We start from the raw sequence: 115,343 nt of genomic DNA, 5'->3' as shown, positions 1-115,343 counted from the left end.
CGCCCGCAGCCGGGCCTGCGCCTCGGCGCCGGCCCCGGACCGGTCCAGGCCGAGCAGCGCCGCACCGAGGACGGGCGGGGCGGCGACGACCCGCGGGACGGCCCGCGGGGCGCGGGCGGCCAGCAGGGCGGTCACCGAGTCCATCAGCAGCGGGTGACGGGCCGCCAGGACACCGCCGCCGAGCACCACATCGGCCTCCTCGTCCAGCAGGCCGAGCCGGTCCAGCGCGACCGCGGCCATGACCACGATCTCCTCCGCCTGACGTTCCACGATGGCCCGGGCAACCGAATCGCCCGATTCCGCGGTTTTGAAGAGTACAGGGGTCAATTCGTGCTTACGGGAGAAATCAATGCGTCCCAAGTGCAGTGCTTCTATCAGCGCGTACATCGAGGTCAGCCCGAAGTGCGCGGGCAGCGCGGCCGCCAGCGCGGTGGGGCCGCCGCGCCCGTCCTCGGCGCGCGCCGCCCACCACAGCGCCTCGTCGGCAAGGCCCGATCCGCCGCCCCAGTCACCGGAGAGGTGGCCGATGGCGGGGAAGCGGGCCGTGCGGCCGTCGGGCAGCATGCCCGCGCAGTTGATGCCGGCGCCGCAGACGACGGCGACGCCGCGCGGCTCGTCCACACCCGCGCGCAGCAGCGCGAAGGTGTCATTGGCGACACGGGTGGTGACACCCCACCCCCGGGCGTGCACGGCGCGTTCGAGCTGCTGCTCCTCCACGGGCAGGTCGGCGTTGGCCAGGCAGGCCGAGACATGCCCCACCAGCGGCTCACCTGGGCGCACGGCGGTGCCGGCCGCGTCGGCCGCCCGCTCGACGATACGGGCGACCACCTCGACCGCCGCCTCCACACCGGTGATCTGCGGCTGGAAGCCGCCGCCGCGGGCGGTGCCGAGCACCGACCCGTCGGCGGCGACGAGGGCGACATCGGTTTTGCTGTTGCCCGCGTCGATCGCGAGGACCCCCCCGTCGAGGGGATGGTTCAGATCCACGCGAGGTGCTCCCGGTTGTGCGCGATCAGACGGTCGGTCAGGGCATCGGCGTACTCGTGCTGACCGATCAGGGGGTGGGACAGCAGCGCCTTGAAGACGCGGTCCCGGCCGCCGTGCACGGCGGCCGTCAGGGCCAGGTCCTCATAGGCGGTGACGTTCGCGATCAGGCCGCTGTAGAGCGGGTCCAGCGGCGCGACGGGCAGCGGGTGCGTCCCGCTCGCGTCGACGGTGGCGGGCACCTCGATGACGGCGTCGTCGGGGAGGAAGGGCAGGGTGCCGTTGTTGAGGGTGTTGACGACCTGGACGTCGCCGGTGTCCCGCAGCAGCGAGGAGGCCAGGGCCACGGCGGCCTCGGAGTAGTACGCGCCGCCGCGACGGGAGAGCAGCTCCGGCTTCTCGTCGAGGCTCTCGTCCCCGTACATCTCCAGCAGTTCGGCCTCGATCGCGGCCACCTCGGCGGCCCGGGACGGCTTCGACCGCAGTTCCCGCACGACCTCGTCGTGCGCGTAGAAGTAGCGCAGGTAGTAGGAGGGCACGACGCCGAGCCGGTCCAGCAGGGTCCTGGGCAGGTGCAGGTCGTCGGCGATGGCGTCGCCGTGCGCGGCGAGCAGCTTGGGCAGCACGTCCTCGCCGCCGGGGCCGCCGATCCGCACCCCGCGTTCCCAGGTGAGGTGGTTCAGGCCCACGTGGTCCAGGTGGACCTGGTCGGGGGTCACCCCCAGGAAGGAGGCGAACTTCCGCTGGAAGCCGATCGCCACGTTGCACAGGCCGACGGCCTTGTGCCCGGCCTGCAGCAGGGCCCGGGTCACGATGCCGACCGGGTTGGTGAAGTCGATGATCCAGGCATCGGGCGCGGCCCTGCGGACCCGCTCCGCGATGTCCAGCACCACCGGAACGGTGCGCAGGGCCTTGGCCAGCCCGCCGGCGCCGGTGGTCTCCTGGCCGACGCAGCCGCACTCCAGCGGCCAGGTCTCATCCTGCGCGCGGGCGGCCTGTCCGCCCACCCGCAGCTGCAGCAGCACGGCGTCGGCACCCGCCACGCCCGCGTCCAGATCGGAGGTGGTGGTGACGATCCCGGGGTGGTCCTGCTTGGCGAAGATCCGCCGGGCGAGGCCGCCGACCAGCCGCAGCCGGTCCTCGGCAGGGTCGACGAGGACCAGCTCCTCGATCGGCAGGGTCTCGCGCAACCGCGCGAACCCGTCGATGAGTTCGGGGGTGTACGTGGACCCGCCGCCCACGACAGCCAGCTTCATCCCTTGACTCCCGTCAATGTCACGCCCTCGATGAAGGCTTTTTGCGCGAAGAAGAAGACGACGATCACCGGTGCCATGACCAGCACGGTGGCGGCCATCGTCAGGTTCCAGTTCGTGTGGTGGGCGCCCTTGAAGGACTCCAGGCCGTAACTCAGGGTCCAGGCCGCCGGGTTCTCGCTCGCGTAGATCTGCGGCCCGAAGTAGTCGTTCCAGCAGTAGAAGAACTGGAACAGGGCCACGGCGGCGATGGCGGGCTTCGCCATGGGCAGGACGACGCGCAGCATCGTGCGCAGCTCGCCGCAACCGTCGACCCGCGCCGCGTCCGTGTACTCCTTGGGGATGGTGAGCAGGAATTGCCGCAGCAGGAAGATGGTGAACGCGTCACCGAAGGCCATCGGGATGATCAGCGGCCACAGGGTGCCCGACAGGTGCAGCTGCTTGGCCCAGAAGAGATACATGGGGACGATGACGACCTGCGGGGGCAGCATCATCGTGGAGATCACCAGCATCATCGACAGATTCCGCCCGCGGAAGCGGAACTTGGCGAGCGCGTAGGCGACCGGGGTGCTGGAGACGACCGTCAGTACGGTGCCGAGGCCGGCGTACAGCAGGGTGTTGCGCCACCAGGTGAGGAAGCCCGGGGTGTCCCAGACGGTGCCGAAGTTGCCCCATTCCCAGGCCCTGGGCCACAGGTCGCGGGTCAGGGCCTGGTTGTCGCTCATCACCGCGGTGAGGAAGACGAAGACGAACGGGAGGACGAAGAAGAGGGCGGCGGCGATGCCGAGGGCGTGCACCGCGATCCAGTGCAGCGCCGCCCGGCGGGTCGCGGCCCGCCGGGACCGGTCCGGCAGGCCGGTCGTCGGGGTGGTGGGCGGGGCGAGAGTCGCGTGGGTCATCGGGATCAGTCCTCCGCCGACAGGAAGCCGCTGCCGCGGCGCATCAGGAGTGCGGTGAAGACCATGGCGAGTGCGAACAGCACCAGAGCGATCACGCAGGCCGCGCCGGTGTCGAAGCGCTGGAAGCCGAGGTTGTAGACCAGCTGCGGCAGCGTCAGCGTGGACTTCTCCGGATATCCGGGCTCGAACTGCTGGCCGGAGCCGCCGATGATGCCGCTGGCGACCTTTCCGGCGACCAGGGGCTGTGTGTAGTACTGCATGGTCTGGATGACCCCGGTCACCACGGCGAACATCACGATGGGCGAGATGTTCGGCAGGGTGACGTAGCGGAACCGGGACCAGGCGCCGGCGCCGTCCAGCTCCGCGGCCTCGTACTGCTCCTTGGGGACGTCGAGCAGTGCGGCCATGAAGATCACCATCAGGTCGCCGATGCCCCACAGGGCCAGCAGCGTCAGGGCCGGTTTGGACCAGGTCGGGTCGTTGAACCAACCGGGCTGCGGCAGGCCGATGCTGCCCAGCAGGTGGTTTACCGGCCCGGTGCCGGGGTTGAGGAGGAAGGCGAAGGCCATCGTCGCGGCGACCGGCGGGGCCAGGTAGGGCAGGTAGAAGGCGGTCCTGAAGAGCCCGGCACCCGTCTTGATCTTGGTGATGAGCAGGCCGATGCCCAGGCCGAAGACGACCCGCAGGCTGACCATGACCACGACCAGCCACAGGGTGTTGCGCAGCGCGGGCCAGAAGAAGGGGTAGTCGTTGAAGACGTACGACCAGTTCTTGAGGCCGTTCCAGGTCGGGGCGGTGAAGCCGTCGTACTTCATGAAGGAGAAGTAGACGGTCGAGATCAGCGGGTAGGCGAAGAAGACGCTGAAGCCGATCAGCCACGGGGAGAGGAAGGCGAGGTTGCGAAGCGCCTCGCGGCGGCGCTTCGCCCTCAGCAGGGGGTGGACGCTCGCACTCATCACTGGGCCTGCGCGATGTCCTTGTCGACCTGCGTGTCGACGCCCTTGAGGCCGGCGGTCAGGTCGGACTGCTTACCGGACTCGTAGGCGTAGCCGAAGTCCTGCAGCGTGAGCTGGTAGGTGCCGCCGTTGAGGCTGGCGGGGGTGGTGGTGCTGTTGGGGTTCTGCGCGATGTCCACGAAGGTGCGGAAGAGCGGATCGGCGTCCAGGTTCGGCGACTTCAGCGCGGCGAGCGTGGAGGGCACGTTGTGGATGGCGTTGGCGAAGTTGACGACCGCGTCGGTGTCGGTGGCCATGTACTTCACCAGTTCCCAGGCGGCGTTCTTCTTGGCGCTGGTGTTGGCGATGCCGATGATCGTCCCCGACAGGTAGCCCTTGCCGTAGGTGTCGGCCTGGTCGTCCGGCACGGGGAAGGGGGCGACGCCGATGTCGAACTTCGCGCCGGACTCCTTGGCCATGCCGGCCCGCCACTCGCCGTCCATCGCCATGGCCACCTGGCCGGTGTGGAAGGGGTTCTTGGCGCCCCACTCGTCACCGAAGGTGGACCGGTACTTCTCCAGCTTCCCGAAGCCGCCGAGCGCCTTCACCATGTCCTGCTGCCAGGCGAACATGGCCGCGAATCCGGGGTCCTTGGCGACGCTGGACTTGCCGTCGGCGTCGAAGTACTTCGCGCCCCACTGGGCGGCCAGGTGCGTGGTGGTCGACTCGTAGCCGTGGAAGTTGGGCATGAAGCCGAGCTGGGAGTAGGAGTCGCCCTTGGACCTGGTGAGCTTGACGGCGTCGGCCTTGAACTCCGACAGCGTCTTGGGCGGGGCGGCGATTCCGGCGGCCTTGAAGGCGTCCTTGTTGTAGTACAGGCCGTAGGCGTCGCCGAGCAGCGGCAGCGTGCAGCGCTTCCCCTCGAACTGGGTGTACTCCAGCATCGGCTTGGGGAAGGTCGTCGCCGCGTCGATGCCGGACTTCTTCAGGAAGGGGTCGAGGTCGGCGAAGGCGTTGGACGAGCAGAACTTGCCGACGTTGTCGGTGGTGAAGGAGGAGACCACGTCCGGGGCGTTCGGGCCGCCGGCCCGCAGCGCCTGGTTGATCTTGTCGTCGGTGATGTTGCCCTGCACCTTGACGTGGATGTGGGGGTGCGCCTTTTCGAACGCCGTGACGTTGGCGCTGATCGCCTTCACCTCGCTCGGCGCGGACCAGCCGTGCCAGAAGGTGATGGTGACGTCCTTGTTGGGGTCGTCGCTCGCCGTGTTGTTGCTGGAGCCCGTACACGCGCTCGTCAGCAGGGATATCGCGGCGGCGGCGGCGATGGCGGCCGCGGCCTTCTTGGTGGAACCGGACACTTCGCTTCCTCCGGGGACTTCGGGGGCGGTTCGAGGGTGTGCGATGCCTGCGGAGGGGCCCGCCGGGTGGTGCCGGTGACGGGTGACCCCCGCTGCGTGTGCGGGTGGTGGGCGGGCGGTTCGGTTCAGCGGGAGGTGTCGAACACCTCGTCGCGGGTGGTGGCGAGGGCGCTCTGCAGTGCCCCGCTCAGAACGGGGTGTTCCGGCACGGCGCCGAGCACCAGCCGGGGCCGGGGCACGGCCAGTTCGGCCAGTTCCGCCTGGACCAGTGCGCGCAGGGGTTCCCCGCCGGCGGCGATCACTCCGCCGGCCAGGACGATCAGTTCGGGGTCGAGTACGGTCACCAGTGAGGCGAGGCCGATGGCGAGCCCGGTCGCGAAGCGCCGCAGCAGTTCCGCCTGCGGGCCGCCGCCGTCTTCTGTGCCGCCGCCGTCGCCGCTGGGGTCGCCGTTCCCGGTGACCGCGGCCGCCGAGGACAGCAGCGCCGAGGCCGCTCCGGCCTGGGTACCGCGGGGGACGGTCAGCCCCAGCTCGCGGGCGATCCGCAACACGGCGTTGCAGCCCGCGAGTTCCTGGAAGCCGCCGGCGTTGGCCTTGGCCACGTGCCGGACCAGGGGCGTGCCGGGCACCGGCATGAAGCCCACCTCGCCCGCGCCGCCGGTCCGGCCGCGGTGCAGCCGGCCGCCGATGACGACGGCGGCGCCGATGCCCTCCTCGTTCCACAGCAGGACGAAGTCGTCGTGGCCGTGGGCCGCGCCGAGCCGCTGCTCGGCGACGGCGGCGAGGTTCACGTCGTTGTCGTACTCCAGGGGCACGGGCAGGGCCGCGGCCAGTTCCTCCAGCAGGGTGGGGGAGTGCCAGCCGGGGAGATGGCTGGCGTAGCGGAGCCGCCCGGTGCTCGGGTCGAAGGCGCCCGGGGTGCCGACGACGATCCGGTGCAGGTCGGTCAGGTGCAGGCCGGCGGCCTTCACCGCGCCGTCGACCGCCTGCGCCACCTGCTCGACGGCGCCGTGGGAGCGCCGGCTGCGCCCCGGGGTCGGCAGTTCGAACTCGCCGGTGACGGTGCCGGTGATGTCGGCGACCGCGGCACGGATGTGCTCGGTGGTCACGTCGAGCCCGGCGACGTACGCGGCGGCGGGGTTGACCGAGTACAGCTGGGCGTTGGGGCCCGGCCGGCCGGCGGTGGTGCCGGTGGCGACCACCAGCCCGGCGGACTCCAGCCGGGCCAGCAGCTGTGAGGCGGTCGGTTTCGACAGGCCGGTGAGCTTGCCGATCCGGGTGCGGGACAGGGTGCCGTGTTCGAGGAGCAGGTCGAGGGCGGCGCGGTCGTTCATGGCGCGCAGGACGCGCGGCGTGCCGGGCGTGCCGGGGGTGCCGGGGGCTCCGGGGGTACCGGCCACAGTCTCGTCCTTCCTCGTGTCGACGGCTCGTGCGCCGCACGCTACGGCACGGGCGGACGGGCTGGATGGGGTTCGTGTTCGGGCTGTGACGCGTTGGTAGTTAGTAAACTTTCCTGTTGGTGAAAGGCAAGGTAGGCGCCCGGCGCCGGGAGCGTCAAGGGTGGATCAGGGACGGCGTCAAAGTGTTATCAGGGGCGCCAAGGCGTGAAAAGGGGGCGCCGGGCAACTGCCCGGCGCCCCCTTGCGATCCGGGGCGCGTGCGCCCGGTCCGTCAGGTCACTTCGTGGTGCTGGTCGGCAGCGGCTGCGCCGCGAGTGCCTGCGGCGACACGGGGTTGGCCAGCGCCGACGGTGCGGCGATGCCGGCCGTGGGGTCGACCCCGGCCTCGTCGTCCGTCGCCGCCGGGAGGCCGCCGACGATCGCGATCCCGGCCTCGTCGAAGGTCCGCTTGATCCGCCAGCGCAGCTCGCGCGCGGCCGACAGCGCCTTGCCGGGCATTGTCCTGGCCTGCGCCTGCAGCACCATCGAGTACGCGGTCACCGACTCCAGCCCCAGCACCTCGACCGGCTCCCAGAGCACCTCGTCCCAGGGCTGGGTCTTGGCCATTTCCTCGGCCGCCTGCAGGATCAGGGCCCGCGCCCGGTCCAGGTCCTCGTGGTAGCCGATCCGCACGTCCACCGTCGCCGTCGCCCAGCCCTGGCTGAGGTTGCCGATGCGCTTGACCTCGCCGTTGCGGATGTACCAGATCTCGCCGTTGTCGCCGCGCAGCTTCGTCACCCGCAGCCCGACCTCGATCACCGTGCCGCTGGCCACGCCCGCATCGATGACGTCGCCCACGCCGTACTGGTCCTCCAGGATCATGAAGACCCCGGAGAGGAAGTCCGTCACCAGGTTGCGCGCGCCGAAACCGATGGCGACACCGGCCACACCGGCACTGGCCAGCAGCGGGGCCAGATTGATCTGGAGCACCGACAGCACGGTCAGCGCGGCCGTTCCCATGATCACGAACGAGGCCACGCTGCGCAGCACCGAGCCGATCGCCTCGCTGCGCTGCCGCCGACGTTCGGCGTTGACCAGCAGCCCGCTCAGCGCGCCGGACGCGGCGGCCTCGGCGCCGCGGTTCATCCGCTCGATCACCTTGGTCAGCATCCGCCGCACGATCACCCGCAGTACCAGCGCGATGACCAGGATCAGCACGATCCGCAGACCCGCGCCGAGCCAGTCCGCCCAGTTCTGACCGATGTAATCGGCCGCGCCGTCGGCGGATTTCTGGGCGTCGTCAATGGTCGAGGCGGTGGCGAGCGGTGTGGACACAGGCGGGAACCTCCGGGTTGGGCAGGCTTCCCACACTAACGGGGTAAACGATGTGTCTCGTTGCCTCGTTCGAGAGCGACGTGCGCTGATTCAGGGCATGTAAAGGGGTGTGGTCGAAAACACCCTCGGTCCGTTACCCGGTCATGGTGGCGCCGCGGCCAGGCTTCCGGAGAGACTGTGGGCAGATCGTCCCGGCGCGAGCCACGCGCCGCCGGCGTAAAAGGAGGCACCCGTGCCGCATGTCCTGGTCCTCAATGCGTCGTACGAGCCGCTCGGCGTCGTACCGCTCCGCCGCGCACTGATCCTCGTGCTGAACAAGAAGGCCGTGTGCCTCGAGGAATCCGGCGCTTATATGCACAGCGCGACCTGTTCCGTCCCCGCACCCAGTGTTGTCAAGCTCACCAAATTCGTCCGAGTCCCCTTTCGCGGCCCCGTGCCCCTGACCCGGCGGGCGCTCTTCGCCCGGGACGGCGGCCGGTGCGCGTACTGCGGAGGCGTCGCAACCAGCGTCGACCACGTGATCCCGCGCAGCCGTGGAGGCCAGCACACGTGGGAGAACGTGGTCGCTGCCTGCCGCCGGTGCAACCATCTCAAGGCCGACCGGCATGTCGCCGAGCTCGGCTGGCGCATGCGCCATCAGCCCGCCCCGCCGTCCGGCCTCGCCTGGCGGATCATCGGGACGGGGCATAGGGACCCGCGCTGGCTGCCATACCTGCAGCCATTCGGCGCGGACGACGCCCTGGCCCGGATCGACGGCATATCCGCCTGAGACCGGGCCTTTGTGTTGCCCGACGCGGGCCCATGAGCCCCGGGCCGCCCTCGCGGCGGTCCCGGGCCCGTGGGCCCGCGTCGGTGCGTCGGCGCGTCGTCCTACTCCTGCCGCAGCTGCGCGGGGTGCGCGGTGCGGCGCAGCAGCGGCAGTGAGGTGGCGGTGGCCAGCAGGGCCGCGGCCAGCATGCCGACCGTGATCAGGACCGGCTCCAGGAGCGGCAGGGACTGCCCCAAGCCGACGGCGAACGGGGCCGCGACCGCCAGCCCGCACAGCCCGCCCAGCAGGACCGCCGGGGTGAGGGGCAGGGCGGTCTCCAGCAGCAGGGCCCGTCCCAGCACCCCTCGGGGGCTCCCGGCCGCAGCCAGCGCGGCCAGGGTCCGGCGGCGGGTCGTCACGGAATCGACGACCCCCACGACGAGCCCGCTGACCGTGACCGCCACCCCCATCAGCAGCGCCAGCCCGGCGAGGTCGTAGCCGCCGATGTAGAACGTGACGTCACCGGCCGGGTAGTTCCGGTCGACGGTCAGCGCCCGGACCGTCATCGTGCGCATGGCCACCCACCCGGATCCCACCAGCGCGGCGAGCATGACCGCCGTGTGGGCACGCGCCGACGCCCAGGGGTCGGCCCGCAGCCGTTCCCCGGCGATCAGCAGGGCGGGACGGCCGGAGCGGGCGGCCAGCCGTCCGGTGAACATCGCCAGCGCGGCGGTGCTCCGGAGCAGGCCGAGGACGACGAGGGCGAGGACGGCCACCGACATCAACGCCGACGACGTGCCGTCCTGGCCCGCGGAGAGCGTCACCCATCCCAGCCCTGCGCCGGCGAGCAGCGCCGACGGGCCCAGCAGCAGCCGGACCGTCCCCGAAGCACGGGGCCGGCGCCCGTACCCGGCCGTGGCCGGCGGATCGGCACGCGCCCGTCGCAGCGCGGCCCACGCTCCGAGCGTGGCCAGCAGCGGTACCCCGATCACGACGGTGACGGCCGCCGCCCACGGCACCGGCACGTCGGTGGGCCAGGTGCGCTGCCCACGCCCGTTCCAGGAGGCCTCCGCGACCGCCCGCAGCGCCATGAACGCGGCCAGGCCCAGCACCGCTCCCGCCGCGCCGACGGTGCCCGTTTCCAGCGCGGAGATCCGCCGGACCTGACCGGGAGTGGCACCGGCAAGGCGGAGCGCGGCGAGCCGGCGCTCTCGGCGCGCGGCGCCGATGCGGGTGCACTGCCACACGAGGGCGAGCACCGGGACGACCAGGAGCAGGAACGCGGTGATCACACCCGGCCGCAGGCCGGACTCGTTGAGCAGGTCATTGGTGTAGTGAGGCACCCCGCCCCCGAACCGGGTGCCGATCACCGCGACGACCGTGGCCGCCAGCGCGAAGACCGTGCCCAGCGCCGTGGCCGCCGCCGTGAGGCCGAGGCGCCACCACTCGCCGCGCGGGGAGCCGCGCAGCAGCGACCAGGCCAGCCGGGCGTCGGCGCGCAGCGCGGTCACCGGAGCACCTGCGCGGGCTCGTCCTCCACGGCGCCGTCGCGGACGGTGACCTCGCGGTCGGCGTAGGCGGCGACCTGGGCGTCGTGGGTGACGAGCAGTACGGCGGTGCCGGCCTCGCGGGCGGCCTGCACGAGGGCGGTCATGACCTGCTCGCCTGCGAGGGAGTCCAGGGCGCCGGTCGGCTCGTCGGCGAAGACGGCCCGGGGGGCGGTGACCATGGCGCGGGCCAGGGCGACGCGCTGGCCCTGGCCGCCGGACAGCTCGCCGGGGCGCAGGGCGGCCCGGTCGCCGACGCCGAAGCGCTCCAGCCACTCCCGGGCGCGGGCGTGGGCGGCCGTGCGGGAGGTGCCGGCCAGCAGCAGCGGCAGCGCCACGTTGTCGAGCGCGGTCAGTTCGCCGACCAGCTGCCCGAACTGGAAGACGATGCCGAAGTCGGTGCGCCGCAGCGTCGTGCGGCGGGTCTCGCCCGCCTGGTCGAGGCGCTCGTCGCCGTACCGCACCTCGCCCTCGTCCGGCCGGACGATGCCCGACAGGCAGTGCAGCAGCGTGGACTTGCCGCTGCCGCTCGGGCCGCTGACGGCAAGGATCTCGCCGGGGTGCAGGCGCAGCGACGCACCGCGCAGGGCGTCGGTCGTGCCGTAGCGCTTGACCAGGCCGCGGGCCTCGATCAGGGGTGGGGTCATGCGGAGGTGACCTCCTCGGCCAGTCCGCCGAGGCGCTGCGCGGCGTTGTCCATCCAGCGCAGGTCGGCGTCGAGATGGGTGAGGGCGTAGTCGGCGGAGAGCACGGCGGACAGCGGGGCGCCGGGCGCGGTCTTGACGGCGGTGAGCTCGCGCATCCGGGCGAGGTGGGCGGCGCGCTGGGCGCGCAGGAAGTCCGCCGGGTCGCCGTGGCCGGAGGCGATGATCGCCGTGACCTTGGCGAAGATCTCGTTCGCCGCGGTGACGGGCGCGGGCGGTACGGGTTCGGCGAGCCAGTCGAGCAGCGTGCCGGTGCCCTGCTCGGTGAGCCGGTACGTGGTCCGCTCGGGCCCGCCCTCGCTCCCGGTGGCGTCGACCTCGGCGAGGCCGTCGCGGACCAGGCGCTGCAGCGTTGTGTAGACCTGCCCGTAGGCGAGCGGGCGGGCCTGCGGGAAGCGTTCGTCGTGCCGCCGCTTCAGGTCGTACCCGTGGCCGGGCCCCGTGGCGAGCAGTCCCAGCAGCGTGTTGCCGGTGCTCATCGGCGCCCACCCCCTGTTCACTGACTACATGTACTGAGTGAATAGTGGCAGGTGCCTGATCAGCAGAGCAAGCGGTTCCGCCGGAAGGTGCCGTGGAGGTGTGCTCAGCCCGTGACGGCGAAGGCCTGGAGCGAGTACAGCGAGTAGCCGTACTTCGTGCCGCGCTCCACGCCCTGCACGCGGAGGAAGCGCGTGTCGGCGGGTGCGTCCAGGCGCACCGACTCGGTGCCGCCGTGGCCGTCGTCGACGGTGGCGGCCGTGTGCCAGTTCTGCCCGTCGGCCGAGGTCAGGATGGTGTAGCGGGAGGCGTACGCGTCCTGCCAGCGCAGCGTCACCCGGCCGATCCAGGCCGGCCGCGGCAGCTCCGCCTGCACCCACGCGTCGTCCTGCGCGGGGGAGGACCAGCGGGTGGCGGGGTCGCCGTCGGTGAGCGCGGACGCGGGGAAGTCCCCGGTCTCGTCGCCGGAGGAGGTGGCGGTGGCGCCCTGCGCGAGGTCCGGTCCGCCGGTGCGCGGGTAGGCGTGCACGGTGACGGTCTGCCGGACCGTGCGGCCCTCGGCGCGGAACTCCAGCGGCACCTCGTAGACGCCCGGCACGCCGTCCTCGGGGAGCGACAGCTTCACCGGCACCACGACCCTGCCGCCGCGCGGCAGTTCTATGTCGCCGGGGGCCACCGCGCGCACTCCCGGCGGGGCCTTGGCCGTCAGCGTCACCCGCGCTGCCCCCGGGGAGGCGTCGGTCAGTTCGGCGGTGACCGTCGCGGGCGGGCCACCGGCCTCGACGTCGGCCTCGGTACGGTCCAGGGTCATCCGGGCGGCGGGCCCGTCCGCGTACCAGGGCACGATCTCGTGGACGACCGGTGCCCGCGTCCCTGGCGCCGGGGTGACCCGCACCGCGTCCACCCGCAGGCCGTTCGCGGGGAGTTCGGTCCAGCCGCTGCCCAGCTCGCCGAGCCGGCGCCAGCCCTGCCCGGGCACGCGGGCCTCGACGGCCCCGCCCGCGCCGCCCTCGGGGCCGGTCAGCACGGTCAGCGCCTCCAGGGGGCGGGCCGCGCCGTACTCCAGGGTCAGTCCGTCCGCCGGCACGCGGTACGCCGTGGTCGCGTCGCCGTCGGCGGCGGCCCCGGCCGCCGGGTCGCCCGCGGAGACCGCGGGTTCGTGGCCGTCCCCGGTGGTCACCGTGAACTCCCGCACGGTGACGGCGTTCTCCTGCGCGGCGGTGGCCCGCAGCCGTACGTAGCGGGCCCGGGTGCCCTGCGGCAGGGTCGCGGTGACGGTGCGTTCGCCGGTGACGTCGGTGACCGGCCGCCAGCCGGCGCCGTCGCCCGCGGAGTACTCCAGCACCGCCTGGTTCAGGTAGTCGTCCTGTTCCGGGCCGGGTTGCGCGGAGCCCATGACGATCCGCACCTCGCGGATCTCGCGGGCGCTGCCCAGGTCCACCCCGAAGGTGTCGCCCTGCTGCGGCGGGGCGTCGCTGGCCCAGGCGGTCGAGTCCTCGCCGTCGGTCATGAGGGACGGTTCGGTGGCACGCGCCGAGCCGAGGGTCGCGGTGGCGGTGCCGCTCTCGCTCCCGACCCCGGTCCAGGCGTCCGCCGTGGCCAGGGCCTTGGCCAGGAACGGGTTCAGTACCCCGTCGCCCACGGTCACCGGGCTCTGCGCGATCCGCCGCCGCGCCCGCTCCAGGGCGAGCCGGTCCTTCCACGCGCCGGTGCCGTCGCCCTCGCGCATTCCCAGCAGCATGTCCACCGCGTGCTCCCCGGCGGATCCGTAGCGCGCCAACTGGCTGAGCCAGGGCCGCACTTCGCTGCCGAAGGTACCTTCGGCCAGGCCGTCCAGCCGTTCCGGGGCGCCGCTCATCGTGGTGAAGGCGGCGCGGAGCCGGTCCGCCGCGCCGTGCAGCCGCTTGTCGCTCCCGTGCTCGTACGCGTCCAGGAACTCCTGCAGCAGCGGCCGCAGATACGCCGACTCGCTGTCGTCCAGCGCGGAGGAGGCCTCGTTGCCCGCGAGAGCGCGCAGCGCGCCGCGCGCGGCCGGGTCGGTGCCCGCCAGGTCGTCGACGGCGGCCCGCCAGGACGAGGCGCGGTCGTAGCCGTGCGGGTTCCAGGCGTAGTCCGCGGCCGTGAACAGCGCGATCCGGGACGCCGAGGGCTGCCGCATCGCGGTCGCCAGCAGTCCGGCCGTGGCGGCCGCGACGGCCGGCTCACGCCCGGTGTAGGGGCCGAGGAAGATGCGGTCGTCCGCCCAGTCGTTGACCGGGTAGTTGTCCATCGTCAGCAGCGCGTGGTGGAACACGTCCTGCGCGCCGGCGACCTGCGCGCCCGTGATCGTCTCCGGCACGACACCGACGCCGGTCCAGGCCACCTCGACGGAGCTGTCCAGCGTCCGTGCGAGTTCGTGGCGGAAGTCGGTGGCGCCGTCCTGGTAGTACTCCGTGGGCAGCAGCGAGAACGGTATGCCGCCCTCGCCCTGCCGGCCCTCCAGATGGCGGGCGACGGCGTTCGCGACCTCCGCCTGGGCGCGGGCGGCCGCGCGCGGGCCGTCGCCGTACCGGCGGCCGTCCGCCCGGCAGTGCCACTCGCTGTAGCTGACGTCCTGGAACTGGAGCTGGAAGCCGCGAACGCCCAGGGCCCACATCGCGTCGATCTTGCGCAGCAGCGCCCTGCGGTCCTCCTGCGAGGAGAAGCACAGCGCCTGGCCGGGCGTCACGGCCCAGATCAACGCGACGTGGTTGGCCCGGGCGCGCTCCGCCAGGGCGCGGAAGTCCGCCCGGCGCGCGGCGGGGTAGGGCTCGCGCCACAGTTCCTGGCGGTAGGGGTCGTCGCCGGGGGCGTAGAGGTAGCGGTTCTGCTTGGTGCGGCCCAGGAAGTCGATCTGCGACAGGCGCTGCTCACCCGTCCACGGCTCGCCGTAGAAGCTCTCGGAGATGCCGCGGGCACTCGCCACCGGCCAGTCGCGCACGACGACGCCGGGCAGGCCGCGCGGCGTCACGAGCTGACGCAGTGTCTGCGCCGCGTGGAACAGCCCGTCCTCGCCCGTGCCGGCCAGGGCCACGGTGCCGTGGCCGAGGACGTGTCCCACGGCCAGCCGGTAGCCCCCGGAGGGCAGGTCCCCCACGGGCGGGGCCCCCAGCGCGCGGAGCGCGGTGTCCGCGCCGGGGCCGTCGGCGTACACCGTCAGACCGCCCCGCGGGACGTCCGCGCTGTCGCGCAGGTCCCGCGCCCCGGCCTCGCGCAGGATCCGGCGGAGCACGTCCAGCGCGTAGGGGTCGGCGCCCGGGCCGGCGACCAGGGTGACGGTGTCCGGGACGGCGGTGAGGCCGCCCTGTTCACGCATCACCTGGGGCGTGGGGTGGACCGCGGGGAGCGCGGTGGAGCGGGCCGCCGCATCGGCGGTGGCCGCCGCGTCCGGCAGGGTGGCGGGGGCGGCGGGCGGCGCGGCCAGTGCGCCGGGCGACGCGCCCAGCATGCCGCCGACCACGGCGGCGACGATCGCGGCCGTTCTCGCTGCGGCGGTTCTCCTGCCCCGGGTCATGTTCGCGACAGCCCATCACCCGCCGGAAGCGCGTGTCAACGCATCCGGGGGCCCTTCTTCCCCTCCCGTCCCGGTGGTGCGCGGCCCCGTACCTCCGGTAGCCGCCGCCCATAGGGGGAACGGTCCGCCGGTCGAGGGAAAACCCCTGGCCGCCCGGCACCCCTCGCGTGCGAGGATGGCCGAAAAACCGACGAAGGAGACGGAAACGTGCCTGGCACGAACCTCACACGTGAGGAGGCGCGCCGGCGTGCGCGCCTGCTGACCGTGGACGCGTACGAAATCGAGCTCGACCTGAGCGGGGCCCAGGACGGCGGCACCTTCCGGTCGGTGACCACGGTGCGCTTCGAGTCCGCCGAGGCGGGTGCCTCGACCTTCATCGACCTGGTCGCTCCGGCCGTCCTCGAGGTGGTGCTCAACGGCACCGCGCTCGACCCGGCCGAGGTCTTCGCGGACAGCCGCATCGCGCTGCCCTCGCTGGAGGCCGGCCCCAACGAGCTGCGGGTCGTCGCCGACGCGGCGTACACCAACACCGGCGAGGGCCTGCACCGCTTCGTCGACCCGGTCGACAAGCAGGCCTACCTCTACACCCAGTTCGAGGTGCCCGACGCGCGCCGCGTCTTCGCCAACTTCGAGCAGCCCGACCTCAAGGCGACGTTCGCCTTCACCGTGAAGGCCCCGGCGGGCTGGACGGTCATCTCCAACTCCGCGACCCCCGAGCCGGTCGACAACACGTGGAGCTTCGCGCCGACCCCGCGGATCTCCACGTACATCACCGCGCTGATCGCCGGCCCCTATTACGCCGTGCACAGCACCTGGGAGGGCGAGGGCGGGCGCACCGTGCCGCTCGGCCTGTACTGCCGCCCGTCGCTGGCCGAGTTCCTCGACGCGGACGCGATCTTCGCGGTCACCCGGCAGGGCTTCGACTGGTTCGAGGAGAAGTTCGACTTCCCGTACCCCTTCGCGAAGTACGACCAGCTCTTCGTGCCGGAGTTCAACGCCGGCGCCATGGAGAACGCGGGCGCGGTCACCATCCGCGACCAGTACGTCTTCCGCTCCAAGGTGACGGACGCCGCCTACGAGGTGCGGGCCGAGACGATCCTGCACGAGCTCGCCCACATGTGGTTCGGCGACCTCGTCACCATGGAGTGGTGGAACGACCTGTGGCTGAACGAATCGTTCGCCACCTACACCTCCATCGCCTGCCAGGCCTACGCGCCCGGCAGCAAGTGGCCGCACTCCTGGACCACCTTCGCCAACTCCATGAAGACCTGGGCGTACCGGCAGGACCAGCTGCCGTCCACCCACCCGATCATGGCGGAGATCAACGACCTCCAGGACGTCCAGGTCAACTTCGACGGCATCACCTACGCCAAGGGCGCCTCCGTCCTGAAGCAGCTGGTGGCCTACGTCGGCATGGACGAGTTCTTCACCGGCGTGCAGGCGTACTTCAAGCGCCACGCCTGGAAGAACACCCGCCTGACCGACCTGCTGTCCGCCCTGGAGGAGACCTCCGGCCGCGACCTGAAGACCTGGTCGAAGAAGTGGCTGGAGACCGCCGGCATCAACATCCTCCGCCCGGAGATCGAGACCGCCGCCGACGGCACCATCACCTCCTTCGCCGTGCGCCAGGAGGCCCCGGCGCTGCCGGCCGGCGCCAAGGGCGAGTCCATCCTGCGGCCGCACCGCATCGCGGTCGGCGCGTACGACCTGCGCGACGGCAAGCTGGTGCGCGTCCAGCGCGTCGAGCTGGACATCGACGGCGAACTGACGGCGGTGCCCGAGCTGGTGGGCACCCGGCGCCCGGCGGTCGTGCTGCTCAACGACGACGACCTGTCGTACGCCAAGGTGCGCCTCGACGAGGTCTCGCTGGCCACCGTCCGCGACCACCTCGGCGACTTCACCGAGTCGCTGCCGCGCGCGCTGGTGTGGGCCTCGGCCTGGGACATGACCCGCGACGGCGAACTGGCCACCCGCGACTACCTGGAGCTGGTGCTCTCCGGCATCGGCAAGGAGTCCGACATCGGCGTCGTGCAGTCGCTGCACCGGCAGGTGAAGACGGCACTGGAGCTGTACGCCGCCCCCGAGTGGCGCGAGACCGGGCTGGCCCGCTGGACCGAGGCCACGGTGGAGCACCTGCGCGCGGCCGCCCCCGGCAGCGACCATCAGCTGGCCTGGGCCCGCGCCTTCGCGAGCGCCGCGCGGACCAAGGACCAGCTGGACCTGCTGGGCGCGCTGCTCGACGGCTCCGAGGTCGTCGAGGGCCTGGTGGTCGACACCGAGCTGCGCTGGAGCCTGCTGGAGCGACTGGCCGCCACCGGCCGCGCCGACGAGGCCGCCATCGCCGCGGAGCTGGAGCGGGACGCCACCGCCGCCGGCGAGCGGCACGCGGCGACCGCGCGCGCCGCCCGGCCGACCGCCGAGGCCAAGGCCGAGGCCTGGGCCGCGGTCGTCGAGGCCGAGACGCTGACCAACGCCCTTCAGGAAGCGGTCATCGGCGGCTTCTCCGAGCCGGACCAGCGCGAGCTGCTGGAGCCGTACACGGCGCGGTACTTCGCGGCGATCGCCGGCATCTTCGAGTCCCGCTCGCACGAGATGGGCCAGCAGATCATCGTCGGCCTGTACCCGGCGCTGCAGGTCTCGCAGGCGACGCTGGACGCCAGCGACGCCTGGCTGGCGGAGGCCGACCGGGCGCCCGCGCTGCGCCGCATGGTGACCGAGTGCCGTGCGGGCGTGGACCGTGCCCTGAAGGCACAGGCCGCGGACGCCGCGGCGGCGTGACCGCGCCGGGGCCCGGGGACGTCACGTCCCCGGGCCCCGGCGACGCTCGACCGTTCGGGGGAACCTGTACGGCACGGCACGGGCCGCGTCCGGGAACGCCGGAACGGGCCGCGGCGGTACCGCGGCCCGGCCCGTGCGGTCGGTCGGGGGAGAGGCCCGTCAGGCCTGCGGCTTGCGGGACTTGTCGGTCATGGTGACCAGGCCCGCGATGACGAGGAAGGCCAGGATCGGGATGCCCAGGAACAGGCCCAGGGTCTCGATCACGCTCAGCCCCGGACCCGGGTCCGAGCCGTCGTCCACGCTGTTGGCGAACGCGGGGGACGACACGAGCAGCATCAGCGCCGTGGTGGCCGAGACGGCACCGGCGCGCAGGGCGTTCTTGTTGAGCTTGTCCACGGTCTCAAAGTAGCGAACGCTCCCGTACCCCGCGCGCCCGGGGTGGCCTTCACGGGTGCTACGGGGCATCCGTCGCCTCCATCGCCGTGCGCACCTCGTGGGCGAGGGCGTGCAACCGCGGCGAGGCGGCCAGCTGCTCCAGGGTCAGGGGGCGGCCCTCCGCGTCGGCGATCGGCAGCCGCCAGTTGGGGTACTCGTCCCAGGTGCCGGGCAGGTTCTGCGGACGGCGGTCGCCGACGCCGTCGGGCAGCCACACCCCGACCATCCGCGCCGGCGTCCTGGCCAGGAAGCGGTGCAGCGCCTTGACCACGGACTCCTCGTCCCGCGTGCCCTCGGGCAGCAGACCGAGCCGCCCGAGCAGCGCCAGCCATTCCGCGACGTCGACCGCGTCGGCGGACTGCTCCTCCTCCAGCGACCGCGTCAGCAGCCCCAGCCGGTGCCGCAGTCCGACGTGCTCGCCGGTCAGCCGCGCGGCCGTGGTCGGCAGGTCGTGCGTGGTCACGGTGGCCAGCACGTCCGCCCGCCATTCCGCCGGGGGCAACGGCCGGGCGTGCCCGTGCCCGCCCGCCGCGGCCGCGCCCTCCCAGTCCCGTTCGAACCAGAGCACCGACGTGCCGAGGATGCCCCGGTCCGCGAGCTCCTCCCGTACGCCGGGCTCCACCGTGCCCAGGTCCTCCCCTATGACGACCGCGCCCGCGCGGTGCGCCTCCAGGGCGAGGATGCCGAGCATGGCCCCGGCGTCGTAGCGCACGTACGTGCCCTCGGTCGGGGGCCTGCCCTCCGGCACCCACCACAGCCGGAACAGGCCCATCACATGGTCGATGCGCAGCCCGCCCGCGTGCCGCAGCACACCGCGCAGCAGATCGCGGTACGGCGCGTACCCCGTGGCCGCGAGCGCGTCGGGGCGCCACGGCGGCAGCCCCCAGTCCTGGCCGCGGGCGTTGAACGCGTCCGGTGGGGCGCCCACGGACATGCCGCGGGCGAGGGCGTCCTGCAGCGCCCAGGCGTCCGAGCCGGAGGGGTGCGCGCCCACCGCGAGGTCGTGCACGATGCCCACGGCCATCCCGGCATCGCGCGCGGCCCGCTGGGCCGCCCCCAGCTGACTGTCGGTCAGCCAGGCCAGCCAGCAGTGGAAGTCCACCTGGTCCAGTCGCTGCCCGCGCTGCCGGGCGACCTGCCCCGACCGCGGGTCGCGCAGCCCGGCCGGCCAGGACCGCCAGTCGGGGCCGTGCAGTTCGGCCAGCATCGACCACGTCGCGTGGTCGTCCAGCGCCTGCCCCTGCTCGGCCAGGAAGTCCCCGTACGCCGCCCGGCGGCCCGGCGACAGCGGCACCTTGCGGACCAGCGCCAGCGCCTCGCGCTTGAGCTCCCACACCGCGTCACGGTCGATGAGCGCGTCCTTGAGCAGCACCGAGTCGCGCAGCACGGCCGCCCTGCGCAGCAGGTCCGCGGCGCGCTCGCGGTCCTCGGCGTCCAGATGGGCGTACTCCGGGATCTCCTCCACCCGCAGGTACACCGGGTCCGGAAAGCGTCGTGAGGACGGCCGGTACGGCGACGGATCGGTCGGCCGCCCCGGCACGGCCACGTGCAACGGGTTGACCTGCAGGAAACCCGCGTGCAGCGCCCGCCCCGTCCACGCCGCGAGGTCGGCGAGGTCACCGAGGTCGCCCATGCCCCACGAACGCGTCGACAGCACGGAGTACAGCTGCGCCATGAAGCCGTACACCCGCTCCGGCGGCCCCGGCAGCCGGTCCGGCGCCACGACCAGTTGTGCGGACGCCGTGCGGCCGTCCGGGGTCCGCGCGCGCAGTGCGTGCCGGCCGACCGGCAGCGGCGCCTGACCGTCCCAGCCGGTCTCGGCGCCGTCCTCGGTCTCCACCCGCAGGTCCGTGCCGTCCGGCAGCACCAGGCCCGCCGCGCGCCCGGCCCGCACCACGACGTTCCGGGGCAGCAGCCGCTGCCCCGCCCGCTGCTCGTGATCCGCCAGGGCGTCCCGCACCGCCGCGGGCGTCGAGGCGTCCACCCCGAGCGCGGCCAGCACCTCGACCACCGTCCCGTCCGGCACCCGCACCTCACGGTCGGCCGAGGGGCGGTACGTCGGAGCCACGCCGTGCAGCACGGCAAGTCTGTCCCGCTCGGCAGCATCGGTCATCGGGGTGCCCTCCCGGGCGTTGTCGGAACAGGGCGACAGCCTCAGCCATACCCACTGCGTGGCGGTGCAGTCGCCCTCCGTGCGGGTGCGCTGCGCTGCGCTTGCTGTGCGGGGAGGTTTTTCCCCGCCCTCCCGCCCGGGCGCCCGGCGCGATAAGTGACCGCCTGCGCTCTGTTCGTATGGGGTCGGTGCCGCGCCGGAGCCCTCCCCCAGCTACCGCTGGGAGGTGCCCCCACGGGGCTCGCGGTTTGGCCCCACATCGTCCGGCATCGGGCCCCGCAGTCACCGCTCGTCGCTCCCCCAGCGGGCAGTCTCCGCCATACCCCCTCATGCTGTGTCGCGACGTGACGGCCGGTGGGGGTGTTGTCGGCGGTGACGGCTGGGCACTTGGACGGCGCTGCGCCGACGGGTGGCCCGTGCACGGTCCCGTCTCTACCCCCCTCCGGGGATCAGGCGCGATACGAAACGGAGGGGGCGGGGGTGGTGGGGGCACCCCCGGCCGGAGGCTGGGGGAGGGTGGGTGTTCTGGACTGTGGAGCATATTTGGGTGCATGACCCGGGGTGATCAAGAGAGAGCGCCTGAGGCACCTAAATGTGCTGTCCAGAATGGCCAGCCCCGGAGGCCCCGAACTCGGCCCAGGACCACACGCGCGCCGGGGCACCTGACTTCACAGGGCACACGGGAGGGCGGGCGGGGAATGGTCGCGCCAGGGGGCCGCCGCCTCGAGTTGGGCCGCGAGCGCGAGGAGGGGCCCCTCCGCACCGTGGCGCGCGGCGAGCATCATGCCGATGGGCAGGCCCGCCGCGCTCCACCCCAGCGGGAGCGACACCGCCGGCAGCCCCGCGATGTTCCAGGGGGCGGTGAAGGGCGTGAAGGCCAGTTGCGCGGCGAAGTCGGCCTCGGGGTCGGTGTCGTCGCGCAGGGCGCCGACGGGCGCCGGGAGCTGGGCCAGGGTCGGGGTGAGGACGGCGTCGTAGGGGTGGACGGCCCGCGCCAGGGCGCGGCCCACGGCCTGCATCGCGCCGAGGGTCCGCGCGTAGTCGAGGCCGCCGACGTCCTGCCCCTGGGCGCGCAACCACCGGGTGAGCGGGAGCAGTTCGCCCTCGCGCTCCGGGGCGACGGGCGTGAGCGCGGCCAGTACCGACCAGACCGGGGTGAACGCGTCCCGGTCGCCGGGCGCCAGCGGCTGGGGGACGTCGACGACCTCGTGCCCCAGGCTCTCCAGCAGCGCCGAGGTCCGCTCGTACGCGGCCAGTACCTCCGGATCGACGGTGACCCCGGCGACGTCCGGCCGGGCCCAGCGGGCGATGCGCAGCCGGCGCGGTTCGTGGTCGCACCACCGCAGGAAGGTCCGCTCGGGCACCGGCAGGGGGAAGGGGTCGCCGGGGGCCGGCACGGAGAGCACGTCCAGGAGCGCGGCGGCGTCGCGCACCGTGCGCGCGATGGGGCCGTTCACGGCCAGTCCGCTGACGTCGCCCCAGGGCGCTGGGCTCACGCGGCCGCGGCTCGGCTTGAGCCCGACGACTCCGCAGCAGCTCGCGGGGATGCGGATGGAGCCGCCGCCGTCGCTGCCGTGCGCGGCCGCCGCGAGGCCCGCGGCCACGGCGGCCGCCGCGCCGCCGCTGCTGCCGCCTGCGCCCCGCGTGAGGTCGTACGGGGTGCGGGCGGGCGGTCCCGCGCGGCCCTCGGTGTAGGCGGGCAGTCCGAACTCGGGGGTGTTGGTCTTGCCGGTCATCACGGTGCCGGCGTCCCGCAGCAGCGTCACCAGGTGCGCGTCCTGCTGGGCGACGCGGTCGGCGAAGACCGCGGAGCCGGAGGTGAAGCGGACGCCCGCCACCGGGGTGAGGTCCTTGACCGGTACCGGGACCCCGAGCAGCGGCGGTGGTTCGCCGCCCGCGAGCAGCAGCCGTTCCGCGTCCCGGGCGGACGCCAGCGCCCGCTCGGGGGTGACCGTCAGATACGCCCCGAGCGCGGGGTCGATCCGCTCGATCCGCTCCAGGTGGTGGGTCGTCAGCTCGACCGGCGAGATTTCCCCGCGGCGTACCGCGGCGGCCTGCTCCAGCATCGTCAGCTCATGGGGTGCGGTCACCCGCCCCAGCCTAGGCACAAGGCCGGGGCGGGTGCCCGTTCCAGCACCCGCCCCGGATCGTGCGCAAGGTCGCGCGGACTAGCCCGCGTTCACCTTGCCGATGATGACGCTGCCGGTGCCCGCGGGAGTGCCGTTGGCGTTGAGCAGCTGGACCTCGCCGAAGAACTGACGTCCCTCGGGCGCGGGGGCGGCCACCAGCACGTTCGCGGTGACGTTCGCCGAGGCGCCGTTGGCCAGCGGCACGTTCGCCGCCTCGTCGACGACGACCGAGCCGAGCGACGCCGAGTAGAAGACGTCGCGGTAGTCGTACGCGGTGCTGCCGGACGGGACGGAGAAGCCCTCCACCTGGACGGTGTAGGTGCCGGCCGCCGGGTTGGCGAGGCTGACCGCCTCCTCGGAGTCGCCGTCCGCGGAGCGGCCGACCTCGACGCCGTCCCGGTAGACGTACAGGTCCAGGTCGGCACCGGTGTCCGCGGTGCTGCCGATCGCCACGTCGAGACGGGTGGCGCCCGCCGGCACGACGACCTGCGAGGTGGTGACCTGGCCCTCACTGATCGACGGACGGGTCGCCTCGGCCGAGCCGAGCGCGCCGCCCTTCAGCTTGCCCTGTACGGCGGCGAAGCCGTTGGTGACCTTCCACGAGACCGCCGCGGGGGTGCCGACGGTGGCTTCGTCGACGGTCTGCACCTCGGGGTCGAAGGAGACGCCGAGCGCGGTCGCGGTGAGGGTGTACGGGTTGTCGAGCAGCGGCGAGGTGCGCCGGGCCTCGACCTCGAACTCCCAGACGCCCGGCATCGGCTCCGCGTAGGAACGCAGGTCGGGGCGGCAGGTGTTGGCCGGGTTGTTGTAGTTCGGGTAGCAGGACGGCGTGGAGGTGTCGTCCACCGGGACGCCCCACGGGTTGATGGCGATGAAGCGGGTCTGGCTGCCCGCCGCGAGACCGCTCATCTTGACCTCGAGCGACTTGGCGCCCTCGGGCACGGTCACGAAGTACGAGGTGGTGCTGTTGCGCTGGACCGTGTCGGACGCGGTGAACGCGTAGCCCGGCTTGGCCTGCGGCGTGGCGACCACGACCGTGTTGAGGATCTGCTGGTCGACACCGCGCGTCGACGGGTCGTCGACCTCGAGGATCGCGCTGTGCGCGCCGGCCGTGTGCGGCTTGGCGGTGATCTGGACGGTGACCGGCTTGTTCAGCGGCAGGTCGACGGTGTCGTCGCCGGGGAACCGCCAGGTGCTGTCGTCGTTCAGCCAGTGCAGGTCGTGGCGGATCGTGCGGTCCGGGCCGGAGGTGCGGGTGAGCGTGACGTCGTACGTCTTGCTCTGGTTCGCCTTCAGGCCGGTCTCACGGTCGTAGACGCCGGTGCCGTAGCCCGGGGTCGCCAGGAACTGCGACAGGGCGGTGGAGACCGGGGCCTTGACGGTGTAGGTGTTGGCGTCGGCACCGGTCTTGATCAGGTGCCAGGCGCGGTCCACGTCGAGCAGGCCGGCGCCCTGGGCGTAGGCCTGGACGTCCTTGATCTTCTTCGCGGTGCTGATCAGCGCGGTCCGCAGCTTCACCGGGGTCAGATCGATGCCGGCGTCCTTGGCGGCGGACAGCAGCAGCGCGGAGGCGCCGGCGGCCTGCGGGGAGGCCATCGAGGTGCCCTGGAGCATTCCGTAGCCGGGCGGCAGGCTGTAGCCCGCCTCGGCGACGGGGGCGCCGGGCTCCCAGGTCGGGATGGTGTTGATGGAGGCACCCGGGGCCGAGATGACCGGCGCGATGCCGCCGTCCTCACGCGGGCCGCGCGAGGAGAACGGCATCATGTCGTAGTCCTTGGTGACCTGCGAGCCGTAGTTGGCCGCCCAGGTCTCCTTGGAGATCGTCGCACCGACGCTGATGACCTTGTCGGCCAGGCCGGGGTCGCCGATGGTGTTGAGCCCGGGGCCGCTGTTGCCGGCCGAGATGACCAGCTGGACGCCGTAGTCGTCGATCAGGCGGGTGTACAGCTGGGCGCGGACGTTGTTGCCGTCGTTCAGCGCGGGCAGGCCGCCGATGGACATGTTGACGATGTCCACACCGCGGTTGACGACCAGGTCGATCATGCCCTCGGTCAGCGCGATGTTGGTGCAGCCGCCGGACCAGGAGCAGGCGCGTGAGGAGACGATCTTCGCGCCCGGCGCCGCGCCGATCATCTTGCCGCCGAACAGGCCGTTGGCGGAGGTGATGCCGGCGACGTGCGTGCCGTGCTCGGACTGGATGACGCCGATGTTGACGAAGTCGGCCTTCTTGCCGATCCAGTCGCCGCCGTACGGGTCCGTCGGGACGTCCTTGCGGATCTCCACCACGAAGGGGATCCGCTCGGAGATGGCCGTGGCGGGGTTGTCGGTGCCGAAGTACCCGACCTGGAAGCCGTCCTTGTACGGCTTCATCGGGGTGTCGTCACCGAAGTTGCCGTTGTCGTTGAGGTCCACGCGCACGGTGCCCGCCGCCGGGTCGTAGAGCACGCCCCACAGGTCGGTGGTGTCGCCGTCCCGGTTGAGGTCGCCGGCCATGTCGCCGCCGATGGTGGCCGACTCGCGGAACACCGTGACCTGCTGCGAGGGGTTGGGGGCGGTCCAGGTCCTGGTGCCCACGGTGACGGTCGGCCCGTTGGTCATCCGGCGCCACGTGGCGTCGGCGTCCAGGATCGGGTCGGTCGCGGTGACCCAGTCGACGATCTTGCGCTCGCCGGTGGTGGTCTTCTGAAGGGCCGGGTGGCCGAGGTCGACACCCGAGTCGAGGATGCCGATGGTGACGCCGCGGCCGTCGGCCTCGGGGTGCTTGCGGACGAAGTCGGCCGCGCCGGTCTCCCAGGCGGGCTGGTACGGGTTGACCGCCGGGGTGTTGGCGTCCGGGCCCGGGTAGGTGGCGGCCGTGGACTTCTTCGCGGCGCTCTTGGCGGCGTCGCCCGACGGGGTCGGGTCGTCGAGCTTGATCTCCTGCTTCAGGTCGACAGCCTGTACGGAGGAGAGCTCCTGAGCCGCCGCGATGGCGGCGTCGGCCCTGCCGGTCGGGACCGTGGCGCGGACGTAGCCGAGCTTGTCGTACGTCCGGTCCACCGAGGCGCCCTTGAGGGCGTCGATCTCGTCCGAGATCTGTTCGGTGGAACCCGCCTTGGTGGCGATCATCATCGTGACGTTCTTGTCGCCTGCGGCCTTGGCCTTGGCGAGGAGTTCCGCGTCGGCGGATCCGAGCTTGTCGCCGGCGGTCTTCACCGCGGCGTCGGCGGGGTCACCCCCCTGGTCGGCGAAAGCGGTGGAGGCGGATATTCCGGTCACGGTCAGAGCGGCGACGAGGCCCGCGGCGAGCGCGATGCGGACGCGTCTCTCCCCGCGTATGTGTTCACGAGACATGGGCATCCTTGTTCAAGATTTGGGCGCCAGTTGACGGACACAGTGGTCCATGTGCCGGGTTGTTGGGGAGTGCCGGAGATGGCGCAGGTCTGCCATGACGCGAATGCGTCAAGTTGCGGACGGCCGTGAATGCCGCACAACGCCCCAACCCGGTCCATGTCGTCGCCCGTGCGCCCGTGGCCCGGTCCCTGAACGCCCGTGTCATGCAAGGCGGTTGGTGAACAGCTGATGAGCGGTTCGCTCCCGGCCGCCCCGTCCCGGATGACCAGCGCGCATACGGCCGGTCGATGTCCGGGGATCGGTGCCGGCCGTTCCGTTTGTGTTGCGCCGTCGGCCACTCCCGCCGCCGCCGATCCCGCTATGGATGCCCGTACTGGCCCCGTCACCCTCGACCGCCCCGCCTGGCTGATCCTGCACGGCAGGTCCGCCCCACGGCACGCCGCTCGGTCTCGTCACGAGCGGCGGTCACATGCCCCCGACTCCGGTGGCCCGCACGGCTGCGGGGGTTCGGCTTCTTCGGCCCGAACCTCCCCGGCACCGCGTCCTGCCACCGCCCTTCGAACCGGACCGTCCCCCACGGCTCTCCGGGAGGTCTCCACGCCTCCCACGCCGACCGTCCGTCACTGCACCGCACCCCGGTGGAGTCCGCCGCGCCCCACCGCGAGTTGTCCTGCCATGCCCCCGGAAGCGCCGAGCCCGGCCGGGCCGGGCCGGGCTCAGCGGGGGAGCACCACCACGTACGAGGCCGGGTTGCGGTCCACCGAGGCCATCAGCGCGGTGCGGACCACGGCCGCCTGCTGCTCCAGCGCCTCGCGCAGCTTCTTCGGCGTGATGTGCACGACCGTGATGCCGAGCCGCTCCAGGTGCTCGCGCTTGCGGGCGTACTCCGACCACAGGGCGTCCTCGTCCTGGCGCGGGGCGCGTGCGTCGATCTCGACGGCGACCGCGTGCTCGGGCCAGTAGGCGTCCACGCCGCCCAGGTGCGGGCCGCCGGGCAGGCGCAGGTCCACGTTCCACACCGGGTCCGGCAGGCCGAAGCAGCGCACCATGTCGTACAGCCGGCTCTCGGCGATCGCCCTGCCCTCGGCGAGCAGCGCGTCCACGGCCTCGACGACGTGCGGCCGCGACAGCAGCCGGGCGCGGCTCAGTTCCCTGACGATGGACGTGGCCTCGCAGTGCCCGCCGCGCACCGCCTCGGTCATCACCAGGCGCACCGTCTCCGCGTCCTCCAGCTCCGCCACCGCGTCGGCCAGCGCCCGCTGCACCGGTGCGCAGGGGATGCCGCCCACCAGGTGCGGGCGCGGCGGGGTCTGCGTCCGCACGAAGCCCACGTCCCCCGCGGCACGCACCTTGCGCTGACGGGCCACCAGCAGGTCGATCCGCTCCAGCCCGAGCAGCGGCGGCACGGAGGAGAACCGGTGCAGGGCGAGCGCTGCCAGGCCGGTCACCATCGCCTCGCCGTCCGCGTAGAGCAGCGCCGCGAACAGCCGCTCCTCGCTGGTGGGGGGTCCGGGGTGCAGTACGTAGACCTTGGGCAGCACCTCCTGCCACGGGCCGTTCGGGCCGCAGCGCTCGGAGAGCGTGGCGGGGGTGACGCCGTGCTCGCGCAGCTGACGCGCGGTCAGTACCGCCGGCCGCTTACGGGAGGGGTGGTCGAGGGGGCGGGGGCTGAGGGGGGTGTTGTGGTTCATGTCGGGTCAATTCCCGCTCCCTGGGGGCGGGCTAACCGCTGTTACCGTTCCGTCGACAAATGCGGACATCCCCGCACTAAAGTTCAGACGTTCGGTTGCCGAAGGGCGGATTTCACCTATCCGGGTGTACCGGCCCGGGCGGCCTGCGCATTTGGCATCGCGGTACCCGGGGCACCGGGGGGTCCCCGGGCGGTGGACGGTACGCCGTTGGGGTGACCGGACGTGTGTTCGCGGGGGTGCGGGGGTGTACGGGTACGCGTGCGGGGGTGCGCCGCCCGCCGGCGGCGCACCCCCCGCACGCGCCGGGATCAGGCGTCCGCGCCGGCCGCCGCGTCGCGTGCCTGAGCGCGCAGCGCCCGCGCCAGGTCGTCGCGGCACTCGGCGACCAGCCGCCGCAGGGCCGGGGCGGCGTCGGTGTGTGCGTCCAGCCAGGCCGCCGCGGCATCGGCCGTCTCCGCACGGTCCTGCAGATGCGGGAAGAGGCCCCGGACCACGGCCATGGCGATCTCGATCGACCGCTCCGCCCAGATCCGCTCGATGACGGCGAAGTACTTCTCGGAGTACGGCGCCAGCAGCTCGCGCTGCCCCGCCTGCTCGAAGCCCGCGATGGTCGCCTCGACCAGGGCGTTTGACAGCGTGTCGGACTCCACGACCGCCGCCCAGGCCTGCGCCTTGACCGCCGCTGACGGGCGGGCCGCCAGGCACCGCACCTGGTGCCGCTTCCCGGAGGCGGTGTCGTCGCGGGAGAGCTCGGCGGCGATGACGGCCTCGTCGGCGGCGCCGCCCGCGGCCAGCGACTCCAGGAACGTCCAGCGCAGTTCCTGGTCGACCTCCAGCCCGTCGATCTTCTCCGTGCCGTCCAGGAGCGCGCGCAGGAACGCCGTCCCGGCCTCGCCGGAGGCGACCGAGGCGTGGAAACGGGCCCAGGCGAGCTGGTGCCCGCTGCCGGGCTCGGCCGCGCGCAGCTCGCGCAGGGCGCCCTGCTCCAGGGCGCGCAACCCCTCCTCGCGCCACTGCGGCGCCGCGTAGTCGTGCAAGGCGGTACGGGCCTGCAGGTGCAGGCCCTGCAGCACGCCGATGTCGGTCTCGGCGCCCGCGAACCGCAGCACCAGGCCGAGGTAGTCACGGGCGGGCATGAGCCCGTCGCGCGTCATGTTCCACACCGCGGACCAGGCCAGCGCCCGCGCCATGGGGTCGGCGAGCTCGCCCAGGTGCTCCCGGACGGTGGCCAGCGAGTCCTCGTCGAAGCGGATCTTGCAGTACGTCAGGTCCTCGTCGTTGACCAGGACGAGGTCGGGGCGCTCGACCCCCGCCAGCTCGGCCACGACGCTGCGCGGCCCGGCGACGTCGGCCTCGGCGCGCGCGTAGCGCTCCAGAGTGCCGCCGGCGGTGCGGCGGTAGAGCCCGACCGCGACGCGGTGCGGCCGCAGCTGCGGGTGCGAGGCCGCCGCCTCCTGCACCACGGCGAGCTCCGCGACGCGGCCCTCGCCGTCGTAGGTCACCTGCGGCGTCAGCGAGTTGACGCCCGCGGTCTGCAGCCAGGCGCGGGACCACTCGGCCATGTCGCGCCCCGAGGTCTCTGCCAGCACCGACAGCAGGTCGCCGAGTTCGGTGTTGCCGTACGCGTGCCGTTTGAAGTAGCGCCGGGCGCCCTCCAGGAAGGCGTCCCGGCCCGCGTAGGCGACCAGCTGCTTGAGCACCGAGGCGCCCTTGGCGTACGTGATGCCGTCGAAGTTGAGCTTGGCGTCCTCCAGGTCGCGGATGTCGGCCGTGACCGGGTGCGTGGACGGCAGCTGGTCGGCACGGTAGGCCCACGCCTTGCGCCGGTTGGCGAAGGTGATCCAGCCGTCCTTGTAGCGGGTCGCCTCCACGAGCGAGAACGCGCCCATGAAGTCGGCGAACGACTCCTTGAGCCACAGGTCGTCCCACCACTTCATGGTGACCAGGTCGCCGAACCACATGTGCGCCATCTCGTGCAGGATGACGTTGGCCCGCCCCTCGTACGACGCCCGGGTGACCTTGCCGCGGAAGACGTACTCCTCGCGGAAGGTGACCAGGCCCGGGTTCTCCATGGCGCCGATGTTGTACTCCGGCACGAAGGCCTGGTCGTACTTCCCGAAGGGGTACGGGTAGTCGAAGTGGTCGTGGAAGAAGTCCAGGCCCTGCCGGGTGACGGTGAAGATCTCCTCGGCCTCGAAGTGCCGGGCCAGGCCCTTGCGGCACAGCGCGCCCAGCGGGATCTCCAGCTCGGTGCCGTCCGCCAGGGTGCGCCGGTAGGTGTCGTGCACCATGTGGTACGGCCCGGCGACGACCGCCGTGATGTACGTCGAGATCGGCCGGGTCGGTGCGAAGTGCCGGGTCAGCCCGTCGTCCGAGGTGCCGGTGACCCGCTCGTTGCCCAGCACCAGCCAGGACTCCGGGGCGGTCACGGAGAAGGTGAAGGGCGCCTTCAGGTCGGGCTGCTCGAAGTTCGCGAAGACGCGGCGGGCGTCGGCCGGCTCGTACTGCGTATAGAGGTAGACCTCGCCGTCCTCGGGGTCGAAGAAGCGGTGCAGGCCCTCGCCGGTGCGGCTGTACGCGCACTGCGCGTCCACGACCAGCACGTTGTCGGCGGCCAGCTCCGGCAGCGCGATCCGCGCCCCGTCGAAGACCTCCGCCGGGTCCAGCTCGCGGCCGTTGAGCACCACCGACGTGACCGAGGGCGCCACCAGGTCGGCGAAGCTCGCCGTGCCCGGCTCGGCGCAGCGGAAGCGGATCGTGGTCACCGAACGGTAGGACGGCTCCTCCGCCCGGACCGCCGACCGGAGGTCGAGCGCGACCTCGTAGCCGTCCACGGCGAGCAGCCGGGCCCGCTCGCGGGCCTCGTCACGCGTGAGGTTCTCACCGGGCACGGGGTCTCCATCCTTCGCACGCCATCGTGGTGTCCGTCTTGTGGACGCCCCGCATCTTCGCACGTCGCCCCTGGCGGCAGCGATGGGGAATGGGCATGGGACCGGGGGTGTTCCCCGCTCAGGACCCCGTGTCGATGTGTCATGCCCCGAGGAGACGAACGTGACCGAGACCACAACCACCCCGACCCCGGCGGACTTCTGGTTCGACCCCGCCTGCCCCTGGGCGTGGATGACCTCCCGCTGGATGCTGGAGGTGGAGAAGGTGCGCCCCGTCGAGGTGCGGTGGCACGTGATGAGCCTGGCGGTGCTCAACGAGGGCCGTGACGAGCTCCCCGAGCAGTACCGCGAGTTCCTGACCACGGCCTGGGGCCCGGTCCGCGTCTGCATCGCCGCCGAGCAGAAGCACGGCAACAAGGTGCTCGGCCCCCTTTACACCGCCCTGGGCACCCGCATCCACAAGCAGGGTCTGGGCCACGCGGGCCGCGAGGTCATCGTCGCGGCCCTGGAGGAGGTGGGCCTGCCCGTGGAGCTCGCCGACTTCGCGGACAGCGACGCCTACGACACCGAGCTGCGCGCCTCCCACCAGGAGGGCATCTCCAAGGTCGGCCAGGACGTCGGCACCCCGGTCATCGCGGTCCCCGGCGCCGACGGCGAGCAGATCGCCTTCTTCGGCCCGGTCGTCACCCCCAGCCCCAAGGGCGAGGCCGCGGCCCGTCTGTGGGACGGCACGCTGCTCGTCGCGTCGACCCCCGGCTTCTACGAGATCAAGCGGACCCGCGACCAGGGCCCGATCTTCGACTGATCACACGTTCGGGGGCACCTAGAAGTGCCGGAGCAGTTCGGGGAAGGCCGCCAGCCGCAGCACCCGCCCGTCGGCCGGGTCGATCTCGGACTGCTCCAGCACCCAGGTGTTGTCGTTGGGGATGAAGACGGCGCTCATCCCCGCCTCCCGGGCGGGGATGATGTCGGACTTGGGGGAGTTGCCGATCATCCACGCCGCCGCCGGCGCGAAGCCGTACCGCGCGATCAGCCCCCGGTAGGTGTCCACGTCCTTCTCCGGGACGATGTGCACGCCGCGGAACCGGTCGGCCAGCCCCGACGCCTCGACCTTGCGGGACTGCTCCTCGGTGTCGCCCTTGGTGAGCAGCAGCAGTTCGTGGCGGGCGCCGAGCTCGTCGAGGGTCCGCGCGACCCCCGGCATCAGTTCCACGCGCTGCTCCGTGAAGGCCAGCGCCAATTCGTCGATGCGCCGGGCCTCGTCCGGCGTCGCCGGCCGCTCCCGCAGCCGCTCCAGGCACTCGCCGAGGCTGCGCAGGAACACCTTGCTGCCGTATCCGTGGGCGATCGCGTTCGCCGCCTCGATCTCGTTGAGCAGCTCCCTGATCCGGTCCCGGTCCAGCACCGGGTGATCGACCCAGTCGAGGAAGTCCTCTATCACCCGCTCGAAGACGACGTTGTTCTCCCAGAGCGTGTCGTCCGCGTCGAAGATCAGCACCTGTCCGGTCAGCCTCGCGTCACCCATGGCGGGAGCCTAACCAGCGCCCGGGTGCCGGGGCCCGCGATTATCGGGCGGGGCAGGCCGCGTCGAGTTCGGCGCGCGTCGGCGGATCGGCGCCCACCCGCGTGCAGTTGAGCGCGGCGGCGGTGACGCAGCGGGTCAGCACCTCGGACAGCCGTTCCGGGGCGACGGGCACGCCCGACGTGGCGAGGCCGTCCAGCAGCGCGGCCTGGAAGGCGTCGCCGGCCCCGATGGTGTCGACCACGTTCACCCGCGGTGCCGCCACCCGCACGACCGCGTCCCGGGTGACCGCCAGCGCGCCCGCGGCACCCAGGGTGACGACGGCCAGCCGCGGCCCCTCGGCCAGCAGGACCCGGGCCGCCTCCGCGGGGTCCAGGCGCGGGAAGAGCCAGGCCAGGTCGGCGTCACTGGCCTTGACGACATCGGTGACCCCGGCCAGCCGCAGGCACGCCTGGCGGTAGGCGAGCCGGTCCGGCTGCACCGCGGGACGCACATTGAGGTCGGCGGCCACGGTGCGCCCGGGGAGCGCGTGCAGGTCCCGGCACAGCTCCAGCACCCGGCCCGCCCCCGGTTCGAGGACGGTGGCCAGCGAACCGGTGTGCAGCACCGCGGTGTCGGGCGGTACGGCCAGGTCCTGGGGGTCCCAGGAGGCCAGGAAGTCGTACGAGGCGGAGCCCTCCCGGTCCACGTACGCCATCGCCAGCGTCGTCCGTCCGGCCGGGCTCGCCGCGCGGACGACGTCGATCCCGGTCGCCGCCAGATGGTCCCGGACGAGCTCGCCGGGCGGGTCCTCGCCCCAGGTCGTGACCAACGTGGTGGACCGGCCGAGCCGCCGCAGGCCCACCGCCACGTTGGCGGGGCTGCCGCCCGGCAGCGGGGTCACCCCGCGCTCCCCGGAGCGCCACAGCAGGTCCACGAGGACCTCGCCGACCACGGTGACCCGGGACGGGGAGGACGACGACGCGGACGACGCGGACGTCGCGGAGGAGGCGGACGGCGAGGACGGGGACGGGGCACTCATCGGGACGGGTACGCCTCCAGTTCGGTGCGGTCGGGCGGCATCCGGAGCGGGGCGCCGTCGCAGAAGGATAAGAGCGATGCCCGGGGGCCGCCCCCGCGGGGCCCGGCAGACCGCCGGGGCGGCCTCATCCGCGCGCCGGAGCCGATTGGAGAGATCCCACAAGGTACTTCCCGGTCCCCGTGACGAAGCTCACGTGGCACACGGGGTCCTTGTAGGGATGTCACCACCAAGGTGATCAGGGCTTTGTGATCGGCCGACGATGATCGGGACGAGGGAGCCGGGTTAACGTCGCGGTGACCGAACAGACCCTCACCCCGCGGAGTACCGATGGCCACCGCAGTTCCCGCCGCTTCCGTCGCACGGACCCACCCGGTCCTCGCCGACCTCATCCCCGCGTCGCGGCTGCGGGACGCCACCCTCGTGCTGGGCGGCGCCGTACTGACCGGCCTGGCCGCGCAGTTGTCGGTGCCGGTGCCCGGATCGCCGGTGCCGGTGACGGGGCAGACCTTCGCGGCGCTGCTGGTCGGCACCGCCCTCGGCGCCCGCCGCGGCCTGCTGGCGCTGGCGCTGTACGCGGTGGCCGGCGTCGCCGGGATGCCGTGGTTCGCGGACGGCTCGTCCGGCGCGGGCGCGCCCAGCTTCGGCTACATCCTGGGCATGGCGCTGGCCGCCGCCGTCGTGGGCGGGCTGGCCCGCCGCGGCGCGGACCGCAGCGTGTGGCGCACGGCCGGCACGATGGTGATCGGCAGCGCCGTCGTCTACGCCGTCGGCGTTCCCTACCTCGCGCTGGCCGCGCACCTGTCGCCGGGCCAGGCCGTCTCCCTGGGCCTGACGCCCTACCTGATCGGCGACGCCCTCAAGGCCGCCCTGGCCATGGGCGCGCTGCCCGCCGCGTGGAAGCTCGTCGGCCGCCGCGGCTGACCGCACCATCCGTACGACCTGTTCCACCTGACGAAGGGGGCGGCCGCCGGCCGCCCCCTTCGTCGTGTCGTCGCGGCCGGTCAGTGCCGGGCCGACCGCGGCCGCCGGGTCAGCCACAGGCCCGCGCCTCCCGCGGCCAGCAGCAGGCTGCCGCCGAGGGCGAGAACGGTCGTGCGGTCGGGGGCGCCGGTGCTCGGGAGGGTGTCCGAGGGGCCCGGGCTGGGGCTGGCGGACGAGTCGGGGCCGAAGGGCACGTTGTCGGTGCCCAGCAGCAGCGGGGTGTCGGGTGCGTTGGGCGTCGGCTTGCTGGTGCCGAAGGGCACGGGGCCCTGCTGCCACAGCAGTGCGCCGTCCTTGCCCATGACGGGCAGGCAGATCCTGCCCTTGCCCTGCAGGTCGTAGGTCGCGGACACGGGGTAGCTACGGCTCTTCCCGGCGGCCAGTGTGCCGACGTCGCAACTGAACCCGCTGTTGGCGCCCTTGGGCAGTTTGCCCTTGGGGATCGGATCGCAGCCCTTGACGCCGGTGACCTTGAGCGCGTCGAATCCGACGACCAGCAAGGTGAGTTCCGGGGACTCCTTCTCCCCCTTGTTGACGACCTTCGCGGTGATCGAGGTCTTCTCCGTCGAGTTGTCGACGGAGATCCGGGAGGGCAGTTCGGTGCCCACCTTCATCCCTGCGGGAACGCTCGGCCCCGGGGAGCCCCCCTGGCCGCTGCCGGGTACGGGATCGGCCCCGTAGGCGGGCCCGGCGAACGCCAGTGCCAGCACGGCCGCCGCCGCGGCCGTCTCCCGAACGTGAATTCGCCGATCGAAAAGGCGCATTGCGCTTCCCCCTTCTTGCCTCCGCATCAGCGGTATCTGAAGAGGTACCACAAGATTCGGGGCATCTATGCTGTGATGGTGGCAAGTTCATACTTCTGTCCCGGACCCGTCGTGAATGATGCGATACCGGACAGGAATTGAGGGGCAGGGGGAATTCCTCCCGCAGTGGGGAGTCCGGGCATGGTGGGAAACGCGGGCGGCGAAGTGCGGGGCCGGCTGGTGGTGGGCCGCTACCGGCTGGCGGAGCCGATCGGCCAGGGCGGGATGGGCCGGGTGTGGCGGGCCGTCGACGAGGTCCTCGACCGCCAGGTCGCGGTCAAGGAGATGCGGCTCGACGACATGACGGCCGAGGACGCGCGCGTCCGGCGCGAGCGCACCCTGCGCGAGGCGCGCGCCACCGCCCGCATCGACCACCCCAACGTGGTGCGCGTCTACGACGTGGTCCAGGAGGCGGACCGGCTCTGGATCGTGATGGAACTGGTCGACTGCCGGTCCCTGGAACAGGTGCTGGTGCGGGACGGCCCGGTCGGCCGGGCCGAGGCGGTACGGATCGCCACCGGTCTGGCACGGGCGCTGCGCGAGGTGCACGCGGTCGGCGTGCTGCACCGCGACATCAAACCCGGCAACGTCCTGATCGACATCCGCGGGCGGGTGGTCCTCACCGACTTCGGGATCGCCGCGATCCAGGACTCCGCCGCGCTCACGATGGCCGGGATGCTCATCGGCTCGCCGGACTACATGGCCCCCGAGCGCATCGAGGGCCGGCAGCAGGGGCCGCCGTCCGACCTGTGGTCGCTGGGTGCCACCTTGTGCGCGGCCCTGGCCGGGCAGTCGCCCTTCGCCCGTCCCACCACCCTGGCCACGCTGCACGCCGTGCTGTACGAGGAGCCCCAACTGCCGCCGGAAGCGGGCCCGCTGCGCGAGACGCTGGCGGCCCTGCTGCGCAAGGAGCCCGAGGAGCGTCCGACCCTGGACCTGCTCGACGAGGCGCTGGCGGCCCTCGCGGACCCCCCGGGCGGACCCGCCGTCGTGACCCGGCAGGCCCCGCCGCCGGCGGAGGAGGGGTACGTCCCCACGCTCGCGGTGGGCGGGGCCGCCCCGCCTCCGGCACCCGAGCCGGAGGACGCGGTCCCGCCCGGCTGGGAGGCGTACGCGGCCGCGAGGACCGAGCAGCCCGAGCCCGCACCCGTCCCGGAACCCGCGCCCGAACCCGCCGCCCCGCCCGACCCGCCGCTGCCTCCCGCGCCCATGCCCGTCCCGCCCCCGGCGCGCTCCCGGTTCCGCCGCGCCGCCCTGCTCACCGGCGCGGGCCTGACCGCGGCCGCCGTCGCCGCGACCGTGGTCGTGCTCACGGCGCCCCGCACCGGCCACCGCGAGGGCCCCGTCGTCGCCGGCACCAGCCGTCCCCCGGCGACCGCGTCGGCCGGCGCGTCACCCACCACGTCACCCACGACGGCGTCCTCCGGCCGCAACGAGACCGGCTTCGCCTGGCAGCCCCCGCACGGCTGGACCCGTACGGCCAAGAGCCCGTCCAACGTCCACTACCACGCCCCGGACGGACAAGAGGAGATCGCCGCCTCGTACGCACTCGCACGGGGCGGCGATCTCCTGAAGCAGTGGCAGGACTTCGAGGCGGGCTCCCACGACGTGCCCGACTACCGGAAGATCCGGCTGGAGCGGACGACGTTCCGCGGCCGTCCGGCCGTCGTGTGGGACTACTCCTTCAGCCAGGCCGGTGTGCCGTGGAAGGCCCGCCAGCTCGGCTTCACCGAGGGAGGCAAGTCGTACCAGGTCAACATCTGGTACGCGGCGGCCGGCGAACCCGCCGCGCTCTCGGTCTACGAGGAGGTGACCGCTTCCTTCCGGCCCTTGTGAAGCAACTGGCGGACCACCGCGACGCCGATCACGCCCAGCGCCACCAGGACCGAGACGACCACCTGGTCGCGGCCCCCGCCGTCGGTGCCGTCGGTGAGCATGTAGCCCAGGACGAACACGATCATCGCGATGGTCGCCCAGGTCAGGTACGGGTACAGCCACATCCGCACCCGCAGCCGCTCCGGCGCCTCGCGCAGGATGATCCGCCGCATCCGCAACTGGGAGAAGCAGATCACCAGCCACACGAACAGCGCGATCGCGCCGGAGGCGTTGAGCAGGAAGAGGAAGACGGTGTCCGGGTACCGGTAGTTGAAGAAGACGGCGACGAAGCCGAAGACCACCGAGCCGAGGATCGCCGCCCGCGGCACACCGCGCGGGCTGGTGCGGCCGAACGCCTTGGGCGCGTCGCCGCGCCGGCCGAGCGAGAACGCCATCCTGGAGGCCGTGTAGAGGCCGGAGTTCAGGCAGGACAGTACGGCGGTCAGCACGATCACGTTCATGATCTGACCGGCGTGCGGGATGCCGATGGTGTTCAGCGCCGCGACGTAGGAGCCGTCCTTGGCGATCGCCGGGTCGTTCCACGGCAGCAGCGAGACGACGATGAGGATCGAGCCCAGGTAGAAGACGCCGATCCGCCAGATCACGCTGTTGGTGGCCCTGGTGACGGCGCGCTCGGGGTCCTCGGACTCGCCGGCGGCCAGGGTGACGATCTCGCTGCCCATGAAGGAGAAGACCACCAGCAGCACACCGGTGAGGATCTTGCCCGGTCCGTTCGGCAGGAATCCGCCGTGGTCGGTCAGATGGGCCAGTCCCACGGCGTCGTTGTCCGCGCCGGGGAGCACACCGAAGACCGCGAGCGCGCCCAGCACGATGAAGCCGCCGATGGCCACGACCTTGATCCCGGCGAACCAGAACTCGAACTCGCCGTACGAGGCGACCGAGGCGAGGTTGGTCGCGGTCAGCACGGTCATCACGATCAGCGCCCAGGCCCACTGCGGCACGGCGGGCACCCAGCCCTCCAAAATCTTGGCACCGGCGGTCGCCTCGACCGCCAGCACCACGACCCAGAAGAACCAGTACAGCCAGCCGATCGAGAAGCCGGCCCACCGGCCGAGCGCGCGGTCCGCGTACGCGGAGAAGGAGCCCGAGGTCGGGTTGGCGGCGGCCATCTCGCCGAGCATGCGCATCACGAAGACGACCATGACGCCGACGAGGGCGTACGAGACGAGGATGCCGGGGCCCGCGGCGGCGATGCCGGAGCCGGAGCCCACGAACAGGCCCGCGCCGATGACACCGCCGATCGCGATCATCGACAGATGGCGGTTCTTGAGCCCGGCCTGCAGGCCGGAGCCGGACTCCGGCTCGGCCTTGTGGGCCTCGGCGCGGGAGTCGGCCACTGGTGTGGGGGGACGTGTACTCATGGGGTGGCATGAAACACTGCCGCGGCCGCCGCGGGAACCTTTGATTCCGTTTCGTTGTTTTACCCTCAAATCCACCTCAGATCTCCCTCACGTACACCGCACGCCGTCTTCACCCCCCTCACTCGGAGCACCCGGGTCGCCACCCTCAGGGGCTGCCGTGCCACACTCGACGCTATGCGCGTGTACCTCGGCTCCGACCATGCCGGCTTTGAACTGAAGAACCACCTCGTCGAGTGGCTCAAGGCCCACGGCCACGAGCCCGTCGACTGCGGACCGCACGTCTACGACGCCCTGGACGACTACCCGCCGTTCTGCCTGCGCGCCGCAGAGGGCGCCGCCGCCGACCCCGAGGCCCGCGGCATCGTCATCGGCGGCTCCGGCAACGGCGAGGCCATCGCGGCCAACAAGGTCAAGGGCGTGCGCGCCGTGCTCGCATGGAGCGAGGAGACCGCCACCCTGGGCCGCGAGCACAACGACGCCAACGTCATCAGCGTCGGCGCCCGCATGCACTCCCAGGAGGACGCGACGCGGTTCGTCGAGGTTTTCCTGAACACCCCGTACTCGGGTGAGGAGCGGCACTCCCGCCGCATCGGCATGCTCACCGCCTACGAGGCCACCGGCGAACTGCCGCCCGTCCCGGCCGACCCCCGGGAGGGCTGATCCGGGCATGCCCGAAGGGCATACGATCCACCGCCTCGCCGCGGACCACGAGGAGCGCTTCGGCGGCCGCGTGGTCCGCGCGAGCAGTCCGCAGGGCAAGTTCTCCGACGGCGCCGCGCTCCTGGACGGCCAGGTGCTGCAGGGCGCGGAGGCCCACGGCAAGCACCTGTTCCTGGGCTTCGGGCCCCTGGGGTGGGTCCACGTACACCTCGGCCTGTACGGCAAGTGCGGCTTCGGCGCCGGACCGGGCGGCACGCCCGTCGGCCAGGTCCGGCTCCGGCTGGCCACCGGTGACGACCACATGGACCTGCGCGGCCCCACGGCCTGCGAGCTGATCACGGACGGGGAGAAGCAGGCGATCCACGACCGCCTCGGCCCCGATCCGCTGCGCAGCGCCGACACCGGCGACCTCGCGTGGTCGCGCATAGCGCGCAGCCGCACCAGCGTCGCCGCCCTGCTCATGGACCAGAAGGTCGTCGCGGGCGTCGGCAACGTCTACCGCGCCGAGGTCCTCTTCCGGCACGGCATCGACCCCTACACCGCGGGCCGCGACCTGGGCCCCGCCCGGTGGCGGGCGGTCTGGGACGACCTGGTGGCCCTCATGCGCGAGGGCGTGCGCAACAACCGGATCGACACCGTCCGGCCCGAGCACACGCCGGAGGCCATGGGCCGCCCGCCGCGCGTCGACGACCACGGCGGCGAGGTCTACGTCTACCGCCGCGCCGCCATGCCCTGCCTCGTCTGCGGCACCGAGGTCCGCACCGCCGCCCTCGCGGCGCGGAACCTGTTCTGGTGCCCGGGCTGTCAGCCCGCTTCCTGAGCCCTGCTCGGGCGGTGGCGAGGTGTTGCCCCGGTTGCGCCGGGTGGGGCTCCCGCGCCGCTGGGGCGAGGGCACCGAGGTCCGCACCGCCGCCCTCGCGGCGCGGAACCTGTTCTGGTGCCCGGGTTGTCAGCCGGTTTCCTGAGCCCTGCTCGGGCGGTGGCGAGGTGTTGCCCTGGGTGCGCCGGGTGGGGCTCCCGCGTCGCCGGGGCGAGGGCACCGAGGTCCGCACCGCCGCCCTCGCGGCGCGGAACCTGTTCTGGTGCCCGGGTTGTCAGCCGGCTTCCTGAGCCCTGTTCAGAAGCCGTGCGGCAGCCACGGCGCGATGTCGCTGCCGAAGGCGACCGAGGCCTCCTTCAGTGCTCCGCGGCGCAGTTCCCGTACGCGGCCCGCGCGCTCCAGCGCGGTGAGGGAGGTGCCGCCGAGGTAGGCCGCGCCCAGCTCCCGAGCGGACAGCGCGAGGTCCGCCGGGTCGGTCGTGCGCTCGCACGAGGCGCCCTTGGCGTCGCCGCAGAGCCGCCACCGGCCCTCGTTCCAGGGGCAGAAGGGGTCGGTGACCTCCAGCACGACGTCCACCGGCGCGGTGTACGTACGGGCGGCGAGGGCGGCGCCCACCTCGACCGGGCGCAGCAGCATGCCCTCCTTGAAGCGCACGCCGCAGCGGCGTACGTCGTCCACCATGTGCAGGATCGCGTCGTCGGCCGGGCGGTTGCGGGAGGTCACCCGGCAGGTCAGGTCGATGCCGAACAGGTAGCGCCACAGCGCGCCGCGCGCAGCCGGGTCCAGCGCCTCCAGGTCGCGCAGCACGACCGTGCCGTCGGGGCCGTGGGCGTTCCAGGAGCTCTTGACCGCGTAGCGCACGTAGCCGACCACCTCGCCGTCCCGTTCGGCGAGCACGCACTGCAGCTTCGAGGCCCCGTCGCGGTGCGCCTCCGGGTCCAGCACCCCCTTGCGCTCCCACCCGGGCCGCCGCTCCAGCATGCCCGGGCGGCCCGGGACCAGCCGTGCGTAGACCGCTTCGCACGCCGGCACCGACGCCTCGGGGTCCGCGAAGCGCAGCCGTACGTCATCGGCGCCGTCGGGCACCGTCAGGCCCGCGCGCACGGTGTCGATGTCCACGATCATCTGGTCGGTGGCCACCGCGTAGCCGAAACGGCCGTAAATCGCCGGTTCTGAGGCGGTCAGCACCGCAAGCGGCTCGCCGAGCGCGCGCACCTCGTCCAGTTGCCGCCGCATCATGGCGGTCAGCACCCCGCGGCGCCGGTGCGTCGCGGCGACGCTCACCATCGTCACGCCCGCCGCGGGCACCACAGCGCCGCCCGGCACCGCCGGCCGGAAGGAGAAGGCCCCTGCCGTTCCGACGATCTCGTCGCCGTCCCAGGCGGCCAGCGACCGCCCGGTCTCCGTCACCGAGCGGTCGAACTCCCGCTCCTCCGCCGGCCAGGCCGCGGTGCCGAAGGCCCGCTCCAGCGTGCCGAACCACGTGTCCCACTGCTCGGGTTCCAGAACCCGCAAGTCCACCGTCATGACTCCTGCCTACCAGCGGCCTCCCGTACCGGCGAGCGATTTTCGCCGTCCGCCGCCGGGGGCGGCGAACCGCCGGGGGGACCTGCGCTGCGGAGAACGGGTGACAGTGGATAGGGTCGCCGGGAACATGGCACAACGCCCGGTAGGAGACGGCTTGAGGGCCAGGTGGGGGAGGACGGCCCACCGGGCTCGCGTCGGCCTGCGCAAATCCGCGGTCGACTACTTCCGGGGCGACGCCGCGGACTGGCTGGCCCTGGTCGTCCTGCTGCTCTGCGTCCCCGTGATCGCGTGGGGCACCGTGCTGTCCCCGCAGTGGTGCCCGCCGACCACGCTCGTGCTCCCCGTCCTCCTCGGCGGGCTGCTGCTGCGGCCGTCGAGCCTGCTGCTGCTGTACGGCAGCTCGGCCGTGGCGCTGGTCGTGGAGTCGGCGGTGCTGGGCCCGTACCGGGACGGCGTGGGCCGGGTCACCCCCGGCACCGTGCTGGTCGTGGCGGCGGTCGCGCTCGCCGGGCTGGTCGTCGCCCAGTTCCGCGCCCGGGTCGGCGTGCCCTGGATGCGCGGCGGCACCATGCTCTTCGACCTGCGTGAGCGCATCCGGGTGCAGAGCAGGATCCCCCGGCTGCCGGACGGCTGGCACGCGGAGATGGCGCTGCGCCCGGCCGGCGGCCAGTCGTTCTCCGGCGACTTCGTGGTGGCCACCCGCACCACCGGCGGGCGGATCCTGGAGGCCGTCCTCACCGACGTCTCCGGCAAGGGTATGGACGCCGGTTCACGGGCCCTGCTGCTGTCCGGCGCCTTCGGCGGCCTGCTGGGCTCGCTCCCGCCGCACGCCTTCCTCACCGCCGCCAACGGCTATCTGCTGCGGCAGAACTGGGACGAGGGCTTCGCCACCTCCGTCCACCTGGTGCTGGACCTGGAGACCGGCGACTACGAACTGCTCTCCGCGGGGCACCTGCCCGGCATGCAGCTCAGCGCCGGCACCGGCCGCTGGGAGGAGAAGGCGGCCGAGGGCCCCCTGCTGGGCGTCTACGACGGTGCGGAGTTCCACGGTGTGAAGGGCACGCTGCGCTCCGGCGACGTCCTGCTGCTGTTCACCGACGGCCTGGTGGAGGCCGCCGGCCGCGATCTCGCCGAGGGCATCGACCGGCTCATCGGCGAGGCCGACCGCTATGTCGCGCACGGCTTCCGGGGCTCGGCCTGGCAGTTGATCGAGGCGGTCGCCAAGGACGTCAACGACGACCGCGCCCTGCTCATCGTGTGCCGGGACTGACCGGTTCGGTACGGCGGAACGCCCAGGCCATCCTGGGCTGCACCGCGAAGCGGAACACCCTCTGCACCGGCGGGGTGCACAGCACGGTGACCACGGCGCCCGCGATCAGGGTGAAGGCCACCCTGCCCGGTGGGGTGTGCACCCAGGGGCGGTCGAACCAGCCCAGGGACAGAGCGGTCTTCACGACGAAGCCGTGCAGCAGGTAGCCGTAGAGCGTCCCCGCCCCCAGGGCGGTGAACCAGGTCCGCCGGCGCGGCACCCACGCGAAGAAGCACGCGGTCAGCAGCAGCGAGCCGGCGAAGAGGGCGACGGTCGTCACCACACCGGTCCACCAGGGCAGCCCCAACCGGGCGGTGGACGCCTGGTGGTAGAGCCACGTCGGCGTCGACGCGGGCGCCGCCCAGTAGGCGGCGGCCAGCGCCGCGGCGAAGACCAGTGCCGTCGGCAGGCGCATCCGGCGGCCCCGCAGGACGTGGAACCACTCCGGCTTCGCGCACAGGCCCACCACGAAGAACGGCAGGAACTGCAGGACCCGCGGGAGGTCCAGCGTGCCCTCGATGCCGGCCGAGGTCGTGGCGACCGCGGCGATCACCAGCGCCACCGCGACGGGCTGCCGGACGATCCGCCAGATCGGGCTGGTCAGCCGCCAGATGAACAGGGCGATCAGGAACCAGGTCAGGTACCACGGGTCGAAGACGCTGATCGGCTGCGACGGGTCGTGCTCCGCCCAGCGCCTGAAGAGGCCGTACGCCGTCTCGAACAGCACGTACGGCACGAGGACTCCGGTGACCAGGCGCCGCACCCGGTCCGGGCGGGCGTCGAAGTTCCGGGAGAAGTAGCCGGAGATGACGATGAACGCCGGCATGTGGAAGGCGTACACGACCAGGTACAGCGCGAGGGTGGCGCGGCTGCCCGTGGTGAGCGGTCCCCAGGTGTGACCCATCGCGACCAGAACGATGGCGAGGTACTTGGCGTTGTCGAAGAACGGGTCGCGACCGCCCGCCGAACCGGGCCCGCCCGCCGCGGAGTCGGGCGCGGAGTCGGGTGTCCCGCGCGGAGCGGGGGACGGCTCCCTGCGCGCCGGAGGGCGCGCGGACCGCGCCGGCGGGGATGTGCCGTCGATGCTCTGCGGGGGCAGGGTGTCCGTCTGCGGGGGCTGGAACATTCGAGGCACCATAGCGAGCTGAACCCTGTCGAGTAAATTCTTGCTGGAATGCGGATGACACCTCGGCTACCCCGGGGTTGACATCTCATTCCCCTGTCGCATTCATCCGCTCATGTCCGGTCATGAAACGGTTGAACAGGACGAAAGGCCGGCATCAGGAGTCGGTGGCGGCCCTTTGCGCAACAACTGGATGTGCACGCCAACGGTTTGACGGGAATGCATTCCGAACTCGGCGCGCAATGCGGGGATTCGCCTCGTCGGAGGCGGTCGGGACGCGGTCCCGAGGTGGCCCTCCGGCGGGCACCGTGCCCGGCGTCACAGGTGTGCGTGCCCGGTCTGCGGGGAAGGTGAGCCCTGCGGGGTCTCGGTGTCGGCGGCAGGTGGCACGATGGACGTCGCGGGGGCGCGGCAGGCCGCTGTTCCCCCGGAACGATGAGGCGTCAGACCGAGGATGTGATCCCCAGTGGCCATCTCCCTGTCCGTGGTGCTCTTGTTGGCGATCATCATGGTCGTGCTCATCAGGGGCAAAACACTCAAAGTCGGACCGGCGATCGTTGCCGCGCTCTTCGGCTTCTTCCTGGCTTCCACGGGCATGGCGCCCGCGATCAACAAGTTCCTGGACTCGCTGGCGGACACCATCAACCAGATCAACCTCTGATGGTGCGGACCGAACGGCCCCTGGTGGGCGGTGGGACGGGGCGCTGACGCGGACTCAGGCGACCGCGGGCGTACGCTCCTGGGCGGTCCCGACGATGCGCCGCAGCGCCTCGGTGCGCTCCGCGGGGTCCGGCGTCGAGAGCAGCGCGGCGAGCACGGCGATCCTGGCCTGCCCCGCGCGCAGCGTGCCGGCCAGCACGGCGCCGGCCGCCGCGAGGTCCACGGCACCCCCGCCCGTGTACATCGGCGCCACCGGGCCCGCCGCGACCCGGGTGCTCACGGCGACCAGGACGCCCGCGTCCACCGCCCGGCGCACGGCCCCGGTGAACTCAGGGGTGGCGTTGCCCGCGCCGGTGCCCACCAGCACGATGCCCTTGGCCCCGGCCGCCAGCGCGGCGTCGAAGAGCACCGGGTCGGCGTCGACGTGATGCATCACCACGTCGACGCGCGGCGCCGTCGCCCCGGTGTCCGGCAGCGGCAGCGCGGCCGCCCGCGGGCGCGGCCTGCCCCACGCGATCTCGCCGAACTTCACCCGCCCCAGCGGCCGTCCCGACGGGTCGGCGAAGGCCTGCACGTGCAGCGTGTGCGCCTTGACGGTGCCGCGGGCGGCGTGCACGAAGCCGCCGAAGGTGATGACCACGCCGATGTCCTCGGCGGTCGCGGCGGTCAGCAGGGCGTCGTACAGATTGCCCGCGGCGTCGCCGTCGGTGGAGTCCAGGGGCAGCTGGGCGCCGGTGAACACCACCGGTCGCCGGTCGTCGTGGTGGAGGTCCAGCAGAAAGGCGGACTCCTCCATGGTGTCGGTGCCGTGCGTGATCACGATGCCGTCCACGGCCGGGTCGGCCAGCACCTCGTGCACCGTGTGCAGCAGGCGCATCTGGTGGGCGCTGGTCAGCCGGGAGCTGTTCACCGTGAACAGGTCCCGGACGGTGACCTCGACGTCCTCGGGGACCGCGCCCGCCGACAGCACCTCGCGGCCGGCGGCCTCGGCCGCGTAACCGACCCCCTGCCACCGGCTGGCGATCGTGCCGCCGGTGCCGATCACGACGATGTGCTTCACGTGTCCCTCGCTCGCGTGTGCGCCCATTCCTCCGCCGCAAGGATATGCGCAAGGAGCGGGCACGCGATTGCGAATCAGCCCGCGTAGACCGCGTGATCGTGGTAGGAATCGCCGATATGGACGCCATTGACAGAAGTATCTTGCGTGAACTCCAGGCGGACGGCCGGCTCACCAACCAGGAGCTCGCCGCCCGCGTCGGACTGACCCCCTCGCCCTGCCTGCGCCGGGTGCGCCAGCTGGAGGAGGGCGGCGTGATCCAGAGCTACCGCGCCGTGGTCGACCCGGCCGCAGTGGGCCGCGGCTTCGAGGTCTTCGCCTCCGTCGAGGTGCGCAGGGACCGCGAGTCCGTCGAGTCGTTCGAGGCCCAGGTCCGGTCCACTCCGGACATCGTGGAGGCGTACCGGCTCTACGGCGCGCCGGGCTGCCTGCTGCGCATCGCCGTGAACGACAGCGACGCCTACGAGCGCTTCTGGACCGAGAAGCTGATCTCGCTGCCGGGAGTGAGCGAGGTCAACTCGCAGATGATCATGAAGCGGATCAAGGGACCGCAGGGCGTACCGGTCTGACAGCGGCGGCGCCGGCGCGCCGGTGCGGGGGAGGTCCCCCGCTCAGCCGAGCGGCGTCTGCCCGGACTCCCCGGCGTCCCGTCCCCGCGCACCGGCCCCCTCGGCGGCCTCGGCGAAGACCGGCAGCGCCCGCACCAGGTCCGGGGGCAGGGCCAGTCCCTCCTCGGTGGACGGGTCGACCGCCAGCCACAGGTCGTCGGTCGGCCAGTTCGCGGCCAGTTCGGCGACGGGGATGCGCACCGCGGTCGCCGGGTCCCCGCCGGCCGCCACGAGTGTCTCCTCGGCCGTGAACACGGGGATGTACTGGGTGCCGTCCTGTTCGATCACCGGCAGCGAGACGGCCCCCTCGGGGCGCGGATCCTCGCCGTCGGCCGGAGGCACCTGCGGCAGCAGGGCCGTCCTGCACGCCAGGTCGGCCAGTACGGCCTCGGTGTCGGCGATCTCCGCCGCGGTCGCCGCGTCCTCGGGCCGGGCCGCGTTCTCGTGCGGTGTCGGGGCGTTCATGAAGTCTCCTCTTGCCGGGCGATCGTGTTCGGACGGTCCGCAAGGCGGCCCTCCGCACGCCGCGCCACGTCGGCGGGGTCCAGTCGTACTCCCGGCGCCTGCCCGGGCGCCCGCCGCATAAGCGGCCCATCACCGACAATCTGGACGGCTGGCGGGCGTGCCCGGGGCGACGCACGATGAACGGGCTCTCCAGCAAGGTCCTCGGTCCGTCCGCGAAAGGCGGGTGTCATGACCACCTACCCCTCCGCCGGAATGCCGGCGGGACTTCTCGGCGCCCTCTCCAAACGGGGCCGGCAGGTCCTCCTGACCGCCGGAGTCGCTGCGATCGCCCTCGGCGTCTGCGTCCTGGCATGGCCCGGCGAGACACTGCTCGTGGTCGGTGTGCTCTTCGGCGTCTACCTGCTGATCAGCGGCGTCCTCCAGCCGGCCGGCGCCTTCGGCCCGCACGTGCCGGGCAGCCTGCGCGTACTGAACTTCGTCACCGGCGCCCTGAGCATCCTGCTCGGCCTGATCTGCTTCCGCGGGGCGGCGCAGTCCCTGCTCCTGCTCGCCCTGCGGATCGGCTTCGGCTGGCTGCTGCGCGGCATCATGCTGATCGCCGCGGCGATCTCCACCGAAGGCCTGCCCGCCCGCGGCCGGCAGATCTTCTCCTGGCGGGCATCGTCCTGATCGTCTCGCCCTTCGGCTCCCTCGCGACGCTCACCCTGGTCTCCGGGGTGTGGCTGGTCGTGCTCGGCGTCGCCGAGGTCGTCCACGCCTTCCACATCCGCACCCTTGCGGCCCACCGCCCGCCCCACCTCCCGGCGGCCCACCAGCCGGTCGCCTGAGCGGCGCGGCCGAACGCCGCACGGCTGTCAGTGGCGGTTCCTAGACTCGGCGCATGGTCACCGAAGCGGACACCGAACTGCGCGACGGACGAACCCTTCACTTCTACGACACCGGACCGGCGGCGGGCGGCGACGACCTCCCCGTCGTCTGGCTGCACGGCACGCCCAATGTGGGGGAGCCGCCGCAACCCCTCTTCGAGGCCGCGCGGAAACGCGGCATCCGCTGGTTCTCCTACGACCGGCCCGGATACGGCGGCTCCACCCCGCACCCCGGGCGGGACATCGCGGCCGCCGCGGCGGACGTCGCCGCCGTCGCCGACGCCCTCGGTATCGGGCGCTTCGCCGTGCTCGGCCACTCCGGCGGAGGCCCGCACGCCCTCGCGTGCGCCGCGCTGCTCCCGGACCGCGTGGTGGCGACGGTCGGCGGCTCCGGGCTCGCCCCGTACGGCGCCGAGGGGCTCGACTGGTTCGCCGGCATGTGCCCGTCGAGCCTGGCCGAGCTGAGGGCCTCCGTCGCGGGCCGCGCCCCGCTGGAGGAGTACCTGGCAGGCAGCGACTACGACCCGGAGATGTTCACCCCCGCCGACCACGCCGCGCTGGCCGCCGAGTGGGGCTGGCTCGCCTCGGTCGCCGGCCGGGCCCTCCAGGGCGAACCCGACGGCATGATCGACGACAACCTCGCCTATGTCACCCCGTGGGGCTTCGACCCGGCCGCCGTCCGCACGCCCGTCCTCCTCCTGCACGGCGGCCACGACCGCATGGTCCCGGCCGGCCACGCCGCCTGGCTCGCCCGGCACATGCCGACCGCCGAACTCCGCGTCCTCCCGGACGAGGGCCATGTCTCGGTCCTCACCGCCGCCCCCGAGGTCCTCGACTGGCTCGTCGCCCGCGCGCCGGGCCGAACGCCGTGGTGACGCGCACCGGTTGACCGCCGGCGGACCGCCGGGGCGCATGGCGGATTGTCGATCTCCCGTGGCGGGAAACATGCGTCCGGGGAGAGTGTGACGGGGGGATGTGCCATGGGGATGGGATCCGCCGCGCCCGGCGCGGCCGATGACGGCGGTTTCTGGGACGGCTTCTGGCAGCAGTCGGGCGGCACCGCCGTGTGGGTGCTGGGCATCTTCGCGGTCATCATGGTCGTGGTCGCCGTGCGCCTGGGATCCGGGCTGTTACTGCGGCACCGCAGCAACCGCCTGCTGCCGGTGGTGGTGTCCGAGGACCGCGGCCTTCTCGGCGGCCAGGCCAACGGCCACCGGGGCAACGGCGGCGGGCACGGCGCGGCGGATCCCGCGCACGGCCGTGGCCACGACCAGGAGTCCGCGCGCACCAGGGAACTGGCCGCCTACGTCACGGAGCACATGGCCGCCGACGCGCTCGGCCCGCGCGTCCTGACCCCCGGCAGCGGCACCCCCACCGGCCCCGACCCGGCGCCGGAGACGACGTCCTCCCCGCACGGCTGGGTGGACGTGATGAAGCGCCTCGCCCTGTTCCGCCCGCGGGCGTACCACGTGATGCTGCACTGCCTGTCGGCCGACGACAAACCGCCCCGCTTCTCGGTCCGCGTCCTCTACATGCCCAAGAACACCGTGGTGGCCGCCACCATCATGGAGGGCGAGGACATCGGACCCGACGCCACGGACGAGGAGGTCCGGCGGCGCGACCGGCGGCTGTACGAGCGGATCGCCTGCTACTGCACGGTGAAGATCCTCGGCGACCCGCGCTCGCAGGACCGCATCCCCCGCTGGGAGAACTGGGGCGACGACTACGACTCGTACCGCTTCCACCGCATGGGGGTCCGGGCGCAGGAGGAGGCACTGGCCGCGAAGAAGCGCGGCGACCCCGCCCAGGAGCGCGCCCACTACCGGCACGCACTGCGGCACTACAAGGAGGCCGCCGCGCTGGTCCCGGGGAACCTCACCGTCCGGCTCCACCAGGCCGGAGTCCTGGAGCTCATGGGCCAGGACGGGGGCGCGGAGGAGCCCGCCGCCCACATCCAGCACGCCATCGAGATCTACGAGGACTGCATCCAGCTGTGGCCGGAGCATGTCGAGACCGCCTACCGGCTGTCCATCGCCTGCGCCGAGCAGAACCGCGCACGGGCGGGCGGCAACCACCGGCCGGAGGACTACGAGCGCGACTCCCGGGAGCACCTGCGGCTGCTCCTGAACCGCCTGTCCTGGTCGGCCATGGTCCGCCGCTACGCCCGCACTTGGCTCTTCGGCCGCCGCAACCTCGGTGAACGCCGCTACTGGCGCCAGTGGTTCGCCATGGAACGGCCCCGCCCGGCACTGCGCACCCGCCGCCGTTCCTTCCTCGCGGCCGTGCGCATCGCCCAGGCGGCCGAGGAACTGCGGATGGACCGCCAGCCGGATCCCGACCGGCTGCGCGAGGCGTTCGTCACGGTGGCCGGCGAGGTGACGGGCGGCGTGTGGGCGCGCTGGGGCCGGCTGTGGGGCGGACCCGACTGGGGGATACGCCGCATGCTCCACGCGGACCACCGGCGTGGCGCCGGGCACGCGGGCGACGGTGCCCCCGCGCCGGGAACGTGGCGGCGGCGCGGGCCGCAGGTCCGTACCCACGCCGAGGCGCTGATCGCCGGCCCCGCGCCGGGGCACCGCGTGCCCAACCGCGCCTCCGCGGGATACCTCGTCTACTACAACGCGGCGTGCTTCCTGAGCCTCGCCCTGAACGTGGTACCCCCCGCGGGGTCGATGACCTGGTCCGGCGACGAATGGCGCGAGGACTGCGCCCGCGCGGCCGTCGCCCAGCTCAACAGCAGCCTCCGCGTCACCCGCAGCCAGTTCTCCGCGGCCTGGGCCGAACGCGACACCGACCTGCGCCCGTTGTTCACCGGCCGGCTCCGCGACGACCCGCCGGCCGCCGGACCCGAAGTCGCCGCGCCGCGCTGGGGCCGCATCGGGCGCAACTGGGCCGGATTCGCCGGGATCCACGTCGCGGACTGAGGGGGCGGTCCAGCTCACCGAGCGGATGGCGCCGCCGTCGACGCGGAGCGCGGCGGCGCTGACGTGGTCGGCGTACCGACCGGCGAGGGGGACGACCGCGCCCGCGAACTCCTCGGGACGGCCGAAGCGCCCGGCAACCACGGCGACTTGCGAGGTGCACCCCCTGGACCCGGATCACGGCGAACACCTGTCGTCCTGAGCCGTGGACGGATGGAGATCGTTGGGGCTGGAGCGGGGCCGCCTCGTGCACTTCCTCCTCGCGTGTGCGCTGTGCGTCGTCGCGCTGCTGCTCACCGCGGCGACCTGGCTGCCGGGCCCGCACCTCGTGCCCCACGCCGTCGCGATGGTTCTCCTCCTGCTCGTGTTCCCGGTCTGCGGCACCGCATTTGTCCGTGCCCTGTCCTCCGGCGGCGCCGCGCAGCTCCTCGGCCGGGAGAACGCGGGCCGGATCTTCTGGTTCCTGTGGGACCTGCCCGCACGCCTGAAGTGGTTCTACGGCGCGGTGTTCGCCCTGTGCCTGCTGGGAATCGCCGGGGGAGGCGGCCAGGACGTCCGGACGGACGGGCACGGCGTCCACTACGTCACCGAGAAGGACGGCACGGACCCGCACGGTCGGCGCGTCGTTCTGACCGACGCCGAGTACGACAGGGCCGGCAGGGCCGAGTCCCGCCCCTTCACCACCGGGGCCGCGATCTTCTTCGCCTTCAGCAGCGTGACCGTCCTGGTGGAGGCGTCGTCCCGGCCCCTCACGTGCGCGCGGACGGATCGGGAACAGCCGCGGTGATCCGGGGCGGCCCGCACCGGGCCGCCCCCGCAACGAAGCCGGGCGTGCCGGCGCGCGCGGACGGCGGGGACGTCTCCCGACGCCGCCGTCCGAGCGCACGCGCCGACTCCGCGCGGAGGGCTCAGGCCGGTCGCGTGGCGGAGATGCCGCCGTCCACGGGGAGCGTGATGCCGTGGACCATGGCCGCGTCGTCGCTGACGAGGTACAGGACGCCCTTGGCGATGTCGTCCGGCCGGACGACGACACCCGCCGGGGTGGCGGCGGTCATCGCGTCGAGCTCCGCACGCGCCGCCTCGTTGCCCGGTGTGAGGGTCGCCCCGGGCGCGACGGTGTTCACCCGCACGCCGCGCGGCCCGTACTCCGCGGCCCAACTGCGGGTCAGCTGCTCGTCGGCCGCCTTGGTCGCGGTGTACATCGCCGCGTAGGGGCTGCCCACCCTGGCCATCCAGGAGCCGATGTTGACGATCACGCCACTGCCCCGTTCGGCCATCGCCGGTGCGATCGCGGCGACCAGGACGTGGGGGGCGCGGACGTTGACCGCGAGCATCGCGTCGAGGTCCGCGTCCGGCAGGTCCTCGGTCGATGTCGCCGGGTAGACGCCCGCGTTGTTGACCAGGATGTCGACGCGTCCGCCGAGAGCGTCCGCGGCCCGCGCGGCGAAGGCCCGCAACTGCTCGGAACCGCCGCCCAGGTCGGCCACGACGAAGTCGGCGCGCCCGCCCGCCTGCCGGATGTCCTCGACGACCTGGTTCCCGCGGGCTGCCTCCCTCCCGCTGACGACGACGTGCGCGCCCTCGCCGGCCAGGGTGCGGGCGATCGCCGCGCCGATCCCGCTGGTCGATCCGGTGACGACGGCGGTACGGCCGGCCAGCCCGGAGCCGGGAGCGGCGGGCGTGCTGTGGTGCGGGGGAAGAGGACTCGTGGGAAGAGAAGAAGTAGTCATGGGTCCCGTTGTAGGACGCCTCACCGGCATCGGGCCAGGTCAGGACGAACCTGGGCACGCCATGACCACCCAGGGCGCCGGCGGCCCGCCTACCCTGGAGCCATGCCACGCGACCGCGCCGCGCTCGGGGCGTTCCTGCGCTCCCGCCGCGACCGCCTCACCCCTTCCCAGGCGGGCATCGAAGCGTTCCCCGGGGCCCGCCGGGTACCGGGGCTGCGCCGGGAGGAGTTGGCCGTACTGGCCGGTCTGAGCCCGGACTACTACAGCCGGCTCGAACAGGGATGCCAGGCCAACATCTCGGCCGAGGTGCTCGACGCGCTGGCCCGGGCGCTGCGCCTGGACGAGGTCGAGCGCGCGCATCTCCGCGACCTCGCCGCGCCCACCGCACGACGCCGCGCAGCGCCTTCGCAGGTGGCCCAGTACCCCGATCCCGGGCTGCTGCGGCTGATGCGCACGCTCGACCATGTCCCGGTGCTGCTGCTCGGCCGCCGCGGAGTGGTGCTGGCCCGCAACGCGCTGCTGGTGGAGGTGCTGGGCCGGCCGCTGGAGCCGGGGACGTCCTTCGTCCGCTTCATGTTCCAGGACCCGGTCGCCCGCGAGCGGATCGTGAACTGGGCGGACTTCGCCTCGGCCACCGTCGCCACGATGCGCCGCGAGATCGCCCGCCGCCCGGACGACCGCCGCCTCACCGCGCTCCTTGACGAGTTGCGCGCCTCCGACGAGGACGTCGCCGCTTGGTGGGATGACCACGCCGTCCGCGACTACGCGTCGGTGACCAAGCGCGTCCGGCACCCCGCCGCCGGCCCGATGTCCTTCGACATCGAGATCGTCTGCGCGCCGCACGAGCCGGACCAGCGGCTCGTCGTCTACACGGCCGAGCCGGACTCTCCCACCGCCCGCGTCCTGCCGATCCTGGCCGGCTGGAACGCCGTACCCCGTCCCTGACCGCCGCCGGGGCCCCCACCGGGAACGGCGCGGGTCACGGCCTGTCGACGCGGGTGAGGACGATCGCGTAGCGGCACTCGGCGTCGCTGGTGTTGGCGAAGACGCACGCGACGGGTCGGTCGACCTCGATCGAGTCACCGGGGCCGAGTTGGTGCACCGCGTCGCCCTCGTGGAAGGTCAGCCGGCCGTCGAGCACCCAGACGGCCTCCCGCTGGAAGGCCAGGGACGCCGCCGGGTACGGAATGCGGGCCCCGGGAGGCAGGCGGACCTCGGCGATGTCCGCGGGGAAACCGGGCCCGGTGATCTGGCGCCGGCGGTATCCGGTGACGGGGTCGCGCCATTCCGTGGCGTCGGCCGCCCGGTGCACCCCGGTGCCCTCGGCGGAGGTGAGCAGGGCGGAGACGGAGACCTGGAAGGCAGCGGCCAGCTTGCCCAGGACGACAGCGGTGGGGCTGCTCTCGGCGCGCTCGATCCGGTTGATCATCGCGCGCGACACCCCGGAGGCGTCCGCGACCTGCGCCAGGGTCCATCGGCGCTGTTCCCGTTCACTGCGGATGCGAGCCGCGATCTGCGCGACCAGCGGATCTACTATATTGGACACGGTTCTATTATATGAGAAAGACCGATCCCGCCCGTTGGAGGACCCCATGGAACTCGGTCTCGCACTGCCCACCGCCGGACCGCAGACGTCGCCGGAGACGATCGTCAAGGTCGCCCAGGAGGCCGAACGGCTCGGCTACGCCGCCCTGTGGACGTTCGAGCGCCTGCTCCGCCCGATCGACAGGGTCGTGCTGTGGACGGGAGGTGATCCCCAGATGCTGCCGGAGTTCTACGGCTCGACCTACGAGCCGCTGGAGACGCTGAGCCATCTCGCCGCCGTGACCGAGCGGATCAAACTGGGCACCGCGGTCCTGGTGGCGCCGCTGCACGTACCGGTGATGCTCGCCCGCCGGCTCGCCACCCTGGACCGGTTCAGCGGCGGCCGGGTCATCGCCGGTCTGGGACAGGGCTGGCAGCACAACGAGTTCGACACGGCGAACGTGCCGAGCAGCCGCAAGGGTGCCCGTACGGAGGAATTCATCACGGCGATGCGCGCCGCGTGGGGGCCGGACCCGGTCCGGCACGAAGGCGAGTTCTACCGGATCGCGCCGTCGCAGGTGAACCCCAAGCCGGTCCAGGACCGCATTCCGGTGCTGCTGGCCGCGACGTCGCCGGCCGCCGTCAAGCGCGCCGCCCGGATCGCGGACGGCCTGATCCCGATCGCCTCCTCGGCGCAGGAACTGCGCGGCGTGGTGTCCACGCTCCACGACGCGGCACGGGAGGCGGGCCGCGACCCCGCGGACCTCATGGTCGTCAACCAGGTGCCGTGGCCGACCCCGGTCACCCGTGAGCCGATCGGGGAGGGCCGGCCCTTTCTCGGCGGATCGCCCCGGCAGATCGCCGAGGACCTGGTGGCCGCCCGCGAGAGCGGTGCGACCCAGGTGTACCTGGCCGGCGGCCAGGGCCTCGGCCTCGACGTGGGCCTGCAGGCCGCCGACGTGGACCTGTGGCTCGGACTGCTCGGCGAGGTGATCGAGGCGGCCGACGGCCTCGGCGCCCTCGCCCCGTGAGGACCGGCGCGCAGCGGGCGACGCCTCCCCTGGGCGGTGCCGCGGCGGGCCCGCGGGATCAGGCCGGGGGCGGCGCGGGACGGGCCGAACTCCGGCCCGGGGCGGGCGCGTTCCAGGACTCGAGCAGGCGCAGGGAGGTGATCTGCGTGTTTGGGCGGTGGCCGCGAGCGTTGCGGCCTTGGCGTCGAGTGCTGTGACAGGCGTGGCGAACGCGAAGGACAGGCCCGCGCCACGTGTTGCCGAGCCTCACGCTTACAGCGGTTCCCTCTACCCGTGCCCCTTCTTCCCGCCCCCGGCCGGCTACGGCCTGAGCCGTCCGGGCCGTCCCGGTCCTCCGGGACCGCCTGGGCCGCCCGGTCCGGTGGGTCCGCCTGGTCCTCTTGGACCGCAGGGGCCTGTTGGTCCCTCTGGCCCTGCGGGGCCTCAGGGTGACGCCGGAGCAGACGGTCCGTCCGGGCCCATGGGTCCTGTCGGGCCGCAGGGGCCAGTAGGCCAGGCCGCGCCAGCGGGTCCGGCTGGGCCGCCGGGTGTCGCCAACGCCCGTGTGGTCGTCGGGTCTCCTGCCATTTCGCTTTTGCCGGCTGCCCGGCGGGGCAGGTTGCGCTGGGCGGTGGTGGCGTCCTGTCTGGTATGGGGGCGCACAACCCGTTGACGACGTCTGTCCCGACCACCAACGGCGGCGGGTCGAACACCAGCGAGCTTGCGAACGACGTTGCGTGGATGGGATGGCGCGTCGGCGAGTGGCCGCGATCAGCGGCGCAGTCTGCCCAGAGCTCGACGGGCGCGAGTGCAAAGGAACTCATGACCCGGATGGGGCACAGCTCGACGCGTGCTGCGCTGATCTATCAGCACGCCGGCGCCCAGCGAGAACGCGTGATCGCTGACGCCGTGAGTGCCCTTGTCGAATCCGCTCGCCAACGGCCTGTACTTCGCCGCAGGGCGCCGGCCTGTGCGGCAGTGTTGATCCCACCCGAATGCCTGGTGAGCCGAGAGGGACAGTCCGTGAGTAATCCAACGTCCGATAACGAGCTCTGGGATGCCTTCGTCGCTGCCAAGCGTGAGCTGCACCGCTGCCAAGCGGACTTCTACCAGAACGCGCAGAACAGACCTGGCATCCTCAAAGCTGCCCTGTCAGGAGGGCCTTGGCAGCGCGGTACCGCTCTCGACTTCCTCCGCTCGTTCGCAGACGACGGCCTCGAGCTCCTCCCGCAGCTCATCGAGCTATCCATGTCACATGGCTGGGCCATGGACGCCCGGCAAGCCGTCGACAACATCCCTCGGGACCGCCTCTTGCCAGCGTTGGACCCACTCATCACGGCGCAGCTGGAGACAGCCGATGATGACGAATATCGTCGCCTCGCTGAACTCCTCGCCCACATCAGGGCGTGGCTACTTCTGCAACAGCTCATCCGGCATGCTCAGGCCAGCAAGGATCCCGACGTATGCGAGGTAGCCGATGACTTCACTGCCGAGTACGGCGTCATGTGGGCCCCGAAGCCATCGGGCACTGGGTTGAACCTTTGACGCCCTTGGGTCGGGCAACACGCTCGCGTCGCACACGAGTGCCAGCACACGTGAGCTGATGACGCGCCTTGGCCACAGCTCGACCCGCGCGGCGCTGGTGTATCAGCACGGCAACCGCGAGCGGGAGCGTGAAATCGCCGATGCGATCGACGCCATGATCATAAAGACCCTGAACCGCGGCTCCCGGCGGAACGGGCACGCAGCCCTGATCCGCCCCTCGGAACGACAAAGGCCCAGGCCGGGGAAAACCTCCCCTGACCTGGGCCTTCGCCTTGCAGAGCGGGCGACGGGAATCGAACCCGCGTAGCCAGTTTGGAAGACTGGGGCTCTACCATTGAGCTACGCCCGCAACGGCCAGTCATTCTGGCACATCGCATCGTAGCCGATCGACCTGGCCTCCGCGCACCCGCATATATGGACGCCAGGGCGTGCGGGGGCATGTACTCTACGTGTCGCACCGACGGGGTGTGGCGCAGCTTGGTAGCGCGTCCGCTTTGGGAGCGGAAGGTCGTCGGTTCGAATCCGGCCACCCCGACCAGTCCTCGGCGCCATGCGCCGGAGAGGCCCGGCTGCACGTTTGTGGTACCGGTAGGATGGGTTGCTGGCCACCCGGCATGCGGCCGCATTGCCGAATCCGCATGATCCCCGAGCGGCCGCCCATCAACGTAAAGCCCCCAAGGAGACCCAACCGTGAAGAGCGCCGTCGAGACTCTGAACCCGACCCGGGTTCGACTCACTGTCGAGGTGCCCTTCGAGGAGCTCAAGCCCAGCCTCGACGCGGCGTACAAAAAGATCAACCAGCAGGTCACGGTGCCGGGCTTCCGTAAGGGCAAGATCCCCGCGCGCGTCATCGACCAGCGGTTCGGCCGTGGCGCGGTCCTCGAAGAGGCCATCAACGACGCCCTGCCGAAGTTCTACACGGAGGCTGTCAACGAGGGCGAGCTCAACGTCCTGGGCCAGCCCGAGGTCGACATCACCGAGTTCAACGACGGTGAGGAACTGAAGTTCACCGCCGAGGTGGACATCCGTCCGGTCATCGAGATCCCGGACTACTCCGGCATCGAGGTCACCGTCGACGCCATCGAGGTGTCGGACGAGGACGTCGACAAGTCCCTGGAGCAGCTGCGCGAGCGCTTCGCGTCCACCACGGTGGTCGAGCGCGCCGCCGCCGACGGCGACGTCGTCGTCGTGGACCTTGAGGCCAAGGTCGACGGCGAGGTGCTGGAGGACGGCGTCGCCAAGGGCGTCAGCTACACCATCGGTTCCGGCCAGCTGCTCGACGGCATCGACGAGGCCGTCACCGGCCTCGAGGCCGGCGGCACGGCGACCTTCAGCTCCGAGCTCAAGGGCGGCTCCGCGGCCGGCCAGACGGCCGAGGTCACGGTCGACGTGACCTCCGTGCAGTCCCGCGAGCTGCCGGAGCTGGACGAGGACTTCGCCCAGCTGGCCAGCGAGTTCGACACGCTGGAGGAGCTGCGCGCCGACGCCGTCAAGCGCCAGGAGCGCATCAAGCAGTACGACCAGGCCACCCAGGCGCAGGAGAAGGTGCTCGACGCCCTCCTGGAGCTGGTGGAGATCCCGCTGCCCGAGAAGCTCCTTAAGGACGAGATCGAGACCCGCACGCACAACCTGGAGCACCACCAGTTCCCGTCCCTGGGCCTGGACTGGGACACGTTCCTGGAGCGCGAGGGCAAGACCCGCGAGGAGTACGACGCGGAGATCGAGTCGCAGGCGAAGAAGGGCATCAAGACCCAGTTCGTGCTGGACGAGCTCGTCTCCAAGGAGAAGCTGTCGGTCAACCAGGAGGAGCTCACCGAGCACCTCATGCGCCGTGCGGCCTCCTCCGGCATGAGCCCCGACCAGTTCGCCCAGGCCGTCGTCGAGGGTGGCCAGGTGCCGCTGCTGGTGGGCGAGGTCGCCCGCGGCAAGGCGCTGGCGCTGGTGGTCGAGGCCGCGACGGTCAAGGACACCAACGGCGAGGTCGTCGACCTGGAGGACGAGGAGGACGAGACCGGCGAGACGGTCGAGGCTTCCTCCGAGTCCGGTGACGAGGACGAGGCCGGGACGAAGAAGGACGACGCCGAGGCCTGAGCCCCGCGCCGCCCGATGCGTCGTACGACGGGCCCGGACGCCCCCCGCGTCCGGGCCCGTTCTGCTCGGGTTCGCTCACGGCGTAGGGCCAGCCTGCGCTCACAGCGAACAGTTTCGCGTGGGGGATTGCTGGGCCCCACCTGCGCGTTAGGGTCCGTAAGTACGAGGGCCCGTGCCCTACGAGAAGTCCCTGAGACGGCTCAGCGCCGTCCGACAACGAGCAGGTGGATACGTGACGACTCCGATGCCTTCCGCCGCCGGCGAGCCGACCATCGGTGGCCTCGGCGACCAGGTCTACAACCGACTGCTCGGCGAGCGGATCATCTTCCTCGGCCAGCCTGTTGACGACGACATCGCCAACAAGATCACCGCGCAGCTGCTCCTCCTTGCCGCCCAGCCGGACAAGGACATCTACCTCTACATCAACAGCCCCGGCGGCTCCGTGACCGCGGGCATGGCGATCTACGACACCATGCAGTTCATCAAGAACGACGTGGTCACCATCGCCATGGGACTGGCCGCCTCCATGGGCCAGTTCCTCCTGACGGCCGGTACGCCGGGCAAGCGCTTCGCGCTGCCGAACACCGACATCCTGATGCACCAGCCGTCCGCCGGTCTCGCCGGTTCGGCGTCCGACATCAAGATCCACGCCGAGCAGCTCCTGCGCACCAAGAAGCGCATGGCCGAGCTGATCGCGCAGCACTCCGGCCGTAGTGTCGAGGAGATCACCCGCGACTCCGACCGCGACCGTTGGTACTCCGCCGACGCGGCCAAGGAGTACGGCCTGATCGACGACGTCATCACGCACGCGGTGAACGTACCGGGCGGCGGCGGCACGGGCGCCTGACGGGCCTGAGCCCGATCAGCCCCGCAGGACCGACCCCAGCCCTCTGCTCATCATCAGGACGGTGAACGTGACCACCCAGAACTTCCCCGGCAGCGGTATGTACGACCGTACGAGCGCCGCCGAGGCCCGCTATGTCGTCCCGCGCTTCATCGAGCGCACCTCCCAGGGCGTTCGCGAGTACGACCCGTACGCGAAGCTCTTCGAGGAGCGCGTGATCTTCCTGGGCGTGCAGATCGACGACGCCTCGGCCAACGACGTCATGGCGCAGCTGCTGTGCCTGGAGTCGATGGACCCCGACCGCGACATCTCGGTCTACATCAACAGCCCCGGCGGCTCCTTCACGGCGCTGACCGCCATCTACGACACGATGCAGTTCGTCAAGCCGGACATCCAGACGGTCTGCATGGGCCAGGCGGCCTCCGCCGCGGCCGTGCTGCTGGCCGCCGGCACGCCCGGCAAGCGCATGGCGCTGCCGAACGCCCGCATCCTGATCCACCAGCCGTACAGCGAGACCGGTCGTGGTCAGGTCTCGGACCTGGAGATCGCGGCGAACGAGATCCTGCGCATGCGTGCGCAGCTCGAGGAGATGCTCGCGAAGCACTCCAGCACCCCGATCGAGAAGATCCGCGACGACATCGAGCGCGACAAGATCCTCACCGCCGAGGAGGCCCTCTCCTACGGTCTGGTCGACCAGATCGTCTCCACTCGCAAGAGTTCGAGCGTCGCGGTCTGAGGACCGCCAGAGGCCTTCCGGGCCTCGTGTGGCACGAAAGTCCCCTCTTGGGGCGGCAGGGTTGTGCAGGTCACGGCCCAGTCGTTCCAAGGGGGGCCCGCACTGGGGGCGCGGCAAGGTACCGTCGATAGGCAAGCACCAGGACTCGTCGAACTGACGGGACCCAGGCGAAGGGGAAGCACCTCGTGGCACGCATCGGTGACGGCGGCGACCTGCTCAAGTGCTCATTCTGCGGAAAGAGCCAGAAGCAGGTGAAGAAGCTCATCGCAGGGCCCGGTGTGTACATCTGCGACGAGTGCATCGATCTCTGCAACGAGATCATCGAAGAGGAGCTCGCCGAGTCCTCGGAGGTGCGCTGGGAGGATCTCCCCAAGCCGCGCGAGATCTACGAGTTCCTGGAGAGCTACGTCGTCGGCCAGGAGCCGGCGAAGAAGGCGCTCTCCGTCGCGGTCTACAACCATTACAAGCGGGTGCAGGCCGGCGAGAACGGCGGGCGCGGTCACGACGACGGCATCGAGCTCGCCAAGTCCAACATCCTGCTGCTGGGCCCCACGGGCTCCGGCAAGACCCTGTTGGCGCAGACCCTGGCCCGGATGCTCAACGTGCCGTTCGCGATCGCGGACGCCACGGCGCTGACGGAGGCCGGTTACGTCGGTGAGGACGTCGAGAACATCCTGTTGAAGCTGATCCAGGCGGCCGACTACGACGTCAAGAAGGCCGAGACCGGGATCATCTACATCGACGAGATCGACAAGGTCGCCCGCAAGAGCGAGAACCCGTCGATCACCCGCGACGTCTCCGGTGAGGGCGTCCAGCAGGCGCTGCTGAAGATCCTGGAGGGCACCACCGCCTCGGTGCCGCCGCAGGGCGGGCGCAAGCACCCGCACCAGGAGTTCATCCAGATCGACACGACCAACGTGCTCTTCATCGTGGGCGGCGCCTTCGCCGGCCTGGAGAAGATCATCGAGTCCCGCGCGGGCGCCAAGGGCATCGGCTTCGGCGCGACCATCCGCTCCAAGCGCGAGATGGACGCCGCGGACCAGTTCTCCGAGGTCATGCCCGAGGACCTGGTCAAGTTCGGCATGATCCCCGAGTTCATCGGCCGTCTGCCGGTCATCACCAGCGTGCACAACCTCGACCGCGAGGCGCTGCTGCAGATCCTCGTCGAGCCGCGCAACGCCCTGGTCAAGCAGTACCAGCGGCTGTTCGAGCTGGACGGTGTCGAGCTCGAGTTCGAGCGCGGCGCCCTGGAGGCCATCGCGGACCAGGCCATCCTCCGCCAGACCGGCGCGCGGGGTCTGCGCGCCATCATGGAGGAGGTGCTGATGTCGGTGATGTACGAGGTGCCGTCCCGCAAGGACGTCGCCCGCGTCGTCATCAGCGACGACGTCGTTCACTCCAACGTGAACCCCACCCTGGTGCCGCGCGAGCCGCGCATCATCGGCAAGGGCGAGCAGAAGAGCGCGTAACGCTCCACCGCACACGTCATACGTGAGGGGCGCCCGGCGAAGGCCGGGCGCCCCTCACGTATGTGCGGTCTACTTCTTGACGCGGACCTCGTCGCGGATCTTCACGGTGCTGTCGGCCCACTCGGAGACCGAGGGGCTCCGCGTGGTGCCGAGCACGTCCAGGTTCATGTTCATGGCCATGGCGACCGTGCTGTCGTCGGCCCAGGCGCAGTACGGGAAGGTGACCCCGCCGGAACCGAAGGTGCCGCACTTCATGATGTCGCCGTCGAAGCCGGCCGGGTGCTGCTCGGTGGGGCTCTGTCCCGTCGAGGAACCGGCGCTGTTCTTGAAGCCGGTCAGCATCGCGTCCAGGGCGGCGCCGGGGTCGCTGATGTCGCCGTAGGCGCCGGAGATCACCAACTGGGAGCTCGAGGAGTTCTTGTACGCGCCCGAGACCGTCTTGGCGCTCTTGATGCCGGCGTCGTTCCCCGATTCGCCGTTGCTGAGGCCGGAGTTGGCGGCGTTCGACGAGTCCTTGGTGTACTCGCCGTTCAGCAGCGTGGCCGGCATCGACAGCGTGTAGTCGCCGCCGCCACCTCCGAGGCCGCCGCCCTTGCTGCCCAGGAGGAACACCAGGCCGCCGCCGATCAGGGCGATCGCGAGGACGACCCCGATGACGATGCCGACCACCTTGCCCTTGCCGCCGCCGGAGGACGGGGGAGGGGGACCCCAGGCGCCGGGCTGCTGGCCCCAGGCACCGGGCTGCTGCGGGATGCCGCCCTGCGGGGGCTGCGCCGGCTGCTGCGGGTAGCCGTACCCGGGCTGCGGGGCGGCCCCGTAGCCGGGCGGGACCTGCGGCTGGGGCTGCGTGGGCGGCTGCGGGGGCTGGCCGTAGCCGGGCTCGCCACCCCAACCCGGCTGCGGAGGCGGCTGGTTGAAGCTCATGCGGGGGTCCCCTCGTTGTTCACTGCTGTCTGGTGCTCATCCTGGCGACTGTTCAACCCGTCTTCACCTCCGGTCCGTCAGGGATCGGTAACAAGACCGTGCGGGTGACCGGTTGCCGTCGCCCGGCGGCGAATCGGCGTCGTTCCGCGACCGTTTCACCGTCCGTCCCGCCGTACGCCCCGTGGTGCGGGCGACCGGGCAGCGGCAGGGCGGAGACCGGGCGGACGCCTCTGGATCCCTCCCTACCCTTGTCTGTGTACGGTCATCCATCGGGTCGTCCGTCCGGGGCACCCGGTCCCACCCGTGCACCCGGGTGCCACCGGATTCGTTGGCGGGGCGGCCGCGCCCGTAAACTGAGCGCCGTGACCGACAACACTCAGCAGGCCGCCGCGAGCGGGCCGAACAGCGTGACCCCCGAACTGCCGACCCAGTACGCGCCGGCCGAGGTAGAGGGGCCCCTGTACGAGCGCTGGGTAGAGCGCGGTTACTTCGAGGCGGACGCCAAGAGCGACAAGCCGCCGTACACCATCGTCATCCCGCCGCCGAACGTCACCGGCAGCCTCCACCTGGGCCACGCCTTCGAGCACACGCTGATCGACGCCCTCACCCGCCGCAAGCGGATGCAGGGCTTCGAGACGCTGTGGCAGCCCGGCATGGACCACGCCGGCATCGCCACCCAGAACGTCGTGGAGCGCGAACTCGCCAAGGAGGGCAAGTCCCGTCACGATCTGGGGCGCGAGGCCTTCGTCGAGCGCGTGTGGCAGTGGAAGGCGGAGTCCGGCGGTCAGATCTCCGGGCAGATGCGCCGCCTCGGCGACGGCGTCGCCTGGTCGCGCGAGCGCTTCACCATGGACGAGGGCCTGTCCCAGGCCGTCCAGACCATCTTCAAGAAGCTCTACGACGACGAGCTGATCTACCGCGCCGAGCGGATCATCAACTGGTGCCCGCGCTGCCTGACCGCCATCTCGGACATCGAGGTGGAGTACCAGGACGACGAGGGCGAGCTGGTCTCCATCCGCTACGGCGAGGGTGACGCGTCGATCGTCGTCGCCACGACCCGCGCCGAGACGATGCTCGGCGACACCGCGGTCGCCGTCCACCCCGAGGACGCGCGCTACCGGCACTTGGTGGGCACCGAGATCGAACTGCCGCTCACCGGCCGCCGTATCCCGATCGTCGCCGACGAGCACGTCGACCCGGCGTTCGGCACCGGCGCCGTCAAGGTGACCCCGGCGCACGACCCCAACGACTTCGAGATCGGCCAGCGCCACGGCCTGCCGAACCTCGCCGTCATGGACGAGCACGCGATCATCACCGCGCACGGCCCCTTCCAGGGCCTGGACCGGCTGGAGGCGCGCAGCGCCATCGTCGCCGCCCTGCGCGCCGACGGCCGCATCGTCGCCGAGAAGCGCCCCTACACCCACTCCGTCGGGCACTGCTCGCGCTGCAAGACCACCATCGAGCCGCGGCTGTCCATGCAGTGGTGGGTCAAGGTCGCCCCGCTGGCCAAGGCCGCCGGCGACGCGGTCCGTGACGGCCGGGTCGCCATCCATCCGCAGGAGATGGAGAAGCGCTACTTCGACTGGGTCGACAACCTCCACGACTGGTGCATCTCGCGCCAGCTGTGGTGGGGCCACCGCATCCCGGTCTGGTACGGGCCGAACGGCGAGGTCGTCTGCGTCGGGCCGGACGAGCAGCCCCCGTCCGGCGACGGGTGGACGCAGGACACCGACGTCCTGGACACCTGGTTCTCCTCCGGCCTGTGGCCGTTCTCCACCCTCGGCTGGCCCGAGCGGACCGAGAGCCTGGCGAAGTTCTATCCGAACTCCGTCCTGGTCACCGGCTACGACATCCTCTTCTTCTGGGTCGCCCGGATGATGATGTTCGGCCTGTACGCGATGGACGGGACCCCGCCGTTCCACACCATCGCCCTGCACGGCATGGTCCGTGACCAGAACGGCAAGAAGATGTCGAAGTCCTTCGGGAACGTCGTCAACCCGCTGGACTGGATGGACAAGTACGGCTCCGACGCGCTGCGGTTCACGCTCGCGCGCGGCGCCAACCCCGGCACCGACGTGCCCATCGGCGAGGACTGGGTCCAGGGCTCCCGCAACTTCACCAACAAGATCTGGAACGCCACGCGCTTCGCGCTGATGAACGGCGCCACGGTCGAGGGCGAACTGCCCGCTCCGGAGGAGATGTCGGCGACCGACCGCTGGATCCTGTCCCGGCTGGACTCCACGGTCGCCGAGGTCGACGCGCTCTACGACGACTACCAGTTCGCCAAGCTCAGCGACGTCCTCTTCCACTTCGCGTGGGACGAGGTCTTCGACTGGTACGTGGAGCTGTCCAAGACCACCTTCATGGCGGGCGGCCGGTCCGCCGAGGTGTCCGGGCGGGTGCTCGGCGAGGTGCTGGACAAGCTGCTGCGGGTGCTGCACCCGGTCGTCCCGTTCGTCACCGAGACGCTGTGGACGACGCTCACCGGCCGCGAGACGCTCGTGACCGCCGAGTGGCCGCGGGACTCCGGTTTCCGCGACGCGGCCGCCGAGAAGGAGATCGGCGCCGTCCAGTCGCTGGTCACCGAGGTCCGCCGGTTCCGCGCCGACCAGGGCCTGCAGCCCGGCCAGAAGGTCCCGGCCCGGCTGGACCTGGCCGGCACCGGTCTGGACGCCCACGAGGCCGCTGTGCGCCAGCTGCTGCGCCTCCAGCCGGAGGGCGAGGGCTTCGCGGCCACCGCCACCCTGCCGGTCGCGGGCGCCACGGTCGCCCTGGACCTGTCCGGCGTCATCGACGTCGAGGCCGAGCGCAAGCGGCTCGCCAAGGACCTCGCGGCGGCGGAGAAGGAGCGGGCGCAGGCCACGGCGAAGCTCGGCAACGAGGCGTTCCTGGCCAAGGCCCCGGACCCGGTCGTCGCCAAGATCCGCACGCGGCTGGAGACGGCCGAGGCGGACATCGCCCGCATCACCACGCAGCTGGCGTCCCTGCCGCAGGCGTGACCGGGGGCCGTGGGCGGGTGTGCCGCCCGCCCACGGCCCGGACCGGTCCGCCCGGTTCGTAGACTGGTGGCGTGAGTACTTCGCGCCCCGGCAACGGCCACGACCCCGACCCCGACGATGCCCCCCTCTCCGACCCGCTGACCGCGCTCGGCCTGACCGCCGACGCCGGCCAGGAGGGCCACGAGGACGAGGGCGGCTACGACGACGATGGGGCCGGTCCCGTCCGCGAGGCCGACCTCGCCGTCATCGAGGCGGGCAGCCGCACCCTGCGGGCCGGGGGACCCGCGCCCCAGGAGGACGACGTCCCCGGCCGCCCGGCCGATCCGGAGCTGGACAAGGCCCTGCGCGAGGTCGAGACGGAGCTGGCCGGCCGCTGGCCGGAGACCAAGCTGGAACCGTCGCTGGACCGCATGACGGCCCTGATGGACATCCTGGGCGAGCCGCAGCGCGCGTACCCCTCGATCCACATCACCGGCACCAACGGCAAGACCAGCACCGCGCGCATGATCGAGCAGTTGCTGCTCGCCTTCGACCTGCGCACCGGCCGGTACACCAGCCCGCATGTGCAGTCGGTGACCGAGCGCATCAGCCTGGACGGGCGGCCGATCGCGCCCGAGACGTTCATCGAGACCTACCGCGACCTCCAGCCCTACGTGGAGATGGTCGACGCGTCGCAGCCGCACCGCATGTCGTTCTTCGAGGTGATGACGGGCATGGCCTACGCGGCCTTCGCCGATGCGCCGGTCGACATCGCGGTCGTCGAGGTCGGCATGGGCGGCAGCTGGGACGCCACCAACGTCATCGACGCCACCGTCGCGGTCGTCACCCCGATCTCGCTGGACCACACCGACCGGCTGGGCTCCACGCCGGGCGAGATCGCGGTGGAGAAGGCCGGGATCGTGAAGAAGGACGCCACCGTCGTGCTGGCGCAGCAGCCCGTCGAGGCCGCGCAGGTGCTGCTGAAGCGCGCGGTGGACGTGGGGGCGACGGTGGCCCGGGAGGGCATGGAGTTCGGCGTCGTGCACCGGGAGGTCGCGGTCGGCGGGCAGTTGCTGACCCTGCGCGGCCTGGGCGGCGAGTACGAGCAGGTGTTCCTGCCGCTGCACGGCGAGCACCAGGCGCACAACGCGGCCGTGGCGCTGGCCGCCGTGGAGGCGTTCTTCGGCATCGGCACCGAGCACGACCGCACGCTGGCCGTCGACACCGTCCGTACGGCCTTCGCCAACGTCACCTCGCCGGGCCGGCTGGAGGTCGTACGCCGCAGCCCGAGCGTGGTGCTGGACGCGGCGCACAACCCCGCGGGCGCGCGGGCGGCCGCGGCCTCGCTGGCGGACGCGTTCGGCTTCACCCATCTGGTGGGTGTCGTCGGCCCCAGCGGTGACAAGGACGTGCGCGGGCTGCTGGAGGCCTTCGAGCCGGTCTTCTCGGAGGTCGTGGTGACCCAGAACTCCACGCCCCGCGCGATGGACGTGGACGAACTGGCCGCGCTCGCGGTCGAGGTCTTCGGCGACGAGCGGGTGCAGGTCGAGCCGCGTCTGGACGACGCGATCGAGGCGGCGGTCACGCTGGCCGAGGACCAGGGGGAGTTCTCCGGCGCCGGGGTGCTGATCACCGGATCGGTGATCACCGTGGGAGAGGCCCGGCTGCTGCTGGGCCGCAAGTGACGAGCGAGAAGCGGAACAAAGCGGATGCGGACCCTGTGCGCCAGCACTCTGATCGGTGAATTCTTCGTGATCGGCTTCGCGGGGCTGGTCGCGATGAAACAGCCGGACCTGTCGGCGGGCACGGTGTGGGCGGTCTGCGGCGTCGCCATGGCACTGTGCGTTCTGCTCTGCGGAATGCTGGGCCGGCGCGGCGGCCTGACGGTCGGCTGGGTGCTCCAGGCCGGGCTGGTCCTGAGCGGCCTCGTCCTGCCGGTGATGTTCTTCCTCGGCGTGGTCTTCGCCGCGCTGTGGTGGGCCGCCGTCCACTACGGCCGCAAGGTCGACCAGGCCAAGGCGGCCCGGGCGGCGCAGACGGCCTGACCAGTGCCGAGGGGGTGGGCCGTGGCGCACACCGGCGCCCGGTAATGTCGTCGTACCCGCTACCCCGCACATAGGAGTCACACCGTGTCGCAGCGCACCCTCGTCCTTCTCAAGCCCGACGCCGTTCGTCGCGGCCTGGTCGGCGAGATCCTCGGCCGCATCGAGCGCAAGGCCGGCTGGAGCATCACCGCGTTGGAGCTGCGCACGCTCGAGCGGCAGGTCCTGGAGCAGCACTACGCCGAGCACGTGGGCCGGCCCTTCTACGAGCCGCTGATGGAGTTCATGGCGGCCGGTCCGTCCGTCGCCCTGGTGGTCGAGGGCGAGCGGGTGATCGAGGGCGTGCGCGCGCTGGCCGGCCCGACCGACCCGATCGCGGCGGCGCCCGGTTCGATCCGCGGCGACTTCGGCACCATCGTCCGGGAGAACCTGATCCACGCCTCCGACTCCGAGGAGTCGGCCGAGCGGGAGATCAAGATCTTCTTCCCCGGCCTGGCCTGATCCGCCCCGCCGTTCGCCCCGGATTCCCCGCTGACGCCCGATCAGCGCAATGGGTGGCCGGAATTTTCCCGGCCACCTCGCGGCATATGCCGGTCGTACGGGGGAACCAATTCCGCCGACACGGCGTCACCATTGCCGGGGGCCGCTGTGTGTTCTGACGACAATGGCGGCGGATCCCTGACCCCGCGCCCCGGCAGGCGCGACTAGGATGGAATCTCCGCTCCTCAGGCTTCGCGCACAGCGCCCCGCCGTGCTCACCCCCACACTGCTCCAGCTCGGGAAGGCCAGACGTACCCTCATGGCGAACAACATGTCGTTCATCGGCCGTGACATGGCTGTCGACCTCGGCACTGCCAACACGCTGGTGTACGTCAGGGGTCGCGGGATCGTCCTCAACGAGCCGTCCGTCGTCGCCATCAACACCAATACGGGCGGCATCCTCGCGGTCGGCTCCGAAGCGAAGAAGATGATCGGCCGGACCCCCGGCAACATCGTCGCGGTCCGTCCTCTCAAGGACGGGGTGATCGCCGACTTCGAGATCACCGAGCGCATGCTGCGCTACTTCATCCTCAAAATCCACAAGAGGCGCTACCTGGCCCGCCCGCGGGTCGTGGTCTGCGTTCCCTCCGGCATCACCGGCGTCGAGCGCCGCGCGGTCATCGAGGCCGCCACCCAGGCCGGCGCGCGCCAGGTGCACATCATCGAGGAGCCGATGGCGGCCGCGATCGGCGCCGGGCTCCCGGTCCACGAGGCGACCGGCAACATGGTCGTCGACATCGGCGGCGGCACCACCGAGGTCGCCGTCATCTCGCTCGGCGGCATCGTCACCGCGCAGTCCATCCGGGTGGCGGGCGACGAGCTGGACAACGCGATCATCCAGCACATCAAGAAGGAGTACAGCCTTCTGCTGGGCGAGCGCACCTCGGAATCGATCAAGCTCACCATCGGCTCGGCCTTCTCCGTCGACGACGAGGAGCACACCGAGATCCGCGGTCGCGACCTGGTCTCCGGCCTGCCCAAGACGGTGGTCATCTCCGCCGCCGAGGTGCGCAAGGCCATCGAGGAGCCGGTCAACGCCATCGTCGACGCGGTCAAGACGACCCTCGACAAGTGCCCGCCCGAGCTGTCCGGCGACATCATGGACCGCGGCATCGTCCTGGCCGGCGGCGGCGCGCTGCTGCGCGGTCTGGACGAGCGCCTGCGCGCCGAGACGGGCATGCCCATCCACATCGCCGAGAACCCGCTCGACTGCGTGGCGCTGGGCGCCGGCAAGTGCGTCGAGGAGTTCGAGGCCCTCCAGCAGGTCCTGGACGCGCAGCCGCGCAGGTGAGTTCGCACGATCCTTCGTACGGGCGAACTCCCGCCCGTACGCCGGATCGTTCTCCTCTCCGGCACGGCACACCGGGCCCACGGCCCACACGCTCTGACGAGGAAGGCACGGACTGGCCCCCGTGAGGGACACACGAGAGAGCCGGCTTCTGCTGGTGCTGCTGGTGGCGATCGCGTTCGCGCTGATCACCGTCGACATCCGCGGTGGTGAGGACTCACCGCTGGACGGCGCCCGGTCCGCCGCGTCCGCCGTCTTCGGCCCCGTGGAGAACGGGGTCGCGGCGGCCGTCGATCCGGTGGACAACGCCGTGGACGCGGTACGCGACTCGGGCGGCCGCAGCAGCCGGATCAGCGAACTGGAGCGGGAGAACGCCGAGCTGAAGCAGCAGCTCGGCAGCAAGGACGCCACGCGCGCCCGCGCCCGCGAACTCGACAAGCTGCTCAAGACCGCCGGGGCCGGCCAGTACCGCGTCAAGGGCGCACAGGTCATCGCCATAGGAGCCGCGCAGGGCTTCTCCTGGACGGTCACCATCGACGCCGGCGCCAACGACGGCATCGAGCGCGACATGACCGTCATCAACGGCGACGGGCTGGTCGGCCGGGTGACCACCGTCGGGCCGTCCACCTCCACCGTGCTGCTCGCCTGCGACCCGGACTTCACCGTCGGCACCCGATTGGAGAGGTCCTCCGAACTCGGCTTCGCCAGCGGCCAGGGCAATCGCCCCATGCAGGTGCAGCTGCTCAACGGCAAGGCACACGTGCGGAACGGCTACCGGCTGGTGACCTTCGGGTCGCAGGCCGGTAAGCCGTTCGTGCCCGGTGTCCCGGTGGGCACCGTGACCAAGGTCGAACGCGCGGGCGGCGGCCTCACCCGCACCGTCGAGGTCACCCCCTTCGTCGGCTTCACCAAGCTCGACATCGTCGGCGTCGTGATCCAGGGCCCGCGCAAGGACCCCCGCGACTCCGTGCTGCCCGCGGGCCCGAAGCCGATCCCGACGGTCACCGTCACGGTGACGCCGAGCGGCAACCCCTCCGGGTCCCCGCAGTCGCCCGACGGGCAGGAGGAGATCCGATGAAGCGCGTGCTGCTCTCCACCGGCCTGGTGGTCGCCGCCATGGTGATCCAGGTGTGCGTCCTGGCCCGGCTGCACCTGCCCGGCGCGGTGCCGGACCTGCTGCTCCTGGTCGTCCTCGGCCTCGCACTGACGTACGGCCATGTCGCCGGAGCCCTCATCGGGTTCGGCGCAGGCCTGCTCGCCGACCTCGCCCCGCCCGCCGACCACGCCGCCGGGCGCTACGCGCTCGTGCTGTGCGTCATCGGCTACGCCGCGGGCCTGGCCAAGCCCGACAGCGGCCAACTGCGCTCGGCCACCCGGCCGATGCTCGTGGTCGTCGGCGCGGCCATCGGCTCCACCGTGCTGTACGCCCTCGTCGGCGCCCTCGTCGGCGACACCGCGGCGCAGCATGTGGGCCTGGGCAAGCTGCTGTTCACCGCCGCCCTGTACGACCTGCTGCTCGCGCCGTTCACCGTGCCCTGGATCATGGGCCTGGCCCGGCGTCTGGACAACGACCCGCTGGCCGACGACGCCTCCGCGTCCGGCTTCGGCGCCCGCATCGGCGGGCAGCGCCCGAGCCTGCTCGGCAAGGTGGGCAGCGTCGCCAAGGGAGGGCGGCGGCTGTGAGCAACATCCCCGAGACCGGCCGCACGCCCCGCGTCACCATCCGGCTGGTGGTCCTCCAGATCCTCGTGCTGTCGCTGCTGTTCACCCTCGGCGGCCGCCTGTGGTTCCTCCAGATCCGCGACGGCGACGCGTACACCGCGCAGGCCAACAGCAACAACGTCCAGGAAGTCGTCACCCCCGCCGTGCGCGGGGCGATACTGGACGCCAAGGGCGTGCCCCTGGCCGACAACGAGACGCGCCTGGTGGTCTCCGCCAGCCGGACCGACCTGCTCAAGCAGAAGGACGACGGCAGGGCGGTACTGACCCGGCTGGCGTCCGTGCTGCACATGAAGCCGGACGAGGTCCGCATGAAGGTGCGGCTCTGCGACTCGCAGACCCCCAAGCCGTGCTGGAACGGTTCCCCGTACCAGCCCATCCCCATCACCGACGAGGCCACCACCCAGCAGGCGCTGCAGATCATGGAGCGCCGCGAGGACTTCCCCGGCATCACCGCGGAGCCCACCGCCGTGCGCCGCTACACCTCGCCGTTCGGGGCCAACGCCTCCCAGGTGCTCGGCTACCTCTCGCCCGTCACCGACGACGAGATCACCGACGCCGAGAAGGAGGGCCGGTCGCTGCTGCGGTCGGACCAGATCGGCCGTTCGGGCCTGGAGCGCACGTACGACACCCAGCTGCGCGGCACGGCCGGTGTCACCCGCTACGAGGTGGACAACCTCGGCCGGGTCATCGGCAAGGCCGGCGAGACCGCCGCCGTGCCCGGCAGCAACCTGGTCACCAGCATCGACGCCCACGTCCAGGCGGTCGCCGAGAAGGAACTGGACCAGGCGATGAAGGTCGCCCGCAAGACCTTCGACACCGTCACGGGCAGCTACTACAAGGCGGACTCCGGCGCTGTCGTCGTCATGGACGTGCACACCGGCCAGGTCATCGCCATGGCCAGCGCCCCGACCTACGACCCCAACGTGTGGGTCGGCGGCATCTCGGCGAAGGACTACGCCAAGCTCACCGGCAAGAAGTCCAACTTCCCGCTGCTGAACAGGGCCATACAGGGTCAGTCCGCCCCCGGTTCGACGTTCAAGGCGATCTCCACCTCCGCCGCGGTGAAGGCCGGCTACTCCATCGACGGGCACTACCCCTGCCCGTCGTCGATGACCATCGGCGGCCGCGTCTTCAACAACTTCGAGGGCGAGAGCGCCGGTGAGATCACCCTGGCGCACGCGCTGGAGATCTCCTGCGACACGGTCTTCTACCACCTGTCCTACGACCAGTGGCTCAAGGACGGCGGCACCAAGCCCAAGAAGCACCCCGCGGACTGGTTCTACAAGACCGCCAAGGCGTACGGCCTGGGCTCGGTCACCGGCATCGACCTGCCCTCCGAGGTCACCGGCCGCATCCCCGACCGGCAGTGGAAGCGCGACTACTACGAGGCCAACAAGACCTACTGGTGCAAGGTCGCCAAGAGCGACAAGCAGGACTACGCGAGCCAGATCGCGCGCGAGAACTGCGTCGACGGCTATGTGATGCGCGCCGGTGACTCGGTCAACTACGCCATCGGCCAGGGCGACACGCTCGTCACCCCGATCCAGATGGCCCGTGTCTACTCGGCCATCTCCAACGGCGGCAAGCTGTACCAGCCGACCATCGGCAAGGCGATCATCAGCGCCGACGGCAAGACGATCACCAGGATCAAACCGAAGGTCACCGGGCAGGCCCCGGCGAGCGCGAAGACCCTGAAGTACATCAACCAGGCCCTGGAAGGCGTCGTCACCAGCGGTACCGCGGCCTGGCGCTTCAACGGCTGGCCGCAGGACAAGATCACCCTGCACGCCAAGACCGGTACCGCGGAAGTCGCCGGCAAGCAGACCACCTCGTGGTTCACGACGTACTCCAAGGACTACGCGGTCATCATGACGATCTCCCAGGGTGGTACGGGTTCCGGTGGTTCCGGTCCGGCCGTCCGCGCCATCTACGAGGCCATGTACGGCGTCCAGAAGGACGGGTCGATCGACAACAAGAAGGCGCTGCTCCCGCACCCCGAGAGCGCGCTGCCCAAGATCACCGCGGACGGCACGATCCAGACCCGCAAGGCCTCCTACGACGTGCCCGCCCTCCCGTCCGCCCCGGGCGACGGCGTGTTCACCGCCGCCGCGCTGCCGCCGGACCGCACCGAGAGGTTCCTGCTGGGCAGGAGGTACGGGGCATGAGCACGAGCGGCTACACGATGCGGCGCTTCACCCCCGAGCGGGGCGCCCTCGGCAAGCTCATGGCGCGCGACTCGATAGTGCGCCGGATGGACTGGGTCCTGCTCGGCGCGGCGCTCGCGCTGTCGATGATCGGCGCCGCCCTGGTGTACTCGGCGACCCGCAACCGCACCGAGCTCACCCACGGCGACCCGCTCTACTTCCTGCTGCGGCACCTGCTCAACACCGCGATCGGCTTCGGCCTCGCGGCCGGCACGGTGGCGCTCGGCCACCGCCGGCTGCGCGGCGCGGTGCCGGTGCTGTACGCGATCTCGGTCCTGCTGGTGCTGGCCGTGCTGACCCCGGTCGGGTCGACGGTCAACGGCGCGCACGCCTGGATCGTGCTCGGTGGCGGCTTCTCCCTGCAGCCGTCCGAGTTCACCAAGCTCACCATCATCCTGAGCATGGCGATGATGCTCTCCGCCCGGGTGGACGCCGGCGACCGGCTCCACCCGGACCACCGCACCGTGGCCCAGGCCCTGGGCTTCGCCATACTGCCGATGGCCATCGTCATGCTGATGCCCGACCTCGGCTCGGTCATGGTCATGGCGGTCATCGTGCTCGGTGTGCTCCTCGCCTCCGGCGCCTCCAACCGCTGGGTGCTCGGCCTCATCACGGCGGGCGCCGGCGGCGCCGTCGCGGTGTGGCAGCTCGGCGTCCTGGACCAGTACCAGATCGACCGCTTCGCCGCCTTCGCCAACCCCGCCCTCGACCCGGCGGGCGTCGGCTACAACACCAACCAGGCGCGCATCGCGATCGGCTCGGGCGGACTGCTCGGCAAGGGCCTGTTCCACGGCAGCCAGACCACCGGCCAGTTCGTGCCGGAGCAGCAGACCGACTTCGTCTTCACGGTGGCGGGGGAGGAGCTCGGCTTCGTCGGCGCGATGCTCATCATCGTCCTGCTCGGCGTCGTCCTCTGGCGGGCCTGCAAGATCGCGCGCAATGCGACCGACCTGTACGGCACGATCATCGCCGCCGGCATCGTGGCCTGGTTCGCCTTCCAGGCCTTCGAGAACATCGGCATGACGCTCGGCATCATGCCGGTCGCCGGCCTGCCGCTGCCCTTCGTCTCGTACGGCGGATCCTCGATGTTCGCGATCTGGGTCGCGGTCGGGCTTCTCCAGGCAGTGAAGATGCAGCGCCCGATGTCCGCCTGAACGAGTCCATTGGGTGAACGCACCATTGCGGCGCACCCAACCCCCGATTACGGTCCAGGCATGGGAAAGCGTGTCGCGGAGACCGAGCGCAAGTACGAGGCCGCCGGGCGGAGCAGGGAGCCCGATCTGGACGGACTGCCGGATGTGGCGTCCGTCCGGGTCATGGAACCGGCCGAGCTCGACGCGATCTACTACGACACCCCCGACCTGCGCCTGGCGACCCGGCGCGTCACCCTGCGGCGGCGCAGCGGGGGCGACGACGCGGGCTGGCACCTGAAACTGCCCACGACCCTCGCCGACACGCGCACCGAGGTCCACGCGCCGCTCGGCAAGCAGGGACGCAAGGGCGGCCCGCGCGTCCCCGCGGCCCTCGCCGACGAGATCGCCGTCGTCGTCCGCGGCCGGGAACTCGTCCCCGTCGTGCGGCTGCGCACCGCCCGCGAGCGGGTCCGGCTGCTGGACGCCCACGGCGACGCGCTGCTGGAGATCGCCCGCGACCACGTCACCGCCGCCGTCCTCGACAGCGGCGGGCACCCCACCTCGGAGACCAGCTGGGACGAGGTGGAGGCCGAACTCGTCCACGGCGGCAGGGCCCTGCTCGACGCCCTGGAGAAACGCCTCGCCAAGGCCGGGCTGCGGCGCTCCGACAGCCCCTCCAAACTCGCCCGCGCCCTCGGCGACCGCCTGGAGGCGGCCCACCGGCCGTCCGCGCCGCCCGCGTCCGTCGTCACCGCCGGCGACGTGGCGATGACCTACGTCCACCAGCAGGTCGACGCCATCGCCGCCTGGGACCCCGCCGTCCGCCGCGACGAGGCGGACGCCGTCCACCAGATGCGGGTCTCCACCCGGCGGCTGCGCAGCGCCCTGAAGAGCTTCCGCCGTGAACTCGACCGCGGGGCCACCGACCCGATCGGCGACGAACTGAAGTGGCTGGCCGGGGTCCTCGGCCTGGAGCGCGACCGCGAGGTGCTCGCGGAACGCCTGCGGGACCGCCTCGACGACCTGCCCGGCGACCTCGTCGCCGACGACCTGACCGAACGGGTCGGAGGCGACGCCCCCGTCCACGAGGGCGCCCGCGCGGAACTCCTGCGGGAACTCGGCGGGCCGCGCTACTTCCGGCTGCTCGACACGCTCGAGTCCCTGCTCGCCGCCCCGCCGTACCTCGACCGCGCCAAGGCACCGGCGGCCGAGGCCACCGCGAAGGCCGTCAGCCGGGACCACGGCCGCCTGCGCGAGCGCGTCGAGCCCGCACTCGCCATGGAGCGGGGCCACGAGCGCGACCTCGCCCTCCACGAGGCCCGCAAGGCCGCCAAGCGCGCCCGCTACAGCAGCGAGGCCGCCCAGGCCGCCCCCGGCCTGCGCAAGCCCGCCAAGAAGCACACCAAGCGCATGAAGTCCGTGCAGCAGCTCCTGGGCGAGCACCAGGACAGCGTCATCTGCCGTGACGCCGTCGTCCGCCTCGCCGACGACGCCCGCACGGCCGGCGAGGACACCTTCCCCTACGGTGTGATGTTCCAGCTCGAACGCGACCTCGCCGACACGGCGGAGGACGCACTGCCCAAGGCCTGGAAGAAGGCCGACCGCGGCAGCCTCGCGGGGTGAGTCGCCCCTCCGGCGGCCCCTCCCGGGCCGGTGGAGGGGATGCGTGGACGGCCGGGGAGCCGACCGTGACGCGTTACGCTGAATGGTCACCACCCTGCCAGCTCACGAAAGACACCTCTCATGCCTGTCGAGTCGGTCTTCCCTCGCCTGGAAGCGCTTCTCCCCCACGTTCAGAAGCCCATCCAGTACGTCGGCGGAGAGCTGAACTCCACCGTGAAGGACTGGGACTCCTGTGACGTCCGCTGGTCTTTGATGTACCCGGACGCCTACGAGGTCGGGCTCCCCAACCAGGGCGTCATGATCCTTTACGAGGTGCTCAACGAGCGCGAGGGCGTGCTGGCCGAGCGCACCTACAGCGTCTGGCCGGACCTGGAGGCGCTGATGCGGGAGCACGGCGTCCCGCAGTTCACCGTGGACGCCCACCGTCCGGTGAAGGCCTTCGACGTGCTCGGCCTCAGTTTCTCCACGGAGCTCGGCTACACGAACATGCTCACCGCCCTGGACCTCGCGGGCATCCCGCTGGAGGCCCGGGACCGCACCGAGGACGACCCGGTCGTCCTCGCCGGCGGCCACGCGGCGTTCAACCCCGAGCCGATCGCCGACTTCCTGGACGCGGCCGTGATCGGCGACGGCGAGCAGGCCGTGCTGGAGATCACCGACGTCATCCGGGCCTGGAAGGCCGAGGGCCGCCCCGGCGGCCGCGACGAACTGCTCTTCCGGCTGGCCCGCACCGGCGGGGTGTACGTGCCGAAGTTCTACGACGTGGAGTACCTGGCCGACGGCCGGATCGCCCGCATGGTGCCCAACCGCTCCGGTGTGCCGTGGCGCGTGTCCAAGCACACGGTCATGGACCTCGACGAGTGGCCGTACCCCAAGCAGCCGCTGGTCCCGCTCGCCGAGACGGTGCACGAGCGCATGTCCGTGGAGATCTTCCGCGGCTGCACCCGCGGCTGCCGCTTCTGCCAGGCCGGCATGATCACCCGCCCGGTGCGCGAGCGCAGCATCACCGGCATCGGCGAGATGGTCGAAAAGGGCCTGAAGGCGACCGGCTTCGAGGAGGTCGGCCTGCTGTCGCTGTCCTCCGCGGACCACACCGAGATCGCCGACGTCGCCAAGGGCCTCGCCGACCGGTACGAGGAGGACAAGATCGGCCTGTCCCTTCCCTCCACCCGCGTCGACGCCTTCAACATCGACCTGGCCAACGAACTCACCCGCAACGGGCGCCGCTCCGGCCTCACCTTCGCCCCCGAGGGCGGCTCCGAGCGCATCCGCAAGGTCATCAACAAGATGGTCTCGGAGGAGGACCTGATCCGCACCGTCGCCACCGCCTACGGCAACGGCTGGCGCCAGGTGAAGCTGTACTTCATGTGCGGTCTGCCCACCGAGACCGACGAGGACGTCCTGCAGATCGCCGACATGGCGAAGAACGTCATCCAGAAGGGCCGCGAGGTCACCGGCCAGAACGACATCCGCTGCACGGTCTCCATCGGCGGGTTCGTGCCCAAGCCGCACACCCCGTTCCAGTGGGCCCCGCAGCTCGGCGTCGAGGAGACCGACGCCCGCCTGGAGAAGCTCCGCGACTCCATCCGCGGCGACCGCAAGTACAGCCGCAACATCGGCTTCCGCTACCACGACGGCAAGCCCGGCATCATCGAGGGACTGCTCTCCCGCGGCGACCGCCGCGTGGGCGCCGTCATCCGCGCCGTCTACGAGGACGGCGGCCGCTTCGACGGCTGGCGCGAGCACTTCAGTTACGACCGCTGGGTCCGCATGTGCGAGAAGGCGCTCCCGGAGCAGGGCGTCGACCTCGACTGGTACACCACCCGCGAGCGCACCTACGAGGAGGTCCTGCCGTGGGACCACCTGGACTCCGGCCTGGACAAGGACTGGCTCTGGGAGGACTGGCAGGACGCCCTCGACGAGACCGAGGTCGACGACTGCCGCTGGACGCCGTGCTTCGACTGCGGGGTGTGCCCGCAGATGGACACCCACATCCAGATCGGCCCGACCGGCAAGAAGCTGCTGCCGCTGACGGTCGTCAAGTAGCGCGCCCGCCCCGGCACCCGGGAGCACGCCCACGGGCCCGGGACACGGCAACCGCCGTGTCCCGGGCCCGTGGCCGTCCGGGCCACCTCAGTCCCGCGCGGTGCGGCGGTCGAAGACGACGTCGCGGGCGTGGTCGAGGGCGGTGGCGACCGCGCCGAGGAGGACGGCGTCCTCACCGAGGGAGCTGGGGGAGATGCGCGGGCGCAGCGGGGTGAGGCCGCGCAGTGACTCGCGCAGGGTGCTCAGGAGGAGGTCGGCGCTGTGGCCGACCCCGCCGCCGAGGACGATGAGGTCGGGGTCGAGGACGGCGGCGACGGCGGCGACGGTGTGGGCGAGCCGCTCGCCCTCCTGACGGACGGCGGCGACGGCCGCGGCGTCCCCGGCGCGGGCGGCGTCGAAGACCTTCTTGGCGGTGAGCGGGCCGGTCATGCCGAGCGCGCGGGCGGTGCGGACGACGGCGTCGCCGGAGACGGCGTCCTCCAGGGTGTCCGGTTTCTGCCGGCCGGGCCAGGGCAGGAAGCCGATCTCGCCGGCGGCGCCGTGGGCGCCGGTGAACAGCCGGCCGTCGGCGACGACGCCCATGCCGAGGCCGGTGCCGATCATCACGTAGACGAAGAGCCGGCTGCCCGCGCCGGCGCCGAAGGTGTACTCGCCCAGCGCGGCGAGGTTGGCGTCGTTGTGCACCGACAGGGGGACGCCCAGTTCCTCGCGCATCCGGTCGAAGAGGCCCGCGCGGCCCCAGCCGGGCAGGTGCATGGCGTAGCGGACGCGGCGCTGCTCGGGGTCGTAGACACCGGGGGTGGCGACCACGGCGTGGGCGACATCGGCGGGGGCGACGCCGGAGTCGGCCACGACGCCCCGCGCCGTGGCGACGACGAGCTCGGCCATGGCGGCGGAACTGCGGGCGCGGTTGCGCGCGTCGGCGCGGGCGACGACGGTGCCGTCGAGGTCGCAGAGCGCGACGCGCAGCCAGGCGCGGCCGATGTCGATGCCGAGGGCGTGGCCGGCGGCGGGGTCGGGTTCGTAGAGGACGGCGACGCGGCCGCGTTCGGGGACGTGCCGGCCGGCCTCGCGGACCAGTCCGTGCTGTTCCAGCGAGGCCAGGGCGCTGGAGACGGTCGGCTTGGACAGCCCTGTCCCGCGGGCGAGTTGGGCGCGGGAGGCGGGGCCCTCGCTGCGCAGCCGGTCGAGCAGCAGCCGTTCGTTGGTGCTGCGCAGGCGCTGCTGGTTCCAGGGCTCGGGGCCCCTGTCGCTGCCGCTCATCGGACCATTCTCATGCACCTCGGCCGGACCCCTTGACGCCATAAGTAAAGGTACTTAACTTAATCACGCCCCGGCGCCCAGGCGATGACCCGACGTCCCCCCGCTCTCCAGCCCACGGAGGCCCGCATGGCCGGCAGTGCACCCCCCGCAGGAGGCTTCGTCCGACGCATCGGCCTGTTCCAGGCCACCGCCATCAACATGAGCCAGATGTGCGGCATCGGCCCGTTCGTGACCATCCCGCTCATGGTGGCCGCCTTCGGCGGTCCGCAGGCCGTCATCGGCTTCGTCGCCGGTGCGGTGCTCGCCCTCGCCGACGGCCTGGTCTGGGCCGAACTCGGCGCCTCCATGCCGGGTTCCGGCGGGAGTTACGTGTATCTGCGGCAGGCGTTCCAGTACCGCTCGGGCAAGCTGATGCCGTTCCTGTTCGTGTGGACGGCGATGCTCTTCATCCCGCTGATCATGTCCACCGGGGTCGTCGGCTTCGTCCAGTACCTGGGCTACCTGGCCCCGGACATGGGCAGGACCACGGGCGACGTCGTCGGGCTCGTGCTGATCGCGGTCGTGGTCCTGCTGCTGTGGCGCGGCATCGAGTACATCGCCCGGCTCACCGCCGTCATGTGGTGCCTGATGATCGCCTCGGTGCTGCTGGTCATCGTCGCCGCGTTCACGCACTTCGACGCCCACCAGGCGTTCACCTACCCCGCCCACGCCTTCGAGCTGACGAGCAGTCACTTCTGGACCGGCTTCGCGGCGGGCCTGACCATCGGCATCTACGACTACCTCGGCTACAACACCACCGCGTACATGGGCGCCGAGGTCAAGGACCCCGGCCGCACCCTGCCGCGCTCCATCGTCTTCTCGATCCTCGGCATCATGGCGATCTACCTGCTGCTGCAGATCGGCACCCTCGGGGTCGTCGACTGGCACCGCATGACCGATCCCGGCGACATCGCCTCCTCGTCCGTGGCCTCCGCGGTCCTGGAGCAGACGTGGGGCAAGGGTGCCGCCCAGGTGGTCACCGTGCTCATCCTGATCACCGCCTTCGCGTCGGTCTTCGCCGGGCTCCTCGGGGGCTCGCGGGTGCCCTACGACGCCGCGCGCGAGCGGGTCTTCTTCCGGCCCTACGGCAAGCTGCACGCCAAGCACCGCTTCCCGGTGCTGGGGCTGGCCACGATGGGCGTCATCACCGGCATCGGCTTCCTCATCGGCCGCCACACCGACCTGGCCACTCTGATCCAGCTCCTGACCGCGGTCATGGTGATCGTCCAGGCACTCGCCCAGGTGCTCGCCGTCACCGTGCTCCGCCGCCGCCAGCCGGGGCTGCGCCGGCCCTACCGGATGTGGCTGTACCCGCTCCCGGGGCTGGTCGCGCTCGTCGGCTGGCTCGTCATCTACGGGTACGCCGACACCAATTCCCCCGGCCGCCACCCGATCGAATGGTCGCTGGCGTGGGTCGCCCTGGGCTGCGTCGCCTTCGTGGGCTGGGCGGCGTACGAGAAGGTCTGGCCCTTCGGGCCGAAGGAGATCTCCGAGGAGTACCTGGAGGGCGCCGACCCGGACGCGGAGACGACGGCCGTCACCGCGTGAGGCGGATCACGGGCCGGCCCCGGCGGTGTGCCGGGGCCGGCCCGCGCCGTGTGCCCGCTCTCACACGCGGATGCCGCCGTCGACACGCAGAACGGCGCCGGTGACGAAGGAGGCGCGGTCGCTGAGCAGCCAGGCGGCGGCCTCGGCGATCTCCGCGGGCTCGGCGGCGCGGCGGAGCGGGGTCATGGCGCCCAGCCGCTCGACCACGCCGGGGGAGTCGTGCTCCCACTCGCGGATCATCTCGGTCAGCGTGGTGCCGGGGGCGACGGCGTTGACACGGATGCCCTCGGGTCCGTACGTCACGGCGGCGGACTCGGTGAGGCTGTTGACCGCGCGCTTCAGCGCGCCGTAGACGGGCAGCTCCGGATTGGCGCCCCAGCTGCCGACGCTGGAGTTGTTGACGATGGCGCCGGTGCCCGCGGTGGCCCGGATCGCGGCGACCTCGGCCGCCATGGCCAGCCAGGTGCCGCGCAGGTTCACCGCGTAGACGCGGTCGAAGTCCTCCTCGGCCACCCGGTCCATCGGGCCGGGCGGCACGATGGTGGCGGCGTTGTTGAAGGCGGCGTCCAGACGGCCGTGGAGATCCACGACACGGTCGACGGCGGCGCGCACGCTCGCGGCGTCGGCCAGGTCGCACACGACGTGGTCGGCGGTGCCGCCCGCCGCGCGGATCTCCTCGGTCACCGTCTTGAGCTGGGTCTCCGTGCGGGCCGCGAGCACCACCGCGGCCCCCTCGCGGGCGAACAGCCGAGCCGCGGCGGCGCCGATGCCCCGTCCGGCGCCGGTGACGAAGGCGACCTTGCCGGCCAGCAGGCCCTGCCCGGTCGCGGAGGTGGAGGTGAGGGTCGTTGTCGTCTCGTTCATACCGGCGAGCCTGCGGCCGGCCGAGCGGCCCATCCAGGCACGGGCGGTACCTGGCTGGTCGGGGCGCACCCGCGCACACTGGAGGGGTGGACAGACGAGAACTGGGGGACTTCCTGCGCAGCCGCCGCGAGCGGATCAGCCCCGCGGACGTGGGCCTGCCCGCCGGCACGCGCCGCCGCACACCGGGGCTGCGCCGCGAGGAGGCGGCGCAACTGGCCTTCATCTCGACGGAGTACTACACCCGGCTGGAACAGGCCCGGGCCCCGCGCCCGTCGCGCGAGGTGCTGGCCGGGCTGACCCGCGCCCTGCGTCTGTCCGACGCCGAGCGCGACCACCTCCACCACCTCGCCCTCGGCGCCCCCGCGGCGCCTCCCGCCGGGCCCCCGCGGGAGGTGCGGCAGAGCATCCTCGACCTGCTGGACCGGCTCCCGAACGCCGCCGCGCTCGTGATGTCCGCGATGTACGAGGTGATCGCCTGGAACGACCTCGCGGCCGCGCTCCTGGAGGACTTCTCCGCCCTGCCGCGGCGCGACCGCAACCTGGTGCGCCGCCTGTTCCTCGGGGCGGGGGGCCGCCGGCTGTACGGGCTGTCGGACGTGGAGGCCTTCGCCCGCTTCTCCACCCGCAGGCTGCGGGCCGCCGCCGCCCGCTACCCCGACGATCCCGAGGTGTCCGAGCTGGTGGCCGAACTCCTCGCCGGCAGCGACGAGTTCACCCGGCTGTGGGAGTCCCACGACGTGACCGGCGAGCTGAACCTGCGCAAGACGCTGCGCCACCCGCTGGTCGGCACGGTCACCGTCAACTGCGACGTGCTGGATCTCTCCGACCGCGACCAGCACGTCGTCATCTACACCGCCGACCCCGGATCGCCGGCCGAGGAGGCCCTGCGTCTTCTGTCGGTCGTCGGGACCCAGCGAATGGACGTGCCCGGCTGAGCCGTCGGCCCGGAGGTGACGCAGACTGGGGCCGTGCCGCCCTCACTCGTGCGTCCCACCACCGCCGTCCACGCGTCCTACGTCGCCGCGATGGAGGAGTTCAGGGCCGAGGGACGCGGCGCCCGGGGCGAGATCTCGGCGATCGGGAACGCGCTGCGCGAGTACGGCGACCGCTGGCGGGACCCGGCGGTCTTCGCCGAGCACGTGGCGGACGTGCGGGGCCCGACCCGCGACCCGGTCGACCTGTGCGTGACGTACTGGTACGTGGACGGCGACGCCTTCCTCGGCCGGCTCTCCGTCCGCCCGCAACTGACCCCGCCCTGGGGTGAACTGCTCGGACACGTCGGCTACGACGTCCGGCCGTCCGCCCGGCGCAGGGGGCACGCGACCGCCATGCTCCGCGCCGCCCTGCCGCTGGTCCGCCAACTCGGCCTCGATCCAGCCCTGGTCACCTGCGACGCCGGCAACGTGGCCTCGCGGAGGGTCATCGAGGCCAACGGTGGGGTCCTGGAGGGCGCCACCGGGGGCAAGATGCGTTTCCTGGTGTGACGCGGGCGATCCCCGGGCGCCGTTCGGCGGCGCGCGTGGTGCCCGTCGGGCGCATGGTGCGGGGTGGGCATCCGACGGCACATGGGGTACGGGACGGTGTCCGGGGCCCGTGGTGCGCCGTGCGGATTCGGAAGTCCGGAACCCCCAGTAACCTGGAAGACGACAAGCAGCCCCACTCGGGGCGACCAGACGCACGAGGGACTGAACGACACTGGGCAAGCGACAGCCCGAAGGCCCGCCGCCCGCACCCGCGGTGCAGCGCATCCGACTGCGCTACACCAAGCGCGGCCGCCTCCGGTTCACCAGCCACCGCGACTTCCAGCGCGCATTCGAGCGGGCGCTGCGGCGTGCCGAGGTGCCCATGGCGTACTCGGCCGGTTTCACCCCGCACCCCAAGGTCTCCTACGCGAACGCCGCACCCACCGGCGTCGGCAGCGAGGCCGAGTACTTGGAGATCGCGCTCGCCGAGGCCCGTGAGCCGGAGAAACTGCGCCTGCTGCTGGACGAGTCGCTTCCGGGCGGTCTCGACGTCGTCGACGCCGTGGAGGCCCGCACCTCGGGTCTCGCCGAGCGGCTGGAGGCGTCGGTGTGGCAGCTGCGGCTGGACGGTGTGGAGCGGGCCGACGCCGAACGCGCGGCGGCCGCGTTCCTCGCCGCCGGGACCGTCGAGGTCCAGCGGATGACGAAGAACGGCGTGCGCAGTTTCGACGCGCGCGGCGCCGTGATCCGGCTCGAAGTGGTGGACCCGCAGGTAGCCGGGGCCCATGACGGCGCCTTCGAACAGGGTGCCGATAGGCCTGGGCCAGCACCTTGTGCGATACTGCGGCTGGTTGTTCGGCATTTGACACCTGCCGTGCGACCCGACGACGTCCTGTCCGGCCTCCGTGCGGTGGCCGACCTCGCGCCGCCGGTCCCCGCAGCGGTGACCAGGCTGGCGCAGGGGCCGCTCGACGAGGAGACCGGCACGGTGACCGATCCGCTCGCGCCTGACCGCGATGCCGCGACGGTACCGGAAGGCTCAGCGTAGGACTGCCGTCGTTTGTGCCGCCGAGGCGTTCGGGGTGACCCGGAACCGGCAGTACGCATCAGACGAGACTTTCGTCGGCCCGTCAGGGCGGTGCCGACGAGCGATACGACAGCTCCCGTGTGGCGCCCGCGCCCCCGGGCGGCGGCACCGCGAAGACGCGGGCCGCCGTGGACCGGATCAGGGCGCGGCGCCCGGGAGCGTGACGGGAGAAATGCCCGCATGCTCGAGAACAACGAGCCGAACGAGGCGCCCGAGAACGGCGCCCCTGGAACTGCCACCGGTGGCACCGGTGGCACCGAGAGCGAGGCGACGGCCGCTCCGCGCCGCCGGCGCCGCGCGGCCTCACGGCCCGCGGGTCCGCCCGCCGGCGCCGTGAACGCCCCCGAGGCGGCCGACGCGCCCGCCGGGACTCCGGCCATACCGGCCGAGGCGCCCGCCGACGCGGAGGCCGCACCCCCGCGCACCCGCCGCCGGGCCACCCGCAAGGCCGTGGCGCCGGAGATCCGGCCGGAAGAGACCGCGTCCGGCGACGCGACACCGGGAGACGCGGCGGAGGCCGCCCCGGCTCCGGCCCGCCGTCGCGCCACGCGCAAGACGGCCGCACCGGCGCAGACCGCCGAGGTACCGGAGGACATCGCGTCCCCGCAGACCGTGCCGGTGGAAGGCACGCCCGCTGCGGAGCAGGCCGAGCCGTCCGCCGCCCCGCCCCGTGCGCGGCGTCGTGCGACCCGGAAGGTGGCCAGCCCCGAGCCGGTCGCGACCGAGGCGCCGGCCGAGGCCGCCGACACGCAGGCCAAGGAACTTCAGGCGGACCTGCCGCTGCACGCGGAGACCGCGCCCGCTGCGGAGCAGGCCGAGCCGTCCGCCGCCCCGGCGCGCACGCGGCGTCGTGCGACCCGGAAGGTGGCCAGCCCCGAGCCGGCCGCGGACGCGTCCCCGGCTCCCGCCGAGATCGCGGCCGCCGCGGACGCGCCCGCCAAGGCGCTGCAGGAGCCGGCCGGCAGCCGGCGCGGCCGGGCCGAGAAGGCGGAGCGGACCCAGGAGGCGGAGCAGCCCAAGGCGCGCCGCAGCCGCAAGCGTGCCGCTCCGGCCGCGTCGTTCCTCGCGGCCGACGACGGCTCGCGCCGCCTCAAGCCGGGCGCGCTCGCGCCGCGTGAGGAGGAGGCGGCCACCGCGCAGGCGGAGGCCCCCGAGGCTCCCGCCCCCGCGGCCGCCGTCCCGCAGCGGCGCACCTACACGGCGAAGGCCATCCAGGACGGTTCGGGCTGGGCCGTCGAGGTCGAGGACGCCTACGAGATCCGCGGCTACGGCGACACCGTCGAGGCGGCGCGCGTCAAGGCCGTCGAGGCCGTGGCGGAGGCCTTCGGCGTGCCCGCGGGCAGCGTGGTCGTCGAGGTCCAGGGCGAGGTGCGTGCCGCCGAGCGGCCCGCGGCCGTGGAGCCCGTGGCCGAGGAGGCCGCCGTCGAGGAGGAGCCCGCGCCGACGCGGGGCCGCCGTCGCGCGACCCGCCCCCCGATGGCGGTGTTCCAGGCGCCGGTGTTCCAGGCGCCCGGTGTCGCGCCGGTGGATCGGCCGCAGGCCGAGCAGCCCGCCGAGCCCGAGAGCGACTCCGTCGAGCACGACGCCGACGGGCACGACGCCGACGAGTACCCCGTCGCCGAGAGCGCCGGCCGTCGTCGCCGTCGTCGCCGCCGCGGCGAGCCCGCCGAGGCGGTCGTGACCGAGGCCGCCGACACGCACCGCGGTGAGATCACCGACGAGCATGCCGACGAGCACGACGACGACCACGAGCACGACGACGCCGACACCGAGACCGACGAGCACGAGGCGGACGACGACCACGAGGGCGACCGTCCGTCGCGCCGCCGTCGTCGCGGTGGCCGCCGTCGCCGTCGCGGCGAGATCGCCGAGGGCGACGAGGCCGCCGCCGGCGAGGAGGACGAGGCCGACGAGGACGCCGAGGACGACGAGGACCAGGCCGGCGACAGCACGAGCAGCCGCCGTCGCCGCCGCCGTCGCCGTCGCGGCGGTGACGGCCCGGGCGAGGAGACCCTGGGCGAGGACGCGCCCGAGCGCACGGTCGTGAAGATCCGTGAGCCCCGCAAGGCCGCCGAGCCGGTCGACGAGGTGCAGTCCATCAAGGGCTCCACGCGTCTGGAGGCCAAGAAGCAGCGCCGCCGGGAGGGCCGCGAGCAGGGCCGTCGCCGGGTGCCGATCATCACGGAGGCCGAGTTCCTGGCCCGCCGCGAGGCGGTCGAGCGCGTCATGGTCGTGCGCGAGAACGGCGACCGGACGCAGATCGGCGTCCTGGAGGACGGCGTGCTCGTCGAGCACTACGTCAACAAGGAGCAGGCCACCTCCTACGTCGGCAACGTCTACCTGGGCAAGGTCCAGAACGTGCTGCCGTCCATGGAGGCCGCGTTCGTGGACATCGGCAAGGGCCGCAACGCGGTGCTGTACGCCGGTGAGGTCAACTTCGAGGCGCTGGGCATGGCGGGCGGCCCGCGCCGCATCGAGGCGGCCCTGAAGTCCGGCCAGCCGGTCCTGGTGCAGGTCACCAAGGACCCGATCGGCCACAAGGGTGCCCGCCTGACCAGTCAGGTCTCGCTGCCCGGCCGCTACCTGGTCTACGTGCCCGAGGGCTCGATGACCGGCATCAGCCGCAAGCTGCCCGACACCGAGCGCGCCCGGCTGAAGCAGATCCTCAAGAAGATCGTCCCCGAGGACGCGGGCGTCATCGTGCGCACCGCCGCCGAGGGCGCGAGCGAGGACGAGCTGCGCCGTGACGTCGAGCGGCTGCAGTCGCAGTGGGAGGACATCCAGAAGCGGGCCAAGACCGGCAACGCGCCGTCGCTGCTGTACGGCGAGCCGGACATGACCGTCCGGGTCGTCCGCGACATCTTCAACGAGGACTTCACCAAGGTCATCGTCAGCGGCGACACCGCGTGGGAGACCGTCCACGACTACGTCACCAACGTCGCGCCGGACCTCGGCGACCGGCTGAGCCGCTGGAGCTCCGAGGTCGACGTCTTCGCCACGTACCGGATCGACGAGCAGCTGCTGAAGGCGCTGGACCGCAAGGTCTGGCTGCCGAGCGGCGGTTCGCTGGTGATCGACCGGACCGAGGCGATGGTCGTCATCGACGTCAACACCGGCAAGTTCACCGGCCAGGGCGGCAACCTGGAGGAGACGGTCACCAGGAACAACCTGGAGGCGGCCGAGGAGATCGTGCGTCAGCTGCGGCTGCGCGACCTGGGCGGCATCATCGTGATCGACTTCATCGACATGGTGCTGGAGTCCAACCGCGACCTGGTCATGCGCCGTCTGCTGGAGTGCCTGGGCCGGGACCGGACCAAGCACCAGGTGGCCGAGGTCACTTCGCTGGGCCTGGTGCAGATGACCCGCAAGCGGGTCGGCCAGGGTCTGCTGGAGTCGTTCTCCGAGACCTGCGTGCACTGCAACGGACGCGGCGTCATCGTCCACATGGACCAGGCCACGGCGGTCGGCGGCGGCGGCAAGCGCAAGCGCCGTCGCGGCGGCGGCGAGGAGCCGGCGGCCGCGGAGGCGGGCGGCGTCACCGAGGTCGAGGCAGACGAGACCGAGGAGCTCCCCGAGTTGGAGCCGGTCGCGGTCACCGAGGCCGATCTGGTGCCCGCGATGGGCGCGGACGACGAGTGGTTCAGCAGCCCGGCCGAGGCCGAGGCGGCGGCCGGCCGGCGTTCCCGTCGGCGCGCGTCGCGGCGGGTCACCGCCCCGGTGAGCTCGCCCGACGCCACGGCGGAGGTCGTCACGGTCGTCCCGGCCGTGATCCAGGCCACCGAGCCGCAGGCGGCGGAGGCCGCAGCGGTCGTCGAGCCGGTCCAGGAAGCCGTCCCGGAGGCGGCACCCCCGGCCCGTACCCGGCGTCGTGCGACCCGCAAGGTCAGCGCGCCCAGCGCCCCGGCCGGCGAGGCCGAGACGGTGGTCGTCCCGGCCGCTGCGGAGCCGGTCGCCGAGCAGGCCCCGGCCGCCGAGCCGGAGCCCGTCGTGGAGACCGCCGAGGTCGCGCCGCCCGCGCCGCGCCGCCGTGCCACGCGCAAGGTGTCCGCCCCCTCCGGCCCGCCCAGCGCCGACGCCGAGGCCGCTGTGGTGGTCATCCCGGCCGGCGACGCGCAGCCGGCGGACGTGACCGCGGAACCGGTCGAGGACGCCGAGGCCGAGGCGGAGCCCAAGAAGCGGGCCCCGCGCAAGACCGCGGCCAAGAAGGCCCCGGCGAAGAAGGCCGCCGCGAAGAAGACGGTCGCGAAGAAGACCGCGGCCAAGAAGACGGCGACGAAGAAGTCCGCCGCCAAGGCCACGGCCGAGGCGCCCACCGAGGCGTCCTGACCCAGGGTCACCGCACGCGGGCCGTCTCCCTACCGGGGGGCGGCCCGCGGCGCGTCTCCCGCCGCGCGCATCCCGGTTTGACCCCATCGGAGGCGCCCCGTAACCTTGACCTTCGGCGTTTTAGCGCCCATTCCTGAGCACCTCCCTTCCGGCTCCGGCCGGGAGAGGCCCCCCGAGCTCCGCAGGGACGGCTGGCGTCAGGAGTGACGATCCGAGCGAGAGAGTGAGTTCCGCGTGTACGCAATCGTGCGCAGCGGTGGCCGCCAGCACAAGGTGGCCGTCGGCGACATCGTTGAGGTTGACAAGATTTCCACGGGCAAGGTGGGCGACGCGGTCGAGCTCTCGACCCTGCTCGTGGTCGACGGCGAAGCCGTCACCAGCGACCCGTGGGTGCTGGCCGGGATCAAGGTCCAGGCCGAGATCGTCGACCACCACAAGGGCCAGAAGATCGACATCCTGCGGTACAAGAACAAGACCGGCTACCGCCGTCGTCAGGGTCACCGCCAGCAGTACACGGCGCTGAAGATCACCGGCATCCCCGCCGCTGCGAAGTAAGGGACTGAAGAGAGATGGCACACAAGAAGGGCGCATCGTCCACTCGGAACGGTCGCGACTCCAATGCCCAGCGGCTCGGCGTCAAGCGCTTCGGCGGCCAGGTCGTGAACGCCGGTGAGATCATCATCCGCCAGCGCGGCACCCACTTCCACCCCGGCGCGGGCGTCGGCCGTGGCAAGGACGACACGCTGTTCGCCCTCGCCGCCGGTGCGGTCGAGTTCGGCACCAGCCGTGGTCGCAAGGTCGTGAACGTCGTTCCGGTCGCCTGAGCGATCGCACGCGTACGACATCACCGAGGGCGGACGCTGCTTCCCGGGCGGGAAGCAGGTCCGCCCTCGGCGCGTTGCACCACAGGTATCAGCACATAACAGCACGTTGAGGAGGAAGACGGCATGACAACCTTCGTGGACCGCGTCGAGCTGCACGTCGCCGCGGGTAACGGGGGCCATGGCTGCGCCTCCGTGCACCGGGAGAAATTCAAACCGCTGGGTGGCCCCGACGGTGGCAACGGCGGGCGGGGCGGTGACGTGATGCTGGTCGTCGACCAGGCGGTCACCACGCTCATCGACTACCACCACAGCCCCCACCGCAAGGCGACCAACGGCAAGCCCGGCGAGGGCGGCAACCGCTCCGGCAAGGACGGCACGGACATGGTCCTGCCGGTGCCGAACGGCACCGTCGTCCTGGACAAGCAGGGCAATGTGCTCGCCGACCTCGTCGGCCACGGCACCACCTTCATCGCCGGCCAGGGCGGCCGCGGCGGCCTCGGCAACGCGGCGCTGGCCTCCGCCCGCCGCAAGGCGCCCGGCTTCGCGCTGCTCGGCGAGCCGGGCAAGGACCAGGACATCATCCTGGAGCTCAAGACCGTCGCCGACGTGGCGCTGGTCGGCTACCCGAGCGCGGGCAAGTCCTCGCTCATCTCCGTCATGTCGGCCGCCAAGCCCAAGATCGCCGACTACCCGTTCACCACGCTCGTGCCCAACCTGGGCGTGGTCACCGCCGGATCCACCGTCTACACCATCGCGGACGTCCCCGGCCTGATCCCCGGTGCGAGCCAGGGCCGCGGGCTGGGGCTGGAGTTCCTGCGGCACGTCGAGCGCTGCAGCGTCCTCGTGCACGTCCTGGACACCGCCACGCTGGAGTCCGAGCGCGACCCGGTCTCCGACCTCGACACGATCGAGGAGGAGCTGAAGGCGTACGGCGGTCTGGGCGACCGGCCGCGGGTCGTCGTGCTCAACAAGGTGGACGTCCCCGACGGGCAGGAGCTGGCCGACATGGTCCGCCCCGAGCTGGAGTCCCGCGGCTACCAGGTCTTCGAGGTCTCCGCCGTCGCCCACAAGGGCCTGCGGGAGCTGTCGTACGCGCTTGCCGGCATCGTCGCCGAGGCGCGGGCGGCCAAGCCGGTCGAGGAGGCCACCCGCGTCGTCATCCGGCCCAAGGCCGTGGACGACGCCGGCTTCACCGTCGTGGCCGAGGACGGCTTCTACCGGGTGCTCGGCGAGAAGCCCGAACGCTGGGTGCGCCAGACCGACTTCTCCAACGACGAGGCCGTCGGCTACCTCGCCGACCGGCTCGCCCGCCTCGGGGTCGAGGAGCAGCTCGTCAAGGCCGGTGCCCGCGAGGGCGACGAGGTCGTCATCGGCGGCACCGAGGACGCGGTCGTCTTCGACTGGGAGCCCACCATGGCCGCCGGCGCCGAGATGCTCGGCCGCCGCGGCGAGGACCACCGCTTCGACGCACCGCGGCCGGCCGCGCAGCGGCGCAAGGACCGCGACGCCGAATACAGCGATCCGGACCTGGAGTTCGAGGGCTTCGACCCCTTCGAGTCCTGAGCCGCGCGGTAGACGACGAGGGCCGGTCCCCCCATCGTGGGGGACCGGCCCTCGTCGTTCGCAGGAGCGGGTACGGGAGCGCCGGGGCCCCTGGGCCCACGGGCGGGCCGCGGTCAGCTCACGGAAGCCTGCAGGGGCGAGGTGTCGCCGTTCTGGGCCGGTGCTTCGGCCCGCGGCCCGGCTTCCTGCTCCATCCGCGCCATGACGCGCTCGAAGTCGCGGGTCGACAGCAGCAGCTTGTAGATGATGGCGAGCTCGAAGAGCAGCAGCAGCACGGCCGCGACGACCGTGGTGCCCACGATGAAGCCCGTGAGGGGGGCGATGATGAACACGGCCATCTGGAACTCGATGCCGCTGACGAGGTGCGGCCGGACCCGGTGCCGGATCAGGAAGGCGCGGAAGGCCGCGTAGGGCCCGAAGCGGCTCTTGAAGCTCTGCTGGAGGTCGACGACCGGGGCAGCGGCGGCCTCGGGCGCCGCGGCGGCGTTCGCCGTGAGCGGCTCCGTGACGGCGGCCGGAGCGGCGGGGGCCGCCTGCCGGGCGGGGACGTTCTCCGCTGCCTCGGCGGCGGCGAGCTCCTCCTCGCGCAGCAGGTCCTCCATGAACTTCAGACCGCCGCGGGAGTTGAGCTCCCCCTGGCGCCGCTCGAGCTTCGTGCGCATCCCGTGGCGGACCTTGAAGATCTGCAGGGCGTCCAGGTAGCGCAGCGCGTCGAGGAAGACCACCGCGACGGCGAGCCACATGTAGACGGCGTCACCGGTGCGGTGGAACTGGCCGCCCATGAGGGCGACGGCGCAGGCCAGCACGCGGATGCGGTCGAAGATGTAGTCGAGCCAGCCACCGAACTCCGAGCCCTTGCCCGTGAGCCGCGCCAGCTTCCCGTCCATGCAGTCCAGGATGAAGCTGCAGTGGTACACGACCGCGCCCACGACGAGCCACTTCCAGTCGCCCATGGCGAAGCAGGCCGCCGCCCCGAGGCCGAGCACCAGAGCCGCCCAGGTGATCTGGTTCGGGGTGATGCGGGTCCGCATGGCCGTCCAGCGCACCAAGGGGGTCGCCACCGGGTCGACCAGGAACACGGTCCACCAGGCATCCCGTTTTTTCTCGGTGAGGCGACGTACTTCCGCGAGGGGCGGTATTTCCATGAAAGAGGACCCTTTCGAGGTGAATCGGGCATCCAGGAATGCTGCTGTGCCCGGATCGAATGGCGGCCGATACGGCTGCGTCGTCGCTGCCGCCGGCGGAGGGGCGGGCCCTCGGTTCCGGCGGATCCAAGGCATCCGCCTGAAATACCATACAGCCTGCGGTCAATGAGGATCTATGCAGCTCTCGGCGCAATGCACTAACGCCCCGACCGCCACAGGGATCTCCCGATGTCAGCCCGCATGCGGGGCCGGACCGGAGTGATGCAGGTCACAGTCCGTTTTGCCCTGGAGTGCGCATAAAGTGGGATGTCCGTGGGGGGCGGCAGGCTATTCTATGTGGCTCAGTGGCCCGCCAGCCCTCCTGTCACCCAGTGTTCATGTGCCAGGCGTGAACTCGTCTCCAAAAGTTGGGATGTCACGAGCTTCCAATGCAGGGGCCGGCCGCGACCCGGAGCGAAGTTCCTGATGATGGAGGCTTGATGTCCCCGCGTGTCGACGCTGATCCTTTGATCACGGTGATCGTGCCCGCGTACAACGCGGCGGAGACGGTGGGAAGGGCACTGGACTCATTGGCGGTCCAGACGTTCCGGAATTTCGAAGTGGTCGTTGTCGACGACGCTTCCGGTGATCCGACCTGTGATGTCGTCGAGGACTACGCGGAGCGGATTCCGGGCCTTCGGCTGATCCGCCGGGAGGTCAACAGCGGTGGCGTGGGCGCCCCGCGCAACGACGGCATACGCGCCGCCCGCGGCACGTACGTCATGTTCCTCGACGCGGACGACGAACTCCCCGCCGGCGCCTGCGAGGTACTGGCCTCGGGCGCGGCGCGGAGCGGCGCCGACATCACCGCCGGGCGCGCCGAACGGGTGAACGTCGGGCGGGGCACCACCACGACCTGGCAGCCCGCTCTGTACTCGTCCGACCGTCATGTGGCACATGTCACGGAATGGCCGGATCTGCTCAAGGACCCCATCGCCGCGGCCAAGCTCTATCGCCGTGAATTCCTCGTCGAGAACGACGTCTTCTTCCCGGAGGGCGTCTTTTACGAGGACACGTTCTTCTCGGTCAAGTCGTACCACCGCGCGCACGGGATATCCGTTCTCACGGAACCGGTTTATCACTGGATCTGGGAGCAGCGGCAGGGTGAGGCCGCATCCATCACGAACCGCCTCGGTGAAATCCGGAGCATCAGTGACCGGATCCGCGTGCACCGCCTCGCGGATTCCTATCTGCTGGAGAGCGGCGCCCGTGAACTGAAGGTGCACAAGGACGCCAAATTCATTTCCCACGACGTCCGCCTTTACATGAAGGAACTGCGTACTGGGGACCCCGAGTACCTGGCCGAGTTCGCGCGGCTGGTCTCCGGCTACCTTTCCGGGGTGGAGTCCGAGGCGTACGGCCTGTGCGCCCCGCTGGACCGGGTCCGGGCCTACTACCTGCGCCAGGGGCTGATCCCCGAGGCGCTCACCGTCGCCGACTTCGAACAGCGCCGCGGCGTCATCTCCACCGACCTCCACGAGGAGGACGGGCACGTCTACTGGTCGGGCGGCGGCCTGTCCCTGCCGGACGCCCGCAGCTTCCTCGACGTGACCGAGCTCGGACTCCAGAACGAGAAGTTCGAGAGCTCCCGCATGTTCAACCAGGTCACCTCGCTGGACCTGGAGGGACGCACGCTCGGCCTGACCGGCTCGATCGTCAACCAGTTCGGGCGCATCGCCGCGGAGGACAAGCTGGAGCTCGTCCTCAGCAGCCGGTCCAAGGAGCTCGGCAGGAAGACGGTCGGCAGGATCTCCGGTACCCGGGTCACCCCCGGCACCGTCGAGTACACGGCGACCCTCGAACTGGCCGCGTTGCTCAGCGAGTTCCCCGCGGAGGGCGCGGTGAACCTGGTGATGCAGGTGGTCTGGAAGGACCGCAAGCACACCACCGCGCTCTGCGTCCGCGGCCGCGATCTGACCGCACTCAACCAGGTACTGCGCCAGGAGGGCGTCGAGGCGTACGAGAGCGGCAGCGGGAACCTGACGCTGCGCCGGTACACCGGCCTCGGCGGTATCGAGGGCGCCGCGCTGCTGCACGAGCACGTGGCGGACTGGGGCTGGTGGCGGGACCGGACCCTGCCGCAGGGGACGCCCGCCCCCGCGTCGCCGTCCGTGGCCGTCGTCGTCTCCCCGGGCGGCGACGCCGAGGCGCTCCGCGCGTGCCTGAGCTCCGTGGCGCTGCAGGAGGAGTTCCCCCGCGCACAGGTGCTCGTCGCCGGCGCCGGATCCGATGCCACCTCGGCCGTGGTCGCCGAGTTCGTGGCCGCCCACGGCAACGTCGACGCGGTCGACGCCGTCGAGGACGGCTCCCCGGGCGCGTTCGACGCGGCCATGGGGGCGGTCACCGCCCCCTACGTGATCTTCCTGGACGGCTCCGGCGTGCTTGCCGAGGGCGTCCTCGGCCGGCTCACCGCGGCTGCCGCGCGGCACTCGGCGGACCTGGTGATCGGCGACCTGGACCGCGGCCCCCGGGCCGACGACACCGCCCCCGAGGTGGCCTGGCGGCAGTACCTCGGCGCCGGTCAGGACGTGGTCGAGGGCGCCGCGGCCGCTCCCGGCCTGGTGTTCGCGACGGAGCTGGGCAACAAGCTGTTCCGGGTGGAGCGGCTGCGCGGCCTCACCACCGACCTCGGCCCCGGGGGCAGGCTGGACCGCGTCCGCTTCGGCCTCCGCGCCCTGCTGCGGGCCGAGCGGATCGCGCTCCTCGACGCCCACGTCCGCGGATCGGCCGAGGCCGTGTCCGGCGACGCGGCGGCTCCGGTCATCCGCGACCGGCTGGCCGAGGCCCGGGGCATGCTGGCGTTCTGCTCCTCCCTGCTCTCCGATCCGCTGCCGGCCGACTCCGGGAGCCGCGCCCTGCTGCAGCGCTTCGTGGCGGGCGCCTTCGAGGAGTCCATGACCACCCTGCCCAAGATGCTCCACCGGGCCGGTCTGGCGGAGATCTACGCGGACGTCCGCGCGCTGTACAAGGACATCCCCGATGACGTGATCCTCGACTACGCGGTGTCGGACCGGTCCCGGTTGCTGCACCACGCGGTGAAGTCCGGCAGCATGCCGGTCTTCTGCGCGCCCGGCGACGAGCCCGCGTACGTACCGAGGCTGTTCATCACCGGTGAGATCGTGCACCGCGGGCTGCGCGGCGACATCGAGCCCACCACGATCCTCCAGGTCGAGCGGCGGGCGGCGCTGCTGGAGTCGATTCGGCCGGTGGACGGCGCGCTCCAGGTCGAGGGCCTGCTGCAGCTCAGCGGCGTGGACCTCACCGATCTCCTGGAGAACGAGCTGACGCTGGTGCTCGGCTCGCCTTCGCACAGCGTGTCCGTACCGGTGCGCCAGGTCTACCGGCGCGACCGCTGGCACGCCCGCAAGCGACAGGACCTGCACGGCGGCTGGCGGGCGGTCCTCACCGCCGAGGACCTGGCCGGGCTCAAGGGCGCGCCGTACACGCTGACGCTGCGGGTGCACGACGGTGACGCCGCCGTCGACATCCCGCTGACCGCGCGCCCCGTGGCGCACCGCACCAAGGGTGTCGAGACGATCGGGCGCTTCCGGTACGAGGTCGGCATCGGCAAGGACAACGCGCCGAGCCTCAAGGTCTCCCGCGCCCGGTCGCTGCGGCGGGCCGGCCACTCGACGCGCCGCTTCTGGTCGGAGACCGCGGACGTCCTCACCCGTCAGCCCGGGTGGCTGCTCCGGCTGCTGTACTGGCTCAGCCGGCCGGTGCTCGGGCGCCGGGACATCTGGGTGGTCGGCGAGCGCCACGACACCGCCCAGGACAACGGCTACCACTTCTTCCGGTGGATGCGGGAGAACCACAGGCACCGCAACGTCTACTACGTGATCGACGCCAAGGCCGCCGACCGCGCCAAGGTCGCGCCGTTCGGCAACGTCGTGGACCGCGGATCGCTGAAGCACCGCCTGTACCTGCTCAACGCCACCCGGCTGATCTCCCCGTACGACCTGGAGGCGTACCTCGCGCCCCCGAACATCTCCAAGCCGGAATTCCTGCGGCGGTTCGGCGACCTGCTGCACTACCGCCGGGTCTTCCTGCAGCACGGTGTGACCTACAACGACGTGTCGCAGTCGGCGCACCGTCAGTTCACCAACGTGGACCTGTTCGTGACGGTGTCGCAGGACGAGGCCGCGTACATCTCCCAGGAGATGGGCTACAGCGAGGACGAGGCCGTCGCTCTGGGCTTCCCGCGGTTCGACAAGCTGCAGCCCACCGAGCCGGAGCGGCCGACCGTGCTGCTGATGCCGACCTGGCGGCGGGACATCGTGGTGCCGTCGTACAACCGCAGCCGGCGGCCGAAGGTGCAGTTCGCCGCCTCCGAGTACTTCCGGTTCTACTCCCGCCTGCTGGCGGACGAGCGGCTCCGGGAGGCGCTGGAGCGCTCGGGCGTGCGCCTGGAGTTCTACCCGCACTACGAGATCCGGCCCTACCTGAAGCACTTCCGGGTGGACCACCCCAGCATCGAGGTGGCCGACCAGAACCGGCGCGGTGTGCAGGAGGCGATGAAGGACTGCTCGCTGCTCGTCACGGACTACTCGTCGGTCTTCTTCGACGTCGCCTACATGGGCAAGCCCGTGGTCTACGTCCCCTACGACGAGGACGAGTTCTACACCCAGCACTACCGGCGCGGGTACTACAGCCTCACCGACAACGGTTTCGGTCCGGTGTGCCGGACGGTGGACGACGCGGTCGACGAGATCGTTGCCGCCATCGACCGGCGGTTCGAGGTGAGCAGCCCCTACCGGGAGCGGGTGGAGTCCTTCTTCGTCCACCGGGACAAGGACAACTGCGCCCGGGTCTACGAGGCGATCGACCGGCTCGGCGCGAAGGCGAGCCGGTCCTGACGGACGGGGCCTGACGGGCCAGTGGAGAGGATGAGGGAAGAGATGACCTGGTTGATCACCGGCGGTGCCGGATACATCGGCTCGCACGTGGTGAAGGCGATGGTCGACGAGGGCGAGCGGGTGGTGGTGCTCGACGACCTGAGCACCGGCGACCCGCAGCGGCTCCCCGAGGGCGTGCACCTGGAGAAGGGCTCCGTGCTCGACGCGGAGCTGCTGGACCGGGTGCTGCGCGAGCACTCCGTCCGGGGCATCGTGCACATCGCGGCGAAGAAGCAGGTCGGCGAGTCGGTCGAGCGCCCGCTGTACTACTACCGGGAGAACGTCCAGGGACTGCAGACGGTCCTGGAGGCCGCGGTGCGCGCCGGCGTCCGCAGCTTCCTGTTCTCCTCCTCGGCGGCCGTCTACGGCATGCCCGACGTGGACCTCGTGACCGAGGAGACCCCGTGCGCCCCGATGAGCCCGTACGGCGAGACCAAGCTCGCCGGCGAGTGGATGGTGCGCGCGACGGGTGCCGCGAACGGCATCGCCACCGCCTGCCTGCGCTACTTCAACGTGGCCGGTGCCGCCCGCCCGGAGCTCGGCGACGCCGGCATCTTCAACCTCGTGCCCATGGTCTTCGAACGGCTGTCCCGCGGCGAGTCCCCGCTGATCTTCGGTGACGACTACGCGACCGCGGACGGGACATGCGTCCGCGACTTCATCCACGTCGAGGACATCGCCTCCGCCCACGTGGCGGCGGCCCGCCGGCTCGCCGAGGACAACTCCGCCGCCCTGGTGCTGAACATCGGCCGCGGCGAGGGCGTGTCGGTCGCGGAGATGGTCGGCATCATCGCCTCCGTCACCGGGCGCACCGATCTGGCCCCGCGGACCGTCGAGCGCCGGCCGGGCGACCCCGCGCGGGTCGTCGCCGCCGCGACGCGGATCGAGGAGGAGCTGGGCTGGACGGCCCGCTACGACGTGCGCGAGATGGTGGCGTCCGCCTGGGCGGGATGGTGCCTGCGCCACCCGGAGTCCGCCCGCGGCTGACTCTCCGGCGTCCCCCGCCGTCTCCCGGCGTCGGCTCACGAGGCCCCCGGCACAGCGAGCGCGCTGTGCCGGGGGCCTCGTCCGTGCCCGCTGCCGGACCGGGACGGTCCGGTGGGTGAAAGGCAGGAGCGCCCGGTCGCGCGCCTGCCGTAGATTGCGAAGCCGGGAGAGGAAAGGACGCACGTGGCAAGCGCGAGGCAGGACGTGGTGGACGCCCGCAGGGTCGTGGTCAAGATCGGCTCGTCGTCGCTGACGACGGCGGCCGGGGGCCTGGACGCGGACCGCGTCGACGCCCTGGTGGACGTGGTCGCCAAGGCGCACGGCACGGAGCGGGAGATCGTACTGGTCTCCTCCGGCGCGATCGCCGCCGGGCTGGCGCCCCTGGGCCTGGACCGGCGACCGCGGGACCTCGCCCGGCAGCAGGCCGCCGCCAGCGTGGGCCAGGGCCTGCTGGTCGCCCGCTACACCGCCTCCTTCGCCCGCTACGGGGTCCGCGTCGGGCAGGTGCTGCTCACCTCCGACGACATGAGCCGCCGGGCCCACTACCGCAACGCGTACCGGACGCTGGACAAGCTGCTCGCCATGGGCGCCGTCCCGGTCGTCAACGAGAACGACACGGTGGCCACGGACGAGATCCGCTTCGGCGACAACGACCGCCTGGCGGCCCTGGTCGCCCACCTCGTCCGGGCCGACCTGCTGGTGCTGCTCTCCGACGTCGACGGGCTCTACGACGGCGACCCGAGCACCCCCGGCACCTCCCGGATCGCCGAGGTGCGCGGCCCGCAGGACCTGGAGGGCGTCTCCATCGGCAGCGCCGGGAAGGCCGGCGTCGGCACCGGCGGCATGGTGACCAAGGTCGAGGCGGCGCGGATCGCCGCCGGGGCCGGGATGCCCGTCGTGCTCACCTCCGCCTCGCAGGCCGCCGACGCCCTCGCCGGGCGGCCGACCGGCACCCTCTTCCACCCCACCGGCAAGCGCTCCGCCGACCGCCTGCTGTGGCTCGCCCACGCCTCCACCCCGCTCGGCGCGCTCATCCTCGACGACGGCGCCGTCCAGGCCGTCGTCAAGCGCCGCACGTCGCTGCTGCCGGCCGGCATCGCGGGCATCGAGGGCGACTTCTCGGCGGGCGACCCGGTCGAGCTGCGCGACGCCTCGGGACGCGCCGTGGCGCGCGGACTGGTGAACTTCGACGCCAGGGAACTGCCCCGGCTGCTCGGCCGCTCCACCCGCGAGCTGGCCCGCGAACTCGGTCCCGCGTACGAGCGGGAGGTCGTGCACCGGGACGACCTCGTACTCCTGCACCCGTAGGCAGCCCCCTTCGTGGTTACTTCGTGAAAACGGCCCCGCGGCCGCCCGCCGACTGCTCAACTTTGATGGCGGAGAAGGAACTCGACGGGGACCGCCAGGACGACTGAGACCGAGACCCACAGGGACGACAGGTGACGACAGGGAGGCCACCGGTGAGACGAGGGCGCCCAGGGGCATCGTCGTCCCGCGGGACGGCGGAGCGGACGCTGGTGAGCGTGGCGGCCGACGAGAGCGCACCGCGGACCCACGCGTCGTCGCAGCAGGTCCCCTCGCCGCCGGCGCCGCAGGAGCGCCCGGTGTCCCGGCTGTGGCACGTCACGCTCAGCGTCTCCGGCCCCGAGGCCCCGCTGGCGGAGGTGCGGCGCGGCCTGGAGCAACTGGCGAACGACCACCCCTTCCTGCTGACCAGCCGGTACGCAGCCGACCACGCCGAGATCCGGTACTGGGAGGAGGCCCGCGACCTGCACGACGCCGCCGCCATGGCCCTGCGGCTGTGGGGCGAGCACCGGGCGTCCGCGAAGCTGCCGCCCTGGGAGACGGTCGGCCTGGAGGTCATCGACCGCGACACGTACCACCAGCGCGTCGCCGAGGGCTACGGGCCGCCGCCCGCCGCTCCCGTCGGCGTGCACCCGTACTGAACCGTCCGGGTCTCACCGGCTGGAAAGACACCCCCCAGGGGGGTGCCCACGCCGTACGCTGACGGCTATGAGCAGCCGCAGCCACAGCAACGACGACCTCGCCGCCTCCCTGCCCTCGCCGTGGCCGGCGTCCCCGGTCCTGCAGGCCGCCTACCGCGCCCGGTCCGCCGCCGCCGACCTCGCGCCGCTGCCGCGCGCGGCCAAGGACGACGCGTTGCTGGCGATCGCCGACGCCCTCCTGGTGCGCACCAAGGAGATCGTCGAGGCCAACACCCTCGACGTCGAACGCGCCCGCGCCGCGGGCACCGCCGACGGCATCGTCGACCGGCTCACCCTCACCCCCGAGCGGGTCCGCGCGATCTCGTCCGACGTGCGGGACGTGGCCGGGCTGCCCGACCCGGTGGGCGAGGTCGTCCGGGGCTCCACGCTGGCCAACGGGCTCGACCTGCGGCAGGTCCGGGTGCCGCTGGGCGTGGTCGGCATCATCTACGAGGCCCGTCCGAACGTCACCGTGGACGCCGCCGCCCTGTGCCTGAAGTCCGGCAACGCGGTGCTGCTGCGCGGCTCCTCCTCGGCGTACCACTCCAACACCGCCCTGGTCACCGTGTTGCGCGACGCGATCGGCGGGGCCGGGCTGCCGGCCGACGCGATCCAGCTGGTGCCGGGCGAGAGCCGGGAGTCGGTGCGCGAGCTGATGCGCGCCCGCGGCATGGTCGACGTGCTCATCCCGCGCGGCGGCGCCTCGCTGATCCGCTCCGTGGTCGAGGAGTCCACCGTCCCGGTCATCGAGACCGGCACGGGCAACTGCCACGTGTACGTGGACGCGCAGGCCGACCTCGACATGGCGGTGCGCATCCTGGTCAACTCCAAGGCGCAGCGGCCCAGCGTCTGCAACGCCGCCGAGACCCTCCTGGTGCACCAGGACATCGCGGGCGAGTTCCTGCCGCGGGCCCTGGACGCGCTGGCCGCGGCCGGGGTCACCGTGCACGCCGACGAGCGCGTCCGCGACATCGCCGAGAAGTCCGGCACCAAGGCGACCGTCGTCCCGGCCACCGTGGAGGACTGGGAGACCGAGTACCTGAGCCACGACATCGCCGCGGCCGTCGTGGACTCGCTGGACGCCGCGGTGGCGCACATCCGGCTCTGGTCCTCCGGGCACACCGAGGCGATCGTCACCGGATCGCAGCCCGCCGCCCGCAGGTTCACCCAGTTGGTGGATTCCGCCGCGGTCGCCGTGAACGCCTCCACGCGCTTCACCGACGGCGGCCAGTTCGGCTTCGGCGCGGAGATCGGCATCTCCACGCAGAAACTGCACGCCCGGGGCCCCATGGGACTGCCGGAGCTGACCTCGACCAAGTACGTCATCACCGGAGACGGCCAGACCCGGGGCTGAGGGCCGGCCGGGGGACGTACCCACTTCGGGGCGGACTTTCCCCGGCGCCCTGCCCAATCCGCGTCATCGGCCCTATTCTGGACGGGTGCCGGACGACCTGGGGGGCAAGCCGTTCCCGGACGGCGAGGACCACGGTGGCGCGGATGACGAATTCGCGTCCGTGGTGTTCGACGAGGCCTTCATACGTGCGGCAGCCTTCCACGAGCCCAGCGCCCACGAGCGCATGCTCGCCGCCGCCACCGCGCAGGCCGAGGCCGAGGCCTCCCGTGCCCGCCTCTTCGGGGTCGAGGACGGCTCCGCCCCGTACGAGGAGAGCGCGGACCGCTCCGCGGAGGACGACGAGTACGACGAGCTCTACGCCCAGCGCCGCCCCTACCGCGGACACGGCCGCTGGCACCGCATGGTGGCCTGGCTGCTGGCCGTCGTCATGGGCATCGGCGTGGTCGCGCTGACGTTCGCCGCGGTCTACCGGGGCGCCGGGGGAGGCAGCCGCCAGCCGGCCGTCCCGCCCGCCCCGACGGGCCGTATCGGGGCGCCCTCGATGCCCCCCGTGGTGGTCAGCCCAACGCCCTGAGGGCTGAGAGAAGTTGTCTCGTACCAGGACGTTTTAAAGAGCCCGTACAGACCTACGCTTGTTGTATGACCGGGCCTGGTGACCCACCTGAGGGGATTCCCGAGGGCTCCCCGGGAAGCGGCGACGACGAGTACCGATCCGTCGTGTTCGACGAATCGTTCGTCCGTGCTGCCCGGATCCAGGAGTACTCGGCCCGCGAGCGCCTGGACGGTTCGGCCCGGGCGGTCCGCACCCGGCGCTTCTGGGCCCGGGGCGGGGCCACCCGCCAGGCACTGGTCCTGGTGGTCCTGATCGCCGTCGCCTTCGGCACCGCCATCTACCTCGGCATCCGCAACCCCTACGAGCAGGCCCCCGAGCCCGTCGCCCAGCCGCTGCGGATCACCCTGGTCCCGCTCGCCCCGGCCGGCGCGGTACCCGCCGCGGACCGCGCGCACCCCTTCGACGGCAGCGCGGCGGCCCGTTACGAGACCGGCAGCGAGGGTTTCACCCTTCCGGCCCCGTTCAGCACCCCGCATTTCGGCGAGAGCCAGGTCACGCAGGCGCTGACCCTGGCCAAGGAGTACCTCTGGGCCTCGGCCGTCGACCCCGCGGCGCTGACCGGCGGCGAGGTGCGGACGGTCCGGGACATGCTGGACCCCGGCCAGCGGGTGCAGTTCGACCGCAGCCTGACGGCCCCGGCCGACGACGGGCGGCACGCCGCCACCGGCTGGCTGGTGCGCCTGGACCCCGCCCGCATAGCCCTCGCCGACGAGCAGGTGCGGGTCGCCGGGACCATGGCCGTCATGGAGACCGCCGACGACGCCCTGGAGGTCCTGACGGACCACACCATGGTCTACGCCGTGCGCGCGGCCGCCGGGAACGGTGAGCCCTCGCTGTTCACCGTGCGGCGCGCGCTGCGCATCCGCTTCGACCGTCAGGACCTGCGCGACCAGCACGTGGAGCTGCTGCAGGCCGACGTGGAGGCCGGACCGCTGTCCTGCGGGTCAGGGCCGGCCGAGCGCTTCGAACCGCTGCTGGCGGGGGAGAAGGCCCCGGCGCAGGCCGGCGTCGACCCGTACGACCACCGCCACCAGATCACCTCGGTGTGCGGTGCGCTGGCCCCCGGGTCGCTCGCCGGCCCGGGCCTCACTCCGCAGCAGGGGAGTCCGGCGGCCCGTCCTTCGGAGAGCTCTCCGGCCCCTGGGAGCCCTGCGCCGCCGAGCCGGTGAACCGGTCCCGCAGCTTGCCGCCGATGTCGCCGGCGCCCGAACCGATGTCGGTCAGCAGCTTCATCAGCGGGTCCTTGCTGGTCTTCACCGTGTCGGCGTAGTGGTTCGCCGACTCCTTGAAGGAGTCGTACACCGAGGTGTCCTTGTCCTCGCTGCGCCGCGGGTAGTGGCCGTCCATGAGGCGCTGGTAGTCGCGGGACGCGGCCCACTTCTTCAGCTCCGCGGCGCGCACCGTGGTGAAGGGGTGGCTGCGCGGCAGCACGTTGAGGATCTTGAGCACGGAGTCGCGCAGGTCGCCGGACTCCTCGTACTCCTCGGCCTGCTTCAGGAACGCGTCCACGTTCATCTCGTGCAGGTGGTTGCCGCCGGCGATCTTCATCAGACCGCGCATCGAGGCCTGGAGGTCCTGGCCGACGAGCAGGCCGGCGCGGTCGGCGGACAGTTCCGACTTGCGGAACCACTCGCGCAGCGCCGTGATGATCGCCATGATCGCGATGTTGCCCAGCGGGATCCAGGCGATCCGCAGGGCCAGGCTGGTGAGGAAGAGCAGGATCGTGCGGTACACGGAGTGGCCGGACAGCGCGTGGCCCACCTCGTGGCCCACCACGGCCCGCATCTCCTCCTCGTCCAGCAGCTCCACCAGGCCGGTGGTGACGACGATGATCGGCGCGTCGAGCCCGATGCACATCGCGTTCGGCTGGGGGTCCTGCGTGACGTACATGGCCGGGACCGTCTCCAGGTCCAGGATCGAGCAGGCGTCCCGCAGCATGTCGTTCAGGTGGGTGAACTGCTCCTCGCCGACCCGGACCGAGTCCGACAGGAAGAGCAGCCGCAGCGAGCGCTCCGGGAGCAGCCCGCTGAGCGCCTTGAAGACGGTGTCGAAGCCGCTGAGCTTGCGCAGCGCCACCAGGGCCGACCGGTCGGCCGGGTGCTCGTACGCCCGGGAGGAGATCCCCGGGAACCGGCGCCGGTTCCGCCCCGGCAGACGGTCGCCGTCGCCCCCCGTGCCGCCCTGCACGCCGTTTCGATCATTCGGACCGGACATGTCTCCCCGTTCCCCTGGTCGGCCGTCCATACACAGGGAGGACGCGCGGAGCCACCGCGAAGTTCCGTACGGACCGCCCGTACCATGTCCCCCAAGTCCCAAAGCCCGCCGAGAGTACGCACCGTCACCAAGGGAAACTGCGAATGACCTCTTACGCGACCGCCGCCGTCCTGACCACGCTCGCCGAGGGCGAGGGCGGGGGCAACCACGAGAGCCTGAGCCCGTACCTCACCGGTGGCGGCGCCCTGTTCGCGCTGCTGCTCCTGCTCTTCATCACCACCCGTTTCAACCGCGACCGCTGAGGCCGCAGGCGGGGATGCGGGTAGGGTCTGTCCGCATGAAGAAGCGAATCGGTGTGATGGGTGGGACGTTTGATCCCATCCACCACGGTCACCTCGTTGCGGCCAGCGAGGTGGCGCACCTTTTTCAGCTGGACGAGGTCGTCTTCGTGCCGACCGGCCAGCCCTGGCAGAAGAGCGACCAGAAGGTCTCGGCTGCCGAGGACCGCTACATCATGACGGTGATCGCCACCGCGTCGAATCCGCAGTTCTCGGTCAGCCGCAGCGACATCGAGCGCGCAGGCCGTACCTACACCATCGACACACTCCGCGACCTGCGGTCCGACCACCCCGAGGCGGAGCTGTTCTTCATCACGGGGGCCGACGCGCTGGCGCAGATCTTCTCATGGCGCGAGGCCGAGGAGCTCTTCTCCCTGGCGCACTTCATCGGCGTCACGAGGCCCGGGCACGTCCTGTCCGACCCGGGCTTCCCCGCGGGCGGCGTCTCCCTGGTGGAGGTGCCCGCCCTCGCGATCTCCTCCACCGACTGCCGGCACCGGGTCGCCAAGGGGGAGCCCGTCTGGTACTTGGTGCCCGACGGTGTGGTGCGCTACATCGACAAACGCAGGCTCTACCGGTAATCGATCAGCGGCTCAGCGGCAACTGGAGGGGTCCCCAGTGAACGACTACCCCCGATGGCACTACGCCGAGGGAACACCCGAGCAGGAGGGACCGGACCCCTACCCCCAGGACCCTTACGCACAGCAGCAGGGCGATTACGGATACCAGCAGCAGGAGCAGGGCTACGACCCGTACGCCCAGGCGCCGGGCCGTCCGCCGCAGCAGCCGCAGCAGTACCAGGGGCAGGGTTACGGGCAGCAGCAGGACTACGGCTACGACCAGCAGCAGGCCCCGTCGCAGGCGCAGCAGACCCAGCAGTACGAGGGCTGGATCCCGCAGCAGCCGCAGTACCAGGAGCCGTACTACGAGCCGCAGCAGCAGCCCCAGCCGCAGCAGCCGCAGTACCAGCAGCACCACACGCAGCCGCAGCCCGTCTACCGCGAGCCCGAGCCGCAGGCCCGCCAGACGCAGACTCCCGTACAGGCTCCCGCGCCGTCCGGTCCGTCTGGTCCGTCGGGGCGCGGTCCCGCAGGTCCCTCCGGTCCCGGCGGCAACGGGGACTACTCCACGGGGCAGTTCTCCTTCGTCGACGAGGAGACCGAGGAGTCCGAAGAGGTCATCGACTGGCTGAAGTTCACCGAGTCCCGCACCGAGCGGCGCGAGGAGGCCAAGCGCCGCGGACGCAACCGCGTCGTCGCCCTCGTCGTGGTCCTGGCGCTGGCCGCGGTCGGCGGCGTCGGCTACCTGTGGAAGGCCGGGAAGATCCCCGGGCTCGGCGGCGACTCCGGCACCACGCAACAGGCCGCGGGCGGCCAGAAGCGCGACGTGATCGTGCTGCACCTGCGTCCGGTGGACGGCAACGAGACTTCCACCGCCCTGCTGGTCAGCAACTCGACCACGAAGAAGGGCACAACGGTGCTGCTGCCCAACTCGCTCGCCGTGAGCAGCGACGAGGGAGGCAGCACCACGCTCGGCAAGTCGGTGGTCGACGGCGGCTCCGCCCCCACCCGCGAGGCGCTGGAGACCCTGCTCGGGACCAAGATCAGCGGTACCTGGCGGCTGGACACCCCCTACCTGGACAACCTGGTCGAGTCCCTCGGCGGCATCCTCGTCGACACCGACGCCACGGTGAAGGCCGACAAGAAGAAGGGCGGCAAGGTCCTCGCCAAGCCCGGCAAGCAGCAGGAGCTGGGCGGACAGGCGGCCGTCGCGTACGCCACCTACCGCGGGCCCGGCGAGGCGCAGGGCAAGCAGCTCGCCCGGTTCGGGCAGGTCATCCAGGGCGTGCTGAAGAAGATGTACAGCGACCCGGACCTGGCGACCAAGACCGTCGAGGGGCTCAACCAGGTCATCGAGCCCCCGCTGACCGCCAAGGACCTGGGCAGCAGCCTCGCGGCGCTGTCGGAGGAGGCCAAGACCGGGGCGTACCGGACCGACACCCTCCCGGTGCAGGCCGACGGGACGGTCAGCGAGAAGGACACCGACGGCGTCGTCAAGCAGGTCCTCGGCGGCACGGTGACCAACACCGCGTCCGACGGCATCCCGCGGATCGGCCTGAAGAACGGCTCGGGTGTGTCGGCCAACGCCGGCGAGGCCCAGGTGCAGATCGTCGGCGGCGGCTACACGTATGTCTCCGGCACCACCACCGCCACCCAGGCCGCCTCCCAGGTCGTGTACGGCGCCGCCGACCAGAAGACGAACGCGCAGGAACTGGCGAAGACCCTGGGTCTGCCCGCCAAGGCGGTCACCAAGGGCACCGTTCCGGCGAACGCCGACATCACCGTCGTGCTCGGCCAGGACTACACCCCGCCGCCCAAGCCCTGAGCCGCCCGGTCCCCGGCCGGATAACCGGTCGGGGACTGTCCGCGGTCCGTGAGACCCTTGGGGGTACGACGTCCCCGACCGGAAAGCCGCACCTGTGACCGCCACGGACCGCTCCATCGAGCTCATTCAGACCGCCGCCCAGGCGGCGGCCGACAAGCTCGCGCACGACATCATCGCCTACGACGTCAGCGACGTTCTCGCCATCACCGACGCGTTCCTGGTGGCCTCCGCGCCGAACGACCGCCAGGTGAAGGCCATCGTCGACGAGGTCGAGGAGCGGCTCTCGCAGGAACTGGGCGTCAAGCCGGTACGCCGCGAGGGCGAGCGCGAGGGCCGGTGGGTGCTGCTCGACTACGTGGACATCGTGGTGCACGTCCAGCACTCCGAGGAGCGCGTCTTCTACGCTCTGGAGCGGCTGTGGAAGGACTGCCCCGAGCTGGAGCTGCCCAAGGACGCCGTGGCGACCCGCGGCAAGGCCGAGGAGCACGCCCGCGCGATGTCGGTGGCCGACGAGGACGGAGAGCTGAGCTGAACGGACACCACCGCGGCCGCGGCCGGCGCGTCGTCTTCTGGCGGCACGGCCAGACCGCCTGGAACCTGGAGGGCCGCTTCCAGGGCACCACGGACATCCCGCTGACCGCCACCGGCGTCGGCCAGGCCAAGCGGGCGGCACGCCTGCTGGCGGCCCTGGAGCCGGACCGGATCATCGCCTCGGACCTGCAGCGGGCCGCCGACACGGCCGCCGAGCTGGCGGCCGTGACGGGCCTGGACGTCACGTACGACCAAGGCCTGCGGGAGACCTACGCGGGCGTCTGGCAGGGCCTGACCCACGAGGAGATCACCGCACACCACCCCGAGCAGTACGCGGCGTGGAAGCGCGGGGAGCCCGTGCGACGCGGCGGCGGCGAACTGGAGACCGAGGTCGCCGACCGGGCCGCTCCCGTGGTGCTCGCGGCCGCCGACAAGCTGCCCGACGGCGGCATCCTCGTCGTGGTCAGCCACGGCGGTGCGATCCGCACGACGATAGGCCGGCTGCTCGGCCTCGACCCGCACAGCTGGGAGGCGCTCGGCGGCCTGTCCAACACGTGCTGGTCGGTGCTGGGCGAGGGTGCCCGCGGCTGGCGTCTGCTGGAGCACAACGCGGGCACGCTGCCCGAGCCGGTGCTCGGCGACGACGACTGAACCGTGAGGGTGGGGCGGCCGGGCCGATTTCGGAAATCCGGCCCTGACCGGCTAAGCTTCTTCTCGTTCGCCAGGCGGAAAGCCTGAGGACAGCGGGGCTATAGCTCAGTTGGTAGAGCGCTTGCATGGCATGCAAGAGGTCCGGGGTTCGAATCCCCGTAGCTCCACAGCGATCACCGGATCCCGTCCCCCCGCTTCAGGGGAGGCGGGATTCTTCGTGTTCCCGGACGAGCTGCGACAGCGGGCGCGCGTGCCGGGGGCAGCCGACCAGCGGGTCGGGCAGCTCGCGGAGCCGCGCCATCCGCGCCCGGCTCTCCTCGTCGACCGGGGTGTAGGCCACGATCCGGTGCTCCGGCTCGGCGTCCACCGCGAGCGAGGTCGAGGCGAGCCGGACGATGCCCACCGACGCGTGCTGGATCGTCTTGATCCGCTGCCCCGGTGGCGCCACGTCCCCGCTCGCCCACATCCGCGCGAACTCCGTGCTCGCGCGGACCAGCCGCTCGATGAACGACTCCCAGACGGGCTCGCCCACATGACGGCCGTAGGCGCCGCGCAACTGCGCCACCATGCGCGGCAGTTCTTCGCTCCGGTCGACGAACGACGAGCAGCACGCCGGTCCGGTGAACAGCCGCCGCAGCACATTGCGGTCGGCGGGGGAGTCCAGCCGCACCGACGGAAAGACGTACCGGTAGGCGGCGTTGCAGGCCAGCACGTCGTAGCGGGCGTTGTAGACGACCGCGGCGAGCGGGTCCAGGGCGTCGATGACGACCTGCACCTCCTGGCCCACCGACTCCACCTCGGCGGCCTGCTCGCGGACGAAGGGCACCCCCGCCAGCCGGTACAGGTGCTGCCGCTCGGTGACGTCCAGCCGCAGCGTGCGCGCCACCGCGTCCAGCACCTGCACGCTCGCGTTGATCGGTCGGCCCTGCTCCAGCCACGTGTACCAGGTCACCCCGACCCCGGCGAGCTGTGCGACCTCCTCGCGCCGCAGCCCCGGTGTCCGGCGCCGCAGGCCGGGCGGCATGCCCACGTCCTGCGGGGTGATCCGGGCGCGCCGGCTGCGCAGGAAGGCGGCGAGCTCGATGCGTCGCGGAGCGGACACGGCGGACATGTGACCCATCGTGCACCGGGACCGGGCCGGGTGCCAGGTGCTGTCAGTACCAGCATCCAGGGGCTCTCGGCACCAGTACGCGGCCGACCGCAGGCTCGTGCCATGGCGAATCCCACTGTCTCCGCGCCGCCCGTGTCCCGTGCCGGGACGGGCGGCCACGCACCGGCCGCCGGCCGGCTGCTCGGCACCGTGCTCACCGGCCAGTTCATGGCCCTGCTCGACGTCTTCATCGTCAATGTGGCCGCGCCCACCATCCGCACCGACCTGCACGCCTCGGGCGCCGCCCTCCAGCTCGTCGTGGCGGGCTACACGATCTCCTACGCCGTCCTGCTCATCACCGGCGCCCGCATCGGCGACCTGTGGGGCCACCGCAGGACCTTCGTCGCCGGTCTCGGGCTCTTCACCGCGGCCTCCCTGGCCTGCGGACTCGCCCAGTCCGCCGGGGAGTTGACCGGCTTCCGGCTCGTCCAGGGCGCCGGGTCCGCCCTGATGATCCCCCAGGTGCTCAGCCTCATCCAGCGCAACTTCACCGGCGAGCGGCGGGTGCGCGCCCTCGGTGTCTACTCCGCCGTGCTGGCCACCGGCGCGGCCGCGGGGCAGTCCCTCGGGGGTCTCCTCGTCAGTGCCGATCTGTTCGGCACCGGCTGGCGCCCGGTGTTCCTGGTCAACGTGCCCATCGGGATCGGCCTGCTCGTCCTCGCGCCGCGGGTCATCCCGCGCGACCCCGACGGGGCGGCGGAGCGCCGCCGCGGCCTGGACCTGCCCGGCCTGGTCACGCTGGGGGCCGCCGTGACGCTCTTCACCGTCCCGCTCGTCCTCGGACAGGAGGAGGGCTGGCCCCTCTGGGGCTGGGTCTGCCTCGGCCTCAGCGCCGTGCTGCTCGGCGTCTTCGCCGTCCTGGAGACCCGCCTGACCCGTCGCGGCGGCGCGCCGCTGGTCTCCGCGCGGGTGCTGCGCGCTCCCGGCATGCGCCGCTCCGTGGTCGTGATCGCCGTCGCGATGGCGCTGAACGCGGGCTTCCTGTTCTCCATCGCGCTGCACCTGCAGAGCGGTCTCGGACTCAGCGCGCTGCGCACCGGGCTGACCTTCACCGCCGCGGCCGTCGCCTTCGGCGGCGTCGGTCTCAACTGGCGCCGCCTGCCGGCGCGTACGCACGCACTGCTCGCCCCGGTCGGACTCCTGGTGGCCGCGGTCTCGTTCACCGCCATGGGGTTGCTGCTGCGCGACGGGCAGCAGCACGAGCTGCTCTTCCTCGCGGTCCAGTTCGGCATCGGCCTCGGGCTGGGCGCGTCGTTCAGCCCCACGCTCACGCTCGCCCTCGGCAGGGTGGCGCCCCAGGACGCCGCCGACGCCAGCGGGCTGCTCGCCACGGTCACGCAGCTCGGCCAACTGCTCGGCGTCGCCGCCTTGGGCACGCTCTTCCTCAACCGCCTGGACTCCTCCGGCTCCTCCGCCCACGCCATCGCCCTCACCTCCTGGGGGCTCGCCCTGATGGCCGTCCTGGGCGCGCTCGCGGGGCTGTCGCGGCGGCGTCGTGGCTAGACCCTGCCGTCACGCAGTCGCCGTACGGCCACCGTCGCGGCGACGCACAAGAAGGCGACGCCCACCGTCGGGTAGACCGCCGACAACGCCATCTGCCCGGCGGACTGGTGGAGTTCGGGCCGGGCGACGCCGTCCCCGTGGGGGATGAGCCAGAGCCCGTACGAGCAGAAGACGAGCCCCGCCGCGACGGCGGCGGCCCGCGAGACCCGGTCGAGCAGCACGACGAGCGGCACGGCCCACACCCAGTGGTGGGACCATGAGACGGGGCTGACCAGGAGCGCGGTCACCGCGCAGGAGACCACCGCCCAGGCCCACGCACGGGAGGCGAGCGCGGCGACGGCGACCGCGAGCCCGGCGCACGCCACCAGGGCGGCCGTCACGAGCCACCACGTCCCCGGGTCACCGGTGTGCAGGGCCCGGGCGAGCACCCCGCGCAGGGACTGGTTGGCGGTGTCCTCGCCGTGCCCTGCCCGGTCCGCGGAGAAGATCACCCCGGTCCAGAAGCGCCGGGAGTCGTCCGGCAGGACCACCGCGGAGAGGCCGGCCGTCGCGGCCAGGACGCCCGCGGCCACGCAGGCGCGCCGCAGGTGGTCGTTCCACCGCTCCCGGTGCCGCCAGGCCAGCACGAGCCCTCCGGCGGCGAGGAGCACCACGAAGAGCGCGGGCGTGAGCTTGATCCCGGCGGCGATGCCGATCCCGACGCCCGCCGCCCGGGAACCGGGCCGCAGGGTGAGGTCCCACAGCACCAGCACGGCGAGGAGCAGGTTGATCTGCCCGTACCGCAGCGTCGTCCATACGGGCTCGGACCACACCGCGACCGCGGCGACGGCGAGTGCTGCCGCGGCCGGGGGCAGCCGCCGGGGCAGCCCGGCCAGCCGCAGCGACAGGGAGGCGAGCGCGACGAGCAGCCCGAGGTTGAGCAGGGTGACCGCGACCCGCGCCGCACCGGCCGGCAGGAGCGTGAGCGCCGTGAAGAGGAGGGCGGCGAAGGGCGGGTAGGTGTTGGGCAGCTGCGCGTGGGTGACGCGCATCGCGTACAGGTCGCCGCCCTGCCGCACCGTCCATCCCTCGGCCCGGTAGACCGTGAGGTCGATCATGGAGACGTGGGCGGCGCGCTGCGCCAGACAGAACGCCGCGAAGGAGACGAGGCACACCACGGCCGCCACGACGGTGGGGCGGCGGAGGCGGTGCGTCCGTTCCGCCGTGGCGTCGACGATGCGCTGCGTGGCGGTCACGGGGGCCGTCTCCAGTCCTGGGGGTCGGGGTCAGCCGACAGTACCGGAATGGATTTGGCGAACCGCCCCCGCGGCCGTGTAATGTATGCCGAGTCGCCGGGGGGACCCGGAGGAACGGCAACGCGGGGCTATAGCTCAGTTGGTAGAGCGCTTGCATGGCATGCAAGAGGTCCGGGGTTCGAATCCCCGTAGCTCCACTTCACGCGAAGGGCCCGATACCTCTGGTATCGGGCCCTTCCGCGTGACCGGACCGCCCCGGCCCGGCGGCCGCCACCGCCGGGCCGGGCGGACGCTCAGCGGCGCCCGCCCTCCTCCATCCGCAGGGCCAGCGCCGGGCAGCGGGCCACCGCGCGCTGGGCGGCGGCGTCCAGGTGCGGCGGGACGGGCGTGCCGGCGATGTCGGGGTAGCCGTCGCGGTCCAGCCGGACGATCTCGGGCAGTACGCCCGCGCACAGCCCGTGGCCCTTGCACAGCGTCCAGTCGACGACCAGCCGCTTGTTGCCGGCGGCCGTGGCCGTGTTGCCGCTCGCGGGGCCGCCGAGCAGCGGCGAGGGCTCGGACTTCAGCAGCGGGAGCACACCGACCGTGGGGCGGCCGCAGCCGCCGCCGAGGACGTGGGCCGCGAGGTCGTCGGTGAAGGCGTTGATGGTGGACATCACAAAGCGCATGGAGCCGTCGGGGTGCTTGCAGACCCCGCGCCCCTTGACGGCCACCGCGGTCTGCCGCAGCTGCTCCAGCGCGGCCTGCCCGCCGCCGTTGAGCACGTCCTGCAGCAGTCCGGCCATCCGGGGCAGGCCGAGGCGGCACGGCCCGCACTGCCCGGCGGTCTCGGCGGCCAGCCACTGCGCGACCCGCAGGGACTCGCCGAGCGGGCACAGGCCCGGGTCCAGCGGCAGCAGCGCGCCCGCGCCGAGCGTGGCCTTGTGGGCCTCCAGGGACTCGCGGGCGATGGTCACCATCGACGCGATGTTGGGGTCGATCCAGTTGCCGTGGTAGCCGCCCACGAGCACGCCCTGCCCCGGGTTCCCGCCGCACATCTGCAGGATGTACGACATGGGCACGCCGGTCGGGGTCTCCACGACCGTCTGCCGGGGCACCGAGCCCGACACGGTCAGCATGGCGGTGCCGGGCTCCCCGGGCGCGCCCGCGGAGCCGAAGCGGATGGCCCCCATGCGGGCGCCGACGGCGAGTTGGGTGAAGGTCTCGGTGTTGGAGAAGAGCGTCGGCATCCCGGCGATGCCCGATTCGCTCGCGCTGACCTTCTTGCCGGGCGGCAGCGGCAGACCGCCGTTGGCCGCCGAGATGATGCCCGAGGACTCGCCGGACACGAAGCGCTCCGGCATGCGCACGATGCGGGCCCGCAGCTGGCGGCCGCGCTTGGCGCCGAGGCCGCGTTCGGCCAGGGCGTCGCGCACGGACTGCTCGTTGGCGTCGCGGGTGACGCTGATCACCAGCTCGCGCGCGCCCAGGATCTCGGCGCACAGCAGGGCGCCGTCCAGCATCAGGTGCGGTGCGCGGCGCAGGATGACCGCGTCCTTGCGGCAGGCGGGCTCGCCCTCGCAGCCGTTGACCACGATCGCGGTGGGGCTGCCGCGCCGGCGGGCGGCCTCCCCGACGGCCTTGAGCTTCTTGTAGAAGGGGAAACCGGCGCCGCCGCGGCCGCGCAGGCCCATCAGCTCGGCCAGGTCCAGGAGTTCGCCCTCGGTCATGCTCGGCATGGAACCGTGCACGTTCAGATGGGTGACCCGGTCCAGTCGTTCCACCTCGTCGAACCCCGCGGTTATTCGGGGCAGCCCGACGGTACGGACGTCGGGCAGCACATCACCCGCCCCCGTACGAAGGGCGGGTGAGCGGTCCGGCATGGCGGGCAGGTTCATCGCTGTCCTTCATAAGGTCCGGGCATCGACTGCTGCCAGGAGATCGGCTGGAGCCGGTCGGCTCCCAGCGGATCGGTGTCCTGGACGCCGCCGGGCACTTCGGTCCCCCAAGGAGGGGTGCCGTCCCAGGCGCCGGGCTGGGGCTGTTGCTGGTACGGCTGTTGGGGCTGCTGAGAATACGGCGCCTGCGGGTCCGCGGGAACCTGCGGCAGTTGCATGGTGGCGCCCGCCGGGTCCATACCGAGGGTGCGGTCGGGGACCGGGGGAGGGGTGGGCGCGTACTGACCGGCGGTCGGGAAGCCCGGCAGCGGCGGCAGCGGATCGGTGTACGCGCTGGCCAGGGCCGGGCCGCCCTCCTCGCGGACGGCACGCCGGCGGCCGCCGGAACCGTTGCCGCGGGCCAGATTGCGGAAGGACGCGGAACGTTCCCGGGTCTCGGGGAAGACGGACTCGTCGCGGACCTTGCGCAGCCGGACCACCAGGGCGATGGCGACGCCGACCAGGCAGACCATGTAACAGATGATCACCCAGGGCTTGGCGGCCCGGCCGGACTCCAGCCCGTGGACGAGGGCGGCGCACCAGGAGGCGTACGCCATGCCGTGCAGGATGCGCCAGCGCACGGGGTGGCGTTTGGCGGCGAAGATGCTGCGCATCGCGCCCGTGGCGGCGGCGAGGATCATCAGGTAGGCGGCCAGCACGCCGAGCGATATGAGCCCGTCGCGGCCGGTGACGCCGAGGGGGAGGAAGGCGCCCGCGGTCGTGACGCGGACCTCGACGACCTTCGTCGTCACGTGCAGGATCAGGAAGCCGATGGCGGCGACCCCCAGGGCACGGTGGATGCCCTGGGTGACCAGCCGCTCGCGGGGGCCGAGGAAGACGGTGTCGGTGGACACCAGGCCCCAGATGACGGTGCAGCTGAGCGACACGAGGGTGAGGACACCGGCGCCGAAGTCCAGGAACGCCCGCAGGGCGGGGCCCGCGGTGAAGGCCAGGACGAGCAGAGCGGCGGCGATACCGGCGGTCGCCCAGACACGCGGCGACCGTGCGGTGCGGAGAGCCCCGGACAGTGTGGCGCTCGCCGGGAGCGGGGGGTTCCGGCGACTGTCGGAGGACTGACGGTTGGTGCGCATGCGCTGACGCTAACCCGGTCGGGTACCCACTTCGATCGTCTTTCGACAACCCGGGATGCGGATCATTACGAACTGCTAACGTCGGTTTGTTCGGCCGCCGTTCGGTAAGGATGTTCGGCCGCCCCGCACCCGGATTTCTCCGGGTCCTCCCGGTTCGCGCCGACTGTGTCCTGTCTCCGGCTCCATATGTCCGCATTCCGGACCTTGACGCCTCCCCAATTGCCTTCTCGTGAAGCTTCCTTGGTCCCTTCTTGGTGAACGCATGTCCCTGACATGAGCCGTTCACCGCGAGAGTGGCCTGGCGGTTCACGTGCGTGGCCGGTGCCGGCACGCCGAAGTCCGTCAGAACTTCACACAGCAGGGGGTTACATGAGCTCCACCCGCTCCAGAAAGCGGGCCGGCCTGGCCCTGGCAGCGGCGCTGCCGCTGGTCGCCGGTGCGCTGGCGATGGGCATACCCACGGCCCAGGCCGACGCCTCCCACGGGCGTCACACCCTCGCCGGCAGCAAGCCGGTCTGGGCGACGGCCAAGTCCGACAAGGGCGCCACTTCTGACGCGAACAAGGTCACCCTCCGGGTGTACCTGGCCGGCCGTGACGCCAAGGGCCTCGCGGCCTACGCCCAGGCGGTGTCCGACCCGGCGTCCGCCTCGTACGGCAGGTTCCTCTCCGCCGCCCAGGCCAAGGCCCGCTTCGGCGCGACCCAGCAGCAGGTCTCCGAGACCACCGCGTGGCTGGAGTCCTCCGGCCTGAAGGTCACCGGCGCCAA

At 72.2% G+C, this 115,343-nt stretch carries 88 protein-coding genes, 4 tRNA genes and 2 pseudogenes (2 of these 94 only partly in view); 57 read left to right on the top strand and 37 right to left on the bottom strand.

Features of this window, described 5'->3' with window-relative positions:
- The 7 genes from ACFYXS_RS02245 to ACFYXS_RS02215 all read right to left on the bottom strand — a co-directional run.
- Positions 1-987, bottom strand: partial view of an N-acetylglucosamine kinase gene (locus ACFYXS_RS02245; protein WP_389242838.1) — the 5' portion only. It extends 30 nt beyond the left edge of the window; the window shows 987 of its 1,017 coding nt (coding positions 1-987); its start codon is at positions 985-987; its stop codon lies off the left edge, out of view.
- The gene (locus tag ACFYXS_RS02240) at positions 978-2,240 is read right to left on the bottom strand and encodes a 6-phospho-beta-glucosidase (protein ID WP_389242836.1); all 1,263 of its coding nucleotides are present in this window, start codon (positions 2,238-2,240) and stop codon (positions 978-980) included. The genes ACFYXS_RS02245 and ACFYXS_RS02240 overlap by 10 nt, the downstream gene beginning before the upstream one ends.
- Positions 2,237-3,136 (bottom strand): carbohydrate ABC transporter permease, encoded by a 900-nt coding sequence (locus ACFYXS_RS02235; protein ID WP_389242834.1) that lies wholly within the window; start codon positions 3,134-3,136, stop codon positions 2,237-2,239. The genes ACFYXS_RS02240 and ACFYXS_RS02235 overlap by 4 nt, the downstream gene beginning before the upstream one ends.
- 5 nt (positions 3,137-3,141) lie before the next feature.
- Positions 3,142-4,092 carry a carbohydrate ABC transporter permease gene (locus ACFYXS_RS02230; protein WP_389242832.1) on the bottom strand — a complete coding sequence of 317 codons (951 nt, stop codon included), beginning with the start codon at positions 4,090-4,092 and terminating at the stop codon, positions 3,142-3,144.
- A complete protein-coding gene (locus ACFYXS_RS02225) occupies positions 4,092-5,429 on the bottom strand; it encodes an ABC transporter substrate-binding protein (protein ID WP_389242830.1) in 1,338 nt (445 codons plus the stop codon). The genes ACFYXS_RS02230 and ACFYXS_RS02225 overlap by 1 nt, the downstream gene beginning before the upstream one ends.
- 125 nt (positions 5,430-5,554) lie before the next feature.
- A complete protein-coding gene (locus ACFYXS_RS02220) occupies positions 5,555-6,829 on the bottom strand; it encodes an ROK family protein (RefSeq protein WP_389242828.1) in 1,275 nt (424 codons plus the stop codon).
- 276 nt (positions 6,830-7,105) lie between these two features.
- Entirely contained in the window at positions 7,106-8,143 is a 1,038-nt protein-coding gene (locus ACFYXS_RS02215; RefSeq protein WP_389242826.1) for a mechanosensitive ion channel family protein, read from the bottom strand.
- A 232-nt stretch (positions 8,144-8,375) separates the two neighbouring features.
- Between ACFYXS_RS02215 and ACFYXS_RS02210 the strand changes: the two genes are divergently transcribed.
- Positions 8,376-8,912 carry an HNH endonuclease gene (locus tag ACFYXS_RS02210; protein ID WP_389242824.1) on the top strand — a complete coding sequence of 179 codons (537 nt, stop codon included), beginning with the start codon at positions 8,376-8,378 and terminating at the stop codon, positions 8,910-8,912.
- A 101-nt stretch (positions 8,913-9,013) separates the two neighbouring features.
- Here ACFYXS_RS02210 and ACFYXS_RS02205 read toward each other — a convergent pair whose 3' ends face one another.
- The 4 genes from ACFYXS_RS02205 to ACFYXS_RS02190 form a co-directional block, all read right to left on the bottom strand.
- Positions 9,014-10,402 carry an FtsX-like permease family protein gene (locus ACFYXS_RS02205; RefSeq protein WP_389242822.1) on the bottom strand — a complete coding sequence of 463 codons (1,389 nt, stop codon included), beginning with the start codon at positions 10,400-10,402 and terminating at the stop codon, positions 9,014-9,016.
- A complete protein-coding gene (locus ACFYXS_RS02200) occupies positions 10,399-11,085 on the bottom strand; it encodes an ABC transporter ATP-binding protein (RefSeq protein WP_389242820.1) in 687 nt (228 codons plus the stop codon). The genes ACFYXS_RS02205 and ACFYXS_RS02200 overlap by 4 nt, the downstream gene beginning before the upstream one ends.
- Positions 11,082-11,621: a helix-turn-helix transcriptional regulator gene (locus ACFYXS_RS02195; RefSeq protein ID WP_389242818.1), complete on the bottom strand. Its 540-nt coding sequence runs from the start codon at positions 11,619-11,621 to the stop codon at positions 11,082-11,084. Before ACFYXS_RS02195 ends, ACFYXS_RS02200 begins: the two co-directional genes overlap by 4 nt.
- A gap of 104 nt (positions 11,622-11,725) precedes the next feature.
- Positions 11,726-15,151, bottom strand: a complete 3,426-nt coding sequence (locus tag ACFYXS_RS02190; protein ID WP_389242816.1) for a beta-N-acetylglucosaminidase domain-containing protein — start codon at positions 15,149-15,151, stop codon at positions 11,726-11,728.
- A 207-nt stretch (positions 15,152-15,358) separates the two neighbouring features.
- Between ACFYXS_RS02190 and pepN (ACFYXS_RS02185) the strand changes: the two genes are divergently transcribed.
- Positions 15,359-17,929 (top strand): aminopeptidase N, encoded by a 2,571-nt coding sequence (gene pepN, locus ACFYXS_RS02185; RefSeq protein WP_389242814.1) that lies wholly within the window; start codon positions 15,359-15,361, stop codon positions 17,927-17,929.
- A 159-nt stretch (positions 17,930-18,088) separates the two neighbouring features.
- Here pepN (ACFYXS_RS02185) and ACFYXS_RS02180 read toward each other — a convergent pair whose 3' ends face one another.
- The 6 genes from ACFYXS_RS02180 to pepN (ACFYXS_RS02155) form a co-directional block, all read right to left on the bottom strand.
- Positions 18,089-18,325, bottom strand: coding sequence for a hypothetical protein (locus ACFYXS_RS02180; RefSeq protein WP_389243530.1), 237 nt, complete (start codon positions 18,323-18,325; stop codon positions 18,089-18,091).
- A 58-nt stretch (positions 18,326-18,383) separates the two neighbouring features.
- A complete protein-coding gene (gene malQ / locus ACFYXS_RS02175; RefSeq protein WP_389242812.1) occupies positions 18,384-20,477 on the bottom strand; it encodes a 4-alpha-glucanotransferase in 2,094 nt (697 codons plus the stop codon).
- Between the two features lie 668 nt (positions 20,478-21,145).
- Positions 21,146-22,567 (bottom strand): amidase, encoded by a 1,422-nt coding sequence (locus ACFYXS_RS02170; RefSeq protein ID WP_389242810.1) that lies wholly within the window; start codon positions 22,565-22,567, stop codon positions 21,146-21,148.
- A gap of 78 nt (positions 22,568-22,645) precedes the next feature.
- Positions 22,646-25,939 carry a S8 family serine peptidase gene (locus ACFYXS_RS02165; protein WP_389242808.1) on the bottom strand — a complete coding sequence of 1,098 codons (3,294 nt, stop codon included), beginning with the start codon at positions 25,937-25,939 and terminating at the stop codon, positions 22,646-22,648.
- A gap of 716 nt (positions 25,940-26,655) precedes the next feature.
- Positions 26,656-27,630 (bottom strand): hypothetical protein, encoded by a 975-nt coding sequence (locus ACFYXS_RS02160; protein WP_319661367.1) that lies wholly within the window; start codon positions 27,628-27,630, stop codon positions 26,656-26,658.
- Positions 27,631-27,938: 308 nt separating this feature from the next.
- The gene (pepN, locus tag ACFYXS_RS02155; protein WP_389242805.1) at positions 27,939-30,521 is read right to left on the bottom strand and encodes an aminopeptidase N; all 2,583 of its coding nucleotides are present in this window, start codon (positions 30,519-30,521) and stop codon (positions 27,939-27,941) included.
- A gap of 160 nt (positions 30,522-30,681) precedes the next feature.
- Here pepN (ACFYXS_RS02155) and ACFYXS_RS02150 point away from each other — a divergent pair, with 160 nt between their 5' ends.
- Positions 30,682-31,323, top strand: a complete 642-nt coding sequence (locus tag ACFYXS_RS02150; RefSeq protein WP_389242803.1) for a DsbA family protein — start codon at positions 30,682-30,684, stop codon at positions 31,321-31,323.
- Between the two features lie 18 nt (positions 31,324-31,341).
- On the opposite strand, the gene ACFYXS_RS02145 is transcribed toward ACFYXS_RS02150, so the two are convergent.
- Entirely contained in the window at positions 31,342-32,043 is a 702-nt protein-coding gene (locus tag ACFYXS_RS02145) for an HAD family hydrolase (protein ID WP_389242801.1), read from the bottom strand.
- 40 nt (positions 32,044-32,083) lie between these two features.
- Positions 32,084-33,061 (bottom strand): carbohydrate kinase, encoded by a 978-nt coding sequence (locus tag ACFYXS_RS02140; RefSeq protein WP_389242799.1) that lies wholly within the window; start codon positions 33,059-33,061, stop codon positions 32,084-32,086.
- Between the two features lie 327 nt (positions 33,062-33,388).
- On the opposite strand from ACFYXS_RS02140, the gene ACFYXS_RS02135 reads away from it, so the two are divergent.
- A complete protein-coding gene (locus ACFYXS_RS02135; protein WP_389242797.1) occupies positions 33,389-33,982 on the top strand; it encodes a biotin transporter BioY in 594 nt (197 codons plus the stop codon).
- An 80-nt stretch (positions 33,983-34,062) separates the two neighbouring features.
- Here the strand turns inward: ACFYXS_RS02135 and ACFYXS_RS02130 are convergent, their stop codons facing one another.
- Positions 34,063-34,806: an LPXTG cell wall anchor domain-containing protein gene (locus tag ACFYXS_RS02130; protein ID WP_389242795.1), complete on the bottom strand. Its 744-nt coding sequence runs from the start codon at positions 34,804-34,806 to the stop codon at positions 34,063-34,065.
- Between the two features lie 180 nt (positions 34,807-34,986).
- On the opposite strand from ACFYXS_RS02130, the gene ACFYXS_RS02125 reads away from it, so the two are divergent.
- On the top strand, positions 34,987-36,681 hold the full coding sequence (locus tag ACFYXS_RS02125) for a serine/threonine-protein kinase (protein WP_389242793.1): 1,695 nt from the start codon (positions 34,987-34,989) through the stop codon (positions 36,679-36,681).
- On the opposite strand, the gene ACFYXS_RS02120 is transcribed toward ACFYXS_RS02125, so the two are convergent.
- On the bottom strand, positions 36,645-38,102 hold the full coding sequence (locus ACFYXS_RS02120) for an amino acid permease (protein ID WP_389242791.1): 1,458 nt from the start codon (positions 38,100-38,102) through the stop codon (positions 36,645-36,647). The two genes, ACFYXS_RS02125 and ACFYXS_RS02120, sit on opposite strands and share 37 nt — an antisense overlap.
- Positions 38,103-38,276: 174 nt before the next feature.
- Between ACFYXS_RS02120 and ACFYXS_RS02115 the strand changes: the two genes are divergently transcribed.
- Together ACFYXS_RS02115 and ACFYXS_RS02110 are read left to right on the top strand one after the other, a co-directional pair.
- Complete coding sequence (locus ACFYXS_RS02115; RefSeq protein WP_389242788.1) at positions 38,277-38,762, top strand: ribose-5-phosphate isomerase; 486 nt, start codon at positions 38,277-38,279, stop codon at positions 38,760-38,762.
- Positions 38,763-38,769: 7 nt separating this feature from the next.
- Positions 38,770-39,582, top strand: coding sequence for an Fpg/Nei family DNA glycosylase (locus ACFYXS_RS02110; RefSeq protein ID WP_389242786.1), 813 nt, complete (start codon positions 38,770-38,772; stop codon positions 39,580-39,582).
- A gap of 297 nt (positions 39,583-39,879) precedes the next feature.
- On the opposite strand, the gene ACFYXS_RS02105 is transcribed toward ACFYXS_RS02110, so the two are convergent.
- Positions 39,880-41,109: a GNAT family N-acetyltransferase gene (locus ACFYXS_RS02105; RefSeq protein ID WP_389242784.1), complete on the bottom strand. Its 1,230-nt coding sequence runs from the start codon at positions 41,107-41,109 to the stop codon at positions 39,880-39,882.
- Positions 41,110-41,236: 127 nt separating this feature from the next.
- Between ACFYXS_RS02105 and ACFYXS_RS02100 the strand changes: the two genes are divergently transcribed.
- Positions 41,237-42,379, top strand: coding sequence for a PP2C family protein-serine/threonine phosphatase (locus ACFYXS_RS02100; RefSeq protein WP_389242782.1), 1,143 nt, complete (start codon positions 41,237-41,239; stop codon positions 42,377-42,379).
- Here the strand turns inward: ACFYXS_RS02100 and ACFYXS_RS02095 are convergent.
- Positions 42,360-43,544, bottom strand: coding sequence for an acyltransferase family protein (locus tag ACFYXS_RS02095; RefSeq protein ID WP_389242780.1), 1,185 nt, complete (start codon positions 43,542-43,544; stop codon positions 42,360-42,362). The two genes, ACFYXS_RS02100 and ACFYXS_RS02095, sit on opposite strands and share 20 nt — an antisense overlap.
- Before the next feature lie 463 nt (positions 43,545-44,007).
- Between ACFYXS_RS02095 and ACFYXS_RS02090 the strand changes: the two genes are divergently transcribed.
- On the top strand, positions 44,008-44,202 hold the full coding sequence (locus ACFYXS_RS02090; protein ID WP_319661351.1) for a hypothetical protein: 195 nt from the start codon (positions 44,008-44,010) through the stop codon (positions 44,200-44,202).
- A 54-nt stretch (positions 44,203-44,256) separates the two neighbouring features.
- Here the strand turns inward: ACFYXS_RS02090 and ACFYXS_RS02085 are convergent, their stop codons facing one another.
- Positions 44,257-45,261, bottom strand: a complete 1,005-nt coding sequence (locus tag ACFYXS_RS02085; RefSeq protein ID WP_389242778.1) for an asparaginase — start codon at positions 45,259-45,261, stop codon at positions 44,257-44,259.
- 116 nt (positions 45,262-45,377) lie between these two features.
- Here ACFYXS_RS02085 and ACFYXS_RS02080 point away from each other — a divergent pair, with 116 nt between their 5' ends.
- Complete coding sequence (locus ACFYXS_RS02080) at positions 45,378-45,827, top strand: Lrp/AsnC family transcriptional regulator (RefSeq protein ID WP_389242776.1); 450 nt, start codon at positions 45,378-45,380, stop codon at positions 45,825-45,827.
- 42 nt (positions 45,828-45,869) lie between these two features.
- Here the strand turns inward: ACFYXS_RS02080 and ACFYXS_RS02075 are convergent, their stop codons facing one another.
- Entirely contained in the window at positions 45,870-46,331 is a 462-nt protein-coding gene (locus ACFYXS_RS02075) for an SseB family protein (protein ID WP_389242774.1), read from the bottom strand.
- A gap of 228 nt (positions 46,332-46,559) precedes the next feature.
- On the opposite strand from ACFYXS_RS02075, the pseudogene ACFYXS_RS02070 reads away from it, so the two are divergent.
- From ACFYXS_RS02070 to ACFYXS_RS02055, 4 genes and pseudogenes are all read left to right on the top strand, one after another.
- Positions 46,560-47,158 (top strand): annotated as a pseudogene (locus tag ACFYXS_RS02070) (HdeD family acid-resistance protein).
- A 53-nt stretch (positions 47,159-47,211) separates the two neighbouring features.
- Positions 47,212-48,072: an alpha/beta fold hydrolase gene (locus ACFYXS_RS02065; RefSeq protein WP_389242772.1), complete on the top strand. Its 861-nt coding sequence runs from the start codon at positions 47,212-47,214 to the stop codon at positions 48,070-48,072.
- A 105-nt stretch (positions 48,073-48,177) separates the two neighbouring features.
- Positions 48,178-50,121 (top strand): hypothetical protein, encoded by a 1,944-nt coding sequence (locus tag ACFYXS_RS02060; protein ID WP_389242770.1) that lies wholly within the window; start codon positions 48,178-48,180, stop codon positions 50,119-50,121.
- Positions 50,122-50,323: 202 nt separating this feature from the next.
- Entirely contained in the window at positions 50,324-50,905 is a 582-nt protein-coding gene (locus ACFYXS_RS02055) for a hypothetical protein (protein WP_389242768.1), read from the top strand.
- Positions 50,906-51,026: 121 nt separating this feature from the next.
- Here ACFYXS_RS02055 and ACFYXS_RS02050 read toward each other — a convergent pair whose 3' ends face one another.
- A complete protein-coding gene (locus ACFYXS_RS02050; protein ID WP_389242766.1) occupies positions 51,027-51,848 on the bottom strand; it encodes an SDR family NAD(P)-dependent oxidoreductase in 822 nt (273 codons plus the stop codon).
- A 102-nt stretch (positions 51,849-51,950) separates the two neighbouring features.
- Between ACFYXS_RS02050 and ACFYXS_RS02045 the strand changes: the two genes are divergently transcribed.
- Positions 51,951-52,793 carry a helix-turn-helix domain-containing protein gene (locus tag ACFYXS_RS02045; protein ID WP_389242764.1) on the top strand — a complete coding sequence of 281 codons (843 nt, stop codon included), beginning with the start codon at positions 51,951-51,953 and terminating at the stop codon, positions 52,791-52,793.
- Between the two features lie 34 nt (positions 52,794-52,827).
- Here ACFYXS_RS02045 and ACFYXS_RS02040 read toward each other — a convergent pair whose 3' ends face one another.
- Positions 52,828-53,394, bottom strand: coding sequence for a helix-turn-helix domain-containing protein (locus tag ACFYXS_RS02040; RefSeq protein WP_389242762.1), 567 nt, complete (start codon positions 53,392-53,394; stop codon positions 52,828-52,830).
- A 46-nt stretch (positions 53,395-53,440) separates the two neighbouring features.
- Between ACFYXS_RS02040 and ACFYXS_RS02035 the strand changes: the two genes are divergently transcribed.
- Complete coding sequence (locus ACFYXS_RS02035) at positions 53,441-54,403, top strand: TIGR03619 family F420-dependent LLM class oxidoreductase (RefSeq protein ID WP_389242760.1); 963 nt, start codon at positions 53,441-53,443, stop codon at positions 54,401-54,403.
- Between the two features lie 1,002 nt (positions 54,404-55,405).
- Positions 55,406-55,927: a hypothetical protein gene (locus ACFYXS_RS02030; protein WP_389242758.1), complete on the top strand. Its 522-nt coding sequence runs from the start codon at positions 55,406-55,408 to the stop codon at positions 55,925-55,927.
- Between the two features lie 278 nt (positions 55,928-56,205).
- Here the strand turns inward: ACFYXS_RS02030 and ACFYXS_RS02025 are convergent.
- Positions 56,206-56,276 (bottom strand) — tRNA-Gly (locus ACFYXS_RS02025).
- 112 nt (positions 56,277-56,388) lie between these two features.
- Here ACFYXS_RS02025 and ACFYXS_RS02020 point away from each other — a divergent pair.
- The 5 genes from ACFYXS_RS02020 (at position 56,389) to clpX (ending at position 61,067) form a co-directional block, all read left to right on the top strand.
- Positions 56,389-56,465, top strand: a tRNA-Pro gene (locus ACFYXS_RS02020).
- Between the two features lie 152 nt (positions 56,466-56,617).
- Positions 56,618-58,018 (top strand): trigger factor, encoded by a 1,401-nt coding sequence (gene tig / locus ACFYXS_RS02015; protein ID WP_389242756.1) that lies wholly within the window; start codon positions 56,618-56,620, stop codon positions 58,016-58,018.
- 244 nt (positions 58,019-58,262) lie between these two features.
- Positions 58,263-58,865, top strand: coding sequence for an ATP-dependent Clp protease proteolytic subunit (locus ACFYXS_RS02010; protein ID WP_384275019.1), 603 nt, complete (start codon positions 58,263-58,265; stop codon positions 58,863-58,865).
- Between the two features lie 97 nt (positions 58,866-58,962).
- Positions 58,963-59,598 carry an ATP-dependent Clp protease proteolytic subunit gene (locus ACFYXS_RS02005; protein WP_319661579.1) on the top strand — a complete coding sequence of 212 codons (636 nt, stop codon included), beginning with the start codon at positions 58,963-58,965 and terminating at the stop codon, positions 59,596-59,598.
- 185 nt (positions 59,599-59,783) lie between these two features.
- The gene (gene clpX / locus ACFYXS_RS02000) at positions 59,784-61,067 is read left to right on the top strand and encodes an ATP-dependent Clp protease ATP-binding subunit ClpX (protein ID WP_389242754.1); all 1,284 of its coding nucleotides are present in this window, start codon (positions 59,784-59,786) and stop codon (positions 61,065-61,067) included.
- 69 nt (positions 61,068-61,136) lie between these two features.
- On the opposite strand, the gene ACFYXS_RS01995 is transcribed toward clpX, so the two are convergent.
- Complete coding sequence (locus tag ACFYXS_RS01995) at positions 61,137-61,991, bottom strand: hypothetical protein (protein WP_389242752.1); 855 nt, start codon at positions 61,989-61,991, stop codon at positions 61,137-61,139.
- Between the two features lie 362 nt (positions 61,992-62,353).
- On the opposite strand from ACFYXS_RS01995, the gene ACFYXS_RS01990 reads away from it, so the two are divergent.
- From ACFYXS_RS01990 to ACFYXS_RS01940, 11 genes are all read left to right on the top strand, one after another.
- Positions 62,354-64,990, top strand: a complete 2,637-nt coding sequence (locus ACFYXS_RS01990) for a valine--tRNA ligase (RefSeq protein WP_389242750.1) — start codon at positions 62,354-62,356, stop codon at positions 64,988-64,990.
- A gap of 71 nt (positions 64,991-65,061) precedes the next feature.
- Positions 65,062-66,654, top strand: coding sequence for a bifunctional folylpolyglutamate synthase/dihydrofolate synthase (locus ACFYXS_RS01985; protein ID WP_389242748.1), 1,593 nt, complete (start codon positions 65,062-65,064; stop codon positions 66,652-66,654).
- A 24-nt stretch (positions 66,655-66,678) separates the two neighbouring features.
- Positions 66,679-67,014, top strand: coding sequence for a DUF4233 domain-containing protein (locus ACFYXS_RS01980; protein ID WP_389242746.1), 336 nt, complete (start codon positions 66,679-66,681; stop codon positions 67,012-67,014).
- 84 nt (positions 67,015-67,098) lie between these two features.
- Positions 67,099-67,512, top strand: coding sequence for a nucleoside-diphosphate kinase (ndk, locus tag ACFYXS_RS01975; RefSeq protein WP_319661334.1), 414 nt, complete (start codon positions 67,099-67,101; stop codon positions 67,510-67,512).
- Between the two features lie 310 nt (positions 67,513-67,822).
- On the top strand, positions 67,823-68,842 hold the full coding sequence (locus ACFYXS_RS01970; RefSeq protein ID WP_319661577.1) for a rod shape-determining protein: 1,020 nt from the start codon (positions 67,823-67,825) through the stop codon (positions 68,840-68,842).
- A 121-nt stretch (positions 68,843-68,963) separates the two neighbouring features.
- Entirely contained in the window at positions 68,964-69,917 is a 954-nt protein-coding gene (gene mreC, locus ACFYXS_RS01965) for a rod shape-determining protein MreC (RefSeq protein WP_389242744.1), read from the top strand.
- Positions 69,914-70,522: a rod shape-determining protein MreD gene (gene mreD / locus ACFYXS_RS01960; RefSeq protein ID WP_389242742.1), complete on the top strand. Its 609-nt coding sequence runs from the start codon at positions 69,914-69,916 to the stop codon at positions 70,520-70,522. The genes mreC and mreD overlap by 4 nt, the downstream gene beginning before the upstream one ends.
- Positions 70,519-72,726 (top strand): penicillin-binding protein 2, encoded by a 2,208-nt coding sequence (gene mrdA / locus ACFYXS_RS01955; RefSeq protein ID WP_389242740.1) that lies wholly within the window; start codon positions 70,519-70,521, stop codon positions 72,724-72,726. The genes mreD and mrdA overlap by 4 nt, the downstream gene beginning before the upstream one ends.
- A complete protein-coding gene (rodA, locus tag ACFYXS_RS01950; protein WP_389242738.1) occupies positions 72,723-73,919 on the top strand; it encodes a rod shape-determining protein RodA in 1,197 nt (398 codons plus the stop codon). The genes mrdA and rodA overlap by 4 nt, the downstream gene beginning before the upstream one ends.
- Positions 73,920-73,979: 60 nt before the next feature.
- On the top strand, positions 73,980-75,521 hold the full coding sequence (locus ACFYXS_RS01945) for a CHAD domain-containing protein (RefSeq protein WP_389242736.1): 1,542 nt from the start codon (positions 73,980-73,982) through the stop codon (positions 75,519-75,521).
- A 120-nt stretch (positions 75,522-75,641) separates the two neighbouring features.
- Positions 75,642-77,567 carry a TIGR03960 family B12-binding radical SAM protein gene (locus ACFYXS_RS01940; RefSeq protein ID WP_389242734.1) on the top strand — a complete coding sequence of 642 codons (1,926 nt, stop codon included), beginning with the start codon at positions 75,642-75,644 and terminating at the stop codon, positions 77,565-77,567.
- Positions 77,568-77,654: 87 nt separating this feature from the next.
- Here ACFYXS_RS01940 and ACFYXS_RS01935 read toward each other — a convergent pair whose 3' ends face one another.
- A complete protein-coding gene (locus ACFYXS_RS01935) occupies positions 77,655-78,830 on the bottom strand; it encodes an ROK family protein (protein WP_389242732.1) in 1,176 nt (391 codons plus the stop codon).
- A 126-nt stretch (positions 78,831-78,956) separates the two neighbouring features.
- Between ACFYXS_RS01935 and ACFYXS_RS01930 the strand changes: the two genes are divergently transcribed.
- A complete protein-coding gene (locus ACFYXS_RS01930) occupies positions 78,957-80,417 on the top strand; it encodes an APC family permease (protein WP_389242730.1) in 1,461 nt (486 codons plus the stop codon).
- A gap of 60 nt (positions 80,418-80,477) precedes the next feature.
- Here ACFYXS_RS01930 and ACFYXS_RS01925 read toward each other — a convergent pair whose 3' ends face one another.
- Positions 80,478-81,281, bottom strand: a complete 804-nt coding sequence (locus tag ACFYXS_RS01925) for an SDR family NAD(P)-dependent oxidoreductase (RefSeq protein WP_389242728.1) — start codon at positions 81,279-81,281, stop codon at positions 80,478-80,480.
- Positions 81,282-81,367: 86 nt separating this feature from the next.
- On the opposite strand from ACFYXS_RS01925, the gene ACFYXS_RS01920 reads away from it, so the two are divergent.
- The 7 genes from ACFYXS_RS01920 (at position 81,368) to obgE (ending at position 90,544) form a co-directional block, all read left to right on the top strand.
- Positions 81,368-82,216, top strand: coding sequence for a helix-turn-helix transcriptional regulator (locus ACFYXS_RS01920; protein WP_389242726.1), 849 nt, complete (start codon positions 81,368-81,370; stop codon positions 82,214-82,216).
- A 33-nt stretch (positions 82,217-82,249) separates the two neighbouring features.
- Positions 82,250-82,765 carry a GNAT family N-acetyltransferase gene (locus ACFYXS_RS01915; protein ID WP_389242724.1) on the top strand — a complete coding sequence of 172 codons (516 nt, stop codon included), beginning with the start codon at positions 82,250-82,252 and terminating at the stop codon, positions 82,763-82,765.
- Positions 82,766-83,018: 253 nt separating this feature from the next.
- The gene (locus ACFYXS_RS01910) at positions 83,019-83,792 is read left to right on the top strand and encodes a TIGR03936 family radical SAM-associated protein (protein ID WP_389242721.1); all 774 of its coding nucleotides are present in this window, start codon (positions 83,019-83,021) and stop codon (positions 83,790-83,792) included.
- Between the two features lie 219 nt (positions 83,793-84,011).
- On the top strand, positions 84,012-88,157 hold the full coding sequence (locus ACFYXS_RS01905) for an Rne/Rng family ribonuclease (protein WP_389242719.1): 4,146 nt from the start codon (positions 84,012-84,014) through the stop codon (positions 88,155-88,157).
- Between the two features lie 234 nt (positions 88,158-88,391).
- Positions 88,392-88,712 carry a 50S ribosomal protein L21 gene (rplU, locus tag ACFYXS_RS01900; protein ID WP_319664658.1) on the top strand — a complete coding sequence of 107 codons (321 nt, stop codon included), beginning with the start codon at positions 88,392-88,394 and terminating at the stop codon, positions 88,710-88,712.
- Positions 88,713-88,726: 14 nt separating this feature from the next.
- Positions 88,727-88,981 (top strand): 50S ribosomal protein L27, encoded by a 255-nt coding sequence (gene rpmA, locus ACFYXS_RS01895; RefSeq protein WP_319664657.1) that lies wholly within the window; start codon positions 88,727-88,729, stop codon positions 88,979-88,981.
- Positions 88,982-89,104: 123 nt separating this feature from the next.
- Positions 89,105-90,544 carry a GTPase ObgE gene (gene obgE / locus ACFYXS_RS01890; RefSeq protein ID WP_389242716.1) on the top strand — a complete coding sequence of 480 codons (1,440 nt, stop codon included), beginning with the start codon at positions 89,105-89,107 and terminating at the stop codon, positions 90,542-90,544.
- Between the two features lie 113 nt (positions 90,545-90,657).
- Here obgE and ACFYXS_RS01885 read toward each other — a convergent pair whose 3' ends face one another.
- Positions 90,658-91,689 (bottom strand): CDP-alcohol phosphatidyltransferase family protein, encoded by a 1,032-nt coding sequence (locus tag ACFYXS_RS01885; protein WP_389242714.1) that lies wholly within the window; start codon positions 91,687-91,689, stop codon positions 90,658-90,660.
- A 479-nt stretch (positions 91,690-92,168) separates the two neighbouring features.
- Here ACFYXS_RS01885 and ACFYXS_RS01880 point away from each other — a divergent pair, with 479 nt between their 5' ends.
- The 7 genes from ACFYXS_RS01880 to ACFYXS_RS01850 all read left to right on the top strand — a co-directional run bounded on the left by ACFYXS_RS01880 (position 92,169) and on the right by ACFYXS_RS01850 (position 102,731).
- Complete coding sequence (locus ACFYXS_RS01880; protein ID WP_389242712.1) at positions 92,169-96,584, top strand: glycosyltransferase; 4,416 nt, start codon at positions 92,169-92,171, stop codon at positions 96,582-96,584.
- Positions 96,585-96,626: 42 nt separating this feature from the next.
- Positions 96,627-97,610 carry a UDP-glucose 4-epimerase GalE gene (galE, locus tag ACFYXS_RS01875; RefSeq protein WP_389242710.1) on the top strand — a complete coding sequence of 328 codons (984 nt, stop codon included), beginning with the start codon at positions 96,627-96,629 and terminating at the stop codon, positions 97,608-97,610.
- A 204-nt stretch (positions 97,611-97,814) separates the two neighbouring features.
- Positions 97,815-98,918, top strand: a complete 1,104-nt coding sequence (gene proB / locus ACFYXS_RS01870; RefSeq protein ID WP_389243493.1) for a glutamate 5-kinase — start codon at positions 97,815-97,817, stop codon at positions 98,916-98,918.
- A 209-nt stretch (positions 98,919-99,127) separates the two neighbouring features.
- Complete coding sequence (locus tag ACFYXS_RS01865) at positions 99,128-99,556, top strand: hypothetical protein (protein ID WP_389242708.1); 429 nt, start codon at positions 99,128-99,130, stop codon at positions 99,554-99,556.
- Between the two features lie 67 nt (positions 99,557-99,623).
- Positions 99,624-100,949: a glutamate-5-semialdehyde dehydrogenase gene (locus ACFYXS_RS01860; RefSeq protein WP_389242706.1), complete on the top strand. Its 1,326-nt coding sequence runs from the start codon at positions 99,624-99,626 to the stop codon at positions 100,947-100,949.
- Positions 100,950-101,034: 85 nt separating this feature from the next.
- Positions 101,035-101,523 carry a hypothetical protein gene (locus ACFYXS_RS01855; RefSeq protein ID WP_389242704.1) on the top strand — a complete coding sequence of 163 codons (489 nt, stop codon included), beginning with the start codon at positions 101,035-101,037 and terminating at the stop codon, positions 101,521-101,523.
- A 65-nt stretch (positions 101,524-101,588) separates the two neighbouring features.
- On the top strand, positions 101,589-102,731 hold the full coding sequence (locus ACFYXS_RS01850) for a hypothetical protein (protein WP_389242702.1): 1,143 nt from the start codon (positions 101,589-101,591) through the stop codon (positions 102,729-102,731).
- Here the strand turns inward: ACFYXS_RS01850 and ACFYXS_RS01845 are convergent.
- Positions 102,649-103,776, bottom strand: coding sequence for a M48 family metallopeptidase (locus tag ACFYXS_RS01845; protein ID WP_389242700.1), 1,128 nt, complete (start codon positions 103,774-103,776; stop codon positions 102,649-102,651). The genes ACFYXS_RS01850 and ACFYXS_RS01845 overlap by 83 nt on opposite strands.
- A 143-nt stretch (positions 103,777-103,919) precedes the next feature.
- Here ACFYXS_RS01845 and ACFYXS_RS01840 point away from each other — a divergent pair, with 143 nt between their 5' ends.
- The 6 genes from ACFYXS_RS01840 to ACFYXS_RS01815 all read left to right on the top strand — a co-directional run bounded on the left by ACFYXS_RS01840 (position 103,920) and on the right by ACFYXS_RS01815 (position 107,848).
- The gene (locus tag ACFYXS_RS01840; RefSeq protein WP_018556595.1) at positions 103,920-104,078 is read left to right on the top strand and encodes a hypothetical protein; all 159 of its coding nucleotides are present in this window, start codon (positions 103,920-103,922) and stop codon (positions 104,076-104,078) included.
- A gap of 35 nt (positions 104,079-104,113) precedes the next feature.
- On the top strand, positions 104,114-104,695 hold the full coding sequence (gene nadD / locus ACFYXS_RS01835) for a nicotinate-nucleotide adenylyltransferase (protein WP_389242697.1): 582 nt from the start codon (positions 104,114-104,116) through the stop codon (positions 104,693-104,695).
- Between the two features lie 37 nt (positions 104,696-104,732).
- Entirely contained in the window at positions 104,733-106,499 is a 1,767-nt protein-coding gene (locus ACFYXS_RS01830; RefSeq protein WP_389242695.1) for an LCP family protein, read from the top strand.
- A 94-nt stretch (positions 106,500-106,593) separates the two neighbouring features.
- Positions 106,594-107,031, top strand: coding sequence for a ribosome silencing factor (gene rsfS / locus ACFYXS_RS01825; protein WP_389242693.1), 438 nt, complete (start codon positions 106,594-106,596; stop codon positions 107,029-107,031).
- Positions 107,028-107,681 carry a histidine phosphatase family protein gene (locus ACFYXS_RS01820; RefSeq protein WP_389243491.1) on the top strand — a complete coding sequence of 218 codons (654 nt, stop codon included), beginning with the start codon at positions 107,028-107,030 and terminating at the stop codon, positions 107,679-107,681. Before rsfS ends, ACFYXS_RS01820 begins: the two co-directional genes overlap by 4 nt.
- Before the next feature lie 94 nt (positions 107,682-107,775).
- Positions 107,776-107,848, top strand: a tRNA-Ala gene (locus tag ACFYXS_RS01815).
- A 29-nt stretch (positions 107,849-107,877) separates the two neighbouring features.
- Here the strand turns inward: ACFYXS_RS01815 and ACFYXS_RS01810 are convergent.
- The gene (locus ACFYXS_RS01810; protein WP_389242691.1) at positions 107,878-108,792 is read right to left on the bottom strand and encodes a helix-turn-helix transcriptional regulator; all 915 of its coding nucleotides are present in this window, start codon (positions 108,790-108,792) and stop codon (positions 107,878-107,880) included.
- 102 nt (positions 108,793-108,894) lie between these two features.
- Here ACFYXS_RS01810 and ACFYXS_RS01805 point away from each other — a divergent pair, with 102 nt between their 5' ends.
- Positions 108,895-110,334 (top strand): MFS transporter, encoded by a 1,440-nt coding sequence (locus tag ACFYXS_RS01805; RefSeq protein WP_389242689.1) that lies wholly within the window; start codon positions 108,895-108,897, stop codon positions 110,332-110,334.
- On the opposite strand, the gene ACFYXS_RS01800 is transcribed toward ACFYXS_RS01805, so the two are convergent.
- On the bottom strand, positions 110,331-111,569 hold the full coding sequence (locus tag ACFYXS_RS01800) for a glycosyltransferase 87 family protein (RefSeq protein ID WP_389242686.1): 1,239 nt from the start codon (positions 111,567-111,569) through the stop codon (positions 110,331-110,333). The two genes, ACFYXS_RS01805 and ACFYXS_RS01800, sit on opposite strands and share 4 nt — an antisense overlap.
- A gap of 124 nt (positions 111,570-111,693) precedes the next feature.
- On the opposite strand from ACFYXS_RS01800, the gene ACFYXS_RS01795 reads away from it, so the two are divergent.
- A tRNA-Ala gene (locus ACFYXS_RS01795) sits at positions 111,694-111,766 on the top strand.
- A gap of 2 nt (positions 111,767-111,768) precedes the next feature.
- Here the strand turns inward: ACFYXS_RS01795 and ACFYXS_RS01790 are convergent.
- Positions 111,769-113,446: pseudogene (locus ACFYXS_RS01790) on the bottom strand (NADH-ubiquinone oxidoreductase-F iron-sulfur binding region domain-containing protein).
- Positions 113,443-114,576, bottom strand: a complete 1,134-nt coding sequence (locus tag ACFYXS_RS01785; protein WP_389242684.1) for a cytochrome b/b6 domain-containing protein — start codon at positions 114,574-114,576, stop codon at positions 113,443-113,445. Before ACFYXS_RS01785 ends, ACFYXS_RS01790 begins: the two are co-directional and overlap by 4 nt.
- Positions 114,577-114,945: 369 nt before the next feature.
- Between ACFYXS_RS01785 and ACFYXS_RS01780 the strand changes: the two genes are divergently transcribed.
- On the top strand, positions 114,946-115,343 hold the 5' end (the start) of the coding sequence (locus ACFYXS_RS01780) for a protease pro-enzyme activation domain-containing protein (RefSeq protein ID WP_389242682.1). It continues 1,567 nt past the right edge of the window; only the first 398 of its 1,965 coding nucleotides appear in the window; the start codon lies at positions 114,946-114,948; its stop codon lies off the right edge, out of view.

The sequence above is a fragment of the Streptomyces sp. NPDC002574 genome, assembly GCF_042889545.1.
Classification (GTDB): Bacteria; Actinomycetota; Actinomycetes; order Streptomycetales; family Streptomycetaceae; genus Actinacidiphila.
This window is presented reverse-complemented; position numbering and strand designations above follow the sequence as displayed.

What these genes read in the sequence shown, in the direction of transcription:
- ACFYXS_RS01995 (WP_389242752.1), bottom strand. Translation starts at nt 61,991, where the DNA reads ATGAGCTTCAACCAGCCGCCTCCGCAGCCGGGTTGGGGTGGCGAGCCC.
- ACFYXS_RS02190 (WP_389242816.1), bottom strand. Translation starts at nt 15,151, where the DNA reads ATGACCCGGGGCAGGAGAACCGCCGCAGCGAGAACGGCCGCGATCGTC.
- ACFYXS_RS02200 (WP_389242820.1), bottom strand. Translation starts at nt 11,085, where the DNA reads ATGACCCCACCCCTGATCGAGGCCCGCGGCCTGGTCAAGCGCTACGGC.
- ACFYXS_RS01840 (WP_018556595.1), top strand. Translation starts at nt 103,920, where the DNA reads ATGACCTCTTACGCGACCGCCGCCGTCCTGACCACGCTCGCCGAGGGC.
- ACFYXS_RS02140 (WP_389242799.1), bottom strand. Translation starts at nt 33,061, where the DNA reads ATGAGTGCCCCGTCCCCGTCCTCGCCGTCCGCCTCCTCCGCGACGTCC.
- ACFYXS_RS02105 (WP_389242784.1), bottom strand. Translation starts at nt 41,109, where the DNA reads ATGACGGTGGACTTGCGGGTTCTGGAACCCGAGCAGTGGGACACGTGG.
- ACFYXS_RS01945 (WP_389242736.1), top strand. Translation starts at nt 73,980, where the DNA reads ATGGGAAAGCGTGTCGCGGAGACCGAGCGCAAGTACGAGGCCGCCGGG.
- ACFYXS_RS02230 (WP_389242832.1), bottom strand. Translation starts at nt 4,092, where the DNA reads ATGAGTGCGAGCGTCCACCCCCTGCTGAGGGCGAAGCGCCGCCGCGAG.
- mreD (WP_389242742.1), top strand. Translation starts at nt 69,914, where the DNA reads ATGAAGCGCGTGCTGCTCTCCACCGGCCTGGTGGTCGCCGCCATGGTG.
- ACFYXS_RS01980 (WP_389242746.1), top strand. Translation starts at nt 66,679, where the DNA reads ATGCGGACCCTGTGCGCCAGCACTCTGATCGGTGAATTCTTCGTGATC.
- ACFYXS_RS01860 (WP_389242706.1), top strand. Translation starts at nt 99,624, where the DNA reads ATGAGCAGCCGCAGCCACAGCAACGACGACCTCGCCGCCTCCCTGCCC.
- ACFYXS_RS01805 (WP_389242689.1), top strand. Translation starts at nt 108,895, where the DNA reads ATGGCGAATCCCACTGTCTCCGCGCCGCCCGTGTCCCGTGCCGGGACG.
- ACFYXS_RS01810 (WP_389242691.1), bottom strand. Translation starts at nt 108,792, where the DNA reads ATGTCCGCCGTGTCCGCTCCGCGACGCATCGAGCTCGCCGCCTTCCTG.
- ACFYXS_RS02010 (WP_384275019.1), top strand. Translation starts at nt 58,263, where the DNA reads ATGCCTTCCGCCGCCGGCGAGCCGACCATCGGTGGCCTCGGCGACCAG.
- ACFYXS_RS02095 (WP_389242780.1), bottom strand. Translation starts at nt 43,544, where the DNA reads ATGTTCCAGCCCCCGCAGACGGACACCCTGCCCCCGCAGAGCATCGAC.
- galE (WP_389242710.1), top strand. Translation starts at nt 96,627, where the DNA reads ATGACCTGGTTGATCACCGGCGGTGCCGGATACATCGGCTCGCACGTG.
- ACFYXS_RS01935 (WP_389242732.1), bottom strand. Translation starts at nt 78,830, where the DNA reads ATGAGCGGCAGCGACAGGGGCCCCGAGCCCTGGAACCAGCAGCGCCTG.
- ACFYXS_RS02125 (WP_389242793.1), top strand. Translation starts at nt 34,987, where the DNA reads ATGGTGGGAAACGCGGGCGGCGAAGTGCGGGGCCGGCTGGTGGTGGGC.
- ACFYXS_RS02045 (WP_389242764.1), top strand. Translation starts at nt 51,951, where the DNA reads ATGCCACGCGACCGCGCCGCGCTCGGGGCGTTCCTGCGCTCCCGCCGC.
- ACFYXS_RS01880 (WP_389242712.1), top strand. Translation starts at nt 92,169, where the DNA reads ATGTCCCCGCGTGTCGACGCTGATCCTTTGATCACGGTGATCGTGCCC.
- ACFYXS_RS02115 (WP_389242788.1), top strand. Translation starts at nt 38,277, where the DNA reads ATGCGCGTGTACCTCGGCTCCGACCATGCCGGCTTTGAACTGAAGAAC.
- malQ (WP_389242812.1), bottom strand. Translation starts at nt 20,477, where the DNA reads ATGACCGATGCTGCCGAGCGGGACAGACTTGCCGTGCTGCACGGCGTG.
- ACFYXS_RS02195 (WP_389242818.1), bottom strand. Translation starts at nt 11,621, where the DNA reads ATGAGCACCGGCAACACGCTGCTGGGACTGCTCGCCACGGGGCCCGGC.
- rodA (WP_389242738.1), top strand. Translation starts at nt 72,723, where the DNA reads ATGAGCACGAGCGGCTACACGATGCGGCGCTTCACCCCCGAGCGGGGC.
- ACFYXS_RS01970 (WP_319661577.1), top strand. Translation starts at nt 67,823, where the DNA reads ATGTCGTTCATCGGCCGTGACATGGCTGTCGACCTCGGCACTGCCAAC.
- ACFYXS_RS02235 (WP_389242834.1), bottom strand. Translation starts at nt 3,136, where the DNA reads ATGACCCACGCGACTCTCGCCCCGCCCACCACCCCGACGACCGGCCTG.
- ACFYXS_RS01940 (WP_389242734.1), top strand. Translation starts at nt 75,642, where the DNA reads ATGCCTGTCGAGTCGGTCTTCCCTCGCCTGGAAGCGCTTCTCCCCCAC.
- ACFYXS_RS02130 (WP_389242795.1), bottom strand. Translation starts at nt 34,806, where the DNA reads ATGCGCCTTTTCGATCGGCGAATTCACGTTCGGGAGACGGCCGCGGCG.
- ACFYXS_RS01850 (WP_389242702.1), top strand. Translation starts at nt 101,589, where the DNA reads ATGACCGGGCCTGGTGACCCACCTGAGGGGATTCCCGAGGGCTCCCCG.
- ACFYXS_RS02080 (WP_389242776.1), top strand. Translation starts at nt 45,378, where the DNA reads ATGGACGCCATTGACAGAAGTATCTTGCGTGAACTCCAGGCGGACGGC.
- ACFYXS_RS02065 (WP_389242772.1), top strand. Translation starts at nt 47,212, where the DNA reads ATGGTCACCGAAGCGGACACCGAACTGCGCGACGGACGAACCCTTCAC.
- ACFYXS_RS02160 (WP_319661367.1), bottom strand. Translation starts at nt 27,630, where the DNA reads ATGAACCACAACACCCCCCTCAGCCCCCGCCCCCTCGACCACCCCTCC.
- ACFYXS_RS02075 (WP_389242774.1), bottom strand. Translation starts at nt 46,331, where the DNA reads ATGAACGCCCCGACACCGCACGAGAACGCGGCCCGGCCCGAGGACGCG.
- rpmA (WP_319664657.1), top strand. Translation starts at nt 88,727, where the DNA reads ATGGCACACAAGAAGGGCGCATCGTCCACTCGGAACGGTCGCGACTCC.
- obgE (WP_389242716.1), top strand. Translation starts at nt 89,105, where the DNA reads ATGACAACCTTCGTGGACCGCGTCGAGCTGCACGTCGCCGCGGGTAAC.
- ACFYXS_RS01930 (WP_389242730.1), top strand. Translation starts at nt 78,957, where the DNA reads ATGGCCGGCAGTGCACCCCCCGCAGGAGGCTTCGTCCGACGCATCGGC.
- ACFYXS_RS02110 (WP_389242786.1), top strand. Translation starts at nt 38,770, where the DNA reads ATGCCCGAAGGGCATACGATCCACCGCCTCGCCGCGGACCACGAGGAG.
- ACFYXS_RS02165 (WP_389242808.1), bottom strand. Translation starts at nt 25,939, where the DNA reads ATGTCTCGTGAACACATACGCGGGGAGAGACGCGTCCGCATCGCGCTC.
- ACFYXS_RS02060 (WP_389242770.1), top strand. Translation starts at nt 48,178, where the DNA reads ATGGGGATGGGATCCGCCGCGCCCGGCGCGGCCGATGACGGCGGTTTC.
- ACFYXS_RS02120 (WP_389242791.1), bottom strand. Translation starts at nt 38,102, where the DNA reads ATGAGTACACGTCCCCCCACACCAGTGGCCGACTCCCGCGCCGAGGCC.
- ACFYXS_RS02100 (WP_389242782.1), top strand. Translation starts at nt 41,237, where the DNA reads ATGGCACAACGCCCGGTAGGAGACGGCTTGAGGGCCAGGTGGGGGAGG.
- ACFYXS_RS02050 (WP_389242766.1), bottom strand. Translation starts at nt 51,848, where the DNA reads ATGACTACTTCTTCTCTTCCCACGAGTCCTCTTCCCCCGCACCACAGC.
- ACFYXS_RS02005 (WP_319661579.1), top strand. Translation starts at nt 58,963, where the DNA reads ATGTACGACCGTACGAGCGCCGCCGAGGCCCGCTATGTCGTCCCGCGC.
- ACFYXS_RS01845 (WP_389242700.1), bottom strand. Translation starts at nt 103,776, where the DNA reads ATGTCCGGTCCGAATGATCGAAACGGCGTGCAGGGCGGCACGGGGGGC.
- ACFYXS_RS02035 (WP_389242760.1), top strand. Translation starts at nt 53,441, where the DNA reads ATGGAACTCGGTCTCGCACTGCCCACCGCCGGACCGCAGACGTCGCCG.
- nadD (WP_389242697.1), top strand. Translation starts at nt 104,114, where the DNA reads ATGAAGAAGCGAATCGGTGTGATGGGTGGGACGTTTGATCCCATCCAC.
- ACFYXS_RS01785 (WP_389242684.1), bottom strand. Translation starts at nt 114,576, where the DNA reads ATGCGCACCAACCGTCAGTCCTCCGACAGTCGCCGGAACCCCCCGCTC.
- ACFYXS_RS01925 (WP_389242728.1), bottom strand. Translation starts at nt 81,281, where the DNA reads ATGAACGAGACGACAACGACCCTCACCTCCACCTCCGCGACCGGGCAG.
- ACFYXS_RS02240 (WP_389242836.1), bottom strand. Translation starts at nt 2,240, where the DNA reads ATGAAGCTGGCTGTCGTGGGCGGCGGGTCCACGTACACCCCCGAACTC.
- ACFYXS_RS02145 (WP_389242801.1), bottom strand. Translation starts at nt 32,043, where the DNA reads ATGGGTGACGCGAGGCTGACCGGACAGGTGCTGATCTTCGACGCGGAC.
- ACFYXS_RS01905 (WP_389242719.1), top strand. Translation starts at nt 84,012, where the DNA reads ATGCTCGAGAACAACGAGCCGAACGAGGCGCCCGAGAACGGCGCCCCT.
- ACFYXS_RS01885 (WP_389242714.1), bottom strand. Translation starts at nt 91,689, where the DNA reads ATGGAAATACCGCCCCTCGCGGAAGTACGTCGCCTCACCGAGAAAAAA.
- ACFYXS_RS02135 (WP_389242797.1), top strand. Translation starts at nt 33,389, where the DNA reads ATGGCCACCGCAGTTCCCGCCGCTTCCGTCGCACGGACCCACCCGGTC.